The 102746-nt window shown below is 65.1% G+C and carries 115 protein-coding genes, 2 tRNA genes and 2 rRNA genes (1 of these 119 cut by a window edge); 58 read left to right on the top strand and 61 right to left on the bottom strand.

What is annotated here, in order from left to right:
- The 4 genes from ACT4ML_RS05055 to ACT4ML_RS05040 form a co-directional block, all read left to right on the top strand.
- Positions 1-179: ribosomal RNA gene (locus tag ACT4ML_RS05055) — 23S ribosomal RNA — on the top strand; the annotation flags it as partial.
- 128 nt (positions 180-307) lie between these two features.
- Positions 308-429 (top strand): 5S ribosomal RNA (gene rrf / locus ACT4ML_RS05050).
- Positions 430-574: 145 nt separating this feature from the next.
- A tRNA-Cys gene (locus ACT4ML_RS05045) sits at positions 575-650 on the top strand.
- 399 nt (positions 651-1049) lie between these two features.
- A complete protein-coding gene (locus ACT4ML_RS05040; protein ID WP_444719868.1) occupies positions 1050-2540 on the top strand; it encodes a hypothetical protein in 1491 nt (496 codons plus the stop codon).
- Between the two features lie 387 nt (positions 2541-2927).
- Here ACT4ML_RS05040 and ACT4ML_RS05035 read toward each other — a convergent pair.
- The 3 genes from ACT4ML_RS05035 to ACT4ML_RS05025 form a co-directional block, all read right to left on the bottom strand.
- A tRNA-Lys gene (locus ACT4ML_RS05035) sits at positions 2928-3001 on the bottom strand.
- A 79-nt stretch (positions 3002-3080) separates the two neighbouring features.
- Positions 3081-3776, bottom strand: a complete 696-nt coding sequence (locus ACT4ML_RS05030; RefSeq protein ID WP_444719867.1) for a DUF7119 family protein — start codon at positions 3774-3776, stop codon at positions 3081-3083.
- Between the two features lie 57 nt (positions 3777-3833).
- A complete protein-coding gene (locus tag ACT4ML_RS05025) occupies positions 3834-3974 on the bottom strand; it encodes a hypothetical protein (RefSeq protein ID WP_006430304.1) in 141 nt (46 codons plus the stop codon).
- An 858-nt stretch (positions 3975-4832) separates the two neighbouring features.
- On the opposite strand from ACT4ML_RS05025, the gene ACT4ML_RS05020 reads away from it, so the two are divergent.
- The 7 genes from ACT4ML_RS05020 to ACT4ML_RS04990 all read left to right on the top strand — a co-directional run bounded on the left by ACT4ML_RS05020 (position 4833) and on the right by ACT4ML_RS04990 (position 8071).
- Positions 4833-5114 (top strand): DUF6360 family protein, encoded by a 282-nt coding sequence (locus ACT4ML_RS05020; RefSeq protein ID WP_444719866.1) that lies wholly within the window; start codon positions 4833-4835, stop codon positions 5112-5114.
- A gap of 96 nt (positions 5115-5210) precedes the next feature.
- Entirely contained in the window at positions 5211-5705 is a 495-nt protein-coding gene (locus tag ACT4ML_RS05015; protein WP_444719865.1) for a ferritin-like domain-containing protein, read from the top strand.
- A gap of 5 nt (positions 5706-5710) precedes the next feature.
- A complete protein-coding gene (locus ACT4ML_RS05010; protein ID WP_444719864.1) occupies positions 5711-5845 on the top strand; it encodes a hypothetical protein in 135 nt (44 codons plus the stop codon).
- A gap of 111 nt (positions 5846-5956) precedes the next feature.
- Positions 5957-6430, top strand: a complete 474-nt coding sequence (rimI, locus tag ACT4ML_RS05005) for a ribosomal protein S18-alanine N-acetyltransferase (RefSeq protein WP_138243575.1) — start codon at positions 5957-5959, stop codon at positions 6428-6430.
- A gap of 55 nt (positions 6431-6485) precedes the next feature.
- Complete coding sequence (locus ACT4ML_RS05000; RefSeq protein ID WP_444719863.1) at positions 6486-6956, top strand: DUF5810 domain-containing protein; 471 nt, start codon at positions 6486-6488, stop codon at positions 6954-6956.
- 25 nt (positions 6957-6981) lie between these two features.
- Positions 6982-7392, top strand: a complete 411-nt coding sequence (locus ACT4ML_RS04995; protein WP_444719862.1) for a DUF5809 family protein — start codon at positions 6982-6984, stop codon at positions 7390-7392.
- A 70-nt stretch (positions 7393-7462) separates the two neighbouring features.
- On the top strand, positions 7463-8071 hold the full coding sequence (locus ACT4ML_RS04990; protein ID WP_444719861.1) for an NUDIX hydrolase: 609 nt from the start codon (positions 7463-7465) through the stop codon (positions 8069-8071).
- 48 nt (positions 8072-8119) lie between these two features.
- On the opposite strand, the gene ACT4ML_RS04985 is transcribed toward ACT4ML_RS04990, so the two are convergent.
- Complete coding sequence (locus tag ACT4ML_RS04985; protein ID WP_444719860.1) at positions 8120-8374, bottom strand: PLDc N-terminal domain-containing protein; 255 nt, start codon at positions 8372-8374, stop codon at positions 8120-8122.
- 152 nt (positions 8375-8526) lie between these two features.
- Between ACT4ML_RS04985 and ACT4ML_RS04980 the strand changes: the two genes are divergently transcribed.
- Positions 8527-8892: a rhodanese-like domain-containing protein gene (locus ACT4ML_RS04980; RefSeq protein WP_138243580.1), complete on the top strand. Its 366-nt coding sequence runs from the start codon at positions 8527-8529 to the stop codon at positions 8890-8892.
- 110 nt (positions 8893-9002) lie between these two features.
- Here the strand turns inward: ACT4ML_RS04980 and yciH are convergent, their stop codons facing one another.
- The 6 genes from yciH to ACT4ML_RS04950 all read right to left on the bottom strand — a co-directional run bounded on the left by yciH (position 9003) and on the right by ACT4ML_RS04950 (position 14636).
- Entirely contained in the window at positions 9003-9296 is a 294-nt protein-coding gene (gene yciH / locus ACT4ML_RS04975) for a stress response translation initiation inhibitor YciH (protein WP_006183677.1), read from the bottom strand.
- A gap of 164 nt (positions 9297-9460) precedes the next feature.
- Positions 9461-11791 carry a transglutaminaseTgpA domain-containing protein gene (locus ACT4ML_RS04970; RefSeq protein WP_444719859.1) on the bottom strand — a complete coding sequence of 777 codons (2331 nt, stop codon included), beginning with the start codon at positions 11789-11791 and terminating at the stop codon, positions 9461-9463.
- Positions 11788-12858: a DUF58 domain-containing protein gene (locus ACT4ML_RS04965; protein ID WP_444719858.1), complete on the bottom strand. Its 1071-nt coding sequence runs from the start codon at positions 12856-12858 to the stop codon at positions 11788-11790. The genes ACT4ML_RS04970 and ACT4ML_RS04965 overlap by 4 nt, the downstream gene beginning before the upstream one ends.
- Complete coding sequence (locus tag ACT4ML_RS04960; protein WP_444719857.1) at positions 12855-13835, bottom strand: AAA family ATPase; 981 nt, start codon at positions 13833-13835, stop codon at positions 12855-12857. The genes ACT4ML_RS04965 and ACT4ML_RS04960 overlap by 4 nt, the downstream gene beginning before the upstream one ends.
- 242 nt (positions 13836-14077) lie before the next feature.
- Entirely contained in the window at positions 14078-14272 is a 195-nt protein-coding gene (locus tag ACT4ML_RS04955; protein ID WP_006180449.1) for a cold-shock protein, read from the bottom strand.
- Positions 14273-14369: 97 nt separating this feature from the next.
- Positions 14370-14636 (bottom strand): DUF7573 domain-containing protein, encoded by a 267-nt coding sequence (locus tag ACT4ML_RS04950; RefSeq protein ID WP_444719856.1) that lies wholly within the window; start codon positions 14634-14636, stop codon positions 14370-14372.
- Positions 14637-14720: 84 nt separating this feature from the next.
- Between ACT4ML_RS04950 and ACT4ML_RS04945 the strand changes: the two genes are divergently transcribed.
- Positions 14721-14915: a hypothetical protein gene (locus ACT4ML_RS04945; RefSeq protein WP_138243585.1), complete on the top strand. Its 195-nt coding sequence runs from the start codon at positions 14721-14723 to the stop codon at positions 14913-14915.
- A 15-nt stretch (positions 14916-14930) separates the two neighbouring features.
- Here the strand turns inward: ACT4ML_RS04945 and ACT4ML_RS04940 are convergent, their stop codons facing one another.
- Together ACT4ML_RS04940 and ACT4ML_RS04935 are read right to left on the bottom strand one after the other, a co-directional pair.
- Positions 14931-15959: a 5,10-methylenetetrahydromethanopterin reductase gene (locus tag ACT4ML_RS04940; protein WP_444719855.1), complete on the bottom strand. Its 1029-nt coding sequence runs from the start codon at positions 15957-15959 to the stop codon at positions 14931-14933.
- Positions 15959-16729 (bottom strand): coenzyme F420-0:L-glutamate ligase, encoded by a 771-nt coding sequence (locus ACT4ML_RS04935; protein ID WP_444719854.1) that lies wholly within the window; start codon positions 16727-16729, stop codon positions 15959-15961. Before ACT4ML_RS04935 ends, ACT4ML_RS04940 begins: the two co-directional genes overlap by 1 nt.
- A gap of 161 nt (positions 16730-16890) precedes the next feature.
- On the opposite strand from ACT4ML_RS04935, the gene ACT4ML_RS04930 reads away from it, so the two are divergent.
- Together ACT4ML_RS04930 and ACT4ML_RS04925 are read left to right on the top strand one after the other, a co-directional pair.
- Entirely contained in the window at positions 16891-17262 is a 372-nt protein-coding gene (locus ACT4ML_RS04930) for a helix-turn-helix domain-containing protein (protein WP_444719853.1), read from the top strand.
- Positions 17259-17591, top strand: coding sequence for a type II toxin-antitoxin system PemK/MazF family toxin (locus tag ACT4ML_RS04925; RefSeq protein WP_444719852.1), 333 nt, complete (start codon positions 17259-17261; stop codon positions 17589-17591). Before ACT4ML_RS04930 ends, ACT4ML_RS04925 begins: the two co-directional genes overlap by 4 nt.
- Before the next feature lie 75 nt (positions 17592-17666).
- Here ACT4ML_RS04925 and ACT4ML_RS04920 read toward each other — a convergent pair whose 3' ends face one another.
- The 6 genes from ACT4ML_RS04920 to ACT4ML_RS04895 form a co-directional block, all read right to left on the bottom strand.
- On the bottom strand, positions 17667-18404 hold the full coding sequence (locus tag ACT4ML_RS04920) for a maleate cis-trans isomerase family protein (protein ID WP_444719851.1): 738 nt from the start codon (positions 18402-18404) through the stop codon (positions 17667-17669).
- A complete protein-coding gene (locus ACT4ML_RS04915) occupies positions 18397-20019 on the bottom strand; it encodes a hydantoinase B/oxoprolinase family protein (protein WP_444719850.1) in 1623 nt (540 codons plus the stop codon). Before ACT4ML_RS04915 ends, ACT4ML_RS04920 begins: the two co-directional genes overlap by 8 nt.
- Entirely contained in the window at positions 20016-22055 is a 2040-nt protein-coding gene (locus tag ACT4ML_RS04910) for a hydantoinase/oxoprolinase family protein (protein ID WP_444719888.1), read from the bottom strand. The genes ACT4ML_RS04915 and ACT4ML_RS04910 overlap by 4 nt, the downstream gene beginning before the upstream one ends.
- 50 nt (positions 22056-22105) lie before the next feature.
- Positions 22106-23311 (bottom strand): Nramp family divalent metal transporter, encoded by a 1206-nt coding sequence (locus ACT4ML_RS04905; protein WP_444719849.1) that lies wholly within the window; start codon positions 23309-23311, stop codon positions 22106-22108.
- A gap of 201 nt (positions 23312-23512) precedes the next feature.
- Entirely contained in the window at positions 23513-24058 is a 546-nt protein-coding gene (locus tag ACT4ML_RS04900; protein ID WP_138243592.1) for a ribbon-helix-helix protein, CopG family, read from the bottom strand.
- Between the two features lie 127 nt (positions 24059-24185).
- Positions 24186-24686 (bottom strand): metallophosphoesterase family protein, encoded by a 501-nt coding sequence (locus tag ACT4ML_RS04895; RefSeq protein ID WP_444719848.1) that lies wholly within the window; start codon positions 24684-24686, stop codon positions 24186-24188.
- A gap of 61 nt (positions 24687-24747) precedes the next feature.
- On the opposite strand from ACT4ML_RS04895, the gene ACT4ML_RS04890 reads away from it, so the two are divergent.
- The gene (locus ACT4ML_RS04890; protein WP_444719847.1) at positions 24748-26139 is read left to right on the top strand and encodes an NUDIX domain-containing protein; all 1392 of its coding nucleotides are present in this window, start codon (positions 24748-24750) and stop codon (positions 26137-26139) included.
- Between the two features lie 146 nt (positions 26140-26285).
- Entirely contained in the window at positions 26286-27215 is a 930-nt protein-coding gene (gene ddh / locus ACT4ML_RS04885; RefSeq protein ID WP_444719846.1) for a D-2-hydroxyacid dehydrogenase, read from the top strand.
- Between the two features lie 214 nt (positions 27216-27429).
- On the opposite strand, the gene engB is transcribed toward ddh, so the two are convergent.
- The gene (gene engB / locus ACT4ML_RS04880; protein ID WP_444719845.1) at positions 27430-28053 is read right to left on the bottom strand and encodes a GTP-binding protein EngB; all 624 of its coding nucleotides are present in this window, start codon (positions 28051-28053) and stop codon (positions 27430-27432) included.
- 141 nt (positions 28054-28194) lie between these two features.
- On the opposite strand from engB, the gene ACT4ML_RS04875 reads away from it, so the two are divergent.
- Positions 28195-29496, top strand: a complete 1302-nt coding sequence (locus ACT4ML_RS04875) for a TIGR00341 family protein (RefSeq protein WP_444719844.1) — start codon at positions 28195-28197, stop codon at positions 29494-29496.
- Between the two features lie 102 nt (positions 29497-29598).
- Here the strand turns inward: ACT4ML_RS04875 and ACT4ML_RS04870 are convergent, their stop codons facing one another.
- Complete coding sequence (locus ACT4ML_RS04870; protein WP_444719843.1) at positions 29599-29913, bottom strand: DUF7533 family protein; 315 nt, start codon at positions 29911-29913, stop codon at positions 29599-29601.
- A 15-nt stretch (positions 29914-29928) separates the two neighbouring features.
- Entirely contained in the window at positions 29929-30912 is a 984-nt protein-coding gene (locus ACT4ML_RS04865) for an NOG1 family protein (protein WP_444719842.1), read from the bottom strand.
- A gap of 137 nt (positions 30913-31049) precedes the next feature.
- Between ACT4ML_RS04865 and ACT4ML_RS04860 the strand changes: the two genes are divergently transcribed.
- Positions 31050-31421, top strand: a complete 372-nt coding sequence (locus tag ACT4ML_RS04860; protein ID WP_444719841.1) for a DUF5518 domain-containing protein — start codon at positions 31050-31052, stop codon at positions 31419-31421.
- A gap of 83 nt (positions 31422-31504) precedes the next feature.
- Here ACT4ML_RS04860 and ACT4ML_RS04855 read toward each other — a convergent pair whose 3' ends face one another.
- The 7 genes from ACT4ML_RS04855 to pdxT form a co-directional block, all read right to left on the bottom strand.
- Positions 31505-31852, bottom strand: coding sequence for a four-helix bundle copper-binding protein (locus tag ACT4ML_RS04855; protein WP_444719840.1), 348 nt, complete (start codon positions 31850-31852; stop codon positions 31505-31507).
- 125 nt (positions 31853-31977) lie between these two features.
- Positions 31978-32262 carry a phosphoribosyl-ATP diphosphatase gene (gene hisE / locus ACT4ML_RS04850; RefSeq protein WP_006430335.1) on the bottom strand — a complete coding sequence of 95 codons (285 nt, stop codon included), beginning with the start codon at positions 32260-32262 and terminating at the stop codon, positions 31978-31980.
- On the bottom strand, positions 32263-32730 hold the full coding sequence (locus ACT4ML_RS04845; protein ID WP_444719839.1) for a bifunctional nuclease family protein: 468 nt from the start codon (positions 32728-32730) through the stop codon (positions 32263-32265).
- Positions 32731-32824: 94 nt separating this feature from the next.
- Complete coding sequence (locus tag ACT4ML_RS04840; protein WP_444719838.1) at positions 32825-33157, bottom strand: HalOD1 output domain-containing protein; 333 nt, start codon at positions 33155-33157, stop codon at positions 32825-32827.
- A gap of 43 nt (positions 33158-33200) precedes the next feature.
- The gene (locus ACT4ML_RS04835; protein ID WP_444719837.1) at positions 33201-34352 is read right to left on the bottom strand and encodes a bacterio-opsin activator domain-containing protein; all 1152 of its coding nucleotides are present in this window, start codon (positions 34350-34352) and stop codon (positions 33201-33203) included.
- Between the two features lie 153 nt (positions 34353-34505).
- On the bottom strand, positions 34506-35483 hold the full coding sequence (locus tag ACT4ML_RS04830) for an acetamidase/formamidase family protein (RefSeq protein ID WP_444719836.1): 978 nt from the start codon (positions 35481-35483) through the stop codon (positions 34506-34508).
- Between the two features lie 91 nt (positions 35484-35574).
- Positions 35575-36192 (bottom strand): pyridoxal 5'-phosphate synthase glutaminase subunit PdxT, encoded by a 618-nt coding sequence (gene pdxT, locus ACT4ML_RS04825; RefSeq protein ID WP_444719835.1) that lies wholly within the window; start codon positions 36190-36192, stop codon positions 35575-35577.
- Between the two features lie 150 nt (positions 36193-36342).
- Between pdxT and ACT4ML_RS04820 the strand changes: the two genes are divergently transcribed.
- The gene (locus tag ACT4ML_RS04820) at positions 36343-36744 is read left to right on the top strand and encodes a pyridoxamine 5'-phosphate oxidase family protein (protein ID WP_444719834.1); all 402 of its coding nucleotides are present in this window, start codon (positions 36343-36345) and stop codon (positions 36742-36744) included.
- Between the two features lie 13 nt (positions 36745-36757).
- Here the strand turns inward: ACT4ML_RS04820 and ACT4ML_RS04815 are convergent, their stop codons facing one another.
- On the bottom strand, positions 36758-37873 hold the full coding sequence (locus ACT4ML_RS04815) for an NAD(P)/FAD-dependent oxidoreductase (RefSeq protein ID WP_444719833.1): 1116 nt from the start codon (positions 37871-37873) through the stop codon (positions 36758-36760).
- Between the two features lie 149 nt (positions 37874-38022).
- Here ACT4ML_RS04815 and ACT4ML_RS04810 point away from each other — a divergent pair, with 149 nt between their 5' ends.
- Positions 38023-38904 (top strand): MBL fold metallo-hydrolase, encoded by an 882-nt coding sequence (locus tag ACT4ML_RS04810; RefSeq protein ID WP_444719832.1) that lies wholly within the window; start codon positions 38023-38025, stop codon positions 38902-38904.
- A gap of 438 nt (positions 38905-39342) precedes the next feature.
- On the opposite strand, the gene ACT4ML_RS04805 is transcribed toward ACT4ML_RS04810, so the two are convergent.
- The 5 genes from ACT4ML_RS04805 to ACT4ML_RS04785 form a co-directional block, all read right to left on the bottom strand.
- Positions 39343-40398, bottom strand: coding sequence for a deoxyhypusine synthase (locus tag ACT4ML_RS04805; RefSeq protein ID WP_444719831.1), 1056 nt, complete (start codon positions 40396-40398; stop codon positions 39343-39345).
- A 153-nt stretch (positions 40399-40551) separates the two neighbouring features.
- Entirely contained in the window at positions 40552-40962 is a 411-nt protein-coding gene (locus tag ACT4ML_RS04800; RefSeq protein WP_444719830.1) for a hypothetical protein, read from the bottom strand.
- A 145-nt stretch (positions 40963-41107) separates the two neighbouring features.
- Positions 41108-41875, bottom strand: coding sequence for a Nif3-like dinuclear metal center hexameric protein (locus ACT4ML_RS04795; RefSeq protein WP_444719829.1), 768 nt, complete (start codon positions 41873-41875; stop codon positions 41108-41110).
- Positions 41876-41999: 124 nt separating this feature from the next.
- The gene (locus ACT4ML_RS04790; protein WP_444719828.1) at positions 42000-44462 is read right to left on the bottom strand and encodes a cbb3-type cytochrome c oxidase subunit I; all 2463 of its coding nucleotides are present in this window, start codon (positions 44460-44462) and stop codon (positions 42000-42002) included.
- A 328-nt stretch (positions 44463-44790) separates the two neighbouring features.
- The gene (locus ACT4ML_RS04785; RefSeq protein WP_444719827.1) at positions 44791-45615 is read right to left on the bottom strand and encodes a glycerophosphodiester phosphodiesterase; all 825 of its coding nucleotides are present in this window, start codon (positions 45613-45615) and stop codon (positions 44791-44793) included.
- A 104-nt stretch (positions 45616-45719) separates the two neighbouring features.
- Here ACT4ML_RS04785 and ACT4ML_RS04780 point away from each other — a divergent pair, with 104 nt between their 5' ends.
- A complete protein-coding gene (locus ACT4ML_RS04780; protein WP_444719826.1) occupies positions 45720-45977 on the top strand; it encodes a hypothetical protein in 258 nt (85 codons plus the stop codon).
- 124 nt (positions 45978-46101) lie between these two features.
- On the top strand, positions 46102-46770 hold the full coding sequence (gene npdG / locus ACT4ML_RS04775; protein ID WP_444719825.1) for an NADPH-dependent F420 reductase: 669 nt from the start codon (positions 46102-46104) through the stop codon (positions 46768-46770).
- 220 nt (positions 46771-46990) lie between these two features.
- On the opposite strand, the gene ACT4ML_RS04770 is transcribed toward npdG, so the two are convergent.
- On the bottom strand, positions 46991-47260 hold the full coding sequence (locus ACT4ML_RS04770; protein WP_006180412.1) for a thioredoxin family protein: 270 nt from the start codon (positions 47258-47260) through the stop codon (positions 46991-46993).
- Between the two features lie 118 nt (positions 47261-47378).
- Between ACT4ML_RS04770 and ACT4ML_RS04765 the strand changes: the two genes are divergently transcribed.
- Positions 47379-47540 carry a preprotein translocase subunit Sec61beta gene (locus ACT4ML_RS04765; protein ID WP_138243621.1) on the top strand — a complete coding sequence of 54 codons (162 nt, stop codon included), beginning with the start codon at positions 47379-47381 and terminating at the stop codon, positions 47538-47540.
- 106 nt (positions 47541-47646) lie between these two features.
- Here the strand turns inward: ACT4ML_RS04765 and ACT4ML_RS04760 are convergent, their stop codons facing one another.
- The gene (locus ACT4ML_RS04760; RefSeq protein WP_444719824.1) at positions 47647-48336 is read right to left on the bottom strand and encodes a glycosyltransferase; all 690 of its coding nucleotides are present in this window, start codon (positions 48334-48336) and stop codon (positions 47647-47649) included.
- A 359-nt stretch (positions 48337-48695) separates the two neighbouring features.
- Between ACT4ML_RS04760 and ACT4ML_RS04755 the strand changes: the two genes are divergently transcribed.
- Both ACT4ML_RS04755 and ACT4ML_RS04750 read left to right on the top strand, forming a co-directional pair.
- A complete protein-coding gene (locus ACT4ML_RS04755) occupies positions 48696-48914 on the top strand; it encodes a hypothetical protein (protein ID WP_444719823.1) in 219 nt (72 codons plus the stop codon).
- Between the two features lie 353 nt (positions 48915-49267).
- The gene (locus ACT4ML_RS04750) at positions 49268-50107 is read left to right on the top strand and encodes a hypothetical protein (RefSeq protein ID WP_444719822.1); all 840 of its coding nucleotides are present in this window, start codon (positions 49268-49270) and stop codon (positions 50105-50107) included.
- Between the two features lie 4 nt (positions 50108-50111).
- Here the strand turns inward: ACT4ML_RS04750 and ACT4ML_RS04745 are convergent, their stop codons facing one another.
- Together ACT4ML_RS04745 and ACT4ML_RS04740 are read right to left on the bottom strand one after the other, a co-directional pair.
- The gene (locus ACT4ML_RS04745) at positions 50112-50414 is read right to left on the bottom strand and encodes a hypothetical protein (RefSeq protein WP_444719821.1); all 303 of its coding nucleotides are present in this window, start codon (positions 50412-50414) and stop codon (positions 50112-50114) included.
- Positions 50411-50701: a hypothetical protein gene (locus ACT4ML_RS04740; RefSeq protein ID WP_444719820.1), complete on the bottom strand. Its 291-nt coding sequence runs from the start codon at positions 50699-50701 to the stop codon at positions 50411-50413. Before ACT4ML_RS04740 ends, ACT4ML_RS04745 begins: the two co-directional genes overlap by 4 nt.
- Positions 50702-51208: 507 nt before the next feature.
- Here ACT4ML_RS04740 and ACT4ML_RS04735 point away from each other — a divergent pair.
- Complete coding sequence (locus tag ACT4ML_RS04735; protein WP_444719819.1) at positions 51209-51820, top strand: hypothetical protein; 612 nt, start codon at positions 51209-51211, stop codon at positions 51818-51820.
- 42 nt (positions 51821-51862) lie between these two features.
- Positions 51863-52999, top strand: a complete 1137-nt coding sequence (locus ACT4ML_RS04730; RefSeq protein ID WP_444719818.1) for a DUF4238 domain-containing protein — start codon at positions 51863-51865, stop codon at positions 52997-52999.
- Positions 53000-53194: 195 nt separating this feature from the next.
- Here the strand turns inward: ACT4ML_RS04730 and ACT4ML_RS04725 are convergent, their stop codons facing one another.
- Positions 53195-53365 (bottom strand): hypothetical protein, encoded by a 171-nt coding sequence (locus tag ACT4ML_RS04725; RefSeq protein ID WP_444719817.1) that lies wholly within the window; start codon positions 53363-53365, stop codon positions 53195-53197.
- 239 nt (positions 53366-53604) lie between these two features.
- Between ACT4ML_RS04725 and ACT4ML_RS04720 the strand changes: the two genes are divergently transcribed.
- A complete protein-coding gene (locus ACT4ML_RS04720; protein WP_444719816.1) occupies positions 53605-55041 on the top strand; it encodes a DUF389 domain-containing protein in 1437 nt (478 codons plus the stop codon).
- On the opposite strand, the gene ACT4ML_RS04715 is transcribed toward ACT4ML_RS04720, so the two are convergent.
- Together ACT4ML_RS04715 and ACT4ML_RS04710 are read right to left on the bottom strand one after the other, a co-directional pair.
- Positions 54967-55362 carry a hypothetical protein gene (locus tag ACT4ML_RS04715; RefSeq protein ID WP_444719815.1) on the bottom strand — a complete coding sequence of 132 codons (396 nt, stop codon included), beginning with the start codon at positions 55360-55362 and terminating at the stop codon, positions 54967-54969. The two genes, ACT4ML_RS04720 and ACT4ML_RS04715, sit on opposite strands and share 75 nt — an antisense overlap.
- A gap of 103 nt (positions 55363-55465) precedes the next feature.
- A complete protein-coding gene (locus ACT4ML_RS04710; RefSeq protein ID WP_444719814.1) occupies positions 55466-56107 on the bottom strand; it encodes a class I SAM-dependent methyltransferase in 642 nt (213 codons plus the stop codon).
- Between the two features lie 175 nt (positions 56108-56282).
- Between ACT4ML_RS04710 and ACT4ML_RS04705 the strand changes: the two genes are divergently transcribed.
- Both ACT4ML_RS04705 and ACT4ML_RS04700 read left to right on the top strand, forming a co-directional pair.
- Complete coding sequence (locus tag ACT4ML_RS04705; RefSeq protein ID WP_444719813.1) at positions 56283-57134, top strand: ion transporter; 852 nt, start codon at positions 56283-56285, stop codon at positions 57132-57134.
- A gap of 384 nt (positions 57135-57518) precedes the next feature.
- The gene (locus ACT4ML_RS04700; protein ID WP_444719812.1) at positions 57519-58901 is read left to right on the top strand and encodes an FAD-dependent oxidoreductase; all 1383 of its coding nucleotides are present in this window, start codon (positions 57519-57521) and stop codon (positions 58899-58901) included.
- 35 nt (positions 58902-58936) lie between these two features.
- On the opposite strand, the gene ACT4ML_RS04695 is transcribed toward ACT4ML_RS04700, so the two are convergent.
- On the bottom strand, positions 58937-59407 hold the full coding sequence (locus tag ACT4ML_RS04695; protein WP_444719811.1) for a pyridoxamine 5'-phosphate oxidase family protein: 471 nt from the start codon (positions 59405-59407) through the stop codon (positions 58937-58939).
- A gap of 39 nt (positions 59408-59446) precedes the next feature.
- Entirely contained in the window at positions 59447-60475 is a 1029-nt protein-coding gene (locus ACT4ML_RS04690) for an LEA type 2 family protein (RefSeq protein WP_444719810.1), read from the bottom strand.
- Between the two features lie 237 nt (positions 60476-60712).
- Between ACT4ML_RS04690 and ACT4ML_RS04685 the strand changes: the two genes are divergently transcribed.
- From ACT4ML_RS04685 to ACT4ML_RS04675, 3 genes are all read left to right on the top strand, one after another.
- On the top strand, positions 60713-62098 hold the full coding sequence (locus ACT4ML_RS04685) for a sodium:calcium antiporter (RefSeq protein WP_444719809.1): 1386 nt from the start codon (positions 60713-60715) through the stop codon (positions 62096-62098).
- Positions 62099-62145: 47 nt separating this feature from the next.
- Positions 62146-62886 (top strand): hypothetical protein, encoded by a 741-nt coding sequence (locus ACT4ML_RS04680; RefSeq protein ID WP_444719808.1) that lies wholly within the window; start codon positions 62146-62148, stop codon positions 62884-62886.
- A 96-nt stretch (positions 62887-62982) separates the two neighbouring features.
- Positions 62983-63426 (top strand): DUF2391 family protein, encoded by a 444-nt coding sequence (locus ACT4ML_RS04675; protein WP_138243636.1) that lies wholly within the window; start codon positions 62983-62985, stop codon positions 63424-63426.
- Positions 63427-63442: 16 nt separating this feature from the next.
- On the opposite strand, the gene ACT4ML_RS04670 is transcribed toward ACT4ML_RS04675, so the two are convergent.
- From ACT4ML_RS04670 to ACT4ML_RS04660, 3 genes are all read right to left on the bottom strand, one after another.
- Positions 63443-64267 carry a GNAT family N-acetyltransferase gene (locus ACT4ML_RS04670; protein WP_444719807.1) on the bottom strand — a complete coding sequence of 275 codons (825 nt, stop codon included), beginning with the start codon at positions 64265-64267 and terminating at the stop codon, positions 63443-63445.
- Positions 64268-64403: 136 nt separating this feature from the next.
- Positions 64404-64826, bottom strand: a complete 423-nt coding sequence (locus ACT4ML_RS04665) for a universal stress protein (RefSeq protein WP_444719806.1) — start codon at positions 64824-64826, stop codon at positions 64404-64406.
- A gap of 107 nt (positions 64827-64933) precedes the next feature.
- Entirely contained in the window at positions 64934-65170 is a 237-nt protein-coding gene (locus tag ACT4ML_RS04660; RefSeq protein WP_444719805.1) for a hypothetical protein, read from the bottom strand.
- A gap of 109 nt (positions 65171-65279) precedes the next feature.
- Between ACT4ML_RS04660 and ACT4ML_RS04655 the strand changes: the two genes are divergently transcribed.
- Entirely contained in the window at positions 65280-65840 is a 561-nt protein-coding gene (locus ACT4ML_RS04655) for a Rieske (2Fe-2S) protein (RefSeq protein WP_444719804.1), read from the top strand.
- Positions 65841-65927: 87 nt separating this feature from the next.
- Entirely contained in the window at positions 65928-66371 is a 444-nt protein-coding gene (locus ACT4ML_RS04650) for a response regulator (RefSeq protein WP_138243640.1), read from the top strand.
- Between the two features lie 72 nt (positions 66372-66443).
- On the opposite strand, the gene ACT4ML_RS04645 is transcribed toward ACT4ML_RS04650, so the two are convergent.
- The 3 genes from ACT4ML_RS04645 to ACT4ML_RS04635 all read right to left on the bottom strand — a co-directional run bounded on the left by ACT4ML_RS04645 (position 66444) and on the right by ACT4ML_RS04635 (position 68488).
- Positions 66444-67325, bottom strand: coding sequence for a TIGR01548 family HAD-type hydrolase (locus ACT4ML_RS04645; RefSeq protein ID WP_444719803.1), 882 nt, complete (start codon positions 67323-67325; stop codon positions 66444-66446).
- 40 nt (positions 67326-67365) lie between these two features.
- Positions 67366-67995 (bottom strand): DUF3267 domain-containing protein, encoded by a 630-nt coding sequence (locus tag ACT4ML_RS04640; RefSeq protein WP_444719802.1) that lies wholly within the window; start codon positions 67993-67995, stop codon positions 67366-67368.
- A gap of 88 nt (positions 67996-68083) precedes the next feature.
- Positions 68084-68488: a UPF0146 family protein gene (locus ACT4ML_RS04635; RefSeq protein ID WP_444719801.1), complete on the bottom strand. Its 405-nt coding sequence runs from the start codon at positions 68486-68488 to the stop codon at positions 68084-68086.
- A 39-nt stretch (positions 68489-68527) separates the two neighbouring features.
- Between ACT4ML_RS04635 and ACT4ML_RS04630 the strand changes: the two genes are divergently transcribed.
- Positions 68528-69049: an archaemetzincin family Zn-dependent metalloprotease gene (locus tag ACT4ML_RS04630; RefSeq protein ID WP_006430375.1), complete on the top strand. Its 522-nt coding sequence runs from the start codon at positions 68528-68530 to the stop codon at positions 69047-69049.
- Between the two features lie 67 nt (positions 69050-69116).
- Here the strand turns inward: ACT4ML_RS04630 and ACT4ML_RS04625 are convergent, their stop codons facing one another.
- From ACT4ML_RS04625 to ACT4ML_RS04600, 6 genes are all read right to left on the bottom strand, one after another.
- Positions 69117-70931: a ribosome biogenesis/translation initiation ATPase RLI gene (locus ACT4ML_RS04625; protein WP_444719800.1), complete on the bottom strand. Its 1815-nt coding sequence runs from the start codon at positions 70929-70931 to the stop codon at positions 69117-69119.
- Position 70932: 1 nt separating this feature from the next.
- On the bottom strand, positions 70933-71250 hold the full coding sequence (locus ACT4ML_RS04620) for an EMC6-like membrane protein (RefSeq protein ID WP_444719799.1): 318 nt from the start codon (positions 71248-71250) through the stop codon (positions 70933-70935).
- A 56-nt stretch (positions 71251-71306) separates the two neighbouring features.
- A complete protein-coding gene (locus tag ACT4ML_RS04615; RefSeq protein WP_444719798.1) occupies positions 71307-72197 on the bottom strand; it encodes a hypothetical protein in 891 nt (296 codons plus the stop codon).
- 272 nt (positions 72198-72469) lie between these two features.
- Entirely contained in the window at positions 72470-73582 is a 1113-nt protein-coding gene (locus ACT4ML_RS04610) for a polymer-forming cytoskeletal protein (RefSeq protein ID WP_444719797.1), read from the bottom strand.
- Positions 73583-73771: 189 nt separating this feature from the next.
- Positions 73772-74320 (bottom strand): hypothetical protein, encoded by a 549-nt coding sequence (locus ACT4ML_RS04605; RefSeq protein WP_444719796.1) that lies wholly within the window; start codon positions 74318-74320, stop codon positions 73772-73774.
- Positions 74321-74351: 31 nt separating this feature from the next.
- Complete coding sequence (locus ACT4ML_RS04600; RefSeq protein WP_444719795.1) at positions 74352-74885, bottom strand: DUF7344 domain-containing protein; 534 nt, start codon at positions 74883-74885, stop codon at positions 74352-74354.
- A 426-nt stretch (positions 74886-75311) separates the two neighbouring features.
- Here ACT4ML_RS04600 and ACT4ML_RS04595 point away from each other — a divergent pair, with 426 nt between their 5' ends.
- The 8 genes from ACT4ML_RS04595 (at position 75312) to ACT4ML_RS04560 (ending at position 83102) form a co-directional block, all read left to right on the top strand.
- Positions 75312-75851: a hypothetical protein gene (locus tag ACT4ML_RS04595; protein WP_444719794.1), complete on the top strand. Its 540-nt coding sequence runs from the start codon at positions 75312-75314 to the stop codon at positions 75849-75851.
- The gene (locus ACT4ML_RS04590) at positions 75848-76342 is read left to right on the top strand and encodes a hypothetical protein (RefSeq protein ID WP_444719793.1); all 495 of its coding nucleotides are present in this window, start codon (positions 75848-75850) and stop codon (positions 76340-76342) included. Before ACT4ML_RS04595 ends, ACT4ML_RS04590 begins: the two co-directional genes overlap by 4 nt.
- Before the next feature lie 87 nt (positions 76343-76429).
- Positions 76430-77572: a CARDB domain-containing protein gene (locus ACT4ML_RS04585; protein WP_444719792.1), complete on the top strand. Its 1143-nt coding sequence runs from the start codon at positions 76430-76432 to the stop codon at positions 77570-77572.
- 304 nt (positions 77573-77876) lie between these two features.
- The gene (locus ACT4ML_RS04580) at positions 77877-79058 is read left to right on the top strand and encodes a signal peptidase I (RefSeq protein WP_444719791.1); all 1182 of its coding nucleotides are present in this window, start codon (positions 77877-77879) and stop codon (positions 79056-79058) included.
- 140 nt (positions 79059-79198) lie between these two features.
- On the top strand, positions 79199-80383 hold the full coding sequence (locus tag ACT4ML_RS04575) for a DUF5305 domain-containing protein (protein ID WP_444719790.1): 1185 nt from the start codon (positions 79199-79201) through the stop codon (positions 80381-80383).
- Positions 80384-80495: 112 nt separating this feature from the next.
- On the top strand, positions 80496-82106 hold the full coding sequence (locus tag ACT4ML_RS04570; RefSeq protein ID WP_444719789.1) for a long-chain-fatty-acid--CoA ligase: 1611 nt from the start codon (positions 80496-80498) through the stop codon (positions 82104-82106).
- A gap of 242 nt (positions 82107-82348) precedes the next feature.
- Positions 82349-82642 (top strand): MarR family transcriptional regulator, encoded by a 294-nt coding sequence (locus tag ACT4ML_RS04565; protein WP_006430384.1) that lies wholly within the window; start codon positions 82349-82351, stop codon positions 82640-82642.
- A gap of 46 nt (positions 82643-82688) precedes the next feature.
- The gene (locus ACT4ML_RS04560) at positions 82689-83102 is read left to right on the top strand and encodes a hypothetical protein (protein ID WP_138243655.1); all 414 of its coding nucleotides are present in this window, start codon (positions 82689-82691) and stop codon (positions 83100-83102) included.
- Positions 83103-83157: 55 nt separating this feature from the next.
- On the opposite strand, the gene ACT4ML_RS04555 is transcribed toward ACT4ML_RS04560, so the two are convergent.
- A complete protein-coding gene (locus ACT4ML_RS04555; protein WP_444719788.1) occupies positions 83158-84072 on the bottom strand; it encodes an NAD+ synthase in 915 nt (304 codons plus the stop codon).
- Positions 84073-84447: 375 nt separating this feature from the next.
- The gene (locus ACT4ML_RS04550) at positions 84448-86325 is read right to left on the bottom strand and encodes a PINc/VapC family ATPase (protein ID WP_444719787.1); all 1878 of its coding nucleotides are present in this window, start codon (positions 86323-86325) and stop codon (positions 84448-84450) included.
- 157 nt (positions 86326-86482) lie between these two features.
- On the opposite strand from ACT4ML_RS04550, the gene ACT4ML_RS04545 reads away from it, so the two are divergent.
- Positions 86483-88126 carry a protoglobin domain-containing protein gene (locus ACT4ML_RS04545; protein WP_444719786.1) on the top strand — a complete coding sequence of 548 codons (1644 nt, stop codon included), beginning with the start codon at positions 86483-86485 and terminating at the stop codon, positions 88124-88126.
- A gap of 65 nt (positions 88127-88191) precedes the next feature.
- Entirely contained in the window at positions 88192-89298 is a 1107-nt protein-coding gene (locus ACT4ML_RS04540; protein ID WP_444719785.1) for a M20 family metallopeptidase, read from the top strand.
- A gap of 38 nt (positions 89299-89336) precedes the next feature.
- Here the strand turns inward: ACT4ML_RS04540 and ACT4ML_RS04535 are convergent, their stop codons facing one another.
- Positions 89337-89705 carry a hypothetical protein gene (locus tag ACT4ML_RS04535; protein WP_444719784.1) on the bottom strand — a complete coding sequence of 123 codons (369 nt, stop codon included), beginning with the start codon at positions 89703-89705 and terminating at the stop codon, positions 89337-89339.
- Between the two features lie 236 nt (positions 89706-89941).
- Here ACT4ML_RS04535 and ACT4ML_RS04530 point away from each other — a divergent pair, with 236 nt between their 5' ends.
- From ACT4ML_RS04530 to ACT4ML_RS04500, 7 genes are all read left to right on the top strand, one after another.
- On the top strand, positions 89942-91498 hold the full coding sequence (locus tag ACT4ML_RS04530; protein ID WP_444719783.1) for a carboxypeptidase M32: 1557 nt from the start codon (positions 89942-89944) through the stop codon (positions 91496-91498).
- A gap of 96 nt (positions 91499-91594) precedes the next feature.
- Positions 91595-92338 carry an SDR family oxidoreductase gene (locus tag ACT4ML_RS04525; RefSeq protein ID WP_444719782.1) on the top strand — a complete coding sequence of 248 codons (744 nt, stop codon included), beginning with the start codon at positions 91595-91597 and terminating at the stop codon, positions 92336-92338.
- Positions 92339-92434: 96 nt separating this feature from the next.
- Complete coding sequence (locus ACT4ML_RS04520) at positions 92435-92932, top strand: hypothetical protein (RefSeq protein WP_444719781.1); 498 nt, start codon at positions 92435-92437, stop codon at positions 92930-92932.
- Positions 92933-93083: 151 nt separating this feature from the next.
- Complete coding sequence (locus ACT4ML_RS04515; RefSeq protein WP_175416336.1) at positions 93084-93248, top strand: hypothetical protein; 165 nt, start codon at positions 93084-93086, stop codon at positions 93246-93248.
- 55 nt (positions 93249-93303) lie between these two features.
- A complete protein-coding gene (locus ACT4ML_RS04510) occupies positions 93304-94281 on the top strand; it encodes a M48 family metalloprotease (RefSeq protein WP_444719780.1) in 978 nt (325 codons plus the stop codon).
- Positions 94282-94411: 130 nt separating this feature from the next.
- On the top strand, positions 94412-95269 hold the full coding sequence (gene truA, locus ACT4ML_RS04505; protein WP_444719779.1) for a tRNA pseudouridine(38-40) synthase TruA: 858 nt from the start codon (positions 94412-94414) through the stop codon (positions 95267-95269).
- 81 nt (positions 95270-95350) lie between these two features.
- A complete protein-coding gene (locus ACT4ML_RS04500; protein ID WP_444719778.1) occupies positions 95351-95587 on the top strand; it encodes a hypothetical protein in 237 nt (78 codons plus the stop codon).
- Positions 95588-95682: 95 nt separating this feature from the next.
- Here ACT4ML_RS04500 and ACT4ML_RS04495 read toward each other — a convergent pair whose 3' ends face one another.
- Both ACT4ML_RS04495 and hpt read right to left on the bottom strand, forming a co-directional pair.
- Complete coding sequence (locus ACT4ML_RS04495; RefSeq protein ID WP_444719777.1) at positions 95683-97074, bottom strand: uracil-xanthine permease family protein; 1392 nt, start codon at positions 97072-97074, stop codon at positions 95683-95685.
- A 185-nt stretch (positions 97075-97259) separates the two neighbouring features.
- Positions 97260-97805 carry a hypoxanthine/guanine phosphoribosyltransferase gene (gene hpt / locus ACT4ML_RS04490; protein WP_444719776.1) on the bottom strand — a complete coding sequence of 182 codons (546 nt, stop codon included), beginning with the start codon at positions 97803-97805 and terminating at the stop codon, positions 97260-97262.
- A gap of 171 nt (positions 97806-97976) precedes the next feature.
- On the opposite strand from hpt, the gene pepF reads away from it, so the two are divergent.
- The 4 genes from pepF to ACT4ML_RS04470 all read left to right on the top strand — a co-directional run bounded on the left by pepF (position 97977) and on the right by ACT4ML_RS04470 (position 102383).
- Positions 97977-99770, top strand: a complete 1794-nt coding sequence (gene pepF / locus ACT4ML_RS04485; protein ID WP_444719775.1) for an oligoendopeptidase F — start codon at positions 97977-97979, stop codon at positions 99768-99770.
- 154 nt (positions 99771-99924) lie between these two features.
- Positions 99925-101157 carry a proteasome-activating nucleotidase Pan2 gene (gene pan2 / locus ACT4ML_RS04480; protein ID WP_444719774.1) on the top strand — a complete coding sequence of 411 codons (1233 nt, stop codon included), beginning with the start codon at positions 99925-99927 and terminating at the stop codon, positions 101155-101157.
- Positions 101158-101444: 287 nt separating this feature from the next.
- The gene (locus ACT4ML_RS04475; RefSeq protein ID WP_444719773.1) at positions 101445-101930 is read left to right on the top strand and encodes a pyruvoyl-dependent arginine decarboxylase; all 486 of its coding nucleotides are present in this window, start codon (positions 101445-101447) and stop codon (positions 101928-101930) included.
- Between the two features lie 54 nt (positions 101931-101984).
- Positions 101985-102383, top strand: coding sequence for a DUF5811 family protein (locus ACT4ML_RS04470; RefSeq protein ID WP_444719772.1), 399 nt, complete (start codon positions 101985-101987; stop codon positions 102381-102383).
- Positions 102384-102469: 86 nt separating this feature from the next.
- On the opposite strand, the gene ACT4ML_RS04465 is transcribed toward ACT4ML_RS04470, so the two are convergent.
- Positions 102470-102746: the 3' portion of a DUF6276 family protein gene (locus tag ACT4ML_RS04465; RefSeq protein WP_444719771.1), read on the bottom strand. The gene runs 128 nt beyond the window's last position; the window shows 277 of its 405 coding nt (coding positions 129-405); its start codon lies beyond the right edge, outside the window; its stop codon occupies positions 102470-102472.

The raw sequence follows: 102746 nt of genomic DNA, 5'->3' as shown, positions 1-102746 counted from the left end.
GTGCCGGGCAGCGACGCACCACGGGGTAAGAGCTGAACGCATCTAAGCTCGAAACCCACCTGAAAAAGAGATACCACTGAGATCACTCGTAGAAGACGAGATCGATAGACTCGGGATGTACGCACCAAGGCAACGAGGTGTTGAGTCCGCGAGCACTAACCGATCGAGCCACACACTCATACACTACATCGCATTGGATCCGTGACGCGCGAACGGGTCCGGACGCAAACTGGACTACACGTATACTACGGTCGTAGACATACCACCGATTACGGTTTGACGACGGTTCGAGTCCGTCGGTCGGCATTACGGCGGCCACAGCGGCGAGGTGCCTCCCGTACCCATCCCGAACACGGAAGATAAGCTCGCCTGCGTTACGGTTAGTACTGGAGTGGGCGACCCTCTGGGAACCCCGTTTCGCCGCCACCACTCATACTCATACTTTCACCCTCACAGAGCGACTGCTTTGGCAGCCGCTCTGTGGGGGTTTCTGTATTTCTCCCGATCAGTGACAGCAACCACGATTGTGCCGTACCGCTATGCTTAAACGAACGCAGTGTCAACGGTAGGATGCGCCAAGGTGGCAGAGTCCGGCCGAACGCAGCGGCCTGCAGAGCCGCCCACCGCCGGTTCAAATCCGGCCCTTGGCTTAAACTTCTTTACACCTACGCGAATTGTAGGAACTAGTCGTCAGTGGTTGTCAGGAACGGCGACTGGAGCGGATTTTCCAATACCTCCGGGATATTCTGGAAACAGCATCCCACGGTAGCGACGGCTAACGGAAATTTGCCGCGATCAGGTGCCACTCTTATTCCGTCAACTCGAGCGATGTCCCTTCTCAGTATATCCTCGAGCGACCAGCACTCAACGAGGAATTCGAGGGAATCGAGTGGTCGAATCGTACTTACTGAGACGATACTCTTGTGGGTGCCGCAAGACCGCTACACTGCTTGTCAGAGGATATCTATCTCGTAATTATAATAATACAATAATACGATACTACAAACAGCCAGAATATAATTATACCGATAGTGAAAAGTTGGGGACGGATGGTTTCTAGAAGAGTGGTCGTAGTGGGGCTGCTATTCGGGTCGATACTCTCTGCGGGTTTCGTTGGCGGGACTACGTTCGTCGATATCGATGGAGATGGAGAGTCTGCATTGAGTGAAGTTAGAGAGGGCACTGATCCCTCGTCTGTCGACACTGACGAAGATGGCCTTGATGACGGGAAAGAGAAACAGTACGGGACCAACCCAATCAATGCGGATACTGACGGCGATGGGCTAGAGGACGGCCAAGAGGTGAACGAACTCGAGACAAATCCGTCCGATACAGACTCCGATGGAGATGGTCTGAGCGATCCAGCTGAAATCGGAGAATACGAGTCGAACCCGAGAGCAATCGATACGGATGGTGATGGACTCTCAGACGATGACGAAGTATACGACCACGGCACTGACCCGACAGACACCGATACTGATGGGGATGGACTATCCGATCGCGAAGAAGTCGAAGCGTATGGGACGTCGCCGATAGATATCGATACGGACGACGACGGGGTCGGCGACGGTCTCGAGAGGAACGAGTACGGGACTGATCCGACTCGAAATGATACGGACGATGATGGTATCAGTGATGGCGACGAGATAGAGATTTACGAGACTGAGCCAACGAGTACCGATACCGACGGCGACGGACTCGACGATGATGACGAAATCTATACTCTCGAGACTGATCCAACGAACGTCGATACCGATTCGGATGGCGATGGCGTCGACGATGCATCCGAAGTTGATGACTATGAGACGAATCCTTACGATTCGGATTCCGACGACGATGGGCTGACTGACGGAGCGGAAATCATCGAGTACAGGACTGACCCGACTGATGAGGACACGGATGGCGACGGACTTTCTGACGGCAAAGAGGTGAATCGGTCTGATCAATACCCGGGTGCGGATCCGCTTCGAACGGACGTCTTCGTCGAGGTAGACGAAATGGAGGGAACCGAATTACCGAAGCGGGAAACGGCTAAAATCGTACAACAGTTCGAAGACGCACCGATCGATAACCCGGATGGATCGACCGGTATTTCGCTACACGTCGAGTACGACGAGATCGTTCCGTCAGAGCCGCGAACGGAGTGGGACGGTTCGTATGAGGACTATCGGGATCAGTATCGGGATCAGAACGGAACGGGCTACCACTACCTGCTTATCGTTGAGACCGCCGTTCACGATGGAAGAAGCGTCGGTGGCACTGCCGCAAGCGGCTCGAGCGGTGCGATGATGGTCCGCCACTATGAGTGGAGTGATATTACAGGAACGACTGCCATGCATGAGCTGGGTCATTCCCTCGGGCTAGCTGATGTTCACGAGGGAATCGATTCTAGAAGGTATTCGCACCAAGAGTACCCGAGCGTGATGAACTACAACCGGCCTAATAACTACTATGGGTACTCGACTGGTGGGTCTTCGAGGAACGACTTCGATGACTGGAGCTATCTCGAAGAACACCTCGAAACACCACAGATCGAATAACAATATGGCCGGTGACTACTAGTCGAGGTAGCGATTATTTCGGCGGTTTATTTTCCAACTCCTCTCCTCACTCGCTTCGCTCGTGAGACTGCGTTCTTCCGCGCTCAAACCGCGGTCGCTGCTCTGCCGGTTACGAATCGGTTCTCGCAGAAGCGGGGCAGGCGCGATCGTGAACTACGCTGAGACGTTCCTGCTCGCTCGCAGGCTCAGCTCGTCTACTTCAACTCGCTTCGGATCTGCGACCTGCTGCTCACATATTGTTCGCAGCAGGAAAGCGGGCTGGGCGCGATTTGAACACACGATCGGACGTGCTCTCCGTTGTGCGCGATCTCCCTGCGATTCAAATCGCGGTGGTTTTGCCACTCGCGACCTTGCTCGTGGCAAAAGCGGGCCGGGCGCGATTTGAACACGCGACCGTCTGGTTAAAAGCCAGACGCTCTGCCAAACTGAGCTACCGGCCCCGTGGTTTCCCTTTTCGGGGAGTAGCGGTTAAACGTTTCTTTCTCCGCTACGGATGTGTCCCGTTAGTTCGAGACGAGTTCACTCGAGGTACTGCTCGAGCGCCTCGGTGACGAGGTGGCCGGGGTCGACGTCTTCGACGGAGGCGCGACGCCGGAGGTCGCGGTAGGTGTGCGGTGAGAGGGTGAGCTCGAGTCGGCCGAGGGTGATATCGTGCTCGGCGAGCGCCTGATCGATGGATGTCCCGTCGTTGATCGAGCTGGCGACGCTTCGCACGTCGCGGACGGTGAGGTTTCCGTCGAGGGTGGCCCACGCGAGGAGGAGTCGTGCTTCACCGCCGACGCGGGCGATGTGTTTGGCGGCGGTCGGTGCGATCTGGCCGATCGCGACCTGCTTGCGCACCGATCTCGGGAGGTCGTGGACGCGGGCCCACTTGCGGATAAACGAGACGGTGGCGTCGCCACCGGCGCGTTCCGCGGCGGCTTTGTAGGAGCCTTCGCCACGGACGAGCGCGGCGCAGGCGGCCGCGCCGCGGAGCATGTAGAGGTGATCGTCGTTGGTGTTGCCGGCCGCAAACTGGCGGACGGTTTCGGCGGCGTCCGCGAGGCTGTCGGGGTCGTCGGGATCGAACTGGACGGCCTCGCGGGCGCGGGTCCCGGCGACCGATTCGTCGCCCCGGATAACTGGTGCACCGACGGGAGATTCGCGGTCCGTCGGGATCGATCGACCGTTCTCGCCGCGGCGGTGCGAACGATCACCGGGCCGGTTGTCGGTCATGCACCTCGCTACGGGTCTCGCAGTCAAAAAGGTCGTTGCCGTGGCGAAATTCTCGGGTTACTCCTCGCGCTGCTCTGCGAGGTGTTCCCAGATTTCCGTACAGCCGGCCCCTTCCTCGATGTCGTCGAGGTGAGCATCGTCACGCTCTTCGGATTCCTGCTCGACCGGCTCTGGTTTGCATTCGGCTGTATCAGTCATTGCCGGCCTTTCGGACCCCGTCGGCATAAGTATCGCTTCGGCTGCAAACGATACCCGTGCTCTGTCTTATGGGTCGATTATGCCGCTATCTCTGACGGATCGGTTCCGCGAGACGTACGGTTTCTGACGAGGGCATGCCGAATGACGGAGCACGGAACCGATGGCAACTGTTCGAATGGGTCCGTGATCGATAGATATCGACGAGTGAGACGGCGGCGAGACGATCGTCTTTCGAGACAGAACTATCGACCGGGTGGGTGCTCAGTTGACGCTGTACTGAGAGAGCGTTCGACAGGGAACGGCTCTCGAGGTGACAGGGTCCGTTTCAGTCCCTTCGTTCCGAAATCGCTCCTTCGTATCAGTACAGATGAGAGACCAGTAACTGACAATCGAGTCGAGTACCACGAGACGCCGCCACTGCTTGCGTCGCTCAACCGGTTCAATCGCGAATTCCCTCGTCCAACTGCTGTTCGTGCGTTGATTTGTCTCAGGAGTCGATCTCCCCAGAACTTGTTGCGGCAAAAACAGCCGTTACGTGTGGCGCACGATCCGTCGTCATGTCCACCGATTGCCGCGGTCGATCCGAGACGTTCGGCCGGGACGTCTCTGCACTGGTCCCGCTACTGTGTGGTCGAGTAGGTCGTCTGTATTCGCCGGGAGCAGTTCGCGGGTGCGCTCGAGTTCGGTTTCTCCGGTGGCATCTCCAATGTCGGCCAGCATCACGCATCCGGGCAACCGGTTTCGACGGACTCGAGTGCGGTGCGTGCACGGACAGTGACTGTCGGACCCGTCGCGACAACGGCTGCGTCGCTCGCAACAGCCACCAGTATAAGTGAGCGCCGCGAGTGTCGAATCGACATGTCCGATCGACTGATGACGGTCAACGCGTACACGACGTTGGACTACGTCGAGGGGAAGGCGGTAGGCGAGACGTTCGAGTGGGAGTCGGTCGCCGTCGTGAACGCGACCGCCGACCGCGAGGATCCCGACGAGGTTCGCCTCCAGTTCGAGTTCGATAACCTGTCCGAGGAGCACTTGCCCAAGCATATGGAAGAGTTCGAGCTGACGCCGGAACAGGCCCGCGCGCTGGCTGCCGATCTCGAGAAACACGCCGACAGCGTCGAGGACGCGGCGGAGTAGCCGGAGCCGGTTGCGACGGCGGGACCGCTCGTGAAACCTGCCGTCGCAGGCTCCCGTCTTTTTCGCTCGCCCGGTGAACGCTCGAGTGGATACACCATGAGCATGGATACGATTCAGGACCTGTTCGAACACGGCTTGGAGGACATCTATCACGCGGAGCATCAGCTCCTCGACGCGCTCGAGGAACTCGAGTCGAACACCGAGCGCGAGGAAATCGCGCAGGCGTTTTCGGAACACCGCGAGGAAACGGAAGGACAGATCGACCGGCTCGAGGAGGTCTTCGACATGTTCGGCGAGCCGCCGGAGAAAGAGGAGTGTGAGGGTATCGAGGGCTTACTCGAGGAGTACGAGGAGTTCGTGTCGATGGATCCCGACCAGGACGTGATGGACTATCACAACATGGCGGCCGCGGAGAAGACCGAACACTACGAGATCGCCGCCTACGGGAACCTGATCCCGCTCGCGGACCAGCTCGGTATGGACGACGCCGCCGACCTCCTCGAGGAGACCCTCCGGGAGGAGCAAGCCGCCCTCGAGGAGCTGACGGAACTGACCGAGGAGTTCGAGATAGACGCGATCCCGGCCGAGTGATTCGCGTGACTGACGACGGCGATACCGAGGCCGACGACGAGGAGGAACAGACCCAGTACGGCGGCACCGAAGACGAGCAGCCGACGACCGATCTCGACGAGGACGACGGGGACAGCGGAGACGGCGAGACTGACGCGTAGTCTCCCGCTTCGGGTGAGTTGCCGCCGTCTCGAGCCGACACGGTCGCCCGATTTCGACGCCGGCTGCCGAGACGCGTACGGCTTTTACTGTTCGATGCGTTACTGCCGCGTGTGACAAGGCCCGCGCCGGAGGACGGCGAGGAAGTGACGGTCCGACCCGCGGAGCGCGCGGATCTGCTCGCGGTCGTTCGCATCGAGAACGCGTCGTTTTCCCAGCCCTGGCCCTACGACGCGTTCGAGCGGTTCCTCGGCAAGCCGGGATTTCTCGTCGCCGAGTGCGACGGCGAGGTCGCCGGCTACATCGTCGCCGACGTGACCCAGCAGATCGGCCGCGCGCTCGGCCACGTGAAGGATATCGCCGTCCACCCCGACCACCGCGGGGACGGCGTCGGCTCCACGCTCCTGTCCCGATCGATCGGCGTGCTCGCGGCCCACGGCGCGCAGACGGTCAAACTCGAGGTTCGGCGGTCGAACGACGGGGCGAAACGCCTCTACCGGGAGTTCGGGTTCGATCCGCTCCGGCGGGTTCCCGAGTACTACGGCGACGGCGAGGACGCGATCGTGATGATCCGGAAACTCGGCTGACTCGATACCGGTCGGTTGCGGGACGTTTTACCGTTCGCGGTCGTACAGTTCACCTATGGGATACGCCTGTCCGGTCTGTGACGCCGAAGAGGCCGACGCGGTTCACCTCGCGAACCACCTCGCGATCACCGCGTCGCTCGGTCGCGAGGACCACCGCGAGTGGCTCGAGGAGTACGCGCCCGACTGGGGCGAGTGCAGCCCCGAAGAACTCGGAGAACTCGTCAGCCCGCACGCGGACGAAATCGACACGCCGGAGTTCGAGGAGCGCGGCCACGGCCACAGCCACGGTCACGAGCCCGGCCGACCCGATTCGCTCGAGGCGGGCATCTCCCGCCAGAGCCGCCAGCCCGGTCGTGGATCGATGACTGCCGAAGCCGAGAACGTCCTGCAGGAGGCCGCGGAGTTGACCCGCGAGATGCAGGACTCGAGCGAGGGCGAGGCGGCCGACGACTCGGCCTCGAACGGCGACGCTGCGGACGACGCCGGCGACGCTGACGGCGACGCCGACGGGAACGGAAACGCGTAACTGGCCGTCGGCCGACTGTCCGGATATGCACACGGTGGGGACGTTCACCTTCGAATCGGCCGAAGCCGCGCGAGCACAGTACGAGTCGGTCGGCCCCGCGGCCCAGACGGTCGTCCGCGAGGTGGCCAAGGCCATGGAATTCGAGCGCGAGGAGTACGACGAGCGCGTCACCGGCGACGTCGTCGAGACCGCTCGAGACGCCCTGTTCGCGAGCCTGCTCGAGGTCCGCGTCGGGAGCCGCGAGGAGTTCGAGGACTGGCTTGAGAGCTACGATGGTGAGGTGACCAAAACGGGCCACGAGGACGTCGATCACGTCGTCTGGCACGCGGGGCCCGAGGAAACTGCCGTCGCGGCGACCTTCCAGAACGAGGAGGACGCGGCGGTCGCGACGCTTCGGCGGCAGGCGTTCGGACGGCTGTATCGAGAACTGGTGTAGCTCCGTCGCGAGACCCGACCAGAACGAGCGACCGCCATCTATTATCCGCTCGAGCGCCCATTCTCCCACGATGACTGCACCCGACGAGTGGGAGCTACTCGAGGAACGGACCGAGTACGAGACCGGCTGGTACGACGGTGGCTACGACCTGCTCGAACAGCCCGATGGGACGGAGAAACGCTACTACTGGGCGGAGCTGCCGGCCGCGGTCGTCGTGGTGGCGCGGATCGACGGCAGCGTCCTCGCGGACGCGGAGAGCGGTACTGACGCCACTGACGGCGCCGGCGACGCTGGTGCGGGAGAAGATCGGCTCCTGTTCGTCGAACAGTACCGGCCGACGATCCGCGAGACCCAACTCGAGCTCCCCGCGGGGATCGTCGAGGACGGCGAGTCCTACACGCAGGCTGCGACCCGAGAACTCGAGGAGGAGACCGGTTTCCGCCCCACGAGCACCGCACTCCTCCAGGAGTACGCCGTCGCCACCGGCGTCTTGCGCCACGACCGCGCCATCGTCTATGCCGAGGGGCTCGAGCCGGGCGAACGGGAACTCGATTCCAACGAGTTCCTCGAGGTGACGACGGTGCCGGTCGGCGAGGCGCTCGACCGGGTTCGCGAACAATCGACGAACGACGCGACGCTGTCGGGGCTGCTATTAGCGAAAGAAGACGGACTGGTTTAAATAGCGACGCGGTCGACCGGTTTCCCGTCTCCGAGACTGGATCCTGCTCTAGAACTGGGTCCGGTGATCGGTCCGACTGCTCCGTCGGTCTCTGCCGATGAGGACATACAGTAGGAGGCCAAGCAAACCCCCGAAGAATACGACGAGCGTCCAGAGTACTGCACTCTGAGGACTGTTCGTCTGCGCATCGCTGTAGACCCATATCAGCGCGGCGATCTGGATGACGAAAAACACCAAACCGACGAAGAGAATGAAGCCACCGGCGGCGGCTTGCATCGGAACGAGGGCAGTTTCCGGAATCATTACCGCAGCTATACTATAGCCCAGCTATATGTTTTTCGTTCTGACTAGAGTGCCACGATCAGACGAGCTGCAACGGCTCGCAGTCGAACCCCAGCGGAGTCGCCCAGGTCGAACCCCTGTTCTTATTCGAGTCGACACCCAATCGCACAGTAATGGACGGCGAAATCACCACCGACGAGGTCAAGGAACTCCTCGAGGACGATGCCGACGTTCGCATCGTCGATATCCGCGACGAGCGGAATTTCAAACACAGTCACATCCCCGGCAGCGAAAACATCCCCTTCCACGAACTCACGGATCGCGTCGACGAACTCGAGGACGACGAGCACATCGTCACCGTCTGTCCCCACGGCAAGGCGAGCGTGCAGGCCGCACAGCTCATCGGGTCCTACGACGGGACCGCGGACGCGCGGGTCGAGAGCATGGAGGGCGGCCTCGATAAGTACGGCATGAAGTTCGGACTCGTCCGCGAGGAGGACGACGAAGAGGAGCCGGCCGAACGCGAATCGCCGTTCTAACCGGTCGCTCTCGGAGACGGTAACGCGACTGGGCGGTATGCGGGTGAAAAAACGGCGGCGTTCTATGACGCGGTCGTGGGTTCGGAAGTCGTCTCAGAGCATCGCGGGCATCAGGCGACGTTGAAGCCGCGGTCCCGAAGGAACTCTTCGATGCGGCCGGTGTGGTTCCCTTGAAGTTCGATCTGGTCGTCCTCGACCGTCCCACCGCAGGCGAACTTGGACTTGAGATCCGACGACAGACTGTCGAGATCGACATCCTTCGGGTCGAATCCTTCGACGATCGTTACCTCTTTCCCGTATCTGCGCTCGTCAATGCGGATGTTGAGTTGCTGTTGGCCCTTCGCCACGTCCTCGCAGACGCAGAGTTCCTGGGGCAGCCCGCACGTCGAGCAGACTTCCGACATTACGTTCGTAGCTATGAAACGGGCATATTAAACACTATCGGGACCCGCATGCCCTCGCGTGGTTCTTTTTGAGTGCGGGGGCAGATTTACCGGTCAACCGCGGCCGTTGAACGAACTCGAGTCCCCGTTGACCGAACCCGGCTCGGCTCTCGCGGAAAGCGGCGTCATCGGAGCCGACCGACTATCGGCAGCCGACTCCGGGCGAGGTCGTCGACGATCTCGATCGCCTCGTCGGCCTCCGCCCGGCTCACGCCGTCGCCGTAGACCGCCCGTTCGTAGGACTCGAGCACCTGCTCGACCCGCAGATCGAGCGGGCCCGCGCTCTCGGTCTCGGTCTCGTCCTCGGACGCCGTCGAGAGCGCGGTCAGGTAGGCCCGCGCGGACTCCGACCGACGGCGCGGTCGGTACTCCCGCGCGAGGAGTCGCTCGAGGCGACGGAAGGCGCGCTCGGCGTCGTGGTCGGGTTCGGCGCGGAACCCGTGCCAGTAGATCCCGACGCCGCGGCGGAGCCGCGTCGCCGCGCCGGTTCGACGCGCGCCCGCGGCGAGACCGATGAGGAGGACGAGCCCGATCGCGCCCGTCTCGCGGACGAGCGCGACGAGGCGCTCGCCGAGTGATGTGCCCTCCGAGGCGTCACCGTCGACTCGATCACCGGGATCGTCCGGGGGATCCGTTCCGTTGTCCGGGTCGTCAGGCCCAGTCCCGTTGTTCGGATCAGTTTCCGGATCCGTTCCGTTGTCCGTGTTCGGATCCGACGGCGAGCCGTTCGGATCGGACGGGTCGGACTCGGGCGGCTCGGCGGGGTCGTCTTCGTCGTCATCGATCGGAACGTCCTCACTTTCCTCGGTGTCCGCCGCCTCGTTGCCGTTCGCGCGGGCTTCCTCGAGTCGGTCGGTGTGGACGTCGGCGCGGGAGCCGCCGGGGGTCGGATCGAACCGGACCCAGCCGTGGTCGGGGAAGTAGACCTCGACCCACGAGTGGGCGTCGAGCCCGCGGACGACGTACTCGTCGTCGTCGACCTGCTGGCCGCTCGTGTAGCCGGTGACGTAGCGGGCCGGGACCCCCTCCTCGCGGAGCATCTGCGTCATCGTCGTCGCGAAGTAGACGCAGTAGCCCTCGTCCATCTCGAGCAGGAACCCTTCGGCGACGTTACCGGCGGGCTGGGTGACCTCGAGCGAGTAGTCCTTCGACGAGCGGAGATGGCTCTCGATCGCGGCCGCCTTCTCGTAGGGATTGTCCGCCTCCGCCGTGATCTCGGCGGTGCGCTCGCGGAACTCGCTCGAGGTGTCTTCGGGCGTCTGGAGGTGGCGGTCGGTGACTTCCTCGGGGTAGTTCGTCCCCGCGGCCCGGAGCGCGGCCGGGTCGGCGTCGATCTTCGCGCTCTCGACGGTGTAGCTCTCGCCCGCCTCGAGCGGCGTTTCGGGCCGCGGCTGGCCGTGTCTGGAGACGGTGGTTTCCCGGGTCACGTCGCCGCCGAGAGAGAGCGGCTGGGGCGAGACGGGCATGATTCCCAGTTCCGTTTCGGCGGTGACGGTCTGCTCGACCGTCTCGTAGTTCCCCGGCGGCGATGCGAGCCGGCCGTCGTAGCGGCTGCTCTGACCGGTCCGGACCCACTCGTCGCCGGTAAAGCGGTCGTAGACTCCGGTCCGCCAGTAGGACCGCTGATCGGACTCGACGGTGAACCGAACCTCCGGCGAGAGGTCGACCTGCCCGGAGATTCCCGACCGCTGGGGCGAGGAATCGATCGTCGCCTCGAGGGAGCCGGCTTCGCCCTGGACGAGGTGGGTCGGCCCGCTCGGCTCGCCGGGGACGATCGTCACCGACAGCGAGAGGGCGACGATCACCGCGAACAGCACGGCGAGCAGGTCTGCCTGTGCGATCGAGCCGCCGCGGCGCTCGAGTTCGCCGAAGGCGACGGCCCCGACGGCCGCGAGGGTACCGGTCAGGGTGACGAGCGTGCCCGCGTCGCCGGTCAGGACGAGAAAGCCCAGCGCGATCCCGCCGGGGACGACGCCGAGTTCGTACCGGCCTCGCACGGCGAGATACCACGAGAGGAAGACGGGTGCGGGCGCGAAGCCGAGCGTCCAGATGCCCGCCTGTACCATCCGGAGCAGCGGAAGGCCGGTCGCGAGCGCGACGGTGTCCGAAACGAGCGCGTCGGTCGCCGTGAAGACGACGCCGAGCTCGACGCCGGCCGACGTGAGGTAGTAGGCGAAGCCGAACCCGGCTCCGACCAGCGCGAGGAGACCCGCCGTCCGGGGACGGATCAACCGCGCGAGTCCCGTCGCCGCGAGGAGCATGACGCCGACGAGGGCGAGCAGCGACTGACTCCCGCCGACGACCCGCGTTATGTCGTACAGGACGCTGACGTACGATCCCGTCAGGACCAGTACGCAGCCGAGCGCGAGGAGGCGGACGGCGTCGGAGCCGATCGGCTCGTCCGTATCGATCGAGAGCGTTCGATCCCCGGCGTGACTGGACGAGTCCGTACTCATGCGGTTACCCCCTGTCCGCCGGTCTCGCGGTCACTTTGGCCGTCGCGTTCGGTTCGTTTCCGATCGTCGCCTCGCTCGTCCCCGCTTTCCCGCCCGCAGAGCCGATCGAAGGGGATCTCGTGCCTGTCGACGACGACCGTCGTCCCGTCGTCGTCGGTTCGGACCAGTACGTCCGCGTCCCCGCGGGTCCGCTCGCCGAGTTCGCCGGGCCCGGCGACGGCCAGTAACTGGAGTAGATCGCGGTGGTGGTCCCGGCCCGATCCCGGCGGCCGCGTGCCGCCGGGGACGGTGATCCCGACCGTCGCGCCCTGCTCGAGCAGGTACGTCGCGACGGTGGCGGCGGCCGACGCCATCTCGTCGTCGCGGTCGGTGAGACAGTCGGCGGCGATCGTGACGGCGCCGCCCTCCTCGTCGTCCGCGTACTCCGTGACGACGAGGTCGTCGTCCGGGCGCTTGGCCGCGGACTTCCAGTGGACGTCCCGCAGCGGATCCCCGCGGCGGTACTCCCGAAGGTGATCGAACTCCTCGTGATCGCGCCGGTCCGCGACGCCGGCCAGCGCCTGGATGTCCGCAGCGGAGCCGCCGGCCAACTGCCGGACTCGCGGGTAGACGAGAACGGGCGTCGTCGCCTCGTACGCGAACCGTCGCTCGACGAGCCCGACGACGTCACTGACGGTGATCGAGAGCGGGCCGACTCGGCGCTCGCCCCGCGCCTCGAGTCGCACGTCGTAGGAAACCGTCTCCTCGCCCTCGAGGGTCGTTTCCGCGAGCGGCTCCGTCGCCGCCGAGAGGCCGTCGCCGACGGTATCGCGGACGGTCGCGGCGGTCGCGCCGTCGGTCTCGATCGCGACCTCGACCGGGCGCTCCTCGCGGATGAATCCCTCCTCGACGGGCCGGCGGGTGACGCGCGGCCGGTCGGCGCGACCGATCGTGACCAGCCCGGCGAGTAACATGACGACCAGCGGGACGACGATGGCGTTCAACGCTCGCGGGCCGGACTGCCAGCTCAGCACGACGGCCCCGCACACCACGACGACGACGGTCCACCCGCGGAGCGTGAGTCTCATTCGACGGGCACGCGCTCGAGTGCGTCCTCGACGACCGCGGTGCCGTCCCGGTCGTGACCGTTCGTCTTGATCCGGTGGGCCATCACCACGGGCGCTTCCGCCCGTATATCGTCCGGAATCGCGTAGTCCCGGCCGTTCGTGACCGCGCGGGCCTGGGCCGCCCGGAGGAGCGATATCGTCCCGCGGGGGCTCACGCCGATGTGGGCGTTCTCGCGGGTGTAGGCCACGAGCCGCGTCGCGTACTCCCGGACCGGCTCTGCGACCTGTACCGTCGACACCGTCTCGCGGGCGGCGACGAGGGTCTCGCGGTCGGTCACCGCCTCGAGGGATTCGATCGGGTGGTCGCCGACCGTACGGCCGAGCAGTTCGGCCTCCTCGTCGGGGTCGGGGTAGCCGAGGTGGAGTTTCTTCATGAAGCGGTCGAGTTCGGCGAACGGCAGGTCGTAGGTACGGTTCGGCTCGACGGCGTTTTGGGTCGCAATGACGATAAAGGGCGTCGGGAGTTCGCGCGTCGTGCCGTCGGTCGTGACCTGTCCTTCCTCCATGGCCTCGAGCAGGGAGCTCTGGGTCTTCGGCGGCGCGCGGTTGATCTCGTCGCCGAGGACGATGTTGCCGAAGACGGGGCCGGACTGGAACTCGAACTCGCGGGTCTTCTGGTTGAAGACGTTCACGCCGGTGACGTCGCTGGGGAGGAGGTCGGGCGTGAACTGGACGCGGCTGAACGTGCAGTCGACAGAGGTAGCGATCGAGCGCGCGAGCATCGTCTTGCCGACGCCGGGCACGTCGTCGAGGAGGACGTGGCCGCGCCCGAGGACGGCGGTGATGACGTGTTCGATCACGTCATCGTGGCCGACGATGACGCGGGACACGTTCGCCTCGATTTCGGCACACAACTGCTCGACCGTCGAAACCGGACGCGAGTCGTCGTCTTCCGCCGGTTCGACGCTCCGCTCCGGTGTCGGATTGGCGTCAGTCATCGTCTCGAGGAAGTCTGCGGGGCCCAGGCGAGCTATCCATTACTACGACATCCGGGGCTCCGGAACATATGTTTTGTGTCATTCGAATTACCCGTGACTCGAGACGTGTGTCGATTCCGCCTCCGGCGAGTCGAGACGCGGCTGGCGATCAACTGTCGGCTCGAGTCAGTTGCGCGGTCCCATCGACAGCGCCGCCGCTCAGAACGTAGCAATTAGAAAACGATACCCCCGATTGGACCGGCCTAGAGCCGCTCGACGTTCGTCGCGCGTGGACCCTTCTCGGCCTCCTCGATGTCGAACTCGAGTTCCTGACCCTCCTCTAGGTCAGGACCGCCGATGTCCTCCATGTGGAAGAACACGTCCTCGTCCGCGTCGTCAGTCTCGATGAATCCATAGCCGCCAGTGTCGTTGAAGAAGTCGACCGTACCTTTCGCCATTGCATCTGCATAGAACCACGACGGAGATATAAAGCTTCGGGAGGAGACTCGCAAGCACCGCCCCGCGAAGTCACCTGTTACCGCTGTCAGTCACTGATTACCACGATTTGCAGTCGGGACAGACCGGACCGGTCCCCTCGCCGTCGGCGCGCCACGCGCGCTCGGTCGGCGAGTCACACCGACTGCAGGTGTAGTCGCCCCACGCGTACGTCCAGCGGGCCGCGCCGCTCGTCCCTGTTTCCGCACTCGAATCTGCCGCTTCGGCGGGATCGGCGGCGGATTCCTCTCCCTCTCGTGATGCTTCCGTTGTCTCGTCGTCGCCGACAGCAGAATCGAAATCGGAGAGCGTCGCGTCGTCGGTCACGGAAAACGGTACGACGGGGACCGGCTTAATCCCACCTCATTCGGGACCGGCACGGCCAAGTAGCACCGGTAACAACCCCCGAACATGGACACCGTCACACCGCTGAACGTCATCGTGGACAACCTCACCGAAATGACCAGCCTCTTCAGCGACGTCGCGATGGGCGCGGGCCTCGCGCCGCTGCTGATCCTGATGGGCACGCTCCTCGTCGTCTTCTCGATGGGCGTCTTCGGCGTCCTCACCCTCGGTGCGGTCGCGGACCTCTTCACCGCGAACTAACCCTTCCGTTCTCGGTCAGTCGTTTTCGACCGCACGATCGAGCGCGTCGCTCGCTCGCTCTACCGCGTCCTCGAGGTCCGGACCCAGCGGCGAGCCGACGACGATTCCGTCGACGTGCTCGAGCGCCGCGGCGAACCGGTCCGCGACGGTCTCCGTCGTCCCCGCGATACAGAAGGCGTCGATCATCGCGGGCGTGACGCGGTCGAAGGCCTCGGGCAGATCACCGCGCTCGAGGGCCTCGCTCACCGCGCTCGCCGCCTCTCGGTCGATATCGTGGCGCTCGAGGACCGGCTCGGCGGCCCCGCCGACGATGAACGCGACGGGCGGTCGAGCCGCCTCGCGCGCGTCGCTCTCGTCGGCGGCGACGCTGACGCTCGCGAAGGCCAGCGACTCGAACGCGCCGCGTTCTTCTGGGCGCTCTGCAAGCCCCTGCTCGAGTTGGCCCGCCGCCCACTCGAGGTCCCGCGGATGCGCGGCGTTTACCAGCACGCCGTCGGCGTGTTTCGCGCTCATCCGGAGCATGTGCGGTCCCTGCGCGCCGACGTAGACCGGAATGTCCGCTGATGCCGGCTCGAGGTTGAGCGCCGCGTCCCGCGCGGTGAAAGTGCCTTCGTGGGTGACCGTCTCGCCGGCCCAAAGGTCCCGGGCGAGGTCGAACGTCTCGAGGACGCGCCGGAGCGGGCTGTCGCGTTCGACCCCGAGGTTCGACAGCGAGGAGCGGTCGCCCGCGCCGACGCCGAAGACCCCGCGCCCGTCGCTGATCTCGTCGATCGTCGCCGTCTGAGCGGCCAGTTTCACGGGATGGGTCTCGTAGGGGTTGACGACGCCCGGACCGAGCCGGATCGCTTCGGTGGCGTCGGCCATCCGCGAGAGCACCACGAACGGGTCCCGATTGAAGTAGTGGCTGCTCGCGAACGTGACGTCGAACTCCTCGTCCTCCGCGAGCGCGGCCAGATCGGCCACCCGATCGGGCGGGTGCTCGGGCGTGAGTTCGATACCTCGTGTCGGTCCGTTCCCCCCTCGATCCGGTGTCTTATCGCACATTATCCCTCGAACCTCCACTCCCGCAGCGCCTGTCGAACCATATCGTCCTCGACGGCCCGGAAGAGTTCGTCGCTGCCCTCGTGGTCTCCGAACTCCCAGTCCCGGACGACCACGGCGGGCGTCCCGCCGGCCCCCTCGCCGGTGACGAGGTTCGCGGCGGCGGCGAGTTCGTCGATCACGGATTGGACGGTCACACCGAGTTCGTGGCCGTCCCGGTCCTCCTCGCCGCGCCAGTCTCGGCTTGCGGGCATCCCCGCCCAGCCGATCGCGACACCGGTCTGGCCGTGCCGGAACGGTCGGCCGCAGGTGTCGGTGACGACGACCGCTACGTCTTCGACGCCGCGTTCCTCGAGTCCCGATCGAATTCGCTCGGCGCTTTCGTCCGGCCGCTTCGGCAGGAGCAAGAGGTCGTGATCCGGCACGTTCGACCGGTCGATCCCCGCGTTCGGGCAGATGTGTCCGAATCGGGTCTCGGCCAGCAGGAACGGGCAGTCGATCAGCAGTTCCGCGCTCTCCTCGATGATCGCCTGCGCGAACCGCGGGTCCTTCTCCTCGTCGGTGACCTCGGCGATCCGGTCGGCGATCTCCCGTGCGCGGCCGCTGACCGGGTAGTCCTCGAGGTCTGCTGTGCGGCCTTCGGCCTTCGAGACCACGGTGCTCGCGACCGTGAGCACGTCGCCGGGTTCCAGCTCGGCCCGATCCGCGACGAGGGCGGCGATGTCGTCGCCGGGGCGGATCTCGGGCAGGTCCGCCACGCCGTTGAGTTCCATACCGGTGGGTGGGGGACCGGCGTCAAAAGGGCACCGTCACCGGAGAATGGAACCATCGATAGCCGACGGATCCGCGCACCGGCTTCTCTCGTGGCCGCGAGACGGGACAATAGCTACAAACGGGGAAAACAGACATAGTTCCCAAACTCGAAAACGGACGTATGCCGATCGATATCGATACCTTCGAACGGGAGACGGAGTTCGAATCCGAGCGGACCCACGCGGAGCGCGTTCTCTCCTTCCTGCTTTCGAACGACGAACAGGCGTTCAAGCGACGGGAGATCGCCGATTCGACGGGTATCGATCCGAACACGGTCAGCGCGGTACTGAGCCGTCTCAAGGAGCGAAACTTGGTTCGGCACAAGCCGCCGTACTGGGCTGCCGGCGACCCACAGCGCATTCGTTCTGCCACCGATCTGAGCCGGAGCCTCGAGTCGCTCGACGAACGGCTCGGGTCGGAGGATATGGACGCGTGGCGCGATGCCGGAGCCGACGCTCGCCATCCGAGCGAACGAGAGGTCGACGAGTCATGAAATACGAGCGCGGGGACGTCGTCGAAGCCGGTGATCCGTTCAACGAAGAGAAGCCGAGTCGCCCGTTCGCGATCGTCAATACGACCGCGCATCCGTTCGATGGCGAACAGTATATCGCAGTCACGCTCACGACACGGACGTGGTACGAGGAGACGGTTCCGGTAAACGAGAACGACTTTCTCGACGGCGGACTCCCGAAACGGAGCTACCTCGTTCCGTGGGGTGTCGTCTCACTGTCTCACGACGACATCCTCGACTGGTTCGGTCGAATAGCGAGCCCGCCGATAGACGAGACGATCGATCAACTCAATAGCTATCTCCGGGACTGAGGGGATCGATTCAGCGAAACGCCGCTAACGCTCTTCCAGTAGCGGCCGCGGTACGCCCGTGGCGGACACCGCCGCTTACCGCTGTTCGGACTCGAACAGCGTTCCCGGACCGTCGACCGCGAATCCGGCCGCTCCGCAGACGTCCCACAGCGTCGCGCCGTTGCTCGTGATGACCGGCACCCCCAGTTTCGCCTCGAGCCCCTCGACCGCGGTGAGCGAGCGGTAGTTCGTACAGGAGACGAAGACGGCGTCGAGATCGTCGACCGCGCCGACGCGCTCGAGCACCTGCCGAGACGCGTCCTCGGGGGTTAGCTCCCCGATCGCCGTGTTGGCCGCGAGGCCGCGGCCGTCGATCGAGGCGACCTCGAATCCCGCGGCCTCGAGGAAGTCCCGCTCTCGCTCGTCGAGGGCGTCGGTGTACGGCGTCGCGACGGCGATCCGGTCGGCCCCGAGGGTCTCGAGTGCCCGCACGACCGAGCGGGCCGTCGCGACCGCGGGAACGCCGGCCGCCTCGGCCAGCCGGTCCTCGAGTTCGGCGTCGAACCCCGGGCCGTGGATCAGGCTGCCGGTCGTACAGGCGTAGGCGACCGCGTCGATGTCGGCGTGGCCGAGCAGCGTCGCCGCCCGCGCCGCGTCGTCGCTCATCGCGTCGAGTTCGTCGACGGTGACCGACTCGAGGGCCATCCGCGCGCCGTGGACGGTGACGCCCTCGGGGCAGAACGCCCGAAACTCCGGTTCGGCCGTCGCGTTCGACGAGGGGACGATCAGCCCCAGTCGGCCGCCGCGGTCAGCGTCGGCGTCCGCGTCAGTCATCGGCCCCATCGTCGCCGCGCTCTGCGGGTTCCCCGTGGCCGCCGCCACCGGGCGTTCTGACCGTCACCGTCGTCCCGGCCGGAACGTCGACCGTCGTCTTCGCGGGCACGGGCTCGCCGTCGATCAGGTTCTCCCCGGTCGCGCCGTCCCCGCCGCCGGCGACGCCCGTCGGCGCGTGTCGGCGGCGCTCGGTCAGCAGCGACACCGTCGCGTCGGTCTCGACGGTCACCGAGCGCTCGAGCCCCAGTCCCCCGCGGAATCGGCCGGGACCGCCGCTGCCGTCCCGGAGCGCGTAGCGTTCGACCCGCAGCGGGTACTCCGTCTCGAGGGATTCGATCGGTGTGTTGAGCGTGTTGGTCATCCCGACCTGGACGCCGTCCATTCCGTCGCGGTCCGCGCGTGCGCCGAAGCCGCCGCCGATCGTCTCGTAGTAGGTAAAGGAACTGTCCCGCCCGCCGATGGTGAGGTTGTTCATCGTCCCCTGCCCTTGGGCGGGCACCCGGTCGGGCGCAGCCTGTGCGAGCGCGGTGAAGACCACGTCGGTGACCCGCTGGCTGGTCTCGACGTTGCCGCCGACGACGGCGGCCGGCGGGTTCGGATTCAACAGCGACCCCTCGGGCGCGCTGACGCTCACCGGGTCGTAGCAGCCGTGGTTCGGCGGGATCTCGGGGTCGGTGATACAGCGCACGACGAAGTAGACAGCGCTCGTCGCGACCGCGATGGGGGCGTTGAGGTTGCCTGCGACCTGCGGCGCGGTCCCCGCGAAGTCGACGTCGATCGTCTCGCCGTCGACGGTCACCGTCACCGAAACCTCGATGTCCTCGTCGGTCACGCCGTCGCCCTCGAGGACATCGGTCGCCTCGTAGGTGCCGTCGGGAAGCGCCGCGATCTCCTCGGTGATCCGCTCGCGGGAGTAGTCGATCACGGCGTCGAATCCCGAAAGGACGGTCTCGCGGCCGTGTTCCGCGAACAGCGTCGCGAGTCGCTCCTCGGCGCGCTCGTTCGCCGCCCGCTGGGCCCGCAGATCGGCCCGGCGCTCGCGGGCGTTGCGGACGTTCGCCAGCACGAGCGAGCGGACGTCGTCCCGCGGCTCGCCGCCCTCGACGAGCCGCGTCGGGGGGAGGCGAAGCCCCTCCTGATAGATCTCCTCTGCGCCCGCCGGCATGCTGCCGGGGGTCATTCCGCCCACGTCGGCGTGGTGGGCTCGAGAGACGGCGTAGCCGACGATCTCCTCGTCGTCGCTGCTGCCGTCTTCACTGCGACCGGGTGCGATCGGCGAGACCATCGTCACGTCCGGCAGGTGCGTTCCGCCCGTGAAGGGATCGTTGAGCACGAACACGTCGCCCGGCTTCGGGTCGCGCTCGCGCACGGCGTCGACCGCGGCGGGCATCGCGCCGAGGTGGACCGGGATGTGTTCCGCTTGGGCGATCATCCGCCCCTCGGCGTCGAACAGCGCCGTCGAGCAGTCCCGGCGCTCCTTGATGTTCGGCGAGTACGCTCCCCGAATGAGGGTCTGGCCCATCTCCTCGGCGACGCTCTCGAGTTGGTTGCGCAGCACCTCGAGGGTCACCGGGTCGATACCGTCGTCCGCATCGGTCGTCGTTGCTGGGGTCATTGTCCTTCGTCCTCCGTTCGCGTCATGACGAGCGTTCCGTCGGCGAGTATGTCGCCGGTCCACGCGGGCGGCACGACGGTCGTGCTCTCCGCTTGCTCGAGGATCGCCGGCCCGTCGACGGCCGCGCCGGGCGCGAGTCGATCCCGGTCGTAGACGGTCGCCTCTCGCGGTTCGTCACCGGTGCCGGGGAAGTGAGCTTCCCGGGTGCCGACGACGGCGTCGCCCGCGCCCTCGTGGCGGATGGTCGGCTCCGAGCCGGGGATCGTCGCCGTCGCGCGGAGGTTGACGACCTCGATCGATTCGTCCATCGCGTAGCCGTAGGCCCGCTCGTGGGCCTCGCGGAACCGCTCGGCGACCGTCGCCGCGTCGAACTCGTCGTCGACGGGCACGGTCAGCTCGAAGCTCTGGCCCGCGTACCGGCAGTCGGCGGCCCGCTCGACCCGCGCCGCGTCGGGGTCGGACGCGTCCGCGAGCACGTCGGCCACGAGGCCGTCGTAGACCGACTCGAGGTCTCCCGTGTCGGCTGCCTCGAGACTAACGCCGACCGTCCGAACGGCGTCGTAGCTCTCGTCGGCCGCGAGCAGGCCGAACGCGGAGAGGACCCCGCCCGGTCGCGGGACGACGACGCGGTCGACCGACAGCGAGTCGGCCAGCGCCGCGGCGTGCATCGGCCCCGCGCCGCCGAACGCGACGAGCGCGAACTCGCGGGGGTCGTGGCCCCGTTCGACGGTCACCGAGCGGATCGTCCGCGTCATCGTCGCGTTCGCCACGCGGTAGACGCCGCGGGCCGCCTCGAGCGCCCCGTCCAAGCCGGCCTCGTCGGCCAGTTCCTCGAGGGCGTCGCGGGCCGCCTCGACGTCGAGGGTCATCTCGCCGCCGAGCGCGGTCTCGGGGCCGATGTAGCCCAGGACGACGTTGGCGTCGGTGACGGTCGGTCGCGTCCCGCCGCGGCCGTAGCAGGCGGGTCCGGGCTGGGCACCCGAGGACTCCGGCCCGACCCGGAGCGCGCCGCCGGCGTCGACCCACGCGATCGAGCCGCCGCCCGCGCCGACGGTGTTCACGTCGACCATCGGCGTTCGGATCGGGAGGCCGTCGATTTCGGCATCGGTCGTCCGCTCGGCCCGGCCGTCCCGGACGAGGCTCACGTCGCTCGAGGTGCCGCCCATGTCGAAGGTGACGAGCCCCTCGACGTCGTCGTCGTCGACGGTCGCCGCAGCGCCGACGACGCCCGCGGCCGGGCCGGAGAGCGTCGTCGTCACGGCGTGTTCCCGGACCGTCTCGGGGTCCGCGATGCCGCCGTTCGCCTGCATGATCCGCGGGGCCGGAACCCCGGCGTCGTCGGCCTCCTCGACCAGTCGGCCGACGTAGTGGTCGATCGCCGGCCGGACGTAGGCGTCGACCGCCGTGGTCGACGTGCGCTCGAACTCGCGGAACTCCGCGAGCACCTCGTGGGAGGCCGAGACCGGTACCGCGAGTTCCTCGCGCAGCGTCTCGGCGACGATCCGTTCGTTCTCGGGATCGGCGTAGGAATGCAGCAGGGAGACCGCGACCGCCTCGACGCCGCGCTCGCGCAGCGTCGCCGCGAGGTCGCGGATCTCCTCGGGGTCGACCGGTCGCTCGACGCCCTCGCCGGTCGTCCGTTCGCCGACTTCGAACCGTCGCTCTCGAGGCACCAGCGGTTCGGGCTTCTCGGCCTCGAGATCGTACAGATCCGGTCGGTCCTGTCGCCCGATCTCGAGGACGTCGCGAAAGCCCTCGGTCGTGACGAGCGCGGTTTCGGCCCCGCCGCGCTCGAGCAGAGCGTTGACCGAGACGGTCATCGCGTGGGCGAAGCCGTCTATCTCGGCGGGATCGATGCCGGCGCTCTCGCAGGCCTTTTCGATCCCCTCGAGGACGCCGACGTGCTGGTTGTCGGTCGTGGGGACCTTCGCGGTGACGAGCCGGTCGTCGACGGTGAGCGCCACGTCGGTGAAGGTGCCGCCGACGTCGACGCCGACCCGCGTTCCGTCGTCGCCCGTCGCGTCGTGACTGTCCATCGGTGCGTCCGAATTCGTGTCGCGTGCGTTTAAATCGGTCATACAGGTCGTCAGAGGAACAGAACGTCGTAGAGCGTTCGGAGGCCGATACCGACCACGACGAGCGTGACGAGCCCGCCGAGAACGTTCTGGAGGGTGCTGTTCGTGTACTCGCCCAGCAGGTCGCGGTTGTTCATCGCGTAGATGAGGAAGACGGCCAGAATCGGCAACAGGAGGCCGTTGGCGACCTGTGCGAAGACGATCACCTGCACGGGGTTGTAGTCCAGCGCCGAGAAGACGATGCCGACGCCGAGGATCGTCATCCAGATCGCCCGGAACCGGGTCGAGGTCAGGTCCCGCTCCCAGCCCAGCGCGCCGGCGGTGGCGTAGGCCCCGGCCAGCGGCGCGCTCATCGCGCTCGTAAAGCCGGCCGCGAAGAGGCCGATCGCGAAGAAGGTCAAGGCGTAGCCGCCGAAGACGGGCTCGAGCTGGTCGGCCATCTCGCCGACGCCGGTGATCTGTGTTCCCGCGGGGAAGACGGCGGCGGCCGTGACGACGATCGCCGTCGTGATCAGGCCGCCGACGATGACCATCCCGATCGTGTCGGTGCGACACTCCGCGAGGTCGTCGGGACCGTCCCACCGCTCTTGGACGGTGCTCGCGTGCAGGAACAGGTTGTAGCCGACGACGGTGGTTCCGACGAGGCCGGCGATGAGATACGCCGATCCGTCGGGGACGGTCGGAACGAGCCCGTTCGCCAGCGAGCCGAGGTCCGGTCGGACCATGATCGCGTTGAGCAGGAACGCCGCGCCCATGATACTGACGAGGCCGATGAACACGCGCTCGATCAGCTTGTAGCTCCCCGTCCACAGCAGGCCGGCGGCGACCAGGCCGATGATCGGTCCCCATACGTTCTCGCTGACGCCGGTGATCGTCGACAGCCCGGCTGCGCCGCCGACGATGTTGCCCGTCTGGAACGCCGCCGTCCCGATCCCGATCGCGCTCACGACGAGCGCGACGGTGATCGCCTGCGGAATCGGATTGTCGAACTCGTTTCGAAACGCTTCCCCCAGCCCTTCCTGCGTGATCAGCCCCAGCCGCGCGCTCATCTCCTGGAGGACGATCGTCGCCAGAATCGAGAACGCGATCGTCCACACGAGCAGATAGGCGTGTTCTGCCCCGATCACGCTCGCGGTCGTTACCGTTCCCGGCCCGATGAACGCCGCCGCGACGAGCGCCCCCGGTCCGATCGCTTTGAGTCGGTCAATAACACCCATGATGCGTATTCACACGCACCACTCTTCGAAATCCCCAAAAGGATTGTTAAGACCCGACCATACGAACACTTCGTCGGCTCGAGACAGTGTGGCTGACGTATGAATCCGTATGAACTCGTGTGAATTTCGACTGCCGACACCGGTCGACGATCGCGCTCGAGGCTCGCCCGTCGACCGCGACGGTCCGTCAGCAGCGACTCGTCAGTCGGCCGCTCGCTCGGTCACGATCACCTTCGAGACGCCGCCCTCGAGTTCGATCTCCGTCGGCAGATCGACGGTACTGCGCTCGATGAACCGGGTCATGAACCAGCGGACGGCCTCCGAGGGAAAGACGAGGTGGTAGACGTCCTCGCCCTCCTCGCGGACGTCGAGGAAGCCACAGAACGAGAGCCACTCGAGCAGGTCGCCGACCGCGTCGAACCGGGTGCCGTACTCGCGGGCGTGGTAGTCCGAGACCCGGTCGGCCGCCTCGACGAACGCCGGGTCGGGGTCGCCGCCGTCGTAGCAGTACTCGAGGAAGGCGTGCAGGAAGTCGATATCGAGCAGGACGTGCTCCCCGGAGGAGAGCATTCGATAGTACCGCTCGAGGTTGTCGCTCGGCCCGCCGTCGGCGGCTTCGAAGTTCGCCGCGTAGAACGTGAGCGCCCGGCGGACGACCTCGCTCTGGCCGTTGCCCGTCTCGGCGACCAGCGTCTCGAGGGCCGCGGCCGAGTCGTCGTCGAGCGATACAGTCACGCGCTGTGTCATGGTCACACGGGGGTCCCCGAGACGGGTATAGTTCACGCACTTGCGACGACGGCCGACCGTTACCAGTCGTCGGCCGCGAGACGCCGAGTGCCGCCGAGTAGCGACGGCCGCACGGATGGTCGGCCGTTCACTCGCTTCGCAGTTCGACGGACAACTCCCCGTCCTCGACGGTTGCGACGTACATCGTCGCCCGGTCGGCGGGGGACGCGCCGGTCGCGCTGCCGGGGTTGAGTAGTCGAATCCCGTCGACGGTCGTGTCGACGACTTCGTGGGTATGGCCAGCAACGGCGACCGGATCGGACGACGCCGTTTCGGCTCGAGCGGCCTCTATGACCCGCTGTCGCCAACCGGACGGCGAGCCGGCTCCGTGGGTCACGGTGAACGTCACGCCGCCGATCTCGAGGGTCGCGGCGCGGGGCGCGTCGATCGTCGGCGGATCCGTGTTCCCGCGGACGGCGGTCAGGTCTCGGTTCGCGAGGGCGGCGATCCGATCGTAGGTCTGTCGGGAGTCGAAATCACCCGCGTGGATCGTGTGGTCGGCCCGCGCGAGTTCGTCGACGACCCACTCGGGGAGCGCGCTCTCGCGGGAGGGAACGTGCGTGTCGGCGATGATCGCGATTCGTTTCACGGGCATGGGTACGGCGGCCGGTCCCGAAAACGATTCCCTGCACGCGGTCGTGGCTCCGCGTATGAGCGATTCACCGTCGGAGCGCGACGAGAGCGGCGACGAGGCGACCGCGAGCCACGTCGTCACCGCGTTCCTCCGCAACCGCGGGGAGGTCCTGTTACTGCGCCGGAGCGATGCGGTCGGCACCTACGCGGGCCAGTGGGGCGGCGTCTCCGGCTTCGCCGAGGGCCAGCCGGACGAGCAGGTCTGCGTCGAGATCCGCGAGGAAACGGGTCTCGAGGACGACGCCGTTTCGCTCGTCCGCACCGGACGGCCGGTCGAGTTCGCTGACCCGGACCTCGAGCGCGAGTGGGTCGTCCACCCGTCTCTGTTCGACTGCGAGAGCCGCGAGATCGAACTGAGCGAGGAACACGACGCCCTCGAGTGGGTCTCCCCGACCGAGACGCTCGCGGGCGTCGGAAACGACCGGGAGACGGTTCCCGAACTGTGGACCGCCTACGAGCGCGTGGCTCCCACCGTCCGCTCGCTCGCGGCCGACGACGAGCACGGGGCCGCATATCTGTCCGTCCGTGCGCTCGAGGTACTTCGCGACCGGGCGGGCCTGCTCGTCGCCGAGCGACGCGAGTTCGGTCCGGACCCCGACGGCGAGCGGGACGAACTCGCCGAACTCGCGGGCCGGTTGCTCGAGGCCCGGCCGTCGATGGCCGTCCTCCGGAATCGGGTGAACCGGACGATGGCCGGTGCGGCGGGGGCGGACGGCGGTGCGGCGGCCGTCCTCGAGTCGGCGCTCTCGAACGTCGACCGCGCGCTGACTGCCGACGAGGACGCCGCGGCGACCGCGAGCGAGCGCCTCACGGGCAGCGTCGCGACGCTCTCGCGGTCGGGCACCGTCCTCGAGGCGCTTCGGGCGGCCGAGCCAACCCGCGTCTTCGTCGCCGAATCGCGGCCGGCCCGCGAGGGCATCGGTGTCGCGGAACGACTGGCAGCCACGATCGACGGCACCGTAACCGTCCACACCGACGCGGCGGTCGCGCACGTGCTCGCACGCGAGGATATCGATCGGATCGCAGTCGGCGCGGACACCGTCCTCCCAGACGGGTCCGTCGTGAACAAGACGGGCACCCGGTCGCTTTCGGTCGCCGCCGACCGCGAGGAGATTCCGGTTTCAGTCGTCGCGGCGACGGACAAAGTCTCGACCCGCGAGGACGTAAACCTCGAGTCCGGGGATCAAACTGCGGTGTACGACGGCGATGCCTCGATCGACGTGCTGAACCCGACCTTCGACGTGACGCCCGCCGATTGTATCGACGAGGTGGTGACCGAACGCGGCGCGCTCGAGCCCGAGGAGATCGACGCGGTCGCCGAGGAACTGCGGGACCTCGAGGCGTGGCAAGCGGGTGACGAGGCGGCGACGGATCGGGAAACGACAGACCGAAACCCCTCGAGGGAGTAGCCGACTCCGGCGGCCGTGACGAAGAGTTACCCCCTCCGAGCCCCTTGTGACGAGGACTTTCTCCGAGCCGCCATCTCACTCATACGCATCCCGACGCGACTTCCGGGGTGCAAACCTTCAACCCGGATTCGTGCGTAGCGTCGCCCATGGCATTCGAACTCGAGCGACTCGGCGTCCACGAGTCAGTCGAGGCGGTGTTTCCGCCGGCCGAATTAGCGGACTATCTCGTCGATCTACCGGTCGAGGTCGCGGTGATCGGCGACGACGAAATTTCGTCCTGCGACGCGGTCGTCACTCTCGAGCACCGCGAGTCCTTCCTCGATCTGGATTGGGTGCACTCGATTCAGGCGGGGGTCGACCGGTTTCCCTTCGACGCGTTCGAGGACGAGAACGTAATCCTCACGAACAGTACGGGCATCCACGATCGGAGCGTCGGCGAGACGGTCGCGGGCTACCTGCTAATGTTCGCCCGGCGGTTGCACGACCACGTCGCGAACCAGCAGGAGCGCCGCTGGGACCGCCCCGAGTGGGACGATGCATTCACGCTCCCGGGCTCGACGGCCTGCGTCGTCGGCACCGGTACCCTCGGTCGCGGCGTCGCGGAGACCCTCGGCGGGCTCGGCGTCCGGGTAACCGGCGTCCGGCGCTCGGGCGATCCGGTCCCCGGATTCGACGCAATCTACGCGAACGATCGGCTGCTCGAGGCGATCACCGACGCCGAGTTCGTGATCGTCACCGTGCCGCTGACCGAGGCGACCCACCACCTCTTCGACGCCGAGGCGTTCGACGCGATGCGCGACGACGCCTACTTCGTCAACGTCGCTCGCGGCTCGGTCGTCGACGAACCGGCGCTGATCGACGCGCTCGAGGCCGGCGAGGTCGCCGGCGCAGCGCTGGACGTCTTCGAGGAGGAGCCCTTGCCCGAGGACTCGCCGCTGTGGGAGATGGACGAGGTCATCATCTCGCCCCACTGTGCAGCCTACACGCGGGACTACTTCCGGGACACGGGCGATATCGTCCGCGAAAACGTCGACCGGCTCACGGACGGCGAGGAATTCCATAACCGGGTCGTTTGAGCTTGATCACGGCGTAAGGTGGCCGAGAGCGCGGCTCGAGCGACTGCGAGAGTCGCGCGATCCGGGGAAGGGCAGGCGCTTACCCGCCATCACCGCGAGCGACCGAAGGGAGCGAGCGGGCCGACGACCGACCCAACGGGGAGGGAGGAGTGCTTTTCATCGAAGTTTTGCCGAGGGCGCGGCTTCGCCGCGCCCGCAGAGCAAAAGTTCGGTTCTAGAAGAATTTGAACAAATCGTCCCGATTTTGCTCGTGCAACTGACTTCGGACGGCTTCGTTCAACGGCTCGAGTTGGCCCTTTTTCGCGCTGATTGGGGCGATGGTCTCCTGCCACTGCTTCCATGGCGGGTAGAGGCCGAGGCGGTCACAGAGGGCGTCGAGGCGCTCGTCCTCGTCGTCGACCTTGTCCATCTTGTTGACGGCGACGACCGTCGGAATGCCGAGATCCCGGAGGAAGTGGAACATCTCGACGTCGTAGGGGATCTCGTCGGGGCCGGAGTGGCGGTCGATGATGTCGATGACGCTCTTGCCGTCGACCACGAGGACGGCGACGAGGACGTTGTCGGCGTACTCCTCGAGGTAGTGGACGATCTCGGTCTTGATCTCCTCGCGGAGGTCCTCGTCGACGCCGCTCATGAAGCCGAACCCGGGGAGGTCGGTGATGACGAAGTCCTCGGGGGCCCAGTCGTAGTGGTTCGGCGAGCGGGTGACGCCGGGTTTGCCGCCGGTGTCGAAGCTGTGGCCGGTCAGCTCGCGCATGAGCGTGGACTTGCCCACGTTCGAGCGGCCGACGAGGGCGACTTCGGCCTCTCGATCGGGGCGCGTATCGAAATCGATCATACCCGACCGTAGGGCGGACCGACCTTTATACGCGTTGTAACGGGAGCCGGCTGTTGGCTCGGTGCCCGCTCGAGTCGAAATCGACCGCCTGCGCGGGACGAATGCCCCGAAGTTATGATCCCGGGGGGCACAGACGGAGACGTGCGGCTCGTACAGCTGACGGTACCGACGGGCAAGCGGGAGACGATTCTCGACACCCTCGACGAGCGGGGGATCGACTACGTCGTGTCCGACGAGACCAGCAGTCGGGAGTACACGGCGGTCGTTTACTTCCCGCTGCCGGATGCGGCCGTCGAGCCAGTGCTCGATGAGGTACAGAACGCGGGGATCGACGAGGACGCGTACACGGTCGTCGTCGACGCGGAGACGGTCGTCTCCCGCAGGTTTCAGGCGCTCCGCGAGGAGTACGAGGACGGAGACGTCGGTTCGGATCGGATTTCGCGTCAGGAACTGCAAGCGGAGGCCGACGACCTGACGCCGAGCTTTCCCGTCTACGCCGTGATGACGATCATCAGCGCCGTCGTCGCGACCGCCGGACTCCTGCTCGACTCGCCCGCGGTCGTCGTCGGGTCGATGGTGATCGCGCCGCTGATCGGGCCGGCGCTGGGGGCGAGCGTCGGGACGGTGATCGACGACGAGGAACTGTTCGTCGAGAGCGTCACCTACCAGATCCTCGGCGTCGTCCTCGCGATCGCGGCGGCGGCGATCTTCGCGCTGGTGGTGCGGATGACGAACATCGTCCCGCCGGATCTCGTTCTCGCGAACGTCGGCGAGATCTCGGAGCGGCTCGCGCCGGACTTGCTCTCGCTCGCGATCGCCCTCGGCGCGGGAATCGCGGGGGTCGTCAGCATCGCGACGGGGACCTCCGTGGCGCTCGTCGGCGTCATGATCGCGGCGGCACTGATTCCGCCGGCCGGCGTGGCTGGCATCACCCTCGCGTGGGGCCAGCCGACCGCCGCGATCGGCGCGACGGTCCTCGTCCTCGTCAATCTGCTCTCGGTGAACCTCGCCGGCCTGTTGACGCTGTGGTACGCCGGTTACCGGCCGGAGAACCTGTTTTCCCTCGGCGAGACGGAACAGCGCGTTCGCCACCGGATCGTCGGACTCGTCGTCATCGTCCTCGTCTTCGCGGTATTTCTCGGCGGAATCACCTACGCCTCCTACGAGACGGGGAACTTCGAACAGGACGCCCGCGACGAAGTCGAGCAGGTCCTCGCACAGGACCAGTACGAGCGCTACCAGTTGCTCGAGTTCCAGGTCGTCCTCGACGACGACTACCCGTTCCGGAACCCCGATCGGGTGATCGTCACGATCGGCGGCCCGCCCGGCGAGACGGCACCCGAACTGGCCGACACCCTCCACGAGCGGGTCAACCGCCACGCCGACGGCTCCGTCAACGTCGAGGTCAGATACGTCGAAGTCCTCGAGCGAGGGGACCAGTAGCGTTCGATCACCACCCAGCGCGGTGGACGCGGCGCTTTCCGTCGGCCCGTCGTCGTTTTTGGAACTCGCTGACTCTGCGCGAGAACAACCGTTTCCGGCCCGCTAGCGCCGCAGTCGCTCGAGGAGACTCGAGTCTCCGGACGCCTTGGGACCGGATCCGGAGTCGGCCCCCGCCTCGTCGGTAGTGTCGTCACGCCGGACGCGACCGAGCAGCCGGCGGACCCACGTCTTCGGTCCGCCGATCCGGTTGAGAAGATACGTCGGGAAGTAGAGAGCGATCGCGCCGAGTACCAGAAAGCCGAGCCCGCCGACGAGGCGGCCGTCGCGGAGGAATCCGACGCCGACGACGAACATCGGTCCCGCCATCGAGAGCCCCGCAGCGGTCTGGAGCATCCACAGAATGCCGGGTCCCTTCATCGACTCGGCACCGAGTTAGCCGTCGAACGGTAACTCGGGCTCGTAGCCGATCGCCTCGACGGCGGCCTCGAGGACCGTCTCCACGTTCGCGCCGGTCTCGACGCTCATGGTGTAGTCGGCCGCGACGTCCTCCGTGAGGTCGCCGTCCTCGAAGCGGTCTTCCTTGTTCGCGATCGTGAGCACGGGGATGTCCTCGAACTGCGCCGAGATCGAGTCCCGGAGCTCGAGTTGCGAGCCGGTCGGGTAGCCGCATTCGCCGGTGGGATCGATCATGACGAGCATGCAGTCGGCGAGGTGCTCGACGGCGCTGACGGCTTGGGATTCGATCTCGTTGCGCTCGGCTGGCGGGCGGTCGAGCAGCCCGGGGGTGTCGACGATCTGGTAGCGGATGTGATCGCGCTCGAAGTGGCCGACGCCGATCCCCTTCGTCGTGAAGGGGTAGGAGGCGGTCTCGCCGCGGGCGTTGGTGACGTCGTTGACGAACGAGGACTTGCCGACGTTGGGGTAGCCGGCGACGACGATCGTCGGCTCGTCGGGGTTGATTTCGGGCAGGTCCCGCAGATCGTTGCGCGACTCGTTGATGTACAGCAGGTGGTCGTCGACCTGCTCGACGATGTCCGCCAGCCGGGCGAAGGCCTGCTTGCGGTGCTTGCGCGCGGTGTCCACGTCGGTCTTTCGCAGCCGCGGCTGGTACTCCTCGTGGATCTCGCGGGCTTTGCGGCTGGCCCACATCACTTCCGACAGCGCCTGTCGGAGCCGGTCGACGTCGACGATCGCGTCGGCCAGCTCGTAGTAGAACGGGTGGGCGTCGTACTCGAAGTCCGGCCACGCCGTCACCACGTTCTCTAAGTTGTCGGAGATGATGTTCGCCGCCGTCTGGAGCATCGACTGCTGGGCCTCGAGGCCGCCTTTGGCCTTGCCGGCCCGCGCCGCCCGCGAAAACGCCTTGTCGATCAGCTCTTCCGACGTGGGCGTCGTCGGAAGGTCTTCGAAAATCATGTCCAGCACTAGCGCCTCCGACCATAAAGGGCGTTCGTTACGCGCCGGTGCCGCGGCGAGTGGGGTCGGCCCGCGTGTCAGTTCGCGCGGCAGTTGTCCGCCGCGGGCTTATCCCCGTCGCCGTCGTCCGATCGAGTATGACAAACTGGCGTGCCGTCTTCGTCGGCTTCGTCGTCGCGACCGTCTTGGGAATCGTCGGGCTCGCTCTCCCGGGTATCGGGCAGCTCGCCGCGGGGCTCATCGGCGGCTTCGTCGCGGGCTACATGGCCGGCGGCGGGCTCGGCAGCGGCTTCTGGCACGGGCTGCTCGCCGGCGCGCTCGGCGGCATCATCGGCGGGCTGCTCATCGCCGTCGCCGTCGGCATCGCCGGGCTCGCGCTCGGCCCCGCCGGCGGCGCGATCTCCGGTGCGGCCGGGCTCGGCATCTTTGCCCTCGCCGCGATGATTTCGCTGATCATGGCCCTCGAGAGCGCGGTCGCCGGCGCGGTCGGCGCGGCGATGAGTGCCTGATCGGGTCGAAAAACGGCATCGTTCGAACGTCCGGGTTCGGCCGCTCTGCACGGTTCGGACCCGGGCTGTCAGTCCCGTGACTCTCAGGCCGACGCCATCTCCCGACAGCTCTCGGCGCACTTCGGCAGAACCTCGGCACACGCCTGACAGTGCTCGTGATCGTGCTGTTCGCACTCCTCGGCGCACTCCTCGCAGAGGTCCGCACAGAGCTCGCCGAGTTCCTGATGGTAGCCCGAGTTGCGGGCCATGAATCGCGCGTGCAGCGAGGCGATGTCGGCCACGTCCCGGCAGAGCCGGATGCAGCGGGCCATGTCCTCGCCCTCGCCCGCACAGGCGTCGGCACACCACTCGCAGACCTGCGCGGCCTCGAGGCAGTTGTCGATACACTCCTGCATGTGGTCGTCCGCGTGCTCGAGTTGTTGGAGCGCCATAACGAGCAAAGAGACACCAGCGGGCGCCATCAAGCTATCACGGGCGGCTGCAAGCACTGCGTGGTCGCAGATTCGGCCGCCGTAGAAAGTGAGCCGCGGAGACGGACCGCCGACCCGCGGTCGCGTTATCGCCGCGCCTCGAGTTCCGCCTCGAGATCGGCGAGGTCCATGTCCTTCATCGCGAGCAGGACGAGCAGGTGGTAGACGATGTCTGCGCCCTCGTGGGCGATCTCCTCATGATCGTCGTCTTTCGCGGCCAGCACGAGTTCAGTGCTCTCCTCGCCGAGCTTCTCCAGGACCGCGTTCTCGCCTTTCTCGTGGGTAAACAGCGAGGCGGTGTAGGAGTCCTCGGGCAGCGTTTCCTTCCGGTCTTCGATCACGGCGAACAACTCCTCGAGCACGTCGTCCATCTAGAGCTCACCCGACACGTTGCGGATGTCTTCGAGTTCGTCGAACTTCTCGCTGTCGTCTCGGCTGTCCGCGAAGACCTCCTCGGTCACCTCGATCGACGCGTTCGTCCGGGCGGCGAGCGCGAGCGAATCGCTCGGCCGGGCGTCGACGACCGTCTCGCCGCGGGGCGTCTCGAGGTGGATATCGGCGATGTAGGTGCCGCCCTGCCCGCCGTCGCGCTCTTCGATCTCGTTGACGACGATGCGCTCGATGCGGCTCCCGAGTTCCTCCATGACGTCCAACAGGAGGTCGTGGGTCAGCGGCCGGCCGATATCCTCGGCCTCGAGGCCGCGAGCGATGCTCGTTGCCTCGTTGAAGCCGATAAAGATCGGGACGACGTCGGCTTCGCCCTCGACGGCGAGGACGACGACCGGGACCGGTCCCTTCGGGGTCCCCGCGACGCGGACGGCGTCGATGGATGCCTGCATACCCATACCGTCGGCAAGGAGGGAGAAAACATGTCCGGTCGCGAATGCATGCAGACCCGGCCGGCGACGCCGCAGTTTCGGCTCGCGAACGCGGTCAGTTCTCCGGCGGCTCGACGACGACGCCGCCGTCGCTCGAGACCGTCACCTGACAGCCCTCGTAGGAGATGGAGACGTCGATGGGGTGGCCTCGAGCGGACGTCACGAGGTCGGCGAGTGCTTCGGGATCGACCGTGTCGTAGAGCGGCGACAGCGCGTCGGGTTCGCGGTTCGTCACCGCCGCCACGGCTTCGACGATCGCGACGACGACCGTGCTCGGACCGCCATCGAATCGACTGTGGTAGGTTTCCGTGATGGGATCGTATCCCGAACTGTCTTCGCCGAGCGGCCGAGCTGCAGGGAGATCGGAGTGGGCTGTGTTCTCACTCATTGCGTTCCAGTATCGCAGATATCGTCCTAAGGAGTGACGCTGACTAGTCAGCGTCCGTCGCCCCGGACTTCTCGAAGAGGTGCCGGAAGACGGTCCGCTCGGCCTTGCGGAGGTGTTGATTGAAGGTCTGGCGGGTGACGCCGAACCGGGCCGCCAACTCGTCGCCGGTGCTGGTCCGGGGCGTGTCGAAGTAGCCGCTGAAGTAGGCGGCGTCGAGCGCAGCCAGCTGTCGGTCGGTGAGCGCGTCCGCGACGACGTCGTACAGCAGTTGGGACGAGTAGACCAGTTCCTCGGCGACCAGTTCGGCCTCGGGGTGGAACCGCCGGATCTCGTCGCCGGCCTGCCGGTGATCCACGTCGCCGGGGAGTTCTCCGCGGAACCTGACCGCGTCGGACTCGATGACGATCTCGCGGGGACGGCCGCCGAGCGCGGAGAACACGTGGGCGACCGTCTCCGATTCCGAGTGGGCTTCGATCCGATTGTAGCCGTCGACCGAACTGAGCAGTCGGGCGTCGAGGTAGTGGGGGACCTCTTCGACGGCGGTGACGAACTCGCTCGCGGTGAGATCCCTCGTCCCCATGTACTGGACGGTGGTCCCGTCCGGCAGCGAGACGACGGAATCGATGTCGATCCACGTCGGTTCGTCCTCGACCCGCAGCGAGGGCGGGACCGCCGATTCGTCCGCGCGGAACCCGAGCAATCTGACGTGGTCACTGGTCAGGCGCTTCTCGCGTCGCTTCAGCGCGCTCACGTCCTCGAACGCGAGGGCGACGTACTCGACGGTGCCGTCCGAATCGAACAGGGGCGCGGCGTTGCTCGAGAACCACCGCCGGCTGCCGTCCGGGAGTTCGATCCAGTGTTCGAACCTGAACACGGGGTCGCCCGACTCGAAGACGCGCGTAGCGGGGTGTTCGTCGACCGGGACGGGCGTTCCGTCGTCGTAGGAGAGGCCCCACTCGGCCGGGTCGTAGGGTCGGCCGACGAGTTCCTCGCGCGGGAGGTCGAGCGTCGCCACGGCGCGGTCGGTCGCGTGAGCGATCTCGCCCGCCGCATCGATCACGATGGCGCTGACCGGACACGCGTCGAAGAACCGTCGCGCGAGGTCCGCCGGAAGCGACTCCTCCGACTCGCTCTCGTCCGAGTTCCGTTCGACCGGATCGCCGTCGCGAAACCCGCCCGCCGACGAGTCCGTCATCGACCGCCCGTCCGCTCGAGGCACGGGGGATCGGCCTCGAGGCGCTCACTCGGCGTCTCGGTACGTTGGTCGTTCGCGCTTCCGGGGTGTCGATATCGGCTCCAGCTCATACCGTCGATACGGCGTCGACGGATAAATGCATACCACCGGTCGTCACGCCGACCGGCGCTGCTCGGCGGGGAAGATCCCCTCCGGAAGGTACGCGGAGACGACCCAGTTCGGCGCGTTGACCACCTCGTTGATCTTCAGGTCGACGGCCACCGAACACAGCATGTACGCCTCGTGTCGCTCGAGGCCGCGTTCGGTCTCGAGGTGATCGATCAGCTGCCGGACGGCGGCTCTGGCGGCCTCCTGCAGGTCGTCCGCGATCCCCGTCGTCCCGTACATCGGCTCGTCCCGGCCGCTCGGGGTGAACGGTCCCGTGGTCTCGAACTGGGGTTGGTCGATCGACAGGTCCGACCGGAGGTCGAACCGACAGGTGACGGTCATCGGTGCCTCGATCCCGGACCCGCAGACCTCGCCGTCTCCCTGTGCGGCGTGGCCGTCGCCGACGCTGAACAGGGCTCCGTCGACCGCGACGGGGAGATACAGCGTCGAGCCCGCCGTGAGCTGTTTGATGTCCATGTTCCCGCCGACCGATCGCGGCGGGAACGTCGTGTGAGTGCCGTCCTCGGCGGGCGCGACGCCGATCACGCCGGGGAACGGATCGAGCGGCACCTCGATGCCGTTTCCGAAGCGACCGACGCCGTCCTCGAGGTCCCAGACGTGTAGCGCCGGTTCGGGGAACTCGTCGGCCAAGAGCCCGAGTTCCGCCTCGCTCGGGAGAACCAGCGTGACCCCCCAGCCCCGGTGGTCGATCTCGAGCAGTTCGACCTCGAGGACGTCGCCCGGCCGAGCGCCCTCGATCGCGACGGGGCCGGTCAAGGTGTGGACCCGGTCGATGTCGAGGTCGGCGATGTCGGCGACCGTCGAATCGGGGCCGAGCTGTCCGCCCGTCGAGTCCCGGCACGTAAACCGGACGACCTCGCCGGGTTCGACCGTCTGTACCGGCTCGAGGCTGTTGTCCCACGCGCTGTGAATCGTCTCGTCGCTGGCATCGATCTCGTACGCCGCCTCGTATTCGTCTGACATATACCGTCAATACATGCTGCGCGACGGGATAAAATAGCCGCTCGCTACAACCGCACACTGCTGTGTTTGCCCCGCTGTGTACGCTGCGTGCCTACTGAGCTTCCTCGAGCGACGGCACCGACGCGCCCTCGTTCTCGAAAAACGCCAGCCCGTGAATCCGGCTGTCCGCGGTCAGTTCGGGGTGAAACGAGGTCCCGACGACGGGTCCGTCACGGACCGCGACCGGCCGGTCGTCCCACGTCGCGAGCACCTCGGCGTCGCCGACCGAATCGATGGCCGGCGCGCGGATGAACACCGCCGGATACGGCTCGTCGAGGCCCGCGACCTCGAGGGGCGCTTCGAAGCTGTCCTTCTGTCGGCCGAACGCGTTGCGCTCGACGCCGATGTCGATCAACTCGAGTTCCTCGACCCGGCCGTCGCCGGCGTCGCTCGCGGCGACGATCAGGCCGGCACAGGTCGCGAGCAGCGGCTTGCCGTCGGCGACGTGGGCTCGGATTTCGGGGGCGATGCCCTCGCTGTGGAGCAGTCGAGAGATGGTCGTCGATTCGCCGCCGGGCATCGCGAGCAGATCGCAGTCGGGGACGATCCCGGCGTCTCGAATTTCGCGGACCGCGACCTCGCGGCCGCGGGCCGCCGCGGCGCGTTCGATGGCGGCCGCGTGTTCCTCGACGTCGCCTTGGACCGCGACGACGCCCGCAGTCAGTGACATGGCCGCGGATACGGACGGTGCCGTCAAAAAGTCCGCGCCACGAGACGGGCGAGCGGAGGTCGGCAGACGCCGCGGGTTGCAGTAGCCCCGCTCCCCGCGCCGGCACCGCCATGGCGGCCGCTTTTGTCGCTACCCGTCGGCGAGACGACCGTGTCGACCGTTCCAGCGGAGGCCGAACGCCTGCTCGAGAGCGAGCCCGTGATGGCCCATCTGGGGACCTGTACCGAGGGACGGCCCCACGTCGCGCCGGTCTGGTACCGGTACGCTGACGGGGTCGTCGAGATCGTCACGACCGGTCGGAAACTGGCCAATATCGGGCGGAATCCGCGGGTCGCCCTCTCGATACAGAACGACGACGCCGGACAGACGCAGTGGATGGTGTCGCTGCTCGGGACGGCGACGGTCGTCGAGGACGAGGCCGAGACGGCAGCGGCCCGCCGCCGGATCAACGAGAAGTACGACGCGGAGCCGGACGCCTACGCCGACAACACGCTCGTTCGGATCGATGTCGGCTCGGCGACCTACCGAACCTACGGCGACGTGCTCGAGTGATCGACGCCGGTCCTCACTCGTGACCCCTGCCCGGCGACGGCTCGCGCAGCCCCGGATGGGTCCCCAGTTCGCGAACGCGGCGCATCCGGGCGCGGAGATCCGAGGGTGCCCCCGGTGTGGACTGCTCGACCGCGGTCTCGTCGCCGTCGTCCTCGAGTTCGCCGACCGGTTTCGGGAACGTCCGGAGATCCTTGTGGATCGCGAGGCCGGCGTAGGCACCGTCGCCGATGGCGATCGTGGTCTGGTTCTGGCCGTGGGTGACGTCGCCGACGGCGTAGACGCCCGCGACGCTGGTCTCTCGGTTCTCGTCGACGTCGATCGCGCCGTCGTCGTCGAGTTCGCAGCCGAGGCTGGCGGCGAGATCGGCGTTGTACGCGGAGCCGTACATCGCGAAGCCGCCGAGGTAGTCCCGTTCGGTTCCGTCCGCCAAGGCGAAGCCGCCGAGCCACGGCGGCTCGTCCGCGTCGATGCTCTCGTCGTCGTACGCGGAGACGACGGCCGTGTCGATCCGATCGACCGGGTGGGCCTCGAGTTGCGCGTCCGTTTCGTCGTCCCACTCCGGTTCGCGGTCGTTCAACAGGAGGTCGACGTCGGCCGTGAAGTTGCACATCGCCATCGCCACGTGGGCCGCGCTTTCGGTGTGACCGAGCACGAAGACCGGGCCGTCGCCCAGCGTGTACGCGTCACAGTGCAGACAGTAGTGCAGGCCGCGGCCGGTAAAGCGCTCGAGTTCCGGTACCTCGGGACTGCGGTCGCGGAAGCCGGTCGCGAAGACGACCCTGTCGGCGTCGACCGTCGCGTGGGTCGCCTCGAGGCGAAATTGCGGGTCGCCGTCCGCGGTGCTATCTGTCTCGTCACCGCCCAGTTTTGTCACGGACTCGACGGCGTCGGGGTAGAAGTCACCGCCGTAGTGCTCGAGTTGTTCGACGGCGTGGGCCGCCAGTTCCCTCCCGGAGACGTTCTCCGAGACGCCCGGCATGTTGTGGACGTGGGTAACCGCCGCGTGACGGCCGCCTTCCTTCTCGAAGACGGCCGTGCGGTGACCGAGTCGAGTCGTGTACAGCGCGGTCGTCAGGCCGGCGGGGCCGCCGCCGATGACGACGACCTCGTACTCGAGGGGATCGCTCATGGTACGCCCACTCGAACGCCCAGCGGGTTGAGGCTGGGCCGTGAATATGCGGCCGCAGCGGGCCACAGCCCCGCCGGTCGTATCAGACGGACTGGTAGTCTCGCCAGTTCCGAAAGGGGTTGAAACGGGCCGGCGATGGCGGTGGTACTATGAGCCAGTTCCGCGATATCGACCTCGAGCTCCCCGCGACGGAATCGGACGACGCCGACCTCGAGCAGGGCTCGATCTTCTTCGTCGGCACCGCCACGGTGCTCCTCGAGTACGCGGGCTTCACGATCCTCACCGACCCCAATTTCCTCCACAGCGGCGATCACGTCCACCTCGGCTACGGGATCACGTCTCGACGGCGGACCGACCCGGCGATGGAGATCGAGGACCTGCCGCCGATCGACTTCGTCCTGCTCTCGCACTACCACGGCGACCACTTCGACCGCGTCGCCGAGGCGAAACTCGACGAGGACCTGCCGATCGTCACGACCCGCCACGCCGCAGAGAAACTCGCCGAGAAGGGCTTTCGCGAGACCCACTCGCTCGAGACGTGGGAGGAGTGCCGCATCCGGAAGGGAGACGCGCGCCTGACGATCACGGCGATGCCCGGTCGCCACGGCCCGCCCGTCGTCTCGAAGGGGCTGCCGCCGGTGATGGGGAGCATGCTCGAGTTCCGGCCGGCCGACGCCGATCCCGAGGAGCCGCCGCTTATGCGGCTCTACGTCTCCGGCGATACGGTCGTCTACGACGCCCTCGAGGAGATCCCGGAGCGCTACCCCGAGATCGACCTCGCACTGTTGCATCTGGGCGGGACGCGGATTCTGGGCGTCCTTCTGACAATGGACGCCGACCAGGGGGCCGAAGCCGTCAACCTGATCGACGCCGACACCGCGATTCCGATCCACTACAACGACTACGAGGTGTTCCGATCGCCGCTCTCGAACTTCAAGGCCGCCGTGGAGAAGGCGGGGCTCGAGGACCGGGTGGAGTACCTCGAGCACGGCGAGACCTACGAGTTCGAACCGCCGTCGGACCGGGAATAGGGAGGAACAAGCGGCTGATTCGGCGAATCGGTATCTCGATCGGCTCGAGCGACTGATATGCGGTGGCGCGCGCTGAGCCGCGTCGAACGACCGGTGAGACGCGGGTTCAAACTGCGCGAGGGATGAGCGAAGGAACGGAGTGACCGAGCGAATCGGTTGGGGTTGGTGTGGTGTTCCGTGCCGCCAGCATGAGCAGGACTCTGCGTCGGTGAAAACCAAACGAGGCAGCGCTCTGCTATCGTGGCAACGGGGGTTTCCACGCCCTCCCCAGCCGATTCGTTCGCTCTCTTCGATCGCTCACTCATCCCTCGCACAGTATCGAACCGCCGTTCGCTGATCGCTCACTGCGGTTCAGCGCGCGCCACCGCACGTTGTCCGTCGGTACGGACCGATACGGCGTCGGGGAGCAGTGGTGTCGTCCACCTCGAGCGCCGTGAATCAATTCTCGAGACGTTCCCGAGCCGCGGCGACCACCAGCGGGAGCGTGATCGTCGCGTCGGCGTAGACCGAGACGTTGTCGGCGTCCTTCTCGAGTTTCCCCCACGAGCGGGCCTCGTCCAAGGTCGCGCCGGAGAGGCCACCGGTCTGTTTGGGGTCCATGGTCAGTTGGACGGCGTAGTCGTAGGCGTCGGGTGCGACGAGCATCGTCTGCAGCGTGAAGTTCTTCGGGACGCCGCCGCCGACGACGAACGCGCCGGCCTCGTCGGCGTGGTAGGCGATATCGGTCAGCGGCGTCATGTCCGCCAGCGCGTCGAGCGAGAAGTCGGAGGTCTGGGAGTACATCCACGCCTGCAGGCCGAGCACGGAGTCCTGAATCGCGGGACAGTAGATCGGCACGTCGTTCTCGTAGGCCGCGGCGGCGATGCCGGCGTCCTCGTCGATGTCGTCGCGTTCGTTCACCTCGGCGTTGGCCCGCCCGAGTTCCTCGGTGAGCCGCTGGATCGGGACGACGCCTTCCTCCTCGAGGACCGGAAAGACCTCGTCGCGCAGGTGGGACTCGAACGTCGCGAAGAACTCCTGTGGGAGGTAGACGTTGTAGATGCGGTCGACACCCTCATCGCGTAGCGTCTCGTCGTGTTCGCGCTCGGTCTTGCCCTCGTCGTGGACCGCGCCGTGGTGGTGCTTGCCGCCGATGGCCTCGATGGAATCGTGGGTGAGGTTCGCCCCTGTCGTGACGAGCACGTCGATGTGGCCGTCCCGGATCAGGTCGGCGACGATGGCTCGCATCCCCGTCGGGACCATCGCGCCCGCCAGCCCGAAGAAGACGGTCACGTCGTCGTCGAACATCGACTCGGTCACGTCGACGGCCTCGTGGAGGTCCGCCGCACCGACGCCGGCGTTGCCGTACTCGTCCGCGAGTTCGCCGACCGTCATGCCCGCCCGGACCTCGGCGTGGCCGACCGGATCGTGAGAGAAGGTCTCCCGCTCGGGCTCGTGGTGGCCGTCCGCCTCGCTGTCGCCGTCGTCGCTCCCGTGCTCGTGGTCGTCGCTCATGTCCTCGCATCCGCGAGCCAGCGGTTTGAACGCCGCGGTTCGGTTCGATCCGTCGTCTCGAGCCGACTACAAGCGCGTCTCAGAAGGTACTGCCGAGGCCCGATTCAGCAGCCGATTCCCGTCGAGAACCAGCCGCTCACGACAGATGCGAACTTAGCAGTCTACGTCCGTGCGATACCCAAACCAGAATTCTGGTGGGCTCCCTTCAATGCTGAGTGAAACGGAAATGGAATCTGCACCATCGGCAAACTGCGGCAAAAACCATTCTTTCCACCCGTGTCCGTCTACCCGTCCGTGCAGAGTGAATTCCCCTTCATTGACGGGGATATCGGAATCGTCGATGGCGACTCTATTCGTCGGTTCATCAGAGGAATCAATTTTGTACGTTTCTTCGTAGATAGTTTCCTCCCTCTCAGAGAGCCGTAACTGCAACGAGTTGATGGTGGAAGTGATGTCAATATCGATCTGACAAAGACGAACTGTGTTTTGAAACCAGCCGAGACAACCACTACCCAGAAAAAGGACACTACTCCCTCCTAATTGAAGGGCGCTTCGACGGTTCATATTTGCTCTATAGATCAGTCATATAAATGATTTATCGTCCATTGTCCCACTATTCATATCACTGTATATAGACCGCTGAGGAACGAGGGTTTCTACTGCACGAGTTCACCGGACAGCTGCGGCTCCATTCGAATCGCGTGTCTCCTTACAGCCCCGTCGGCACCTCGAGATACGTCGTCTCGAGTCCCCACTCCTCGACCAGATCCTGCAGCGATCGCACGCCGAAGGTCTCCGTCGCGTAGTGGCCCGCGAGGAAGACGTGGATGCCGGCCTCCTGTGCCTCGTGGTAGGCCTTCCCTTTCCCCTCGCCGGTCACCAACGCGTCGGCGTCGGCCGCGGCGGCCTCGCCCAGCCAGTCGACCCCGCTGCCGGTGACGACCGCCACGTCCTCGATCTCGTCGGGGCCGAAGTCGAGGTGCTGGACCGGTTCTCCGTCGGTCTCGAGTGTGTCCTCGAGACGCTCGCGCAGTTCGTCGGGGGCGTAGGCGTCGGCCGCCGTCCCGCGCTGGCCGATGTACTCGGGGCCGAGTTCGCCGAACGGGGTGCGGTCCTCGAGTCCGAGCACGTCGGCGACGCCGGCGGCGTTGCCCAGTTCCTGCTGGCCGTCCAGCGGGAGGTGGGAGACGTACAGCGCGAGGTCGTTCTCGATCAGGGGCGCGATCCGGTCGTAGGTCCGGCCGGTCACGCGGTCGAAGCCGCCCCACGAGAGCCCGTGGTGGACGACCAGCAGGTCCGCGTCGGCTTCGATCGCCCGGTCGAACGTCTCGCGGACGCCGTCGACGGCGAACGCGACGCGCTCGATCTCGGCCTCGTCCGGGCCGACCTGCAGGCCGTTCGCGCTGGCGTCGAGGTCGGCGTAGTCGGCGGTTCCAAGTTCTTCGTCGAGTCGATCGACGACGTTCGAGAGCTCCATAGCAGGCCGTTCGGCGGTGATCGCCTTGTATCCGGCTGATCCCGACCGGTCCCGCGGCGGCTTCCGGCTCGAGTCGGGCGTGCGAAACGCGGACGACTGCACCGAAAACCGCGATCCGGGCCCGCTACATCAGGTAGAACAGCGGGAACAGGATCACCCAGACGATGTCGACGAAGTGCCAGTAGAGCCCGAAGTACTCGACCGGCCGGTGATCCCGGAGATAGGCGTCGACGGCCACGACGCGGTATATCATGAACAGGGCGATGAGCAGGCCGAGGATGACGTGGAACGCGTGGAGCCCGGTCGTCACGAAGTACAGCGAGTACTCGAGTTCGGTGAACCAGTAGATGCCGTGGGCGAACTCTTGGCTCCACTCGTAGCCCTTGATCGTGAGGAACGTGAGCCCGAGCGCGAGCGTGACGCCGAGCGACGCCAGCAGGCCGCGTTTGTTCTCGCGTTCGGCCATGACGAGCGCGATGATGACCGTGAAACTCGAGGTCAACAGGACGTAGGTGTTGACGAGGCCGATGATCTCCGACGGCGGCACGGTCTCGAACGAGCCCCAGCCGGCGTGGAGGCGCATGAAGACGTACGCCCCGATGGCGGCGCCGAAGACGATCACGTCCGAGGCGAGGAAGAACCAGACGCCGAGTTTCGTGCCGCCGACGTTCTCGAACGGCCAGCGCTCGGCGATCGCCTGATCGGGCGCGTGGAACCGTTCGCGCCCGTACTCGAACAGCGTGTAGCCGAGAATAGCGATCCCGCCGACGAAAAGCACCGGATGTAAGAGGTCGGTCGAACCGGTCTCCTGGATCTCGGCTCCGCGTCCGGTGGCGAAGCTTGCGACCCACGGCGTCAGTCCCGACAGCCCGATGAACATGACGAACATGCCGACCCCGACTCCGAACGGCCAGATGCTCGCGTGGTCTTCGTGCTCCGCCTCGAGCGACTCGGCCTGGCCGGCCCGCTCGTGTGCGGCCGCCCCGCCGTCGGCCGCCGTCGCATCGTCGACGAACTGGAGTTTGCCGCTGGCGTAGCTGGGCCGGTCCGGCCAGTTCTCGAGCGGCGGCGGCGATGTCGTCGCCCACTCGGCGGTCCGGGAGTACGCCCACGGGTTGTCGGGGGCGTCGGGACCCGAGAGCAGACTCTTGCCGAGCGCGTAGAACATGATGAGGTAGGACGCGGCGAGGACGAAGGCCCCAACTGTCGCCAGTCGGTGATAGATCGTCAGCTCCGAACTGAAGTGGAAGACCCGCCGCGGCGTCTCCCAGGCCATGAACATGGGGAAGTACAGCAGGTTGAACCCGATGAAGTACGTCGCGAAGTGGAGTTTGCCGAGCGTCTCGTCGTACATTTTCCCGGTGATCTTCGGCCACCAGTAGTAGACCGCGCCGACCAGCGCCGTCGAGCCGGCGACCATCACGTAGTGGAAGTGCGCGACGACCCAGTAGGTGCCCCGGAACTCGTAGTCGAGGACGACGGCCCCGAGGAAGACCCCCGTAATGCCGCCGATGATGAAGATCACCAGCGTCCCGAGACTCCACAGGAACGGCGTGGTAAAGCGGACCCGTCCCTTGACCATCGTGTAGATCAGCGAGAAGACCATCAGGTCGAACGGCAGCGAAATGCCGATCGTCGTCGCCATGAAGAGCGTCTTGATCGGGAGGTTGATCGTCGTCAGGAACATGTGGTGAGCCCAGACGAGGAACGACTGAACGGCCACGAGGACCATCGCGATGATGACCCACTTCCGGCCGACCAGCCGCCGGCCACAGAAGGTCTGGAACGTCTCGAACAGCACCCCGAGCGCCGGGAAGAAGACGATGTACACCTCCGGATGGCCGAAGAACCAGAAGATATGCGCCCACAAGAGGCTCGAGCCCTGATCGGTCGCGAAATACTGCGTCAGTAAGATCCGGTCGCTGACTAGCAACAGCAGGGCGGCGAGCAAGGCGGCGAAGGCGAAGAGCATCATCCAGACGGTCAGCAGAATCGACCACGTGAACAGCGGCATGTTCCACAGGCCGAGCCCCTCCGCGCGCTCGTAGTGGATCGTCGTGAGGAAGTTGACCGTCGCGATCGTCGTCGACATGACGAACAGAACCAGCGCGAGGATCGTCAGCGTCCCGCCGGACGTCGCCGCCATCGCCGTGTTGTACATCGGCACGTTCAGCGGCGCGTACATGTACCAGCCGCCGGCGAAGGCCCGCCCCTGAAAGAACGCGAGGGCGACGAGGATTCCCGAGAACAGGTAAAACCAGTAACTCATGGCGTTCAGCCGCGGGAACGAGAGGTCCTTCGCCCCGATCTGGAGCGGGACGAGGTAGTTCGCGAAGCCGAACGCGAACGGCGAGAGATACCAGAACACCATCAGGAGTCCGTGGTTCGTCACCGCCTGATTGAACTCCTGATTCTCGAGAAGGCCGATCCCGCCCGACTCCCACATGTGCGTCCGGAACAACAGCGCGAGGATGCCGCCGAGCAGCAGGAAGAAGATCGCCGTCGCTAGGTAGAGGATGCCGACGTCCTTGTGGTTGGTCGTGACCAGCCACCGCTTGAGGGTGGTCCGCGGCGGGAGCTCACTCATTCGGTCTCACCTCCCAACTGGACACGCGCCTCGAGCCGGCATCGCTTCGGGCCGGCATCCCCATCCCACGCACGAACCGGCTGCCGAGACGGTTCCTCGAATAGACGACCGAAACCATATTCGACACACTCCGACGATTCTCCGTATCAAGATGTCCGGTGCGCTTGCAAGCGATACTTCCCTCACAGCCGACCGCGATGGCTCGGATAACCGCCTCTGGCACGCTCTCGCCCCCTATACCGCCTTTTCGGAAGCTAATCCCCGAGCACAGACGGCTGTTCCCGAACGCAGACGGCGGTTCAGGGAACGCAGACAGTCGCTCACGGCGTCATCGATCGCTCGAGGCCCGCCCTAGTCCGGGGTAGTCGGCGACGATGCCGTCGACGCCGGCCGCTGCGAGCCGGTCGAACTGGACCCAGTTCGTCACCGTCCAGACGTTGACCGCTCGCCCCTCCCCGTGGGCGGCCTCGAGCACGTCGATTTCGGGGCCAGGGTCGGTCGCTCTCTCGGGGGCCGCGTCGGCGTCGCGAACCGCGCTCCGCGGCGGGTGGATCGCCTCGCACTCGTACCGGCGCGCGATCTCGAGGCCGGCCTCGAGGTCGTCCCGAATCAGCGGCGCAGCGGCGTACTCGGCCGTTACGTCGCGCAGTGCCGCGATGGCTCCCTCGCAGAACGACGAGAAGAGGAGTTCACCGTCGAAGGCGTCGCAGTCGGCGACGACGCGTTCGACGAACGGCCGCCACGCCTCGCGGCGCTCGGCGCGTTCGCCCGATGGGAGCGACTCGTCGACGCGCAGGTCCGCCCGTCCCGCCCCTTTCAGTTCGACGTTGAGACCGACCGTTTCGGGGGTCGCCTCGAGCACGTCTGCGAGCGTCGGCACCACGGCATCGGTGCCGAGCACCCGCGTTTCCCGGAGCGTCTCGAGCGGCGTCTCCCGGACGAGGCCGGTCCCGTCGGTGAGCGATCGCCCGTCGCGGGTCCCCTCGAGGCGTTCATCGTGGACGACCACCGGCGTCCCGCAGGCGGCCGGCCGCACGTCGATTTCGATCATCGCGGTCTCGTCGCGCACGGCGGCGCGCTCGACCGCGGTGACGGTGTTCTCGGGGGCGATCCCGGCGTAGCCGCGGTGGGCGATGACGGCGGGGCGGGCCATATCGGAGCGACGGCCGGCCGCGTAATGGAAGTACGCCATCGCGTGCGAGACGACGTGGCGCTTCCCGGCCCGTCTTTCATCCGTGTGTCCAGCAAACGTTCGCTATGACCGAGACCACGCTCGCCGACGTCGAACGCGCCCTCGACCGTGCGGACGACCTCGAGACCGAGGAGGCCGTTGCCGTCCTGCGGACGGCCGAGCAGGATCTCGACGATCTGGGGTCGAACCCGAACGTCGACGAGGAACGGCGACGAGAACTCGAGACCCGACTCGAGCAGCGCATCCGCGAGGTGACCGAACGCGACGCCTACGACAGCGGCTTGGGATCGGCGATGAACCCGACCGAAGACGACGCGCCGTAACGGCGCGGGTGGGTCCCGACTCGAGTGCTCGGACGGATCACTGAGCCGTCCGTTTCGTCCGAGAACCCGGCGAGATCGGCCGATCTCCGGCCCTTTTATTCGGGTGCCGTCCGGAGGTGGGGGTATGCGAATTGCACTACTGGGCGGCACCGGCGATATCGGCGAAGGACTCGCACTGCGGTTCGCCCGCGATACGGGCCACGAGATCCTCATCGGCTCCCGGGACCCCGAGAAGGCCCGCGACGCGGTCGCGGAGTACGAGGACGAACTCGCGGACCGCACCGACGAGATCGACATCAAGGGCTTCGGCAACGAGATGGCGGCCGACCGCGCGGATGTCGTCATCCTCAGCGTCCCGCCGTACTACGTCGGCGACACCGTCGAAGCGGTCGCCGACAACCTCGACTCGGACACCGTACTGGTGACCCCCGCGGTCGGCATGCAGGGCGACGAGGACGGGCTCCACTATCACCCGCCCGAGGCCGGCAGCGTCACCGAACTCGTCGCCGGACGGGCCCCCGACGAGGTCCCGGTCGTCGGCGCGTTCCACAACCTCGCGGCCGACGCGCTGTCGAACCTCGACAACGACCTCGACCTCGACACGCTCGTCGTCGCCGACGACGATACGGCCGGCGACACGGTTCTGACGATCGCCAACGAGATCGAGGGCCTGCGCGCACTCGAGGCGGGGCCGCTGGCCAACGCGGCCGAAGTCGAGAGCGTCACGCCGCTTGTCATCAACATCGCGAAGTACAACGAGGACATGCACGACGTCGGCGTGAAGTGGACCTGAGCGCGTGCGGGCGCTCGCTCGGCGCGTTCGAGCGCGACTCCTGACCCTCGGCTCCGGCTTCTGTAACGATTTCACTATCGAGTTCTCGAGCGGCGGGTCCGCGGTCGTTCGGCGGTCCCGGCAGGACTCAGTCTGAGCCTCGAGTCCGCCTACTCCCTAGTTACTCCGTAAACTCGGCTTCGCATCGATGCTGGCTGCGAGGAGAAAAGCGACCGGTCGGTTACGCGCCGGCCGACTCGAGGGCGTCCTCGATGTCGTCGCGCTGGGTGACGCCGACGAAGCGTTCGACGATGCCGTCGTCGTTCTCGATGATGAGCGTCGGCAGCGATCGAACCTGGTACTCGTTGGCGACGTCCTGTTTCTCGTCGACGTTTACTTTCTCGACTTCGAATCGGCCCTCCCAGTCGTCCTCGAGCTCCTCGAGGATCGGGTCCTGGGTCTTGCAGGGGCCACACCAGTCCGCGTAGAAGTCCTTAAGTGTGACAGTCATGCGGTCAACGCTAGTTGCCACGCGCCGCGCATAAGGGTTTCCCACTGCCAATGCATTGCCGTGATCGCCGACACGGGCCGGTCGAAAGGTTTAGTTTCAGGGGCCCATAGGAACGGGTATGGATAAAGGACAGAACACCGGTGGCCTGATGTCCAGTGCCGGACTCGTACGGTACTTCGACTCCGAGGACTCGAACGCCATCCGTATCGACCCCAAGACGGTCATCGCGTTCGGCGTGCTGCTGGGCGTGCTGGTCCAGTTGCTGACGATCGTCGCGTAACGCGGACACCAGCCACCTCCTCTTACTATCGTCACAGATAGCGGCAGCGCCGGAGCGTAGATACCCGACAGTCCCCGATTCGGCCGCTTCGCCGCGCCCGGTCGTCTCAGTAGTCCGCTCGGAGCCGCTCGAGATCCAGCCGGAGGTAGTGCCACAGCGTGCCCGTCAGCCCCTGTTCGGCGATCCGCCGGCCCGAACTCTCGACCAAGACGGTCGGACAGTAGGCCGTCGGAAACCGGCGGGCGAGCGAGCGGCTGAAGGCCGTGTCCTCGTTCGCCACGCGGGGAAAGCCGCCGATCTCCTCGAACGCCCGCCGGTGGACGAGACAGTTGAACCCCGGCAGGATCGGGCGCTCGAGTCGCGAGAAGACGTGATTGATCGTCAGTTCCATCAGCTTCGCCCGTCGGGGGCCGGTGATCCGACAGTACGAACTCGCGGCCGCGAGCCCGTTGGCCTCGACGAAGCCGAGCAGTTCGGTCAGATAGTTCGCCCGCACCCGGGTGTCGGCGTCGATGAAGGCCAGCCACTCGCCAGCCGCTCGCTCGGCCCCGAGGTTCCGGGCGGCGGCGATGCTCGAGCCGGCGTCGCGGACGACGGTCGCGCCGTACTCGCGGGCGATCGCCGGCGTCTCGTCGGTGGAACGGCCGTCGACGACGATCACCTCGTACTCGTAGCTCGTGTCCAGTGCGGTGAGACTCGCCAGCGCACCACGGAGGTAGTCGGCCTCGTTTCGCGCCGGCACGACGAAGCTCACGTCGCACTCGCCGGCATCGTCGTCTCGGTCGTCGCTCGGCATCGTGTTAGAGACGAGAACTCGGCCGCGGGTTCTCAAGCTACCGGAGTCCCGACGAGTCCTCGCGGGCGTGGACCGGCCGATAGCTGTCTGCCAGTTGTGGGTGTGGTAGTGAATCGACCGAACGACGGCTCGAGTCGCCGATACTCGCCGAAAGAGCTGCTGTTCCTGCTGGCAAGATCTGCTAATTCAAACCATGATTCTTGGTTTCAGATAGCACTCCACAGGGCTACTATCTATCATGAACTTTTATAACGATGGGGCGGATACGATGGCGTAGAGATGTCGGTCGTACACGTAGTAGCGTGAGCCCGTTGCTGACGACGAGTACCGCTTTTCGACGAAATCCACACCCGACCGACATGAGCACCCGAAACCCGCAGTCCACGACCGACGCCGAACCGACACCCAACCGAACCACGACCCGTCCTCGAGCACCTCGCTCGAGCGCCCTCGAGGACCCGCGGACGCCCACCGATCGCGCCCAGCGGATGTTCTCGCATCGGAACACGGGGCGACTCGAGAACCTTATCGACGAGTGGAACGCGGCGTTTGCAAACGAGAGCGCGGACGGTTCGTAACTGTCACCCGATTTTCGCCGGCGAACCCAAACCGTCTTTGGAGCGACGGCGGTAGTCTCGCGTGGCCGATGACGATGCTCCCGCTCCGAGCCGGACTCGGCATCCGGCGGTGACGAGCCCTATGAGTGCCGAGGCCACCGATTTACATGTACTACCTTTCGTCTTCCAAGGAAATCAAAGCAGATGGTGTCCTTATTTGGAGTGATCAGACTGTGGTTCATTCATGAGTCCCAGGAGCTCACACTCGCGGTCTAAGTAGTATATCTCGAGGTCTACACCTATCGAAACCGCTTCGAATAGCAACCTTACAGAGACAGAACTAATACTACAATCCAACATGGACCGTTCAAAGAATGGATCTGCCGCAACTGGCTGTCTCTCCCATGCAAGTCATAATCGGAATTCTTTCGGCAGCGATCGCCTTTGCGGGCAGCTACTGGGTATATCTTCAGACTAAGCGTGACAAAGAACTCCGCTGGCGGATCGAGAACGTTTACGAACCCGGCTTAGAGGAAGTCAACGCAATCATCGAAAAAGACGAATACCCCGGAAGTCTCCGCAGCTGTCAAGAGGCCTCCTTCTGGAACGATCTCAGCTACACAGAAAAGCTCCGACTTGGACCTACTCGTATGAGACAAGGAAATCAGTATTATCGCCTTCTTGAGGACCTAGAGAAAGCAGAACGCAAGTTCATCCCGCTCAACGGAAAGATCACAGACAAATTCCCTGATGACGTAATCAAGAATCAGGGGGCATCGGTGCAACTGATAGCAGGAGGAACAGTAAATCCTGCAGGAAACGAATCTTCAGATAGTAAAGTCGGAGTCCTCAAGAGCTGGGTTAGTCTGGGTTCAATTGTTAAAGACCATCTCCCGGAGATTTTGAACGTAAACTCCTCAGAAGAACTTCGGGAACACCTGATTCCAGAAGAAGGAATAGACCAACACCCCTATCCTGATGATCCAACTATCTTCATGGGTAGCGGGCTTCAGCCGGAGCAGTTGAGTTTCTTAGATGAGGAGTTCCCTGAATGGGCTGACCATTTTTACCAGTTAATCGAAGAAGGGCATTTAGAGGATTATCTTAGGGTACGTCAGCAACACCATGATGTACAGGAAGAACTGCAGGATGCTGCTCAAGAAATCCGTAGTATTGCAGAAAATGAGATTAAGACGCTGAACAAGGACAAATAGGAGTCTACCGACCTCCGAGACCACCGCGGCCTCTTCCGCCACCTAGAGCTGCAAAGAAACTGTAGCTCGCGAAAGCGATCACTCCAATAGCGACCCAGGTTTCAATGCTTGAGGCCAACTGGAACAGGCTGTAACTGATAGAGAGGGAGGTGCCGATCGTGTCATAGGCAGCCGTAAACGGTCCTTCTGTTGGCCTCATGATTATGTACATCTGCGCTACAGCATAGAAGAGTGCACCAATAGCCAATCCTATGAACGGCCCAACGACGAGAATCACGAGCGCATCGCCTACATTGCTCTGTCTCATAGTATCCTCCAGTGCGGGATATCGTAGTGAAGCACCAGCACTACGCCCCCTATCACGGCAGTTCCGATGAGTAACGGACTCATCGCGATAATGATTGGCGCCGTGTATGCAGCAATGGCACCAGCTGCTCCGATTTTGGCGAGTTTGAGGAGGGCAGCTTTTTCCTTACTCGTCAAACTCCCACTTCTGAGGTGGTAGCCTGCACTGGTTGAATATCCAAACACTGGGGATAGCAGTATCGCGGCTATCGCTGCAATCACCCCTGTGACGAGGAGACTGATCGCCATACACTTCTGAATAAATCATTGACACGTAAAGTGAACGGCAAAATCACGGTATGAATGGCTTTGAAATGACTGTATAGGGGTTGCAACGGATGCTTTGGGAAGAGGGGAGAAACAAATAGAGCGAGCAATCCCTACCCCTCAACAGTGTGTTTGAAAAACCATCTGAGATCAAATTAAAAATAGCGCTGCCAACTGACATAGCTGAGAACCACAGCAAGACCAAGCATCGTAGTCATTATCCAGACTGCTGGAAAAACGGCCACAGCACCAGGCTAATGAGACCGACTACTCCCAGTATACAAATCGCTATCCCCAGTTGCTGTATCCATCGCCTCATCCAATCTACTGACTTCCTTGTGATCTCTGCTACTACCGGTTTTATGAAACACTCTCCAACCTCGAGGGATAGCTGTAGAATAGCTTCTCCTTGGACGATGTCTGAGGGAAAAGATGTACTGGGATTTTATCAGGGTACGTACCTCTCATCTATAGATAGAGGTGGACTTGGTGGACATTCTCCAGTTACTGAATCAGCCCTGGGTCGGAAATCTGTTCGTCCTGTTGGCGGCCCTCATCGGTGTCGGAGGTAGCTACGCAGTTTACTGGAAGCGGCGTAGAGATGAGATCAAGAACCTCCGATCTGCGTTGAAAGCTGAGATCGAGCAGATGAGCTACCTGGGCCAGCTCCCGGAAGACTGGGAATCTGAAGGATACATTCCCCGGAAAAACAGGATCCCAGCTGAACTGGTGCCACCCCCTGAGCACATCTCGACAACCGTCTACGAGGAGAACGCCTCAGAACTGGGCTACCTTAGCGCTGAAGAGACCGAGAAAATCGTCGAGTTCTACGGAAACGTGTCCTACCTAAAGTCTCTCATGACTATAATCCGCGACGAAGACCCAGACTCCATGCACCCCCATGAAGCGCTGTACGGGCTGCTGAAGAGGTACAGTGGTATGCGAGAAGATCTGATCAAGATGCTTGACGGAGAATTAGAGCCAAGCGAAGTCGAGCCAACCCCGGTGATCCGAAAACTGGACGGTAGAGTAATGGCGACCGAAGAAACAGATACAATCTCCGAACAGGATCTCAAGAATAGGACCGCAGAGCACCGGTAGAAACCCCTTTAGGTGGAGAGAAGACTCCTTCAGAGTAAGGAAATGCCGGAGCAGAAGAACCAGCACTACGTACCTCAACACTACCTCCGTGCCTGGGCCACTAACGGCCAACTCACCGTATTCCATCTCGAATCCGGAGGCACCTTCTCGGAAGGAACCGACTCAGTCTGCTCCCGGAACTACTTCTACGGCAAACCACCAGTCGTCGAAAAGGAACTCGCCGACTTGGAAGGACACCATGCCCGTCCACTTAACGATCTACGTGACGGTGCTGACCTGATAGATCTCTCTAACCGGTATATCCAGCTGTTACTCTCGTTTGTCACTACTCAACGTACCAGGACCAAGGCAACAAAGGAGGACATCAGGGATAGCGACGACTTCATCCGGGACGCCGTCAGGGAAGACCTGGAAGCCGACCTATACGATGAACGAATTACCTGGACATCCGATCTTACCGAGGAAGAAAAAGAGGAAACACTCGTCAATGCCTCCCTACTCGGAACTCACCACTACATCATGTCTCTAGGTATCTTCGGCTACATCGGCATACAAGACCTTCAGGGCGTGATGCTCTGTAACGTTACAGACCGCGATTTCATCGTCTCCGACGTCCCAGTAGTCCACGACATACCCCAATACAAACGCAAACATGGATTAGTGCCGGCAGGGCTGGCAAATAGGGGGCTTCAAATCCTCTGTCCGATAGACCGTAACCGGATTCTCCTGCTGTACGATCCAGCCGTCTACAGCTTCAGCCACAACTCCCAGAAACAGGTCCTAGTAAAGTCACCTGACATCGTTGACGAGTTGAACCTGCTACAGTTCCACAACGCGGAAAGTATCGTGATGTTCAACTCCGGTAGCGAAGACTACATACAGGAGCTGTACAACCGAATTGAGGAGTTCCGGAGGAGAGAACAGATAACCGTACCTCTGGAAACAGAGGCCGGGAGAACAGAGGAGGTGGACAAGATTCCCGCATATCAAGTACCGAAGCAGTCTCCAGATCTTCCAGGCTGTACGACGATGATCCATCTACCCTACGTCAAGCAACGTCCTGATTGCCGGTCGATAGAGGTCCGAAACCTTGCACATAAAATATTTAATGAGACCGGCGCTCCTGACCTCGGACTCATCTACTCTATCAGATTCTTCCAAGAACTCTTAGACCTGTAGCGGAAGGCCCAGACACACTCCAAACTCGGAATCATACTCCTGTGAGGAAGAATATTTAAACAGTTAATCGACTGCTGGATGCCGATCCGTCACGGGTGTGCTGATTTGCTACGAACGTGTCGTCTAATATTAATTTCGCGCGGTATGAATGCCGAGGCCATATCTCTGCGAGCCGACCTGCCCGCAACGTCACACTCAGTTGGCGATATATCGAGCGAGTACGACGATCGGCAGGACCGGGATCACTAACCCCGTCACGATGAGGACGACGGCGACGATCGCCTTCTCGAGCCGGCTCGAGTCGTCCCAGACGGATCGGGAGAGGCTGTCGATTCCTGCCGCAGTTCGCTGTACGAGTCCGGCCATCGCGACTAGCTACCGCGGCAGCGGGTGTAAAGCCTCTTCGTCCGGTTCGGACAGTCATCGGAATCGAACCGAACGCTCGCACGACTCGTCCCGTCGATCGCTCCGGACGCTGACACTCGTTCATCCGTCCGGTCGTCACGCGTCGGTTCTGCCACTCGAGCAACACGATCCGACCCATATGCTCCTGTTACGGCCAGTAGTAGGCTGTTAGTAAATGGCGTGTCCGCCGACCGATCGGTATGCGACTCATTCGGGTCTTCGTTCCCGACGAGGACCGCGAGGCGGTACGGACGGCCCTCTCGGAGATGGAGATCGAGTTCCTCTTCAGCGAGGCCGACGGCCGCCGGGACGGGAGCGTGGCGGAAATCCCGGTTCCGGCGGGTGCCGCGGACACGGTCCTCGAGCACCTGTACGACGCCGGACTCAACGAGGAGACGTACACCGTCGTGACGGACGTCGACCGGGCGAGCGTCCCGAATGCCGAGGAGATAACGGACCGCTACGTCGAGGGACCGAAAGGCCAGCGGGGCGCTTCGCACGCCGAGATCCGGGAGCGCGCGGCGGACCTGACCCCGGACACGGCGACGTACCTCGCGTTTGCGGTCGCGAGCGCAATCGTCGCGGTCGGCGGCCTCCTGCTCGACTCCGCCATCGTCATCGTCGGCGCGATGGTGATCGCGCCCTTTGCGGGGTCGACGCTCTCCGCGAGCGCCGGCGCCGTCATCAGCGACCGCGAGATGGTCGTCGACAGCGCCACGTCACAGGTGACGGGGCTCGTCGTCGCGTACGTCGGCGCGGTCGTGATGAGCGTGTTCTTACAACAGACGGGGTTCGTCCAGCCGACGCTGTCCGTCGGTCGCGTCGGGCAGGTGGGTGCGTTCGCCACGCCGAACCTCCTGACGCTCGTCATCGCCATCGCGGCCGGGTTCGCCGGCGCGCTCGCGCTCGCGACCGATCTCCCCGTCTCGCTGGCCGGCGTCGCCGTCGCGGCGGCCATCGTCCCCGCCGCCGCCGCGGCCGGCATCGGGACGGCCTGGGGCGAGCCGCTCATCGTCGCCGGTGGCGCCGTCTTGCTCCTGATGAACATCGTGTTCATCAACCTCACCGCGTATCTCACGCTCATCGCGCTCGGCTACCGCTCGTCGGTCATCCGCAACGTCCGCGAGAACGCGACGGTCTCGCTGCGCACGGGCGCATACGCCGTCATCGTCCTCCTGTTCCTGATCGTCGTCGCGGTGACGGCCCTCGGAACATACCAGCACCTCGTCTTCGAACAGCAGGTGAACGACGAAGTCCAGAACGTGCTCGACGACCCCGAGTACAATTCGCTGGAACTCGCCGGCGTCCAGACCGAGTACAACGACGCGAGCGTGTTCAGCGACGAAGTCTCGGTGACGGTGACCGTGGGTCGCTCGAGCGGGCTCGAACACGAGGGGCTGGCGGCGGACCTGCGGACCGAGATCGACGCGCAGACGAGTCGGTCGGTCCACGTCGACGTGCGGTTCGTCGACTACCAGCGCGCGGTTGCGGCCGGCGACGCAGCCGACGGGCGGAGCGCGTGGTGGCACGTCGACGAGTGGCTGCCGCGCGTGACGAGTCCCTTATCGGCGCAGCCGATGCCACAGGCTGTGACACTTCCGACGGACCTTGTTGAGGAACGAGCCGACTCGGCGTGACCCGGAGAGGAGCCGGAGCGCGCGGATCGATCGGCCGATGCGGAGTAGTCGGAACGGTCGGAACCACGGGACCGCGGTGAGGATGAGAAACCAGTTCGAGCGAACGAACCGCCTCGGACCCTGATCCGACCACCGGTAGAGGACCGCGATGTCGAGGAGGAAGACGACGAGGAGCCACTGGAGGACGCCGCGAATCGTCCCCGTGAGCGATTCGGAGACGACGAGCAAGTCGACGCTGACCGCGACGTCGACGACGAACAGCACGATCCACGCGAGCGCCACGACCTCGACGAACGGCGGCCACCAGCGCTCGGCGTCCATCTGCTGTCTCGTAGGACGTGGCGAGCAAAAACGTTGCGTCCGGTCGACCGACTGGCTGTCGCTTTCGACTCGCGTTCGGCGTGCCAATACCCGCGGCGGACGGCTACTCGTCTCGAGTGCGAAACGCGCGAACGGTATCCCGCTTGCCCGATTCGGCCTCGACCTCGAGCAGGCCCAGCTCGGTAAACACCCGGTTCCAGTCGCGGTGGTACAGCGGGAAGTCGTCGTTGACGTAGCTCACGTCGAGGTCGTCCGAATCCGACCGGTCGGCCTCGCTGTCGTCGTCGTTCTCGCCCTCGTTTTCGACCGTGATAAGGAGGTCGTCGGTGATCCGGGTCAGGTCCTCGAGCACCCACTCGGCGTCGGGGTGGATGTGCTGGAGCGTCTCGACGGAGTAGACGACGTCGAACCGGTCGTCCGCGAAGTCACCGACGGTGTCCTCGATCGTGTCGTGATAGAACGTGCCGGCGGCGGCGAGGTCGGGGTAGGTCTCTGCCATCACGTCGAAGGCGTCGTCGTTGACGTCGATGCCGTGCAGGTTCTCGAAGCTGTGTTCGTAGAGATGTGCAAGGTGGCGGCCCGAGCTACAGCCGAGTTCGAGGACGGCCGCGTCTCGGTCGACGAACCGATCGAGAATGCCGTGAATCGACTCGCTCCGATGATCCGGTCCGTAGTAGGCGTAATACTCCGGTGAATATGCGCCGGACCGTTCTGCCCACTGACGGCGGACCTCGTTAGAATTCACGTGTGTCGTTCTCGGCGGACACCTAAAGCCTAGTCGACTCGTCCGATTATCGCCGGCCGCTGTCGTCGCCTCCCGCGCGGGGTCCGAGAGCCGAGGACAGACCCCATTTTCGGTCGTTCGAGGCCACCGATAATCCGAGGGTCTACGTGTCTCGTGTGAGGAGTACCACTGTCGAATGACCACAGACCCGTCGCCCGGAACCCGAGATTTTCGGGAGACCGTCCGCTTCTACCTGCTCGATCACCGGACGCCGCTGGGGAAGGCGATCGACATCGCGCTGTTGGTGCTGAACCTCGTGTTCGTCGCGGCCTTCGTCGCGGAAACCTATCCCCTCTCCGACGACCTCCGATCGCTCCTCTGGGGCCTCGAGGTCGCAATTGCCGTCGTCTTTCTGACGGAGTACGTCCTGCGACTGTACGGCGCCGAGGATCGATTCGCGGAGTTTCGCAACCCCTACACGATGGTCGACCTGATCGCGATTCTCCCGACGTTCCTCGTGGCGGGCTTGCCGGGGGTCGCGACGGTCGCCAACGTCGGCTTTCTCCGCGTGGTCCGGGTCGTCCGCGTCCTCCGGTTCTATCGGTTCACGCGGGACGCCGAGTTCTTCTTCGGGACGATCTCGGACAACGCGTTGCGCGCCCTGAAGTTGCTGCTGACGGTGTTGGTGCTCCTGTTCGTCTCCGCCGGCCTGTTCTACAGCGCGGAATACGCCGCGAATCCCGACGTCGCAACGTTCGGCGACGCCTTCTACTACGTCGTGGTCGCCCTGTCGACCGTCGGGTTCGGCGATATCGTCCCGGTCACGACCGCGGGGCGGTGGATTACCGTGGCGGCGATCTTGGCGGGGATAATCGTGCTCCCGTGGCAGGCGAGCAAGATCGTCCGCGAGTGGAGCCACAGGGGGACGGTCAACGTCGCGTGTCCGAACTGCGGGCTATCGTCTCACGACCGGGACGCCTCGCACTGCAAGGCGTGTGGTCACGTCATCTATCAGGAGTTCGAATCCGACAATCACGGCTCCGAATGAGAACGCCTCGAGAGTTTACTTTCGTTCCGAAGGCACCCTGCCCCAACAGCTGTTGGTAACACACAGTGTCTTCGCCGCCGCGCTCGAGGACGGCCGCTCGGTGGTACGACAACTGTCGATACCGTAACGGCCGAAATCGACGGGACAGCCGGTCTGGGTGACCGAAACGACGGCGCGAACGCCAGCGAAACAGCAGAATTGAATCCCGAAATCCCTCCTGAGACGCGGTTTCTACCGACCGATGTCTGTATTTATTCCGTCTCCCTGAGTCCGAATACACGCTCGTCGATGGTGGCATCGACAGGTGACGAAAGTCCGATCGAAAAAATATGAGTTATCAGTCTGGAGTCGAGCGTATGTACTACCGACTCACACATTCCAATAATGTCTGGTAAATACGACCTCGTAATCGTCGGCGGTGGTATCAGTGGCGCGTCCCTCCTGTACACGACCGCGAAGTTCACTGATATCGGCTCGATCGCGCTGATCGAGAAGGAATCGGAGATCGCAGCGATCAACTCCCACCACACGAACAACTCCCAGACCCTCCACTTCGGGGATATCGAGACCAACTACACGCTCGAGAAGGCCGAAGAGGTCAAAGAGGGGGCGGAACTCCTCGCGGGCTATCTGGAGAATCAGGACTCCGACCGGGAGATGCACTCGAAACGCAGCAAGATGGTGCTCGGGGTCGGCGACGAGGAGGTCGCGGAACTCGAGGAGCGCTACGAGGAGGAGGGCTTCGGCGACCTCTTCCCGAAACTCCGACCGATCGACCGCGAGGAGATCGCCGAACTCGAGCCCAAGGTCGTCGAGGGCCGCGACCCCAACACGGACATGCTCGCGCTCCAGACGCCGGACGGCTACGTCGTCGACTACGGCGAGACGACGAAGTCCTTCGTCGAGCAGGCGAGCGAGGAAGCCAACGTCGACGTCTACACCGGGACGAAAGTCGAGGACATCACGCCGACGCTCGACGGATACACGATCGAGACCGATAACGGCCGCTTCGACTCCGACGCCGCCGTCGTCGCCGCCGGCTCGCACAGCCTCCAGATCGCGAAGGAACTCGGCTACGGCCAGGACAAGGTCCTGCTCCCCATCGCCGGGAGCTTCTTCCTCGCGGACGACCTCCTGAACGGGAAGGTCTACACGCTCCAGATGAAGAAGCTGCCCTTCGCCGCGGTCCACGGCGACGCCGACGTCCACGACGGCAGCATCACCCGCTTCGGGCCGACCGCGAAACTCGTGCCCACCCTCGAGCGCGGCCGCATCTCGACGGTCAAGGACTTCCTCGACGTGTTCGGACTGAACGCGGCGGCGTTCCTGAGCTACGCCAACATCCTCTCGGACCGGATCCTCCTGCCGTACGTGCTCCGGAACCTCGTCTACGACCTCCCGAACGTCGGCCGGAAACAGTTCCTGCCCCACGTCCAGAAGGTCGTCCCGAGCGTCGAACTCGAGGACATCGAACGCGCGAAGGGCTACGGCGGCGTCCGGCCCCAGATCGTCGACACGAAGAACAAGTCCCTCGACATGGGCGAGGCCAAAATCGTCGGCGACGACATCATCTTCAACATCACGCCGTCGCCGGGTGCCTCGACCTGTCTCAAGAACGCCATGCGCGACACGCACACGCTGCTCGAGTTCCTCGACGGCGACTACGAGTTCGACGAGGAGGCGTTCCGGTCGGAGACGATCGATAACTTCCCGCGCGGCGACGATTCCGCCGGCAAGAAAGTAGCTGCACCCGATGCCGACGACTAACTGACTGCGCCGGGTCGACTCCGTTCGATCGGTTTCTATTCTCTCTCGTCTCTCGCGCTCGAGCCCTCGCCCATCCGCTCGGTGTAGTCCCAACTGAAGATCTCTCGGGGCTCGATCCGGATCCGAACCTCGTCGCGGTCGTCGTCGAGTAATCGCTGGGCGAGCGGCGAGTCCGTGTCGCCGAGGTAGCGCTCGACGAGGTCGCGCAGGACCGCCGTGGCGTTCTCCGAGGAGACCTCGACGGTTCCGTTGCCCCTGATACCGCGGTAGGGAACCCGATTCGTCGAGATATCGAAGGCGATCGCCGGATCGTTTCGCAGGAAGCGGACCACGTCCGCGGTCGCCCGCGTCGCACACTCGAGCGAGCCGTCACGATAGCGGTACCACAGCGTGACGAGCCAGAGCGAGCCGTCCGGCCGGTGGGTGGCGAGTCGGATCGGGATTTCCGCCTCCTGCAGGAAGGCCTCGACCTCGTCCTCGGTCCACGCGCCGCGGAAGTCGGTCATGCTCGAGACCTTCGCGGCGGACCGTTGAAAACGTTCGACCTAACGGCGGCTCTCGATTCGGGCCCCGACGCTGCTAGTTTGGCTCTGCGTCCTCGTCTGGGCCGGCTCTCGTCCCGCTTCGGAGTCGGTCACGCCGGCGTCGTCCGCCGATCCGAGTATGTCCGTCCGGAACGTCCGTTCGTACGAGAGGAACTCGAGCGGGACCTCCCGTTGACTGCCGCCGTACTCGAGGGTCGCGGTGAAGTCGACGGTCAGGTTCGAGGTCTCGTCGTTCCGGACGTGCGTGACCCACCACTCGTCGAGTTCGTCGGTGTCGATCGCCGCGCCGGCCTCGAGCGTCTGGGTACTGTCCGGCGAGAGTACGAACTGTTCGCCGGCGACGCCCTGTCCCACGACGATCCCGTTCAACCGGACGGTGTACCCGATCTCCGCGATCGGAATCGGGAGCGGCGTCGGATTGGTTACGGTCGCCGACGCCTCGATCGGCGTCCGGTTGGCGGTGGCGTTGCCCCACCGAGCGTCCGTCGCTTCGACGACGAACAGCGTCTGCCCGCTGGCGCGAAATTCGCGTCGCTCGTCGGTCTGCAACGGCTCGAGCAGATCCGTCTGCACGGTCCGGGTTCGCGTCCACCGGTCCGCCGGATACTGGACACCCGCGTAGTCGACGACGATGTCCGGGTCGATCCGTACCGTGGTCGTCTCGTCGTTCGCGACGTGGGAGGCCCACCAGTCCGGGATCTCGTCGTTGTCGATCCACGTCGACACGGACACCTCGCTCTCGCGACCGGCGACGGCCACGCCCTCCTCGCGCCCCGTCGCGACCTCAATGTCGTTGAGTCGGACCGTATACGAGACGTCCGCCGCGGCGTCGCCGACGCGAAGCAACCGCGGGTTGTCGACGGTGACGGTGGTCTCCACTTCGGTTCGCTCGCTCGTGACGGTTCCCCACTCGTTGTCGACCGATTCGACTCGCGGCCGGTCCACCGCGAGCAGCCCGTAGCCCGCGGCTGCGACGATCAGGCCGATCGCGACGAGAATCACCATCCACGTCCGGCGGCCGGGTCCCATCTATCGAATCCCCCGCACGGCCGTAGTTCGACCCGCGCGTTACACGTTCAAGCCGTTGAAGTCCGGGGGGATTGGTTGTGCGGTGGCCGGTTCGCGGCTCGAGACCGGGGACGGGTACCGAGTTCGATATCGGCCCCGCCGGCCGCTCGACGACCGCGGACTGGGCAGTCGCAGGCACCATCACCATCGCAACGCAGTACCTATGACGGTCCGATTGCGGGTTCCAGTACGATTTCCATGAGACGACGAGTGCTCGGCGCGATTTCGGCCGCAGTCGCATTGACACTCCCCTGGGTCGTCGTGTCGGGGGCCACCGATCTCCTCCCTCGGCTCGCGACGGTCGCCGGGTTCGAGTACCAACCGCCGGTCGCGCTCACCACCCTGTCGACGCTCGGGACGGTAATCGTGACCGGGCTCGCCGTCCTCGGCGCGGCGTTCCTCCTCGCGTGGGCCGCGGAAACGGCTGAAAAGGACGTCCCACAGGCGTTCGCGATCGCGGTGCTCGCGGTGTTAGCGGTCGCGCCCGAGTACGCCGTCGACGCGCTCTACGCGTGGAACGCGGGCGTGTTCGCGGGCACCGAGCGCGGGATCGAGGCCGGCAACCTGGCCGTCGCCAACATGACCGGCGCGAACCGGATCCTCATCGGTATCGGCTGGGCCGGCGTCGCCCTCTTTACGATCTTCCGCCGGGGTTCGACCGCCGATCCCGCGGTCGAGCAGCGATCCGGCCGCTTCTCCGACGTCGTCGTCCTCGATCGGGAGATCGGCCTCGAGATCGTCTTTCTGCTGCTTGCGACGCTCTGGGCATTTCTCGTCCCGCTCAACGGCGGTATCGACATCTTCGACATGCTGTTTCTGGTCGGCCTGTACGTCTGCTACATCGCGGTGATCCTCCGCGGCGAGGTCGAACCGGACATGGACCACGTCGGCGTCCCGGCGTACCTCCAGAACTTTTCGAAGCCGCGCCGGATCGCGACCGTCTTCCTCCTCTTTGCCTACTCGGGCCTGTTGATCTTCACGGCCGTCGAGCCGTTCGCCCACGGCCTCGAGTCCCTCGGCGAGAGCGTCGGCATTCCCTCGTTTTTCATGATCCAGTGGATCGCGCCGCTGGCCTCCGAAGCGCCGGAACTCATCGTCGTCGTCTATCTGGTGAACAAGGCCCGCTCGACGGCGGGCTTTAACGCCCTGATCTCCTCGAAGCTCAACCAGTGGACGCTGCTCATCGGGACCCTCGTCGTCGTGCACTCGATCGCGCTGGGAGAGTACGGCGTTCTCTCGTTCGACTTCAAGCAGTCGGCCGAAATCTGGCTCACCGCCGCGCAGTCGTTCTTCGCCATCTCGCTGCTGATCCGGTTCGAAATCTCGGTCGGCGAAGCCCTCACGCTGCTCGCACTGTTCCTCTCGCAGGTCTTCCTCGAGTTCGCCATCATCCGCGAGTTCGTCACCCTGCCGGTCTCGAGCACCCAACTCCTGCTCGTCTACAGCGCGATTTACCTCGTGCTCGGGACGGCGCTGTTCGTCAGCCGCCGGCGGGCGCTCGGTCGGCTCGTCCGGCGAACCGCGGGGACGGTCGGCGACGCGATGTCGATCGGCGGGGAGAAGCCCCAGAGCGCCGACGACTGAAGTCGCCGGCCATAAGTCTACGTTCGTAGCTGTCGTCGTCCCTGTCGATGCTCTCGAGCGGTCCGCTGCGGTCGGAGACGGCGCTCACGATCGCGGCCGCGATCGCTCTCGCCGCCGTTCACCTCCTCGCCGGTCGGCTTGGCGTCGGCGGCCGAATTCCCCGGAGCCGATGGCTGTCGATCGCCGGCGGCGTCTCGGTCGCGTACGTGTTCGTCCACCTCCTGCCCGAGGTCCGGGAGGCCGCGGCGACGCTCGCGGAACGCGGACCGGCGACCGGCGTCGCCGAACACCACGGCTATCTGATCGCCCTCCTCGGGTTCGTCGTGTTCTACGGCCTCGAGCAACTCGCTCGTCTGACCACCGACGACCGGAGACGAGAGGACGAGACTACCGGAGCGAGGCTGTTCTGGGTCCACGTCGGCTCGTTCGCCGCCTACAACGGTATCGTCGGCTATCTCCTGTGGGATCGCGAACTCGGTAGTCTGTTCCTGTTTTCCGTCGCGATGGCGCTGCACTTTCTGGTTACGGACGACGGCCTCCGGACCCATCACGGCGCGACGTACCACCGCCGCGGTCGGTGGGTGCTGTCGGCGGCGGTGATCGCCGGATTCGGAGCCGGCTACGTCCTCGAGGAGACCGAACTCCTCCTCGCGGTGTTCGTGCCGTTTCTGGCCGGCGGCATCGTTCTCAACGTGATCAAGGAAGAACTGCCGTCCGACCGCGAGAGCCGGTTCTGGGCGTTCGCGGGCGGTGCGGCGGGCTATGCCGTCCTGTTGCTCTTCGTTTGAGTTCGGCCGATCGTCGCACCCAGCAGACGCGGCCGACTGCGGTCGGTCCCGAACCCCAAACGGGAGCGTTTTACCATCTCGCCGTAATCCTCCGCTATGAAACTTCGACGGCCGCGCCGGCCGCGCGATTTCCGGCTCGCGGACTCGGCACAGCAGATCGTCGGCGGGTTCCTGCTCGCCGGCCCCTTCGTGGTTACCGAGGAGGTCTGGGACCTCGCGAAGAGCATGAACCTCTTTCAGGCGATCGGAACGGTGATCGTGGTGTTCGGCATCGGCTACGGGGCACTGTACACGGCCGATACGACTCGCGACCCGGACGACGAACAGGAGGTCGTCGGCGTCCCGCTTCGGTTCATCTCGCTGATGATCGTCTCGTTCGGCGCGGTAGCGCTGCTCGCGCTGTTACTCGACGCACCCGATACCTTCCTCGGGGACGAGACGACCAGCGTCGCCGTGAAGACGACGATCAAGGCCGTGAGCGTCGGCTCGGTGTTCAGCGTCGTCGGCGCGGCGACGGCCGACAGCATCTTCTCGAAGTAACGCCGGTCGTCCGGTCTCAGAGGTGCGAGTCGTCGTACGACTCCTTGGATCGCTCCGCGTGTGCGTTGCCGCAATCACTGCACTCCAGCCGTTCCATGTTGTCCATCGAGACGTCGAGCGAGCCGCAGTTCGCACAGTAATACCCGTACTGTTCCGTGCGGTCTTCGTCCTCGTAGGTGACGAAAAACGACGCCGCGGTGCCGGATTCTTCCTCCTCGCGAGCGATATAGAGCGTCTCGTCGCCGTCGGTCGCCGTCAGGGTTCCGTCGACCGTCTCCGTCTCGGGGAACTCGTCGGTCTGTGCGTCCTCGCCGTCCGCTCGCGATTCCGTCGGGAGGGCCACGTCGACGTCCGCGTCCGCGTACACGTACTTCACGAGGGACTCACCGGCGACCTCGATGCGCCGGTCCCCGTTGTGCTCGAGGCCGAAGCGCTCGACGAACTGGTGGCCCTCGGTGTTCGCCTCGAGGACGGTGGCGCAGACGTGCTCGGCCCCCCGATCGCGGAGCGTCTCGCTCGCGGTCTCGTAGAGCTCCGTCCCGATCCCCTTCCCTCGATGTTCGGGATCGACGAAGAGCCAGTTCACTTCGCCCCACTCGTCCTCGAGTCGGCCTTCGACGAACCCGGCGATGACCGTGCCCTCGATCTCATCGCCGGTCTCGACGACGTGGAGCAGCGTGCCCTCGTCGTCGATCTTGTCGGCCACGGCGTCGTCGCCGAACTGATCGTCGGTCATCCCGTCGATCTGTCCCGGACTGAGCCTGAACGACGTCGTCATCGAACTGTCTATGACTTCCCGAATCCGCTCGGCTTCGTCCGGCTCCGGTTCCCGAATCTCCATATCGGATACTCGGTATCGTCCCGGATAAGATGGCTGCAGGCGGGGACAGGCGGACTTATTTGGGGAGCCAACCCCGTCGGCCTGCCGGCCGCCGCCTCGCCTCGACCCCGCGTGAACCGGACCGCTCGAGCGGGAGTTACGCGTCGCCGCTGCCGGTGACGACCACCGGGCGGTCCGAACTGAGGATAATTCCCTGCGTCGTGCTGCCGAAGATCGCCTTCCCGACCGGCGAGCGCTTCCGGCCGCCGAGGACGATCGAGTCGACGTCGTAGTCCTCGGCCGCCTCGAGGATATCGTCTTCCGTGTCGCCGCTGTCCTCGAGGACTGTCACTTCGATGTCGGCGTCCTCGAGGGCCTCCTGTGCGCGGCGAACGGAGCCGATCCGCGAGGCCGATTTGAACTTCTCGAACTCCTGTGGGAGGTCGTCGCTGTCCTCGGTGAAGACGAACAGGAGGTAGGCCTCGACCGCTTGTGCGGCGTCGGGCAGCGACGCGACGTAGTCGGCCTGTGCCAGCGCACGGTCCTCGTTGGTATCGACGGGTATCAAGACGCGATACATGGACAACAGTTCGCATGGCCGGGTTATAAAATCGACTCCGATTCCCGCTGCTCGACGGTGGCTCCGCGAGCGAGTGTACCCGCCGCGTTCGCGTCTCCGCGGTCAGTTCAGTCCGCTTCGGTTTCCTCGTCTTCCTCCTCGTCGGCGGCTCCGCCGGTCGATTCCTCGTCCGCTTCGCCCTCGTCCTCGCCCTCGACCTCGACCTCGGCTTCGACTTCGATCGTCAGCCCGCCGGCCTCGAGTTCGCCCTCGAACTCGCGTTCGTCCCCGACTTCCATCTCGAGTTCGGTGGTGTCCACTTCGACTTCGACCTCCACGTCGACGGTGACTTCGGCGTCGTCCATACCTGCCCTTCGCTCGACTTCCCTATAGGGATACCGCGCGTTTTCGCGGACTGTATTCTCCCCCCCCCGGGTCCGGAACGTATTTTTAGGCTGGCCGAAAAGAGGGTGTATGACCGATCCCGTCCGGGTAACGCTCGAGGGGACCGACGACTCGACGTCCGTTCGCGTCTACGGCGACGAGGGCGACGTTTCGACCGGCGACGCCACGTTTCGGTTCAGCGTCGACGGAGACAGGGAGGGGGACTCGAGCGACGATCGCGCAGACGACCGGTCCGCCGACGCCGATGGGAAGAACGATGACCCCCGCCGCATCGTGCCGCTCGCCGACGTTCCGACGAACGGAACGCTCCGGTGTGAGGCCCGGTGCGACCGCCGCGGGACGGAACTGATCCTCCGGCGGGACGGAAGCGATGTGTCCGCGTGGCGCAACTCCTGTCCGCACAAGCCTGAGGTCCGACTCGATCCCGGAACCGGCGCGATCGTCCGCGACGATCAACTGGTATGTCACGAACACGGCGCGCGCTTCGAGTGCGACGACGGCGTCTGTACGGCCGGCCCGTGTCGCGGCGACGCCCTCGAGACCGTCGCGGTCGCCGTTCGCGACGGGGCCGTCTACCTGACCGACGACCGGTTCGATTCCTGTCGCCGATTGGACGACCGGCGGGCGTGAGATCACCGCGACGGGTGAAGTTCACGGTTGCGTACGTTTCACCGAGCGAACCGTGCACTTCTTTTGCGACTCGATCCAAACAACAGTATGTCTCCACCGATCGAGGACGCGATTACCGTTCTGTTGGTCGAACCTAACCCCGGTGACGCGCGCCTGTTCTCCGAATCGTTCGAGGACGCCAACATCGCGAGCCGGATCCACACCGTCACCGGGGGCGAGGCGGCGCTCGACTTCGTCCACCAGCGCGGCGAGCACGTGGACAGCCCCCGACCGGACATGATCCTGCTCGACTTCCAACTCCCCGACGTGGACGGCGCGGACGTGCTCTCCGAACTCAAATCCGCAGAGGCGCTGCGCTCGATCCCCGTGATCGTGATGACGAGTTCGGCGACCGAAGAGGACATCGCCCGCTCCTACGACCTCCACGCGAACGCGTACGTCCAGAAACCGGTCGAACCGGACGAGTTCATCGAACTCGGCCGCTCGTTCGAAAACTTCTGGCTAACCTTCGTCCGACTCCCCGGCGAGTAGCCCCGACGGAGCCGACCTCGCTCCCTTTCGCCCGAGGTTGCCCGCTCAAAAACCGACCCGTTCCGACCGTCCCTACGACTCGAGCCAGTCGGGCAATTCGTTGATCGACTCGAGGACCGCCGCCGCGCCCTCGGTCTCGTATTTCCGCCGCCCCTCCGCGCCGGTCAGCCCGCCGGTGAGGACGCCGATCCCGCGGTACTCGCGATCGGGGTCGGCCTCGCTGGCGTTGACCGCCGTCCGAATATCGTCTAACGTGTCGCCGACGAAGACGACGGACGCAGCGTCGAACCGCTCCGCGAGCGTTGTCAGCGCGCGCGGGTGGGGTTTGCCCTCCTCCCAGTCGTCCATCGTGAAGCGATGGTCGAGCGGGATCGCGTCGTCGAGTCCCACCCGATCCAAGGCGATCTCGGCCTCGGCTGCCGGGCGGCCGGTCAGGACGCCCACGTCGTAGCCCTCGAGCAGCCGGTCCCGGGCTTCGGGCTCGAGCAACACCGGCTCGTCGTGGATGAATCCTGGCGTCTCGCGCTCGAGGTCGGGCTCGCCGCCCTCGAGTCCCCGGTAGAGTTCGTCGCCGAGGTACAGTTGCTGGAAGACGTCGCGGAGCCGCTCGCGGTCCCACCGATTCGTCACGCGCTGGGTTGCCCGCGCGCCGATCGCCTCGCGGACGACGGTTTCGGCCGCCTCGAGGCCGCCGCCGTTCGTAGCGATCGCGTCGGTAAAGTCCGACAGCGACTCGCCATACCCCTCCTCGGTCGCGAGGACGTAGAGTGCGGCAGCGTGGGTCAGTTCCCAGTCGTTGTTGAACCCGCCGGCGTCTTTGAACTGCTGGATGTCGTCCTTGCGGATCGTCCGATCGTAGACCGCCTCGACGGACTCGACGATCGCCCGACGGTAGGAGTCGGCAACGTCGACGAGCACCCCGTCGATGTCGAGGATGACGGCGTCTGCGTTCATACTCCCTCGAACGGGCCGGCGGGGATAAATAACTCCGATTTCAGACCGGGCCGAGCCCCACGACCCACGCCGCCACGACGAACAGGCCGGCCGCGTAGAGGAGGTCCGCCCACAGCCACGACAGCAGGTTCGCCACGTAGATCACGGCGACGAACGGAACGCCGAGCAGAACGCGGGGCGACCGCCGCCACTCCGCCCGCGAGCGGTTCCAGAGCGTATTCGCGTCGCCGGTGCTCGGAAACGCGTGCATGCCGATCGAGAGGCCGAGCCAGCCGAGTGCGACCGCCGCGGCGACCGTCCCGAGAGATGCCGTTCGTAACTCGCCCGTCGTCTCGAGGAGCACGGCGAGGCCGAGAAAGGCGGCAAACGCGGCGAGGGTGTTGACCAGAAACGGCGCGACGCTGACGACGAACGACTCCCGATACCGCTCGGGGTGGCCGTGGCGGACGTACCCCGGCGGATTCCCGACCCGGAAGTACGCGACCTCGAGGACGGGAACGCCGACGAGGTCGCAGGCCTGCTTGTGGGCGAACTCGTGGACGACGACGCCGGGGACGGTAAAGAGACGGAACAGACCCCAGAAGAGCGTGCTGATGCCGACAAGTACCACGGTGAGCGCGATGGCGGCAGCCACGAGCCCGATGGGAGACGCGAGTAGATCGGCGTTCACGTTCGCTGGAAGGATTCGAACGGAAATAATTCATTCGCGCGAACGTCTCGCAGCTCTCGGTGAGACCGTCTCGGCGCGCCTCGATGACTTACTCCGAAAGCGTGCGAGCCACGTACAGCGTCCCCGTCTCGATCGTCACCCGTTCGACCGGCACCGCGGGCTGATCGCCGCCCAGCGTCGTGAACAGGAAGTCGGTGTCGGCCTCTCGCGCCGCCTCGAGCGCCGGCCGGTGGAGTTCCGGCGGAAGGTTCCGCGCGTACACCGCGTCCGCGTCGGCGTAGACCGACGGGTCGGGGTCGACGATATCGTCGCGGACGAATCTCACACCCGCTGGTACGTCGCGATCGTGGATGTCCGTCGCAGTGACGGAAACGCCGCGTTTCGCGAGCTCTCGAGCCACCTCGGTCCGCCGGCCGATCCCGATCTCGACTACCTGTTCGTACTCGTCAACGTAATCGATTATTGCATCGAGATTCCGGCGAGAGTGGGCCACGGCGGGACGTTTATGCCACCCGCGGCCATAGCCCTTGCTATGCTCGTCGATATCGTGCCGGTCGGCAACGTCCCCGCAGCGGTCAAGCGGGCGGCCTCTACCGCGTTGCGATCGGTTTACGACTGCGACGTGTCGATCAACGACTCGCAGTCGGTCCCCAACGGAGCCTACGACTCCGATCGGAACCAGTACTCAGCGGAGACGTTCATCCAGCTCGCCGAGCGGGTCGGCCGCGGGCAGAAAAACATCGCCATCACCCCTCACGATCTCTTCTACCGCCGCCGCAACTACGTCTTCGGGCTCGCCTATCTCGACGGCAGCGGTAGCGTCGTCTCCACGTATCGACTGCAGACCTCGAGCGACGGCGGCTTCTCGAACCAGAGCGCCGCCGACATCTTCGAGGACCGCGTCCGCAAGGAAATCGTCCACGAGATCGGCCACACCTACGGCCTCGAGCACTGCGACAACAACCGCTGTGTCATGAACTTCTCGCCGACCGTCCGCGAAGTCGACATCAAAGAAGAGAACCTCTGTGGCAGCTGTCAACGGCTGATTAGCTGAGTTCCGTTTTTCGTTTCGGATCAATACCGAAGATAGGACCGATCCGCGAAGGACTCGAGTCGGCGACTTACGGCGCGTAGTAGTACTCGCCGTCGCTTTTCTGCTGGCGATCCAGCTGTGACTCGGGCTTGTTGATCCGCGGCCGGGAGGTGCGCTCGTCCCGGCGGAAGGTCACGTCCAAGTTCGCGAGGAACTCGTTCATGCCGTCGCGCATGGGCTGGGGTTGGCCGGCGCGACCCTGCACGGCGGGCTCGCCGTCGAAGACCATCAGCCGGTCCGCGAGCAGGTCCATCATGTAGATGTCGTGGTCGATGACCATCACGGTGGCGTCCTGCTGTTCGGCGTAGCGTCGGATCGCCTTCGTGGCCTGGACCCGCTGTTCGACGTCGAGGTGGGCCGACGGCTCGTCGAGCAGGTAGAGGTCCGCCGAGTCGGAGAGACAGGCCGCGATGGCGACCCGCTGGCGCTCCCCGCCGGAGAGATCCGAGAGGTTCTGCTCCATGATCCGCTCGAGTTGGAGCGGCTGGGCGATTTCGGTGTTCCAGTACGAGGAGCCGAACTGATCGGTGATCGACGAGAGGAAGGCGTCGACCCGCATGTGCTGGTCGATGGTGACGTACTGCGGTTTGTACGAAATATCGAGGTCCAGATCGGCGTCGCCCTCGTCGGGCGTGAGATTCCCGGTGAGCAGTTTCGCGAACGTCGACTTCCCGATTCCGTTCGGGCCGACGATCCCCAGCACCTCGTTCTCGCGGATCGTCCCGCCCTCGACCTCGAGGCTGAACTCGCCGTCGCCGTAGCTCTTGGTGAGGTCAGGGTACTCCACGAGTGCATCGGCCTTGCTGGCGGCCCGCGGGGCGTGTTCCTCGAACTCGATCGGGTTCGGCCGGATCCGCATGTTCTCGTTGTCGAGGTAGCCCGAGAGGTACTCGTTGATCCCGTTGCGGACGGACTTGGGCGAGGTGATGACACCGTAGGCACCCGGCTCACCGTAGGCGACGTGGAGCGTGTCCGCGAGCAGGTCGAGGATCGCGAGGTCGTGTTCGACGACGAGGACCGACTTGTCTTCCTCCTCGGCGAGTTCGCGGATCAGCCGCGCCGCGGTCACGCGCTGGCCGATATCCAGATACGGCGTGACCTCGTCGAGGAAGTAGAAGTCCGTGTCCCGAGCGAGCGTTGCCGCGATGGCGACCCGCTGGAGTTCCCCGCCCGAGAGGTCGTCGATCGACTGGTCCATGACGGGGCCGATCGAGAGCCGCTCGACTAACTCGTCTAACGCACCGCGTTCGTCGGTCCGCTCGAGCAACTGGCGGGTGTTCCCGTCGAACTGGTTCGGAATCTGGTCGACGTATTGGGGCTTCTGTGCGATGGTGATGTCGCCGTCTCGTACGTCGGCGATGTAATCCTGGAGTTCGGTCCCGCGATAGGCCTCGAGCACCTCGTCCCAGCCCGGCGACTCCTCGTGGCGGCCGAGGTTCGGCTCGAGTTCGCCCGCGAGGATGCGCACGGCGGTCGTCTTCCCGATCCCGTTCGGTCCGAGAATTCCGGTGACCTGTCCCTCCTGTGGCGCGGGGAGGCCGTACAGCGAGAAGGCGTTCTCGCCGTAGCGGTGGACCGGCTCGTCTTGGAGTTCCTGGGGCAGGTTGATGATCTCGATGGCGTCGAAGGGACACTTCTCGACGCAGATACCACAGCTCTCGCCCAGACAAATCTCCTCGGAGATGTGGATCTGCTCGGGCTGGCCCTCCGCGGCCTCCTCGCCGCGGAGGGTGATACACTCCTTGCCCGTACGATTTGGCGGGCAGTAGTTCTTGCACTCGTAGCTACACCGATCCGGCTGGCACCGGTCTAAGTCTACGACGGCGATGCTGTCGTCGGCCATGTTACCCCGAGGCCTCCGCGGTGAGCAGGATACCCCACGTCACGAACCAGAGCGCGAAGGTCATGAACGCGATGAACAGGTAGTGTTTCGCCCCGAACTCGTCGTCGCCGTAGATCCCCGAGGCGTTGATGAGGACGTACTGGACGAAAATCGCGCCGAGGACGAACGCGAGCGCCTGCGTGTTCTGGGCCGCCGCGTCGGACAGTCCGACCCAGGTCGCAGACGCCAGCGCCGCACCGACGCCCAGCAGCGCCGACAAGGCCGTCACGCTGACCGAGCGAATGTGCTTTCGCCGGTCGCTGATCGATTCGGTCGACATGGAAAGAACTGCGAGGGCGGCGCTAAAAAGGCGTTCGCATTGAACCCTGAGATCTGTTACGTAATATCGAAGAAGTCCCCAGCCTCGCGCCCCGTCGTATCCGAGTAGTCCACTTGATAGGACTCGCCCGAACTGCCGGTCACATCGATGTTCTCTATTCTGACCGTGATTTCGCTTTCCGAGTTCCCCTGTCCCCCATTGCCTTGGGAACTGTACGTGAGCTGTGACGAGTCGGGATCGAACGTCAGTTCTCCACTGTGTTGTGTTTGGACGGTCACGTCTTCGGTAGTGACCGACGAGTAGTCCACACCACCGCTGCCCTGTGGCTGAGAGACGTTGACGGTTGCTTGGTCCTTGTTACCGAGTGACGAGACATCGAACGAAACGTTTTGCGTCGTGCTGTCAGTCGCTACATCGCTCACCGTGAGCCCGGCCGATCCGCTGAACTTCCCCTTTCCACATTGGATATCGACGGTCGTGTTGAACCTCGGACCAGCGATACTGATGCTTTCTCCCTCGACGCGATCGACTCGAAACGTGACCTCGCGCTCGCCCACGCTCTGATCGTCGGCACATTCGACCGTGACACCGCTCGAACTACCGGTTTCGATCGTGTCACCGGCGTCCGGCGATGCGACGGCCACGATCGTATCGTCGACACTGTCGTCACCGATCGAAGCGACACTCACGTCTCGCACCTCGAGCGTCTCGCTGACGTTGTTAGTGAGCGTTCCGACGGTCAGTGGATCGCTGTTCCCTCGCAACTCGGTTCCGGTCACGTCGCCCTCGCTTTCGATTCCGAGGTATGCGTCCGGGTCCGCGGCTGTCTGAACGCCGATCCCGCGGTCGGCTTCGAGGGAACTGAAGCCGGCCGACGGTCCGATCACTAACAGCGTGCCGATGATAGTGACTGCGACCCCGATGTGTTTGATCGATTGCAGACGCATTCGTTTACCCCCTCGAATCCCCGGCCCCGGGAAACACCCCACGTCACTGCCCGCAGCCGCTTATCAGCTCTTTCGAATGCTCCGATAAAAACACGCTCTACCTTCCAGACCGTTCACGACGTTCACGATCGTTTAGTCCCCGTCGCAACCGCTCGAATGACCGTTCGACGAATCAATCGCACAGAAGCGTCCGGTCACGCACAGCCGTCGCACGACTCGTACAACCGGTCGCCGCCGTATAGGTTACACCGTTGAGAACGAGCACAACGACATCAGTTTGACTCGACATCACCCGTCACATCTGCACCGTCGCTGATCGTCGTACTGCCGCCGGCATCGATATCCCCTTCGACGACCGCACCCCATTTGACCACCACGTCGCCGTCGGCGTTAATGTCGCCGCGGATCGTACTGTCCCCACCGATGACGACGTCGCCGCCCGCAGTGATGTCGTCTCCGACCTCGGAGTTCCAACCGGTTTCGACGTTTCCGTCCGCGGTAATTTTGCCGCCGACCGTACTCGAGTCGCTGATCGTCACGTCACCGCCGGCCGTTATGTCGCCGCCGACCTCGGCGTCCCAGCCGGTAGTCACGGATCCATCTGCGTCGATATCACCGCCGACCCGACTCGAGGACCCCGTCGAGACGTCACCGCCAGCCCTCACGTCCTCGCTGACCTCGGAGTCCCAGCCCGTAGTCACGGTCCCGTCCGCATCGATATTGCCACCGACGGTACTCGAGTCTCCCATCGAGGCATCACCGCCCGTGTCGACGTCGCCGGTGATCTCGGAGTCCCACCCCGAGGTGACGTCTCCATCACTGCTGACATCACCGTTTCTGACTTCACCGCCGCCGACGGTCGATCCGCCGTTACCCGGTCCGCCGGGATTGCCGCCCGGAGGCCCGGATCCACCGGGATTACATTCGTAGGTGAGCTCGCTCTCTACGGTGATTCCCGTCACCGTCACTCCGTCGGCGATCGCTTCTTCGACGGTGACGGTTACGGTCGTCGTCTCAGGCCCCCGCGGACCGCCTCGGCTACTACACGCGACGAGAACTGACCCGGTGGCGTTCCGTCCGAGCGTCTCGGGAACGGTCGCCTCGAGGTCGCCCCCGCCGCTCGAGAACGCGATGTCGACCTCGAGAGCGGTGATATCCGACTCGAGGTTGTTCGTGATGGCAGCGACTTCAGACTCGTCGTTTGGCCCGTCGATCGCGCTGTCGCTCGGGACGACGCCGATATACGCGTTCTCGCCGGACGCCGTCTCCATGCTGACGCCGCGGTCGGCAGCCAGGGACGTGAACCCGTAGACGGGACCGGCAAGTAGCACCGCTCCGGCGACGATGAATAAGGCTCCGAAGACGGTAACGATATTTCCGGACACGGTGGTCCCTTATGATGGACGGCCGAGAAGACGGCCACGTTGCTGGTCTACGTTTCCAGCAGATCTACTGTCGCTATAGGACGTGCATTGACAAAACAGTTTCTGAAAGTGATTGTCACAGTCTCGATAATGATTCCCGATATCCGTTGATAAGGTCGTGATCTTCGAGTCTCCGATGCGGTTGTGGACTCACTCCTGAACGCAGTCGATCTCTACGTCGCGCTCGAGTTCGACCGTGGCATTGCCGTCGCTGGCCTCGAGTGATATCGTTGCCGTTGTCGTGGGGTCTCTCTGCTCACCGGAACCGAGGAGCACTGGGTCGACGGGGCATCTGAAATCGCCGCGTACGACAGCGATTCCCTGATCGTATTCGACGCGGAGTTCATCCCCTCCGGTAAGATTACTGTCGTCGATGGTTGCTTCGCCATCGACAGTCGACAGTTCCCCTTCAGGTACGTTATCTTCAAAAACCACTAGTTCTCGATCATCGTATTCGTACTCGTTACAACTGTAGAAAATGCAACCGCCGCCGCCATCGGCGTTGTTGCTTTCTAACTCGAGTGTTCGTTCGACGAGTTGGTCGTCGTAGACGATGCCGAGGTACGCATTCTCATCGGTCGCCGTCTCAATTCCGGCGCTTCTGTCGGCGGCCGTCGAGTCGAACGCACCGATCGAACTGATAACGAGAACCGTCCCGAGAGCGAGCAGTACGAAACCGAGAAGCGTAATTAGGCGCATAACTGGTGAGAGACTGGTTTGTGAGTGCTCGTTACGGCGGCTTCTCCATGTTCCCCAGTTGCATCCGCTGGTTCTGTATCACGTGGACGACCGCAGAGACTGCAAACAGGACGAAGACCGCTGTTGCCCACCCGAGTTCGGATATCGGGTCGGTCGGCACTACCCCGAGCCACACGCCGATCAAGACGGTCGATCCGAGCGCGGCTAACCCCAGATAGTAGGTCGCCCACGGAATCGAGTCCTCGGGGACGACGTCGAGATAGACATCCAGTCCGGCCGCCCCGTCGGTGAGCTCGATCGTTCGGTCGTCGAATTCGATCACGTTGGCCCGCTCGAGCGTGGGCAGATGGGTCTGCTGTAACGACGTGTAGACCCGCTTTCGTTCCGTCGAGGTCACTCCCTCGACCTCTTTGTCGAGTTCCCACGCTGCGACGTGTTCTGCAAGCGTCCCGAGTTCGACGGGACCGTCCTCTTGTTTGCAGTAGTGAATCGCATATCGCCGTCGGTGGTTACTCAACAGGTCGAAAATCTCCCCGCGATCCGGTCCCCCTGTTCTCGTCCCCATCGATCCCCTATTGGCTTGATACTGTTTTCTGTTGATATATAACTCTTATCGCCGTATTTTGGGGATGGGTGGCACGCAACGGTTCTATTCGACGTTGAGAAACCGCACCCGTTGTCATCGGACTCGAGTTCTCGTTTGCCTCGAGACGCATGTCCATCGAACCCCTCTGTTCGATAGATGTGATTCGTTGACCCGCGGTTCGTTTCCGCAGGTTGCGGGGGATTGACGTGAGTCTGACACACACGACAGAGGCCCGAAATACCGATCAAGGGCGGCTTGAACCTCGGTATGGCCGACCGTTCGGACGTTCTGGTCACTCAATACAAAGGGGGTAGCGTTCGTGGGGCTGAGTAAGGACCGCGTTCCGGGCCGTCGGCGACACCGCCGACTGCCGGCGCGGTTGTACGGAGACCATATATCATGAGAATGAATCGACGCAACGTGTTAGTCGGATTGGGGACGATCGTCGCAGGTGGCGGAGCCGCTCTCGGTACGGGGGCATTCAGTAGCGTGGAAGCGAACCGAACGGTTAGCGTCACGACCTCGGGCGACGCAGATGCGCTGGTCGCGTTCAATATCACCAGTAGTCTGCTCGAAGGGTCGGAAGGGGACAACGGCGAAATGATCCAGTTCGATCTTCAAGACCTCAATATCGGTGCAATCACCCGCTTCGATGGCGGCTTCGAGATCACGAACAACAGGGAAAATCAGGGCGACACGATTTCCCTTTCCATCGACGACGGGGATGGCAATTCGATCACGACGATGAACGCTTCGGGAGAAGGAGACGGGATGTATTTCGAATACAATGACGGCGATCTCACCGATATAAATGGAAACGGTGGCAGTGTCACGCTCGATGTCGTGTTCAACCTCGAAGGTTCGTCTGACACTACCACAGCGGATACCGCCCTCCCGTCCACCGTTGCAATCACGGCAGACGATAGCAGTGGTGGGTCGGCATGAGACTGAACAGACGGAACGTGATATTCGGACTGGGAACGGTCGTTGCGGGTGGAGGAGTCGCCTTCGGTACCGGAGCGTTCAGCCAAGTTGAGGCAGACCGTACGATCACTGTCGACGTTGCCGACGATCAAAACGCCTTCGTCAGTGTTACGCCGAATACTAACACTGATCTCGTGACCGTCGACGGCGACACTGGCCAGATCATGATCCAGTGGAACGCGGACGATTTCGGCGGTAGCGGTGCACATCAGAACGCGACGATCATTATCGACAAAGCGATCGACTTCGCACACAACGGCGAGAGCGGGACAACCTACGAAGTGAGTATGGCTGACGATAATCTATCCGGGGACGCGAGCATCGCGTTCACCAATGTTACTGAACCGATCGTCTTAGCGGAAGGGGAAACTACAACGGCCGGTCTGGAAATCACTACGTCTGACTCGAGCATCAAAGACGAGACGGTCACGTTAGAGATAACGGAACAGTAGCCGCTTGTAGTCAACCGCACTGACCGTCTCAACGGTCGATATCGGTACGAGCCGGACTACCGAAATCCGCGTCGACAGTACACCAATATGGTCTCAGCACGGACGCTGTTCGCTGCAGCCGCGCTTTGCTTTCTCTTCGCATTTGCAGCCCCGACTATGGCGCTTGCGATAGGCGAAGATTCGGCGAGCGACGATGTCGTTTTCGAGCCGGTTGACGAACGATACGCGACGATCGAAAACGGCAACCTCACGCTCGACATCGGCGTGTACGGCGATGCGATGACAACTATCGAAGACGTGTTCACGATTCGAGTCGGGGAGGACGCCGACGACATCGAAGCGATTTGGATCGATCACGATGTCGACGGTGTGACCTTCTATACCGGAGGTTCTCCGATCACCGACGAGTCGAGACTCGAGCCCGCACCCGGTGAAACCGTCACCGTGGGAGTGTCGATTAATACCCATATCGCACCCACGGGTACGAAAACGTTCACCGTGCACGCTATCTCCGAAGACGAGACCGAGAACCGGAACGATGTCACCTCCTCGCCTCCGGGTGGAGTCACCGTCGAGTCCCTCTCGGTCGACCCGCATTCGCTCGAGACCGGCGCAACAACGACGGTGAACGCGACGTACCGGAACTTCGGCGAGACCGAGACGGTAACGCCGCGTCTGACCGTCGATGGGACCGTCGTCGACCAGCGGTCGATCGACCTCGAGCCGGGAGAGACGGCGACGGTCAGTTTCGAGCGGCGGATGGACTGGCCCGGGGCGTACGACGTCGGGATCGCGGGCGTCGGCTCCGAATCGGTGACCGTCGAGGGGCCGCCGATCGACGTCGTCGACGCGACCATCGACGACGCGGAACTCACGGCCGGCGAGTCGACCGCGGTTCGGGCGACGGTCAGGAACCCGACCGACAGGGCGGCCGATCGCACGCTCGAGGTCGCGGTCGACGGGACCGTCGTCGATAGCCGGGCCGTCACGATTCCGGCGAACGGCGAGCGGACGGTCGTCTTCGAACGGCAGTTCGACGAGGTAGGGACGTACGAAATCGGAGTCAGCGGCGTCGGTGCGGGGACGGTTACTGTCTCCGAGCCGGGGACGTTCTCGATCCGGAACCGGGAGCTCTCGGCGGCGACGACGGCGGCGATCGCGCCACCGGCGACGGCGGGGCTGTTGTTCCTCGCGATGGCTGCGAACCGTCGGTGGGCGTTCGTTCAGTAACGTCCGGCCCCGACTCGCTACGACTCTGTGTTGACCGCTGAGATGGCGAGTATGACCGACCCGACGAGGGGGCTGTTTCTCCCTCGCGCGCGCTACTGCGGTGGGTAAGTGAAACGGCGCTCGCCCGCATCCCATCTCAGACCGTTTCTCCAGTGTGGTCTCGGGACGAGCGTTTCCGTTCTCCCTCTGGGTCGCGACTTCGCGACGTTGCTCTGCCGTCGTCACTCTCGCGGGCTTTATACTGCAGCAGAGATATACTCAGGTCGAACCGTCACCCAACTATGAATATCCTCGTCACTACTCGATGACCGCCGCCACGCTCGCTAAGCGGGGACTCGGGCTCGCGATCGCGCTGGTCGTCGTCCTCCTGCTGGTCGGCCAACTCCTCGGGCAGCCGATCCTGCTCGGCTACGTCGCGACCGGCAGCATGGAGCCGACGATGGACGCCGGCGACGGGTTCGTCGCGATTCCCAGCATCGCCGCGGGCGACGTCGAGGAGGGCGACGTGGTCGTCTATCAGGCCAGAGACCTCCACGACGGCGGGCTGACGACCCACCGCGTCGTCGGCGAGACGGAGGAGGGGTACGTCACGAAGGGTGACGCGAACCCGTTTACCGATCAGGACGGCGGCGAACCTCACGTCACCGAGGGCCAGATCGTCGCCGAGGTCTTGCAGGTACACGGCACCGTCGTGACCGTTCCGTACCTCGGGAGCGCGATCATGGGTGTGCAGGGACTCGCGGAGCGGGCCTACGGGACGGTCGCGCCGATACTCGGGTTGACGACGACCGCGTCCTCGAACGGCCTCGGCTCCATGCTCGTCGCGGTCGGCGTCGCCATGCTCGGATTCGGCACGCTGCTCGAGCGACTCGGGCCGTCTCGGCGCGAGGTGACGCGCTCGCGGTCCCGCGAGAACGTGATCGCGTTCTGGGCCGCGCTCGGCCTCGTGTTACTCGTGTTCGTCACGTTCGCGACCGCGGCGATGGTCGTCCCGTCGGGCACCACCGAGTACGAACTCGTCAGTACCGAGAACCCCGGCGACGACCCACAGATCGTCGCGCCCGGTGGGACGACGGAACTCGCTCGCACCGTCGACAACGCCGGCTACCTGCCGGTGGTGGTCGTCCACGAGGCGGAGAGCGGCGGGATCGGTGCCGATCCCTCGCAGCAGACGGTCGGGATCCGGGACAGCGGGGAAACGACGGTGACGCTGTCGGCTCCCGAGGAGCCGGGCGAGTACACGCGCCATCTCGGCGAGTACCGGTATCTCGCCGTGTTACCGCCGTCAGTGCTGGGCTGGCTTCACACTCTACACCCGCTCGCCGCCATCGCGGCGGTCAACGGCGTCATCGTCGGGATCGCCGTCGCGGTCGTGCTCGTGATCTTCGGCAGCGGCGACATCCGATACCGGTCGACCGGCGGGAACGCCCCGCTCTCGACCCGCCTCGAGCGGAAACTCCGGAAGTGGCTCCGGGATCGGGAGTAGCTCCTCGGGGCCACTATCCTTATAGTGGTCTATTTCTTTCATTTACGCATGCAGTATCCCGATGACCGACCAGTTCGGAAACGGACGGGTCGGCCAGCGGGCGCGTTCGGACGGAGTGGCTGGGGATCGGGGGACGACGGATGATCGACAACCCGCGACTCGAGTTGTTGCTCGTCAAACAGGGGCGGGCGATCGCTATCGCGCTGATCGTTATCGGTGCCCTCGCGATCGTCGCGACCGGGTGGGCCGTCGCGAACCCGGAGACGACGACCTCACCCCAGTTCGACGAGGAACGCGTCGCGACTGACGCACAGACGAGCGCGCTGGTCTCCGAGAACGGCACGCTCTGGACCGAAGGCGACCGCCTCACGGACAGTTCGGTCTACGTGTTGAACACCTCGCCGGAGCTCACGGTCGAGCCGGAGACGACGCTGCGAAACGAGACCGGCGGCGTCCCGGTCGAGGATGGGGACGTCACCCACGAATTGCGGCTTCGATTCGAGGCGATCCGCGACGGCGATTCGTTCTGGAACGAGTCCCATCGACTGCTCCGCGACTCGCCGTCGGTCGAGAACGGGGTCGCCACGTCGGAGACGACGATCGATATGGAGTCCTATCGCGAGCGACAGCGCCAACTCGAGCGGGAAGTCAGCGGTATCGGCTCGGTCGAACTCACGATGGAACTGCGCGTCGAGTACGACACGGGCCACCATCGTGGCACGTTCACGACCGAGACGCCGGTGGTGATCACGGACGACGCCTACTGGCTGGAGGGGTCGCTGTCGGACTCGGCCGCCCACAGCCACCGGAGCGGCACGGAGCGGACGACCGAGTCCCGGAGTCCGGCGCTCATCGGTGGGTTCTCGGTGCTCGGGACGCTCTCGCTCGCCGGTGGGGCGATCGTCGCCCGCCGGTCGCCGACGGACCTCGAGGCCGCCCGCCGCGCGGTCCACGAACAGCGGTACGCCGAGTGGATCTCGCGGGGCTCGATCCCGATGTGGATCGGCGACTACCACGTCTCGCTCGATACCCTCGAGGACGTGGTCGACGTCGCGATCGACACCAACGAGCGCGTCGTCCACGACGAGCAGCGGGGGCTGTTCGCGGTCGTCAACGACGGCGTCGTCTACTACTACAGCGACCGCGGCCTCTGGGAGGAGACCGCGTGGCCGGAGATGGATCTCGAGGAACAGCCTGCCGTCATCGACGGCGATCGGGAGATGTCGGTCGAGGAAATCGCGGAACTCGACCCGAGCGACGAGTTCGCGTCCCCCGACGATGCGGACGGGTTCGAAGACGACGAGGACGTCTGGAACCAACTGTAGCCCGTCGCGTCGACGCGCCGAGCAGTGGGAGTGGCGGTTCGGTTCTTCCCGTCGCTACCTGTTCGATCCCCAATCACACAGGTATAATAGTGATAAACAAAAACCGTGAGGTATGCAACGGCCACTCGTTGTCACCGATTTCCTCGAGCAGGCGCGGAGCTACTACGGGGACGAGGAAGCGATCGTGGGGACCGACGGCGACCGATTCACCTACGCTGAGTTCGGCGAGCGGGCCGACCGGTTCGCCGCGGCGCTGCAGGATCGGGGCATCGAAAAGGGCGACCGCGTCGCCGTCCTCGACCCGAACACCCACTACCACCTCGAGGCGGCCTTCGGCGCGATGCAACTCGGCGCGGTCCACACACCGCTCAATTACCGGCTCGAGCCGGCCGACTACGAGTACATCCTCTCGGACGCGGGCGTCGACGCGATTTTCGCCGATTACGAGTACGCCGAGAAGATCGAAGCGATCCGCGACGAGGTGCCGACGGAGACGTTCGTGACGAACGATGCTGACGCCGTCGAGGGCGATTGGGAGGAGTTCGACGCTGTGCTCGAGGAGGCGGGCACCGCGTTCGAGCGGCCGGAGATGAGCGAGGACGAGATCATCACGATCAACTACACCTCGGGGACGACGGGGGATCCGAAGGGCGTCTGTCGCACCCACCGGACCGAGACGCTCCATGCCTATCTGATGTCGATCTACCACGAAATCACCGACGACGACACCTACCTGTGGACGCTGCCGATGTTCCACGTCAACGGCTGGGGCCACATCTACGCGGTGACCGGGATGGGTGCCACCCACGTCTGTACGCGCGGAGTCAACCCCGACGAGGTCGTCTCCTCGATCCGCGAGGAGGACGTCTCCTTCCTCTGTGCCGCCCCGGCGGTGCTCAACCAGTTGATCGATTATTATGAGAGCGAGGGTGAGCCGGCGATGATGGGCGACCAGCAGGTCCGAGTCACGACCGCCGGCAGCGCGCCGCCGGAGGCGACGATCCGGGCCGTCGAGGATCGCTTTGGCTGGTACCTGAAACACCTCTACGGGGCGACCGAGACGGGCCCGCTGATCACCATTTCCGACGCGAAGCGGCTCATGACCGACGACAACCGCTTCGAGATCAAGAAACGGCAGGGGATGGGCGTCCTCGGTACCGACGTTCGCGTCGTCGACGAGGACGGCGAGGACGTCCCCCGCGACGATCAGACCCTCGGCGAGATCGTCGTCCGGGGCAACCAGATCATGGACCGCTACTGGAACAAGCCCGAGGAGACCGAGACGGCCTTCAACGACCGCGTCGAGGGCTACTACCACACGGGCGACCTCGCAACGGTCGACGAAAACGGCATGATCGCGATCCGGGACCGCAAGAAGGACATCATCATCTCCGGCGGCGAGAACATCTCGAGCATCGAACTCGAGGACGCCCTCTTCGACCACGACGCGGTCGCGGACGCGGCGGTGATTCCCGCGCCGAGCGACGAGTGGGGCGAGACGCCGAAGGCGTTCGTCGTGCCGTCGAACGGCGATCCCGACGATCCGCCGGTCTCGGCCGACGAACTGACCGAGTTCACTCGCGATCGACTCGCAAGTTACAAGGTCGTCCGCCGCGTCGAGTACGTCGCGGAACTGCCGACGACCGCGACCGGGAAAACTCAGAAGTACGAACTGCGCCAGCGCGAGTGGGCCGACGAGGACCGGATGATCGGCGAGGGGTGACCACCGGCAAATCCGTCCGATGTACTGCCAGTCGAACTCGTTGCGAAACCGGTCGACCGAATAGCTGCTCGTGGTGAGTATCGTCATTTATGACCGGTTTCGACCGATCGCGGCCGTTCCTCGTATTCGGCTTTTCGTCGCCTCAGCGCTCACTTTCCCGGCAAAACCGTCACGCAATCTAGTACGATTTTCTGTCCGGTAAGGCTCAACTTTTATACTGCTGGGGCCTTTCGATTCGTAATATGGCAGAGACCGACGGGGAGGCGATCGAAGACTTGCCACCGAGTGCGAAACTCGTCTTCAAGGTTCTCGAGTACGACGGGCCACTGACCCAGAAACAGATCGTCGAGGAATCGATGCTCTCGGCCCGGACGGTACGATACGCGCTCGAGCGCCTCGAAGAGATCGGGATCGTCGACGAGGACATCTACTTCGCCGACGCCCGACAGAGTCTCTACCGGCTCGAGGAACCGGTCGCGGCCGACGGGAACGGCGTCGAGGAGTCCCCGAAGAAAGACGCGTGCTGCGCTGAATAACGGCGAGAACGGCAGGATTATTTTCCAGCGGTGATCGGGTTTCGATATGGATAAAGAGCGGCTGCCGCGATGGGGCTGGCTGTTGGTCGGGCTGTTTCTGGCGGCGTTGATCGCGAACCTGCTCAACTGGCTCGTCTTGCTCCCGAACGGGCTCCCCGAGGCGTACCGATCGATCACGGTCATCACGACCATGTCGCCGGTACTGATCTACGTCGGCGTCTGGTACGACGCGGATAAACAACACTACTGGACGCACTCGCGGGCGCGAATCGTCGGCGATTGTCTGTTCGTCGTGGCGGGGGCGGCGCTGGGCTCGGCCATCGCGCTCGTCGCGATCGTCGGGCTCGGTCTCCCCGGCTTTCTGCAGGACGTCCTCGCGATGGCCGGCGGCTTCCTCCTGTCGTGGGGACTGTTCTGGTGGCGCAACCCGGATCTCTACGGCACCGACGCCGAGCGCTGAGCCCGCCGAGTGCGCCGCGACCGGTTGATCGCGACGCCGCGACTGCGGGCGTCTGTTATTCGAGTGAATCCGTGCCGTCACCGACCCGCTCGTCGTCGCGGCCGGCGATTCCCGGCGTCGGCGGCGTCGTCCGTTTGTGTGCGGTGTCGGCGTAGCGAGCCGCGATGTCTTCGGCCGTCTCGCGATCGATCCGCAGTTCGCCGATAGCGTCCTCGAGCGGGAGCCCCTTCTCGACGAGTCGATAGAGCAACGGATCGATGACGTCGTACCGCGCGCCGAGTTCGCCGGCGTCGGTCTGTGTGGCCCAAAAGCCCGCCGTCGGTTCCTTGCTGACGATCCGGCGGGGAAGCCCGACGTGTTTCGCGAGCGCCCGGACCTCCGTCTTGTAGCAGTCGCCGATCGGATAGGCGTCGGCCGCGCCGTCGCCGTACTTGGTGAAGTAGCCGAGCAGTCGCTCCGAGCGGTTCGCGGTGCCGATGACGAGTCGGGACTGGCGGTTCGCCGCGTAGTAGGCGGCGATCATCCGCAACCTCGCAGTGACGTTCCCGATCTCGTGGGTTCGCTCGTCGGGCGTTCCGCCCTCGGCGTCCGACTCGAGGGCGCTCGCGACCGTCCCGTCGAAGGCCTCGAGGAGCGGTCGCAACTGAATTTCCTCGAACTCGATGCCCATTCCCTCGGCGATCGTGCGGGCGTCGCTGACGTGGGCTCCATCGGTTTTGGTACAGGGCAGTCCCAGCCCGAGCACGCGGTCGTTTCCGACGGCGTCGACCGCCAGCGCCGCCGTCAGCGTCGAGTCGATCCCGCCGCTCATGGCCACGACGACGCCGTCGGCTCCGGCGTCGGCGACCCGCGTCTGGATATCGGCCACGATTCGCTCGCGGAGCGCCTCGAGCGACCCGCGGTCCGTGAGAAACGGCCCGTTCGTGCGTTCGATTCCCGAATAGACGAACGTCTTCCTATCGACACTCATGCGTTGGAATCACTCTGTTGTACTCACTTTGCCCAAACGATTGTCTCATATATGAAGCTAATGCTTGGCTACGTTGGAATTATGCGGGTGGTTCGCACGCACTCGGTCGGGCGTCGCCGCTATTTCCGACAGATTGTCCACTTCGACCGCTCGAGATGCGTCCGTTTCTGTACGGATGCGACAGGCCGTTCAGTTCGTCTGGCGCTTCGCCGGACCGATCGTCGACCAACTTTCCTCGCGCGCGCCGCGGTCCGCTCGAGGTCCGACGCGATCGGGCCCGCGCGAGATTTGCGTCTTACACGTACACGTTCGCTCGTTGCTCCCGAAAATCCGCATCAAAAAACACCCTCGCTCACTGACTCGCAGTTCGCCTGCTTACGACGGCACGATCGTCACCGGGTCCTTCCGGTCGATCGCTTGCTCGAGTTCCTCGGCGATCGCGCTCCCGCGTGACACCTGGATTTCGCCGCCGCGGCTCACCGTCGCGGTGAAGAGGTAGTCGCCGGCGGCCTGCACTTCGACCGTCTCGCCCTGGTTGCCGTCGACGGGGATGACGATGTGTCGCGAGGTGATCTCGGGCTGGACCATCTGGCCGGCCTGCGACCCGCCGCCCCCGCCGCCGTTGGCGCTGGCACCGCCGGAACCGCCGCCCGCGCCGTAGTTGGGGTTCTCGTCGTGGGTCCGGACGTCGATGTCGATCCCCAGTCGGTTCTCGACGTCGGTGATGCGGCCGCCGCCCTTGCCGATGACGCTCGAGATGTCGTCCTCCTCGACGTAGACGACGGCCTTGTCCTGGCTCTTGAGTTCGACGTCGACGTAGCCTCGCGCGATCGAGCGGATCTCCCGTTCGATCTCCTGTTTCGCGATGCGGTCGACACCGGACTCGTTGCCGGGGCCGCCGTCCTCGTCGTTCAGCGGGACGGTGACGACCTGTCGGTTGAAGGTGTAGATCTCGTACTCGGGCTCGCCAGTCTGGAAGTTCGTGACCTGAATCACGGGGCGAGCGAGGTCCTCCTCGGTGAGCCCTGCGGGGACCTTGACCTCCGTCTTCACGTCGTAGACGGTGTTGACCTCCCCGGCCTCGATGTAGACGACGGTGTCGACGACTTGGGGAATCATCCCGAGTTCGACCCGCCCGACGAGCCGCTGGAGCGCGTCGATCGGCCGCGTCGCGTGGACGACGCCGATCATGCCGACGCCGGCCAGTCGCATGTCAGCGAAGACCTCGAAGTCGTCGGTCTTGCGGACCTCGTCGTAGATGGTGTAGTCCGGCCGAACCATCAACAGGGCGTCGGCGGTTTTGGCCATCTCGCCGCCCAGTTCCGTGTACTGGGTGATGTCGGGGCCGACCTGCAGGTCCCGCGGTTTCTCCATCGTCTTGACCGAGTAGTCGTGATCGGCGATGTAGCGGGCGACCGCTTGCGCGAACGTCGACTTCCCGGCTCCGGGCGCACCCGAGATGAGGACGCCGCGCTGGCGCTCGAGCAGGCGGTCTTTCAGTTCGTCCGCGTGCTCGTAGTCCTCGATGTCGGTCTGGGCGATCGGGCGGACGGCGGTGATCTCGATGCCGTCCGAGAAGGGGGGCCGCCCGATCGCGATCCGGTAGTCCCGGAACTGGACGATCTCCATTCCCGGCTCCGAGAGTTCGATGAAGCCGTCGGGGGCCTCCTTCGCGCCGTCGACGACCTCGCGGGCGTACTCGTCCATCGTCGCCTCGTCGAGCGGTTCGTCGGCGATCTGCTGGTAGCGCATCTCGCCGAGTTCGCCCCGCTTTGCCATCGGGACCGCGTCGGTCTTGAGGTGGACGCTCATCGTCTCGTCGTCGAAGAACTCCTCGACGGCCAGCGTCCCGATCTCGCGGACCTCCGGGGAGACGTGCTCGACGTCGAGCCCCTTGGCCTGTGCGACCTCGGCCTGGACGATATCGCTGGTGACGAAGGTCGCGTCGAGCTCCTCCGCGAGGTCCCGAATGAGGGCGTCGATCTCGCCTTCGGAGGCGTGTCCGCGCTCGATGGCGTTCGGCCGCTCGCCGACGTACCGGAGTTCGATAACTCCGTCATCGGCGAGGTCGGCCAGCCGCTGGAGCTCTTCGAGGCCGTCCCAGCCGCTGTCGATCCCGTCGTTGGCCTGCGCCTCGAGTTCCGCGACGACCGCTTCGGGCACGCAGATCGTCGCTCCCTCGAACTGCCCGTCTTCGATAGTCGCCGAGACGCGGCCGTCGATGACCACGCTCGTATCCGGCACGACGTTCATACGTAAACTGGTTCACGTACGCCTATAAGGGTGTTCACAGCAACTCCACGGGGGTCGGTTGCAGTCCGCATGCGTCGTGTCGTGTGCGCTCTCCCGTGTTCCTATTCAGCGGGAACACTCACGGAAACTTACCGGACCGACCGAACACGTTTCCCGCATGCAACCGCAGCAGACGTTCGGACGCGGAGGACTCAACGGCTTTCTCGATGTCGAGGAACTCGTCGATCGCATCGGGCTCGACGAGGACGAAATCGCGTGGCGAAAGGAGTTCATCGGCTTCGACGAGGACGACGAACGGCGGCTGTCGGCCCTCGAGCCGTTGGTGCAAGCGAACGCCGAGGCGATCGCCGACGACTTCTACGAGAACGTGTTGCACTACGAGCAGACGCGAGCGATCGTCGACCGGTCGCCGAAAGACATCGACGCCCTCAAGCGAACCCAGCAGGCGTATCTCGTCTCGTTGGCCGCCGGCGAGTACGATCGAGAGTTCTTCAAGAACCGGGCGCGGATCGGCAAGCTCCACGAGCTACTGGACATGCCCCTGAAACAGTACGTGGGGCAGTACGGCGTCTACTACGATCTGATTCTCTCCCGGCTGAACGAGCGGGTCCAGCAACAGGTCATCGACGCCGTCGAGGAGTGGGCCGCCGAACGCGAGGCCGAGGACGACGGCGGCCTCGGGCGCGTCGTCGGTGCGCTGGGACTGGGCGGCGGCACCGACGCGGCCGACGACGGCCTCGAGGACTCGTTCGAGACGGCGGTCAGGGACGCTATCGACGACGGCATGATGGACGTCCTCTCGCTGTTGCGGATCATCAATCTCGACATGCAGGTCGCGACCGACACGTACGTCGACTCCTACGCGCAGCGACTCGAGGAGTCGATCGAACGCCGCAAACGACTCGCTCAAGAGGTCGAAAACGACGTGCAGGGGCCGATCGCCGAACTCCACGAGTCGAGCGAGGCCGTCGCGCGGCGCGCGGAGTCGATCAGCGAGCACACCGAGTCGCAGGCGGCCGGTATCACGCGGGCCGCGGGCGAACTCAACGACGTGAGCGCCGCCGTCGAGGAGGTCGCGAGCGTCGCGGACGAGGTCAGCGAGGAGAGCGACCGGACCGAACGACTCGCCGCCGAGGGCGTCGATGCGGCCGACGACGCGTTGGACGAACTCGAGGCGATCGAGGACGCGACGGATCGCGTCGCCGACGCCGCCGACGCGCTCGCGGAGCGGACGGACGAGATCGACGAGATCGTCGACCGCCTCGACGACCTCGCGGAACGGACGACGGTGCTCGCGGCCAATGCGAAGATCGAGTCCACCAGATCGGACGCCGACGGCGGCGAGACCATGGGCGTCATCGCGAGCGAGGTCCGGTCGTTCGCCGAGCAGACGAAATCGGATCTGGCCGAGATCGAGGCCGCCGTCGAAGCCGTCCGCGAGGACGCCGCGGCCACCGTCGAAACGACCGAGGAGACGGTCGCTCGCGTCGACGCCGGAACCAACCGGGTCCGGGAGACGGTCGACTCGCTCGAGGCGATCCACGAGTCGGCCCGCGAGACCGCTTCGGGGATGGAGGACGTGGCGGCGGCGGCCGACCAGCAGGCCCGCGGCGTCGAGGTGACGGCGCAGACGCTCGACGACCTCTCGGAGTCGGCCGACACGGTCGCGAGCGCGGCGGAGTCGGTCGCAGCCGCCAGCCAACAACAGACGGCCAGCCTCTGCGAGGTCCGGGAGTCGGTCGCGCGACTGACCGACGACGCCGCCGAGGACACCGTCCCGGTCTACGAACGGCTCGGCTGATCGCGAGGGCCGGGCCGATCGCGGACTTCGCTGCACTGAACACCACAGCCGTCGATACCCCGCCTATGACTTCGACGCTCGTCGATCTCACGCGCGATCTCGTCTCGATCCCGAGCCACGACGACGCGACCGCTGCCGGCGATTTCCTCGAGTCGTGGCTGCGCCGCGAGACCGACGCCGACGTGACGCGAGACGACGCCGGCAACGTGATCGCCCGGAAGGGGACGGGAGCCGAGACGCTCGCGCTCGTGGGACATCACGATGTCGTCGAACCGGCAGCGTCGCAGGTGGCCGACGGAAGCGGCGGCACTGACGCGACCGAGTACATTGTCGAGGAGCGCGATGGCCGCCTCTACGGCCGCGGGACGGCGGACATGAAAGGGGCGCTCGCGGCCGCCGTACTCGCTTTCCGCGAGGCCGATCCCGCGGGGGAACTCGTCGTCGCGAGTTTCGTCGGCGAAGAGGTCGGCGGCGTCGGCGCGCAGTACGCGATCGAGCAGGGGTTCGCCCCCGACTACGCCGTCGTCGGGGAGGGATCGACGAACTACTCGGGACCGGACGTTACCGACGTCGCCGTCGCCCACAAAGGTCGCCGGGGGAGTACGATCGTCGCCCGCGGCACCGCCGCCCACGCCAGCGAGGCCGACGCTGGCGAGAACGCCATCTACCGCGCCACCGCGGCCGTCGACCGCGTTCGAGACCTCGAGCCCCCGTCCGTCGACGTGGCCGGCGAAACGCTCGCGGGCCGGCTCACTGTCACGGAGATCGAAGGCGGGTCGGCGATGAACGTCGTGCCCGCTCGTTGCGAGTTCACGGTCGACGAACGGACGGTACCGGGCGAGCGCGCCGCTCTCGAGTCGGTCGCAGACCTCGAGGGGATCGAGTGGACGGTCGACCAGGACCTGCCGCCGATGCGGTGTGACGACGACGCGTTCGTCAAGGCAGTGCTCGCGGCCGCGACCGCGTCCCAGACCGCCGATCCCGAACTCGTGACGAAACCCCACGCGACCGACGCGGGCTGGCTCTCACGGGCCGGCACGGAGTGCGTGATCTACGGGCCGTCCGAACCCGGCGAGGCCCACACCGACGACGAGAGCGTCTCGATCGCCGTCCTCGAGCGGTGTCTCGAGACCTACCGACGGGTCGCACAGGAGTGGCCGACGGCGCGGTAGTGCCGCCGCGCCCGTCTCGGCCCGTGATCGGCGGCCGATCAGACGCCCGGGACGCCGACCGCCTCGAAGCCGGTGATTCCCAGCGCGGCGAGGACATAGAGCGCGATCAGGACGGTGACCCACGCGACGAGCCCGATCATCGCGGCGGCGGTCCAGTCGCCGGGATACCGCCAGTTGATCACGCCGATGTAGGCGACGAGTGCGAGCAACGGTCCCACGAGCGGGATCCAGCCGACGACGAAGCCGACGATCGCCCAGACGATCGCCCCGATCAACGCGGTGACGATGGCGTGATCGTAGTCACCTCTCCCCACGATAACTCGAGCTCCGGCGTAGATGCCGAGCGCGCCGATCAGCAGGCTCACGACGAAGACGACGGCCGATGCGATTGGTCCAGTGAGTGCCATAGCGTGGATCGACATACGTCAGATCGGCGGAACAGTCCGGTGCTTGCAAGTTCTGTCTGTCTCTCATCGACTCGCGAACACCGCGGGAGGGTCGCGTTCACCGCCGTCACAACGGCGTATTGACTATCACGTCAGTCGATAGTTTTCGCGACTCGAGTGGCTGCTGTCGGTGACCGTCCGCGCTCGAGTCGCCGGAACCACGACGTTGATACCGCTTCCGGGCCAACGGTACGTCTATGGCGACCGATCAGGCCCAGAGCGATGCGAGCGAGGCCGATACCTACGATCAGTTCGAAGACCGAGTCCGACGTATCTCGAATATCGGGAACGCCGCCGGCATCCTGCAGTGGGATCAGGAGGTCGTGATGCCTGACGACGGCACCCCGGCCCGCGCACAGCAGCTCTCGGCGCTGTCCTCGATCAGCCACGAACTCCTGACCGCCGACGAGACCGGCGAGTTGCTCGAGGAACTGGCGGGGGACGAGAGCGGCGAAACCCAAAGCAGTGATCTCGAGGGCGAGCAGGCCGCGGTCGTCCGCGAGATCCGCCGGAAATACGACCGCGAGACGAGCGTCCCGCAGGACCTCGTCGAGGAAATTTCGGCGACGGCGTCGAACGCCCATCCGAAGTGGAAGCAGGCCCGAGAGGAGGACGACTTCGATCACTTCGCGCCGACCCTCGAGAAACTGGTCGAATTGAAGCGCGAGTACGCCGAGCACATCGATCCCGACGCCGACCCCTACGCCGTTCTCTTCGCGGACTACGAACCCTACATCGACCTCGAGACGGCCGAACGGGTCTTAGAGCGATTGCGGGAGAACCTGGTGCCGCTGATCGATGCCGTTCAGGATAGTGACGCGGACCTCGAGACCGACGCGTTCGCGGGCGAGTTCGACGACGACGATCAGGAAGCCCTCGCGCGGGACGTGCTCGATTCGCTGGGCTACGACTGGGATCGCGGTCGGCTCGACACCGCACCGCATCCGTTCTCGTCGGGCACGCAGTTCGACGCCCGCGTGACCACTCGCTTCGAGGAGGACGATCTCTTGGGCTCGATCACCTCGACCATCCACGAGTTCGGCCACGCGAACTACACGCAGGGGCTGCCCGACGAGGGCTACGGCACGCCGCTGGGCGAGGCGCGGGACCTCTCGGTCCACGAGTCCCAGTCCCGCCTCTGGGAGAACCACGTCGGCCGCTCCCGGCCCTTCTGGGAGCACTTCCTGCCGATCGCGCGGGAGCGCTTCCCCGAACTCGAGGACGTCACGCCCGAGGAGGCCTACGAGGCCGCGAATCAGGTCCACGACGACAACCTCATCCGGGTCGAGGCGGACGAACTCACCTACCACCTCCACATCGTGATCCGGTTCGAGATCGAACGCGATCTGATCCGGGGCGACCTCGAGGTCTCGGAGGTCCCCGAGGTGTGGAACGACAAGTACGAGGAGTACCTCGGCGTGCGCCCGGAAACCGACGCGGAGGGCTGCCTGCAGGACATCCACTGGTCCCACGGCGACTTCGGCTACTTCTCGACGTACTCGCTGGGCTCGGTGCTCGCGGCGCAGTTGTACGCCGCTGCCGAGGACGACCGCGGTCCCTTCGACGACCAGATCCGCGAGGGCGAGTTCGACGAACTCAACGGCTGGCTCCGCGAGAATATCCACCAGCACGGCAAACGGTACGTCACGCCCGACCTGATCGAGAACGCGACCGGCGACGGGCTGACCGCGGACTACTTCCTCGAGTACGTCGAGTCGAAGTACGGCGACCTGTACGACCTCGAAGACTACTGAGCGCCGTTCGCGCGATTTCGGTTCCCGTCCGCCGTCGCCCGCGAGACCGTTCCCCGACCCCCGTTTTTAGGGTTGATGCCGACCTATTGGCCGACGATGTCCGACTCACTCGAGCAGGGAACGGCGATCGTCACGGGCGCGAGTTCCGGCATCGGCGCGGCGACCTGTCGCGAACTCGCGGCCGCGGGCGCGAACGTCGCTCTCGCGGCACGCAGCGAAGACCGACTGCGGGAACTCGCCGACGACCTCGAGACGACCCACGATGTCGAGACGCTGGTCGTCCCGACGAACGTCCGCGAGGAGGACGATATCGACGCACTGATCGAGGCGACCGTCGATGAGTTCGGCGGCATCGACGTGCTGGTGAACAACGCGGGGCTGGGCCGGGGCAGCGAGGTCGAATCGCTGTCGACCGACGACTACGAGACGATGCAGGAGACGAACGTCGACGGCGTCTTCTACGCCACGCGGGCGGCGATCCCCCACATCCGCGAACGCGACGGCCACTTGATCTTCGTCGGCAGTTTCGCCGGCCGCCACCCGCGACCGGCTAACCCCGTCTACGCGGCCACGAAGTGGTGGGTTCGGGGCTTCGCCAAGAGCCTGGCGGCCCAGATCGGCGACGCCGACGTCGGGGTCACGATCGTCAACCCCGCCGAGGTGCGCTCCGAGTTCGAGACCCCCGACGGCGAGACGTTCGCCGAACGGTACGACGAGGACGAGGCGAGCGACCCCGCGGAGATCGCCGCCGCGATCCGCTTCGCCGCGAGTCAGGACCACTCGAGCGTGAGCGAACTCGATATCAATCCGCGAGAGAAGTTCGCCGAGACGTTCCACTGAGCGGCACGGATCGGCCGACGGACCCCACGAGACACGTAAAAGGAGGTTGGAACTGCCGGGTCTGGACTCACCCGTCCCGGGCCCCCTCCCTCGAGTATGCGAGTATCCATTCCCGGCGCTCCGGGCGTGTACTTCGACACTGACGCGGAATCGACGGCGATCAACGTCGCCCTGACCGCCGCCGGGCGGCGGGCGCCGAAACCGCAGGGGTACGCCATTCAGGCCCTGCCCTACCTCTGGTCGTTCGACGTCGACCTGCAGGAGGTCCCGACCGACCACCCAATCCAGTACCTCCATCCGGAGGGCGCGCGGAGCCTGGGCGAAATTTCGCCCCAGCGCGGCGTCCGCGAGGCCGGCACCGAACTCGAGTCGGTGCTGCGATTCGTCTGGTCGGTCAACGAGGAAGTCGAGTCGGCGACGACCCGACTCCTCGGGGCCGGACCCGCGTCCGAGAAGGAGGGCGTGACCATCGAGATTCAGGAGGGCCAGGTCGGCGTCGGCGGGTCGGAACTCGAGACCGACGAGTTCGACATCGACCAGACCGCTGTCGACGACGCCGAGGGGGACGAGTTCGATACCGGCGACGAACTGTGAGTCGCCACCGATAGCGCCGCCGAACGGCTCCCGATGACTGCTTCGTTTGCGGGCTGTGATTCTGGCTGCCAACCCGAATCGAAGTCGCGTTCGTAGAAAATACCGAACCGATACCGCAAGAAATTCGTCCGGCTAATCACACCGATCGATAATGGTCGGTGCTGCCCTCCAGCGGTTCGCGATACTTGTGGTGCTACTGGGTGGGTTTCTCGAACTGAGTTCGAAGAGGACCGGCATCGGATTCATGCTGTTTGCCGCCCTCATCGGCGTCATCGGCCTCGCTATCGAACTCTTGTCGGAGGAACTCGAGCAGTAGCTCCCGAAAACGTCTCTCCGACAACATTTTAATCCGTCATTCGGATTCAACGACTATGGCCACAACCCCGATCGGTCTCCGCATACGGATGGTCGTCGCCGTCCTCGGACTCGCGGTCGTCACGCTCGGACTGCTCGTGGGCGTCTGGGCCGTGTTCTACGGCGTGCTCTCGTTTCTCGGGTTCGCGTTCGCATCCCGCGTCGCGTCCGTCACCACCGCCGGGACGCTGGTGACGATCGGGTATCTCGAGTACAGACACCTCGAGACGATCGAGCGGCTCGCGGACGCCCACCCGGTGGATCGGGAGACGGCACCGGAGCTGTACGAGACGACGACCCGGGTCGCGGCCCAGCTCGGCGTCCCCGTGCCGACGATCGCCGTCTCGGAGCGGGACGCCCCCGAAGCGCTGGCCGTCGGCTTCCGACCGGAGTCGGTCCATCTGGTGCTCTCGCTGGGGGCGCTCGACGCGCTCGAGGGGCAAGCGAAACTGGAGGCGGTGATCGCACACGAACTCGCCCACGTCAGAAACCGCGACGCGATGGTCATGACGGCCGTTTCGCTGCCCGTCGTACTCGCCGACGGCCTGGGCTCGCGGATCGACCGGATCGAGAACCCCGGCTGGGCCGCGATCGTCACCGTCCCGCTGGGGTTTCTCTCGGTGGGCGTTCGGATCGTCGGGCGCACGATCACGGCCCGTCTCTCCCGGGTCAGGGAGCAAGCGGCGGATCGGGCCGCCGCGGAGGTGACCGGCTCACCAGCCGCTCTCGCCAGTGCGCTCCGGCGGTTAGATCGGGAGATTGCGGACACGCCGACTCGAGACCTCCGCGACGCGTCGGGCGTCTCCTCGTTGTCGATCATCTCGCTCGAGCCGGCCGAGCCCGAAAAGATCATGCTCGGCCCCGAGGGCGACACCGAGCCGTCGTACTGGGCGCTTCGAAAACGGCTCCACCGGCTCGAGCGCTACCTCTTCGAAACGCACCCGCCGACGGACGAGCGACTCGACGCGCTCGCGGCGCTCGAGCGCGACCGGTAGCCCCGGCGGTCCGTCGCCCGGGAGCTGCGACCGGACTCCGCTTCAGACGGACCCGAACGGAGCGTCGCGCTCGCCGCCGGGACACAGCGAACCGTATAACACGCTGGCCCCGCTGGATCGACTCGAGACCATGCCACTGCGCGCGTTCCGGATCGCCTACGACGGGACGGACTACCGCGGCTTCCAGCGCCAGCCCGACGTTCCCACCGTCGAGGACGCGATTTTCGATTCGCTCCGCGCGCTCGATGTCCTCGAGCCCGACGCCGACAAGCCCGCGGGCTACGCCGCCGCCGGCCGCACCGACGCGGGCGTCTCCGCGCTCGCCCAGACGATCGCGCTCGAGGCCCCCGATTGGCTCGCGCCGCGGGCGCTGAACGCCGAACTGCCCGCGGATATCCGGGCCTGGGCAGCCGCCGAGGCGCCGGACGGGTTCCACGCGACCCACCACGCGAGCCGCCGGGCGTACACCTATCACCTGTACGCCCCGCCCGCCGAGGGAGCGACGCGCGATTCCGCCGCCGATCCGACTGCACCCGCCGTCGACGACGCCCGGTTCCGCGCGGCCTGTGAGGCGCTGTCCGGGACCCACGACCTGCACAATCTGACGCCGGACGATCGCAATACCGAGCGCTCGCTGTCCCTCGCGGCTCGCCGTGACGACGACTACCTCGTCGTCACCGCCAGTGCCGGCGGCTTCGCTCGAGAACTCGTCCGTCGGCTCGTTTCGTTGGCTCGCGCGGTCGGCACTGGCGAATCGCCGCTCGAAAAAGTCGATCGCGTCCTCGAGCCCGAACCGTTGCCCGGCCACGAGGGAGTCGCGCCCGCGCCGCCGGAGCCGCTCGTGCTGACCGAGGTGGACTACCCCGATCTCGCCTTCGAGATCGATGACGACGCGGCCGCGAGCGCTCGAGCCGTGTTCGACCGTCGCCGCATCGATCGCCGAACGGGGGCCCGCGTCGCCGGACAGGTGGCCGACGGGATGCGCTGATCGGTCGGCCCCCGACTCGAGCGATCCCGTCGTCCGAACCGCAGAGGAGCGTTTTTCAGGGCCGCGGACACACGTCGGCGCATGGAACTCTCACCGGAGGAGTACGGTGCCTACTGGCGCGCCTCGATCCGCGTCGCCGCCGGACTCCTCGTGATCTTCTTCGGCCTCCGTCTCACGTCGCCGCTGCGGAGCCACCCCGAGATCGGCGCGTCCGCCCTCGGCGTCGTGTTGCTCGTCATGCTCGTCCTCGCCGGGACGTTCGTCGCGATGCTCGGCGTCGCCCGCGTCGTCCGGACCGCGGTCGACGCGGAGACCTAGGCCTGGCTTCGCGAGTTCGCGGCCGAGCGACAAAAGAGCGGGCCGGCAAGCCGACGGCCGGCGGGTGTGGCCGAGCGAGCCGCGGTGAGTGCGTCTCAGTCGTCGGTGGGGTCGACGGCCGCGGCGTCGGCGTCTGCATCCGCGTCCGGGTCGGCGGGTCGGGCGTCGAACAGCGGACTCTGTTCGCCGGGAACGAACGTGTTGAGCACCAGCGCGGACAGCGCGGTGACGATGACCGGCTGACCGAAGAACGTTTCAGCGGCGTTCGGAAGCCCCGCGAGCGCTTCGGGCGTGGTCGCGATGCCGAGTCCGAGACCGAGCGAGACGGCGACGACGACCGTGTTCCGGCGGTCGAGGTCGGCGTTCGTGATGACCAGTCGGAAGCCGCTGGCGGCGACCATGCCGGCCATGAGCAAGACCGCGCCGCCGAAGACCGCGCTGGGGATCGTCGTGACGGCGGCACCGACCTTCGGACTCAGCCCGAGGACGGCGAGGAAGACGCCGCCGATGCCGACGACGTGCCGGCTCATCACGCCGGTGAAGTTGACGATGCCGACGTTCTGGGAGAAGGAGGTGATCGGGAACGCGCCGAAGACGGCGCCGATCGAACTCAGGAGCCCGTCGGTGAACAGCCCGCCGCGGAACTCCTCGTTCGTCGGATTGCGTCCCTCGGCGGCCGTGACGCCGGACATGTCGCCGACGGTCTCCATTGCGGAGACGAGAAAGAGGACGGCGAACGTGGCGATCGCGATCGGCTCGAACTCGAAGCCGAATCGGGTGGGCGCCGGGAGGGCGACCCACGCGGCGTCGCCGACGGCCGAGAAGTCGACGAGCCCGGCGGCGAGCGCGGCGACGTAGCCGACGACGATCGCGACGAGGATCGAAAGCAGTCGCGTGACGCCGCGCGTGAACATGTTGAGACCGACGGCGATCGCGAGGACGAGCCCGGCGAGGCCGATGTGGTGGAGCGCGCCGAAGTCGGCGGCGTCGGCCCCACCGGCGGCGTAGTCCATCGCGACGGGCACGAGGTAGAGACCGATGATGACGACGACGAGACCGGTCACCAGCGGCGGGAAGAAGGGTTTGATTCGCTTGAACTGCCAGCCGATGAGACCTTCGACGGCAAAGCCCGTGACGAGGATCGCGCCGAACACCGCGGCCATCCCGAAGTCCGCGCCGATCGAGATCGACGCGCCCACGAAGGTGAAACTCGAGCCCATGACGATCGGCAGCCGCGCGCCGACCGGGCCGACGGTGTAGGCCTGGACGATCGTCGCCAGCCCGGAGAACAGGAGGACCATCTGGACGATGTAGGCCGTGTCCGTCGGATCGAGTCCGACCCCGCCCGCGACGACGTACGCCACCGCCGTCGCCGGCACGATCATCACCGCGACGTGTTGCAAGCCGAGCAGAATCGATTTCGGTAACGGCGGTTTGTCGTCGACGCCGTACTCGAGTTGGATGCCCCCGTCAGTCTCGTTCGACATACTATACCCTCCTCGTAGCGAATCGATATACAAAAAGTCTCGTATATGCGCCCATCGAGCGGCGTTCCGGGGGCAACTATAATCACAATCGTGCATACGTTTGCGAGGAACGCGATTCGACACCGTGGCTGTCCGGCGATTCCGACGAGACGAAAACGGGAGACGAACGAGCGTCGTTCAGTCGGTCAGTGAATCGTTACCTCGCCGTTCTCGACCGTGATGTCGACGAGGCTCGTGGCGTCATACTCCGTGTCGTCGAGCGCCGAGTCGCCGACCTTCCGTAACACGACGACGATGTCGACGATGTCGGCTCCGATACCGTCGAGCGCGTCGCAGATCGCCGCCAGCGTTCCGCCGGTCGAGAGCATGTCGTCGACGATCACCACGCGGTCGCCCTCTTCGACGTCGTTGATGTACATCTCCGACTCCGAGTAGCCCGTCTCCTGGTGTAACGAGACCTCGCCCTCGAGCCCGTAGGGCCGCTTGCGAATGACGACGAGCGGGATGTCGGTCTGGAGCGAGAGCGCGGTCGCGAGGTGGATCCCCATCGCCTCGGGTGCGATGATCTTGTCGACGTCCAGATCCGCGGTTTGCATCACCTCGGTCACGACTTCCCGCAACAGGGCGGGATCGAGCCGCGGCACGCCGTTGCTGATCGGGTGCACGAGGTACTCGTATCCGTCCTTATCGATGATCGGTGCGTCGTCCAACGACTCGAGGAGTTTCTCCATGCTGCGGATTCGGAAATCGGAGTGAAAAGCGGTTCGCTCTTCCGGTTCCGACCGCCCGCCGCATTCGATAGCCGATCCGACCGCTGTCGCGGTCGCTCGGAGCCGAACTCCTCGGTAACGCGGATGACATCGTCCGATACCCTTTACCATCTTCGTTCCGAAATTCGGGCCATGAGTTCCGTTCCCGACCGCTCCGAGGTCGACGAGGAATACACGTGGGATCTCGAGAGCATCTACGCGACCGACGACGACTGGGAGGCCGCCGCCGAGGCGGTCGCCGAACGCGTCGCTGATCTCGAGGCCTACGAGGGACAGGTTACCGACGACGCCGAGACCCTCCTCGGGGTGCTCGAACTCCGCGACGAGATCATGCGCGAGGTTTCGACGGTCGCGGCCTACGCCCGAATGCGTCGCGACGAGGACACGACGAACCAGGAGTATCAGGCGCTGACGGCCCGGTCGCAGTCGCTCGCGGCCGACGCCCAGTCCGCGGCTTCGTTCATCGACCCCGAACTCCAAGAGCTGACCCGCGAGGAGTTCGACGCGATGGTCGACGACGAACCGGCCCTCGAGACCTACGACCACTACGTCGACGACGTGCTCCGGATGAAACCGCACACGCGCTCGGCGGAAGTCGAGGCGCTGCTCGCCGATCTGAGCGAAGTGACCGGCGCGACCGGCGAGGTCTACAACATGCTCTCGAACGCGGACATGGAGTTCCCGACCGTCGAAGATCCCGACGGAGACGCGGTCGAGATCACCCAGAGCAACTTCACGAACCTGCTCAAGCGCCCCGATCGCGACTTCCGGCGGCGGGTCTACGAGGGCTACTTCGACGAGTGGGAATCGATGCGGAACACGGTCGCTGCCTCCTACAAGAACAGCGTCAAGGCCGACGTCAAGACCGCTCGAGCCCGCAACTACGACACCGCGCGCGAAGCCGCGCTCGACGGCCCGAACGTCCCCGTCGAGGTCTACGACACGCTTGTCGACACCGTCCACGACAACATCGACAAGCTCCACCACCACGCCGAACTCAAGGAGCGAGCGTTGGGCGTCGACGACCTCCAGATGTGGGACATCTACATGCCGCTGACCGGCGACGAGGGCCCCGACCTCGAGTACGACCAAGCGACCGAGTACGTCGTCGACGCGCTCGCGCCGCTGGGCGAGGAGTACCAGTCCCGAGTCGCCGAGGGGCTCGAGTCCCGGTGGGTCGACGTTTACGAGAACGAGGGCAAGCAGTCCGGAGCCTACTCCGGTGGCACCTACGACACCCAGCCGTTCATCCTGCTGAACTACCAGCAGGACATCTCCTCGATGTACACGCTGGCCCACGAACTCGGCCACTCGATGCACTCCGAACTCACCAAGGACGAACAGCCCTACATCTACTCGAACTACGAGATCTTCGTCGCCGAGGTCGCAAGCACGGTCAACGAGGCCCTGCTGACCAACCACCTCCTCGAGACCGTCGAGGACCCCGAGTTCCGACGACACGTCCTCAACGAGTTCTTAGAGCGGGTGCGCTCGACCCTCTATCGGCAGACCCTGTTCGCGGAGTTCGAACACGAGACCCACCGGCTCGAGGAGGCAGGCGAGCCCCTCACCGCCGATCGGCTGGACGACCTCTACCGCGGGCTCAAGGACGACTACTACGAGCCGGCGGTCATCGACGACCGCATCGCCCGCGAGTGGATGCGCATCCCCCACTTCTACCGGGCGTTCTACGTCTACCAGTACGCGACCGGCATCTCCGCCGCGCTCGCCATCGTCGACGACGTGCTCGAGAACGGCCAGTCCGCCGCCGATGACTACCTCGAGTTCCTCCGCCGAGGCTCCCGCGAGTACCCGCTCGAACTCCTCCGGATCGCCGGCGTCGACATGAGTTCCTCGGCGCCGATCGACCGCGCGCTCGAGACCTACGGCCAGCGTCTCGACGAGTTCGAATCGCTGCTCGACTGATCGGGCGGCCGCCCGCTCCGATATCCGGGTGGGCAGAACCGGCTTCGCGCCGACCGACCCGGTATATGCAAGGGTCCAGCTGATATGCACCTGAGAAATCCCTCCGGGACCCAAAGGCACATTTACTATCGGAATCCTATCGGCGTACATCAGGATGTCTCGAAGCCCGTCTATTCCCGACCGACCTCACCGCGATATCGACTCAGACCTCCCCGACGACGAGCGGCTCGAGGCGCTCCGCGGACACTACGAGGATCTGGTCGACGTCAACGACCAGCTCTCCGATCAGCTCGACGAGGCCGAGGACCGTCGCGAGCGCCTCCGGGAGAAAGTCGACCGCGTCGAACGCGAAAACGAGACGCTGAAGAGTTCGTCGCTGTACATCGCCACCGTCGAGGACGTCCTCGATGACGAGCAGGTCATCGTCAAACAGCACGGCAACAATCAGGAAGTGCTGACCGATGTCTCCTCACGCATCGTCGACAGCGTCGAGCCAGGCGACCGCGTCGCGGTCAACGACTCCTTTGCGATCCAGTCGGTCCTCGACACCGAGACCGACGCGCGCGCGCAGTCGATGGAGATCACCGAGAAGCCCGAAGTCACCTACGCCGACATCGGCGGCATCGACGAGCAGGTCCGCGAGGTCCGCGAGGCCGTCGAGCAGCCGCTGACCGAGCCCGAAATCTTCAACGAGGTCGGCATCGACCCGCCGAGCGGCGTTCTCCTCTACGGGCCGCCGGGCACCGGCAAAACGATGCTCGCCAAGGCCGTCGCCAACGAGACCGACGCCACCTTCATCAAGATGGCCGGCTCCGAACTCGTCCGCAAGTTCATCGGCGAGGGCTCGCGGCTCGTCCGCGACCTCTTCGAGATGGCCCGCGAGCGCCAGCCCGCCATCATCTTCATCGACGAGATCGACGCCATCGCGACCCGCCGCACCGAGTCCAAGACCTCCGGCGACGCCGAGGTCCAGCGGACCATGATGCAACTCCTCTCGGAGATGGACGGCTTCGAGGCCCGCGGCGAGATCCGCATCATCGCCGCCACCAACCGCTTCGATATGCTCGACCGCGCTATCCTCCGCCCCGGCCGGTTCGACCGCCTCATCGAAGTCCCCGAACCCGACCGCGACGGCCGCGAACAGATCCTCTCGATCCATACCCGGAACATGAACATCGCCGACGGCGTCGACTTCGGCGCACTCGCCGACGACACCGAGGGCTACTCGGGTGCCGAAATCGAGAGCCTCGCCACCGAAGCCGGCATGTTCGCCATCCGCAACGAGCGCAACGAGGTCGCTCATCAGGACTTCGCCGACGCTCTCGAGAAGATCGAAGAGGACGACTCGAGCGACGTGATCTCGTCGGCCGGTTACTTCTATCAGTAACCACCGAAATTTTACTCTGCGGACGCGGCGAAGCCGCGCCCTCGGCAAAATTTCGATCAAAAGCACTCCTCGCTCCCGATGGTCGCTCGTCGGCCCGAGCGCGGCGAAGCCACGCTCGGTGAACGGCATCGGTCGGGTTCTTCGAACCGTTCCCTCGCCGACGCTTGAGCGGGGACTGGAGTCACCGGCTGACAACGCCTGTGTCTTCCACAGTTGTTCCGTTCGCCTTCGCTCCCGTTTCGGATCCGGATCGCAACGCCTTACGCCGCTCGTCCCTGAGGACGGATATGAGCACGATTCGAGTCGTCTGGGGCTCCGCGTCGGCACCCACGGCGATGGCCTCCTACGACGCCGCGCTCGCGGACGCCGGCGTCGAGAACTACAACCTCGTCTCGGTTTCTTCCGTGATTCCGGCGGAAACCCACGTCGAGGCTGTCGGTACCGCACCCGACCTCGGCCCCGCCGGCGAGCGTCTGACCGTCGTCGAGGCTCGAGCCACCGCAGCCGAGCCGGGTCGCGTGAGCGCGGCACTCGCGTGGGCCCAGTCCGTCGACGACGGGCCGGGGCTGTTCTACGAGACCGCGGGTGAGATGGATCGCGAGGACGTCGAACGGCGGGTTCGCGAGGGCCTGGCCGCGGGACAGGACCTCCGCGACTGGGAGTTTGCCGACCCGCAGGTCGCCGTCGAGAGCCGGCAAGCCGAGTCGGGTACGCACACCACGGCCGTCGTTCTCGCGGTCTACGGCGACAGCGAGCCGATTCTCTCGGATTGACCCAAAGCGAACCCTTTTGAACCGGCGGCCCATTGATACGAGCACACACTTCTCATGAACGGAAATACGCCGTACGCAGGGCTACCGGGCGAGACTGGGGCTGGGCAGCGTGCAGCGGCGGACGTTCCTGACCTCTCGAGCGCGCAGAAACGACTGCTCCATCGCGACGTCTCGCGGATCGCCGCCCGAACCCGCGAGTTCCTCCCGAACGAGTACGTGGTCGACGCCGACGTCTCGAGCGGCATGACCGGCCCGGAGGTCACCGTCGCGGTCCGACCGCCGGTAGGCCACGCCGTCAGCGCCGGCTTCACGCCCGACCTCGAGGAGGCGGCGGCCGCCGAAGAGGTCATCACCGCCGACGAACGCAACGAAGTCGCCCGCGGACTGGCCGCGAGCGCCGCCCTGCAGGTGAAACAGGCCATCAGCAACAACGTGCGGCCGACCGGAAAGTAAGCCGATACCGTCGCGTCGACATCCGTTCTCGACCGCCGTCCCATCGGGTGTCGCTCCCGACCCACGCTTTTGCCGCGTCTCGAAATTCAGTCGCGCAGTTGCTCGAGTTGGTGTCGCCGGCGCTCGAGGTCGATCGCCGGCTCGATCGACGGATCGGCACTGAGTCGATCGAATACCAGTAACGGATCGGCACCGGCTCGTTCGACCGTCTCGAGCAGCGATTCGATCGCCGCCCGGTTCGTCGCCAGCGACGAGCACAGGCCGATCGCGAGCGCGAGCGGAATCGCACGTTCCGGTTGTGTCGGGAACCGATCGCTGACGCGTGTAAAATCCGGCTCGTCGGTCGTGACTTCGTCTGCCGTT

Origin of the sequence: Natrinema sp. LN54 (assembly GCF_052439245.1) — an archaeon.
GTDB lineage: Archaea > Halobacteriota > Halobacteria > Halobacteriales > Natrialbaceae > Natrinema > Natrinema versiforme_A.
This window is presented reverse-complemented; position numbering and strand designations above follow the sequence as displayed.

Coding starts and splice junctions, on each gene's coding strand:
- ACT4ML_RS04805 (WP_444719831.1), bottom strand. CDS start 40,398: ATGAGCGACGACCACGAGCACGGGAGCGACGACGGCGACAGCGAGGCG.
- ACT4ML_RS04800 (WP_444719830.1), bottom strand. CDS start 40,962: ATGAACCGTCGAAGCGCCCTTCAATTAGGAGGGAGTAGTGTCCTTTTT.
- ACT4ML_RS04680 (WP_444719808.1), top strand. CDS start 62,146: ATGCTCTCGAGCGGTCCGCTGCGGTCGGAGACGGCGCTCACGATCGCG.
- ACT4ML_RS04655 (WP_444719804.1), top strand. CDS start 65,280: ATGACCGATCCCGTCCGGGTAACGCTCGAGGGGACCGACGACTCGACG.
- ACT4ML_RS04570 (WP_444719789.1), top strand. CDS start 80,496: ATGCAACGGCCACTCGTTGTCACCGATTTCCTCGAGCAGGCGCGGAGC.
- ACT4ML_RS04545 (WP_444719786.1), top strand. CDS start 86,483: ATGCAACCGCAGCAGACGTTCGGACGCGGAGGACTCAACGGCTTTCTC.
- ACT4ML_RS04535 (WP_444719784.1), bottom strand. CDS start 89,705: ATGGCACTCACTGGACCAATCGCATCGGCCGTCGTCTTCGTCGTGAGC.
- ACT4ML_RS04990 (WP_444719861.1), top strand. CDS start 7,463: ATGACTGCACCCGACGAGTGGGAGCTACTCGAGGAACGGACCGAGTAC.
- ACT4ML_RS04745 (WP_444719821.1), bottom strand. CDS start 50,414: ATGAGACAGAGCAATGTAGGCGATGCGCTCGTGATTCTCGTCGTTGGG.
- ACT4ML_RS05030 (WP_444719867.1), bottom strand. CDS start 3,776: ATGACCGACAACCGGCCCGGTGATCGTTCGCACCGCCGCGGCGAGAAC.
- ACT4ML_RS04810 (WP_444719832.1), top strand. CDS start 38,023: ATGAGCCAGTTCCGCGATATCGACCTCGAGCTCCCCGCGACGGAATCG.
- ACT4ML_RS04575 (WP_444719790.1), top strand. CDS start 79,199: ATGATCGACAACCCGCGACTCGAGTTGTTGCTCGTCAAACAGGGGCGG.
- truA (WP_444719779.1), top strand. CDS start 94,412: ATGCCACTGCGCGCGTTCCGGATCGCCTACGACGGGACGGACTACCGC.
- npdG (WP_444719825.1), top strand. CDS start 46,102: ATGCGAATTGCACTACTGGGCGGCACCGGCGATATCGGCGAAGGACTC.
- ACT4ML_RS04550 (WP_444719787.1), bottom strand. CDS start 86,325: ATGAACGTCGTGCCGGATACGAGCGTGGTCATCGACGGCCGCGTCTCG.
- ACT4ML_RS04945 (WP_138243585.1), top strand. CDS start 14,721: ATGGACACCGTCACACCGCTGAACGTCATCGTGGACAACCTCACCGAA.
- ACT4ML_RS04530 (WP_444719783.1), top strand. CDS start 89,942: ATGGCGACCGATCAGGCCCAGAGCGATGCGAGCGAGGCCGATACCTAC.
- ACT4ML_RS04565 (WP_006430384.1), top strand. CDS start 82,349: ATGGCAGAGACCGACGGGGAGGCGATCGAAGACTTGCCACCGAGTGCG.
- ACT4ML_RS04765 (WP_138243621.1), top strand. CDS start 47,379: ATGGATAAAGGACAGAACACCGGTGGCCTGATGTCCAGTGCCGGACTC.
- hisE (WP_006430335.1), bottom strand. CDS start 32,262: ATGGACGACGTGCTCGAGGAGTTGTTCGCCGTGATCGAAGACCGGAAG.
- ACT4ML_RS04860 (WP_444719841.1), top strand. CDS start 31,050: ATGACAAACTGGCGTGCCGTCTTCGTCGGCTTCGTCGTCGCGACCGTC.
- ACT4ML_RS04620 (WP_444719799.1), bottom strand. CDS start 71,250: ATGTCGACCGAATCGATCAGCGACCGGCGAAAGCACATTCGCTCGGTC.
- ACT4ML_RS04645 (WP_444719803.1), bottom strand. CDS start 67,325: ATGAACGCAGACGCCGTCATCCTCGACATCGACGGGGTGCTCGTCGAC.
- ACT4ML_RS04660 (WP_444719805.1), bottom strand. CDS start 65,170: ATGGACGACGCCGAAGTCACCGTCGACGTGGAGGTCGAAGTCGAAGTG.
- ACT4ML_RS04790 (WP_444719828.1), bottom strand. CDS start 44,462: ATGAGTGAGCTCCCGCCGCGGACCACCCTCAAGCGGTGGCTGGTCACG.
- ACT4ML_RS04720 (WP_444719816.1), top strand. CDS start 53,605: ATGCGACTCATTCGGGTCTTCGTTCCCGACGAGGACCGCGAGGCGGTA.
- ACT4ML_RS04690 (WP_444719810.1), bottom strand. CDS start 60,475: ATGGGACCCGGCCGCCGGACGTGGATGGTGATTCTCGTCGCGATCGGC.
- ACT4ML_RS04935 (WP_444719854.1), bottom strand. CDS start 16,729: ATGGAACTCAACGGCGTGGCGGACCTGCCCGAGATCCGCCCCGGCGAC.
- ACT4ML_RS04600 (WP_444719795.1), bottom strand. CDS start 74,885: ATGGGGACGAGAACAGGGGGACCGGATCGCGGGGAGATTTTCGACCTG.
- ACT4ML_RS04855 (WP_444719840.1), bottom strand. CDS start 31,852: ATGGCGCTCCAACAACTCGAGCACGCGGACGACCACATGCAGGAGTGT.
- ACT4ML_RS04700 (WP_444719812.1), top strand. CDS start 57,519: ATGTCTGGTAAATACGACCTCGTAATCGTCGGCGGTGGTATCAGTGGC.
- ACT4ML_RS05040 (WP_444719868.1), top strand. CDS start 1,050: ATGGTTTCTAGAAGAGTGGTCGTAGTGGGGCTGCTATTCGGGTCGATA.
- ACT4ML_RS04760 (WP_444719824.1), bottom strand. CDS start 48,336: ATGCCGAGCGACGACCGAGACGACGATGCCGGCGAGTGCGACGTGAGC.
- ACT4ML_RS04770 (WP_006180412.1), bottom strand. CDS start 47,260: ATGACTGTCACACTTAAGGACTTCTACGCGGACTGGTGTGGCCCCTGC.
- ACT4ML_RS04725 (WP_444719817.1), bottom strand. CDS start 53,365: ATGGCCGGACTCGTACAGCGAACTGCGGCAGGAATCGACAGCCTCTCC.
- ACT4ML_RS04785 (WP_444719827.1), bottom strand. CDS start 45,615: ATGGCCCGCCCCGCCGTCATCGCCCACCGCGGCTACGCCGGGATCGCC.
- ACT4ML_RS04955 (WP_006180449.1), bottom strand. CDS start 14,272: ATGGCGAAAGGTACGGTCGACTTCTTCAACGACACTGGCGGCTATGGA.
- ACT4ML_RS04470 (WP_444719772.1), top strand. CDS start 101,985: ATGAACGGAAATACGCCGTACGCAGGGCTACCGGGCGAGACTGGGGCT.
- ACT4ML_RS04740 (WP_444719820.1), bottom strand. CDS start 50,701: ATGGCGATCAGTCTCCTCGTCACAGGGGTGATTGCAGCGATAGCCGCG.
- ACT4ML_RS04525 (WP_444719782.1), top strand. CDS start 91,595: ATGTCCGACTCACTCGAGCAGGGAACGGCGATCGTCACGGGCGCGAGT.
- ACT4ML_RS04780 (WP_444719826.1), top strand. CDS start 45,720: ATGACCGAGACCACGCTCGCCGACGTCGAACGCGCCCTCGACCGTGCG.
- ACT4ML_RS04920 (WP_444719851.1), bottom strand. CDS start 18,404: ATGACTGACGCGGACGCCGACGCTGACCGCGGCGGCCGACTGGGGCTG.
- ACT4ML_RS04705 (WP_444719813.1), top strand. CDS start 56,283: ATGACCACAGACCCGTCGCCCGGAACCCGAGATTTTCGGGAGACCGTC.
- ACT4ML_RS04520 (WP_444719781.1), top strand. CDS start 92,435: ATGCGAGTATCCATTCCCGGCGCTCCGGGCGTGTACTTCGACACTGAC.
- engB (WP_444719845.1), bottom strand. CDS start 28,053: ATGATCGATTTCGATACGCGCCCCGATCGAGAGGCCGAAGTCGCCCTC.
- ACT4ML_RS04985 (WP_444719860.1), bottom strand. CDS start 8,374: ATGATTCCGGAAACTGCCCTCGTTCCGATGCAAGCCGCCGCCGGTGGC.
- pan2 (WP_444719774.1), top strand. CDS start 99,925: ATGTCTCGAAGCCCGTCTATTCCCGACCGACCTCACCGCGATATCGAC.
- ACT4ML_RS04865 (WP_444719842.1), bottom strand. CDS start 30,912: ATGATTTTCGAAGACCTTCCGACGACGCCCACGTCGGAAGAGCTGATC.
- ACT4ML_RS04495 (WP_444719777.1), bottom strand. CDS start 97,074: ATGTCGAACGAGACTGACGGGGGCATCCAACTCGAGTACGGCGTCGAC.
- ACT4ML_RS04615 (WP_444719798.1), bottom strand. CDS start 72,197: ATGCGTCTGCAATCGATCAAACACATCGGGGTCGCAGTCACTATCATC.
- ACT4ML_RS04515 (WP_175416336.1), top strand. CDS start 93,084: ATGGTCGGTGCTGCCCTCCAGCGGTTCGCGATACTTGTGGTGCTACTG.
- ACT4ML_RS04845 (WP_444719839.1), bottom strand. CDS start 32,730: ATGCAGGCATCCATCGACGCCGTCCGCGTCGCGGGGACCCCGAAGGGA.
- ACT4ML_RS04625 (WP_444719800.1), bottom strand. CDS start 70,931: ATGGCCGACGACAGCATCGCCGTCGTAGACTTAGACCGGTGCCAGCCG.
- ACT4ML_RS04905 (WP_444719849.1), bottom strand. CDS start 23,311: ATGGGTGTTATTGACCGACTCAAAGCGATCGGACCGGGGGCGCTCGTC.
- ACT4ML_RS04815 (WP_444719833.1), bottom strand. CDS start 37,873: ATGAGCGATCCCCTCGAGTACGAGGTCGTCGTCATCGGCGGCGGCCCC.
- ACT4ML_RS05000 (WP_444719863.1), top strand. CDS start 6,486: ATGGGATACGCCTGTCCGGTCTGTGACGCCGAAGAGGCCGACGCGGTT.
- ACT4ML_RS04970 (WP_444719859.1), bottom strand. CDS start 11,791: ATGAGTACGGACTCGTCCAGTCACGCCGGGGATCGAACGCTCTCGATC.
- ACT4ML_RS05025 (WP_006430304.1), bottom strand. CDS start 3,974: ATGACTGATACAGCCGAATGCAAACCAGAGCCGGTCGAGCAGGAATCC.
- ACT4ML_RS04580 (WP_444719791.1), top strand. CDS start 77,877: ATGACCGCCGCCACGCTCGCTAAGCGGGGACTCGGGCTCGCGATCGCG.
- ACT4ML_RS04560 (WP_138243655.1), top strand. CDS start 82,689: ATGGATAAAGAGCGGCTGCCGCGATGGGGCTGGCTGTTGGTCGGGCTG.
- ACT4ML_RS04475 (WP_444719773.1), top strand. CDS start 101,445: ATGAGCACGATTCGAGTCGTCTGGGGCTCCGCGTCGGCACCCACGGCG.
- pepF (WP_444719775.1), top strand. CDS start 97,977: ATGAGTTCCGTTCCCGACCGCTCCGAGGTCGACGAGGAATACACGTGG.
- ACT4ML_RS04980 (WP_138243580.1), top strand. CDS start 8,527: ATGGACGGCGAAATCACCACCGACGAGGTCAAGGAACTCCTCGAGGAC.
- ACT4ML_RS04590 (WP_444719793.1), top strand. CDS start 75,848: ATGAGACTGAACAGACGGAACGTGATATTCGGACTGGGAACGGTCGTT.
- ACT4ML_RS04960 (WP_444719857.1), bottom strand. CDS start 13,835: ATGACTGACGCCAATCCGACACCGGAGCGGAGCGTCGAACCGGCGGAA.
- ACT4ML_RS04915 (WP_444719850.1), bottom strand. CDS start 20,019: ATGACCCCAGCAACGACGACCGATGCGGACGACGGTATCGACCCGGTG.
- ddh (WP_444719846.1), top strand. CDS start 26,286: ATGGCATTCGAACTCGAGCGACTCGGCGTCCACGAGTCAGTCGAGGCG.
- ACT4ML_RS04695 (WP_444719811.1), bottom strand. CDS start 59,407: ATGACCGACTTCCGCGGCGCGTGGACCGAGGACGAGGTCGAGGCCTTC.
- ACT4ML_RS04940 (WP_444719855.1), bottom strand. CDS start 15,959: ATGTGCGATAAGACACCGGATCGAGGGGGGAACGGACCGACACGAGGT.
- ACT4ML_RS04510 (WP_444719780.1), top strand. CDS start 93,304: ATGGCCACAACCCCGATCGGTCTCCGCATACGGATGGTCGTCGCCGTC.
- ACT4ML_RS04540 (WP_444719785.1), top strand. CDS start 88,192: ATGACTTCGACGCTCGTCGATCTCACGCGCGATCTCGTCTCGATCCCG.
- ACT4ML_RS04670 (WP_444719807.1), bottom strand. CDS start 64,267: ATGGAGATTCGGGAACCGGAGCCGGACGAAGCCGAGCGGATTCGGGAA.
- ACT4ML_RS04840 (WP_444719838.1), bottom strand. CDS start 33,157: ATGAGTGAGAACACAGCCCACTCCGATCTCCCTGCAGCTCGGCCGCTC.
- ACT4ML_RS04900 (WP_138243592.1), bottom strand. CDS start 24,058: ATGACACAGCGCGTGACTGTATCGCTCGACGACGACTCGGCCGCGGCC.
- ACT4ML_RS04830 (WP_444719836.1), bottom strand. CDS start 35,483: ATGTCAGACGAATACGAGGCGGCGTACGAGATCGATGCCAGCGACGAG.
- ACT4ML_RS04925 (WP_444719852.1), top strand. CDS start 17,259: ATGAAATACGAGCGCGGGGACGTCGTCGAAGCCGGTGATCCGTTCAAC.
- ACT4ML_RS04585 (WP_444719792.1), top strand. CDS start 76,430: ATGGTCTCAGCACGGACGCTGTTCGCTGCAGCCGCGCTTTGCTTTCTC.
- hpt (WP_444719776.1), bottom strand. CDS start 97,805: ATGGAGAAACTCCTCGAGTCGTTGGACGACGCACCGATCATCGATAAG.
- ACT4ML_RS04500 (WP_444719778.1), top strand. CDS start 95,351: ATGGAACTCTCACCGGAGGAGTACGGTGCCTACTGGCGCGCCTCGATC.
- ACT4ML_RS04750 (WP_444719822.1), top strand. CDS start 49,268: ATGGATCTGCCGCAACTGGCTGTCTCTCCCATGCAAGTCATAATCGGA.
- ACT4ML_RS04930 (WP_444719853.1), top strand. CDS start 16,891: ATGCCGATCGATATCGATACCTTCGAACGGGAGACGGAGTTCGAATCC.
- ACT4ML_RS05015 (WP_444719865.1), top strand. CDS start 5,211: ATGAGCATGGATACGATTCAGGACCTGTTCGAACACGGCTTGGAGGAC.
- ACT4ML_RS04910 (WP_444719888.1), bottom strand. CDS start 22,055: ATGGACAGTCACGACGCGACGGGCGACGACGGAACGCGGGTCGGCGTC.
- pdxT (WP_444719835.1), bottom strand. CDS start 36,192: ATGTCACTGACTGCGGGCGTCGTCGCGGTCCAAGGCGACGTCGAGGAA.
- ACT4ML_RS04835 (WP_444719837.1), bottom strand. CDS start 34,352: ATGACGGACTCGTCGGCGGGCGGGTTTCGCGACGGCGATCCGGTCGAA.
- ACT4ML_RS04715 (WP_444719815.1), bottom strand. CDS start 55,362: ATGGACGCCGAGCGCTGGTGGCCGCCGTTCGTCGAGGTCGTGGCGCTC.
- ACT4ML_RS04605 (WP_444719796.1), bottom strand. CDS start 74,320: ATGCGCCTAATTACGCTTCTCGGTTTCGTACTGCTCGCTCTCGGGACG.
- ACT4ML_RS04995 (WP_444719862.1), top strand. CDS start 6,982: ATGCACACGGTGGGGACGTTCACCTTCGAATCGGCCGAAGCCGCGCGA.
- ACT4ML_RS04890 (WP_444719847.1), top strand. CDS start 24,748: ATGAGCGATTCACCGTCGGAGCGCGACGAGAGCGGCGACGAGGCGACC.
- ACT4ML_RS04630 (WP_006430375.1), top strand. CDS start 68,528: ATGCTCGTCGATATCGTGCCGGTCGGCAACGTCCCCGCAGCGGTCAAG.
- ACT4ML_RS04870 (WP_444719843.1), bottom strand. CDS start 29,913: ATGAAGGGACCCGGCATTCTGTGGATGCTCCAGACCGCTGCGGGGCTC.
- ACT4ML_RS04755 (WP_444719823.1), top strand. CDS start 48,696: ATGAGCACCCGAAACCCGCAGTCCACGACCGACGCCGAACCGACACCC.
- ACT4ML_RS04675 (WP_138243636.1), top strand. CDS start 62,983: ATGAAACTTCGACGGCCGCGCCGGCCGCGCGATTTCCGGCTCGCGGAC.
- ACT4ML_RS04650 (WP_138243640.1), top strand. CDS start 65,928: ATGTCTCCACCGATCGAGGACGCGATTACCGTTCTGTTGGTCGAACCT.
- ACT4ML_RS04595 (WP_444719794.1), top strand. CDS start 75,312: ATGAATCGACGCAACGTGTTAGTCGGATTGGGGACGATCGTCGCAGGT.
- ACT4ML_RS05020 (WP_444719866.1), top strand. CDS start 4,833: ATGTCCGATCGACTGATGACGGTCAACGCGTACACGACGTTGGACTAC.
- ACT4ML_RS04555 (WP_444719788.1), bottom strand. CDS start 84,072: ATGAGTGTCGATAGGAAGACGTTCGTCTATTCGGGAATCGAACGCACG.
- ACT4ML_RS04965 (WP_444719858.1), bottom strand. CDS start 12,858: ATGAGACTCACGCTCCGCGGGTGGACCGTCGTCGTCGTGGTGTGCGGG.
- yciH (WP_006183677.1), bottom strand. CDS start 9,296: ATGTCGGAAGTCTGCTCGACGTGCGGGCTGCCCCAGGAACTCTGCGTC.
- ACT4ML_RS04685 (WP_444719809.1), top strand. CDS start 60,713: ATGAGACGACGAGTGCTCGGCGCGATTTCGGCCGCAGTCGCATTGACA.
- ACT4ML_RS04795 (WP_444719829.1), bottom strand. CDS start 41,875: ATGGAGCTCTCGAACGTCGTCGATCGACTCGACGAAGAACTTGGAACC.
- ACT4ML_RS04665 (WP_444719806.1), bottom strand. CDS start 64,826: ATGTATCGCGTCTTGATACCCGTCGATACCAACGAGGACCGTGCGCTG.
- ACT4ML_RS04730 (WP_444719818.1), top strand. CDS start 51,863: ATGCCGGAGCAGAAGAACCAGCACTACGTACCTCAACACTACCTCCGT.